A 115,343-nucleotide genomic window follows, 5' to 3' on the forward strand; every position below is an offset into this window, starting at 1 on the left:
AGGTAGATAGGTCCGGGGTGGAAGTGCCGCAAGGCATGGAGCTGACGGATACTAATCGGTCGAGGGCTTATCCAAAGGAAGTCCCCCCTGAAGCGCAAGCTAAAGGGGGTGCGTTGCTCGACGCAGAGTTGTGGTTTCGGATCTAGTTTTCAAGGTACAAACCTTGGATGCAAGCCGTTTGGTGATGATGGCAGAGGGGAACCACGCGTTCCCATCTCGAACACGACCGTTAAGCCCTCTAGCGCCAATGGTACTTGAACCGCAGGGTTCTGGGAGAGTAGGACATTGCCAAGCAAACCTTTTTAAGGTAGAATCAATATTACATTATAGCATGGCCCGTTGGTCAAGTGGTTAAGACACCTCCCTTTCACGGAGGTAACAGGGGTTCGAGTCCCCTACGGGTCATAGTGACATGGGCGCTTAGCTCAGCTGGGAGAGCATCTGCCTTACAAGCAGAGGGTCGGCGGTTCGATCCCGTCAGCGCCCACCATGAATGTATAGTTTTAAATGACGCGGGGTGGAGCAGCCCGGTAGCTCGTCGGGCTCATAACCCGAAGGCCGCAGGTTCAAATCCTGCCCCCGCAACTTAATTATTTCGAAGATAAGCCAACTTCGAACATACTGTGGAGCCGTGGTGTAGTGGCCCAACATGCCTGCCTGTCACGCAGGAGATCGCGGGTTCGAATCCCGTCGGCTCCGCCATTACTTTTTACTTGATTGTGGATTGGATAGGCATCAAAGAAGATGGACATAATAGTTGCACCCGAAAGGGTTTATTCGTTTGTCTGCCATTGAGGGTAATTAAACGGTCAAGTATTTGATTAATAATCGATATAGGGCGGTTCAATTATTGTCATGGTAACTTAGTTATCCTTTATTAGCTTAATATGGCGGTCGTGGCGAAGTGGTTAACGCATCGGTTTGTGGATCCGACACTCGAGGGTTCAATTCCCTTCGATCGCCCATTTATATTTCTAATAACAACACAGTGGTGGGGATTAGCCAAGCGGTAAGGCAACGGACTTTGACTCCGTCATTCCTAGGTTCGATCCCTAGATCCCCAGCCATAGTTTGAGACATTAGCTCAGTTGGTAGAGCACCTGACTTTTAATCAGGGTGTCGTAGGTTCGAATCCTACATGTCTCACCATTAATATCATGCGCGTATGGCGGAATTGGCAGACGCACCAGACTTAGGATCTGGCGTTTCACGACGTGGGGGTTCAAGTCCCTCTACGCGCATTATTTTGCGGAAGTGGCTCAGCGGTAGAGCATCGCCTTGCCAAGGCGAGGGTCGCGGGTTCGATTCCCGTCTTCCGCTCCACCAATTAAATTGTTGTTGCTCTATATGTAAAGATGTTGTATACTAAATCTCGTATCTTTGAAACAATAAAGTGCGGAAGTGGCTCAGCGGTAGAGCATCGCCTTGCCAAGGCGAGGGTCGCGGGTTCGATTCCCGTCTTCCGCTCCAAAGAGCACAAGCAAGCCGGTATGGCGGAATTGGCAGACGCGCGCGACTCAAAATCGTGAGGGAAACCGTGGGGGTTCAAGTCCCTCTATCGGCACTATCTTATTTACGGGACGTAGCTCAGCTTGGTAGAGCACCTGGTTTGGGACCAGGGGGTCGCATGTTCAAATCGTGTCGTCCCGATATTTTTATGAATGTAAAGAGTTAGCTGGTGATTTGCGGGTGTAGTTCAATGGTAGAACTTCAGCCTTCCAAGCTGATAGCAGGGGTTCGATTCCCCTTACCCGCTTCATAGTGTAAAAGTTGAAATCCTTGTTTATCAAGGATTTTTTTGCTTTTTCGGAGGTAGTTAAGGATGAAGATTAAACAAGAGGATTTTTATTGTGATCGCCGTATGCCTTGGCGAGGTAAGTGGGCTTCTGGAAACGGGGCGATGGATAATTCGCTGCCATACCATCGCGGGTATGTTATAGTAAAAGGGCTTGCTATTACCATTTTTAAAGTTGGATTAACCTGATATTTTCTGTATCAATGATGTGAGAGATTCTCCGATTAATAGGATAAGCAGTGTCAAATGGGAGGAGGAATAGGGTTTTGAATATCACTTCCGTTTTGTTTGATTATCAAATGGGTAGAAGTTGGAGCATACCGAAGTCGCCTACGCCATATCATATTATACTGCTTGTTATCAAGGGGAAAATCACTTATACAATAGGTGATACAGTAATTTCGCTGCAACGTGGAGATGGTCTATTTATACAAGCGGGCACTTTGCGCTCTGCGCTCACGGATCCTACCGAGCCCCATCAGATGTTTTCCGTACATTTCAATGATGCTTTGGAATGTGAAATGCCAATGCTAGGTAGAGAGGCTTACAGGACCATTCGAACGATCAGTTTCGATTACTTGAAGCAACGGTTTTCGCTGTTGTACGATTGCTGGATCGGACAAATGCCATGTTACGAAATTATTACCAAAGGTATTATGGTGGAAATATTAGGGATACTGCAGCGCGAGCTGATGTCCAAGCAACATCCTTCCTCGAAGCAAAGCTTAGCTATGCACATTCAACAGTATATCGTAACACATTATCGGCATCCGTTTCGGCTCAAAGACCTTGCTCAACACGTTGATCGGACACCGAATTACATATCAAGCGTATTTAAAGAGGTAACAGGCCGTACACCGGTGGAATACCTGCATCAAGTACGTATTACCGCTGCACGCGAGATGCTACTAAACACCGATATGACAATCAAAGAAATTTCCGACTATCTGGGATACTGCGACCAAACCTACTTTAATCATATATATAAAAAAAATATTGGCTACCCCCCGACATTTACTGCAAAACGCGGCATAAAACCAACAGAAGATGAACAATAAAGAACCGTCACGAAAAATCGGACGGTTCTTTATGTGCAAACCGATAGGTTTGTGTATGGAGAGGGGACATTTGTTGCTACTCTTTGCAGGAACAGTTATTTCACGCCATAAGTACGTTTGTATGAAGCGTTGTACAGTTTCAACAAATCATCAACGCCCTGTTTCTTGGACTGGTCAATAAATTCATTAACTGTTTGGTCGTTAATTGGCGTTTTCCCGGTAACAAATTCAGTCATTTTTTGTTCAAAATATTTATTGAGATTATTCAGCTTCGATTTTTCAATCTCTTGCTCATCTGCATTTTTAACGATCGATTTAGGTGCATCGATGATATACTTGGCATAGAAGGTATTGATCTCCTTGTTTTTTGCATCCAAGCCTCTTTCCCACGCGGCGCGGGCTATTGCGTTATTGATCGATACATTAGGGAACCATACGCCCCAATCACGACGAAGCGGGACATAAGGGCTGGTACCGAACTCCTCCATATATCTTGGTTTACCATCGACCATTTTATAGGTTTTATTCAAAATACCGAGCGACATATAATTCGTTCCTTCTTCGCTGTACAGAAAATCCATAAATTTAATTGCTGCGTCCTTATCTTTAACATTAGCTGAAATTGCAAGGCCACTTACACCGACTGCAGGCCGTGCGTATTGATAGTTTTTGATACCGTCAGCAGCGAATTGAGGAATAACATTCATTTCGAAATCTTTGTTACTTGCATTCGCTTTACGGGCTTTGTCGATCAACGGATCGAAGTCCGCCTTCCAGAAATAAGTGACCATCGATTTGCCGGTCAGTAGCCTTTCTTCCCATTGCGCGGTAGTTAACAGAGCAAATTCCGGTTCGAGCAGTTTCTCGTTATACAGTTTATTCATGTACAACAACGAGTCCTTGAATCCTTTATGATAACCGGCAAACTCGTATTCATCTTTGTCAGGGGTCTGGTTAATGAATCCTTCAACACCTGTGAACGCTCTGAGAAATACTGTGTATATTCCAGTTAGGTTAGGGTTGCTGAGAGGTGTACGGAATGTCAGTGGGTACGAATCTGGGTGTTTGTCCTTCAGTGCTTTCAGGTATTGATAAAACTCATCCAGCGTTGTTGGCGCCTTCAAGCCGTATTTGTCATGCAAATCTTTACGCGTATACCAAGCATAGTTGAAGCCTTTTGTACTTGCATCACTTTCAAGAACAGGCATCGTATAATATCCGCCGTCCGCTGCTGTAGCTTGAGCTTTCGCTTCCGGGTTGGCGTCAAAAAATTTTTTGATGTTCGGTGCTTTATCCAAGTAATTCTTCAAATTTAGGAATACTTTCTCGGGTCCGAAATCTCTTCCATCCTGGGTAGGGATCAAGATAAAATCGGTGACCGTGTTCGTCGCAATCATAATTTTTCTCTTTTCCAGCAAGGCTTCCTCACTTATCACCTGAAAATCAATTTTAACACCTGTTTTCTTTTCGATTTCTTTGAAGGTTTCCCAATCCTGCTTGACAGGACCCTCTACCCGGTTAGCGGCCAACCATGTGAACGTTACCGCCTTAGGCGGCTGGCTGCTTGTAGCCGGCGTTGTAGCTGGCGCTGTTGTGCCTGTTGTACCTGTTGTACCCCCGGCATCCTTCGCAGGCGCTGAAGGTGCTGCTACTTGCCCCCCGCCGCTACAGCCAGCGATCAATCCACCCAACATAAAGGCAGAAACAGTTGTTGCCATTGTTCTCTTGTTCATCCTTATACCTCCTTCGAATGTTTATCTATAGAGAGAAACAGATTCTGAGGAATCTATAACGTTCTATCCTTTTACTCCGCCAATCAAGCTGCCCTGCACAAAATATTTTTGGATAAAAGGATACACGCACAGAATGGGCAAGGTTGCAATTACGATCAAAGCATATTTCAACGATTGAATGTAGCTTTGGTCACCTTCACCCTGTGGGTTGTTGCCAGCTATTAGCACGCTGCGGAGCATAATTTGCAGGGGATGCATCTTGCCATCATTCAAATAAAGCAGAGCGTCAAAAAAGGCATTCCATTGATTAACAGCTGTAAATAATCCGATCGTCATCAAGACTGGCAACGATAGCGGAACAACAATTCGCAAGAGCACTTGCATCGAGCCGCAACCGTCCATAATCGCAGCGTCTTCAATCTCTTCAGGCAGTCCTTCAAAAAACGTTCTCATAATAAACAGATGCCATGTGCTAATCAAGGAGGGCAAGACGATAGCCCAGATCGAATTCAAAATATTCAGTTGTTTCACGAGGAGAAACGTCGGGATCAGCCCCCCGTTGAATACCAAGGTAAAGGCAGCCATCAGCAGAATCCATTTTCTTCCGATAAGCCATCGTTTAGCCAAAGGGTAAGCCATCGCCGTAGTTGCAATTAATGTAAGGAAGGTGTGTACAACTGTATAACGGATTGTGTTCCAATAGCTGATCCATAAGTTTTCGTCCATGATAATTCTTTCATAAGCAGAGAAATTAATTCCTTTGGGCCATAGCAGAACCTGTCCGCTTGATACCAACGCATTATCACTGATTGATGCTGAGAAAACAAAGACCATCGGATATAACATAACAATAATCACAAAGACCATGATGATCGTATTGATGATGTCAAACAGCGTGAAACCAAGAGTTTTGTTTTTCATTCTGCTCCTCCATCTACCATAAACTAGTCTCTGAATATTTTTTTACAAGCCGGTTTGCCATAACAACTAAAGTGAATCCAATTATCGATTGGAATAGGCCTACCGCCGAAGCGAAGCTGAAGTCAGCATTCAGTACCCCTCTTCGATAGACGAAGGTATTGATTACATCGGAGGTTTCATAGTTCATCGGATTATAAAGCAGCAATATTTTATGAAACCCGATTTCCATAAAATGACCGAGATTTAACACAAATAAAATAGTCATGACTGGTATCATCCCGATAAATGTAATATGCCGGATTTGCTGCAAACGGTTAGCGCCATCCATTTTGGCTGCTTCATATAGGGCAGGATCGATACCCGCTATTGCGGCTAAATACAAGATTGTACCCCAACCGAGCTTCTGCCAAATTTCCGAGCCTATGTAAATCGTTCTGAACCATTCGGGCAAACCCAAGAACATAACCGGCTCGACCCCGAACACTTTATGTAACACTATATTGACTATACCGGTAGAAGGCGACAAAAATATGACCAGAATCCCGGCGATAACAACCGTTGATAAGAAATGTGGCATGTAGCTGATAGTCTGTACGATTCTTTTGAATGCTTTATTTTTAATTTCATGAAGCAATAAGGCCAGAATGATCGGAGCTGGAAAATGAAATATTAAGTCGTAAACATTCAACAATATCGTATTACGGATCAACTTCCACGAATCAGGGGTGTTATAAAAAAATTCAACAAAATGCAAAAATCCGACAAACTTGCTCCCCATCATGCCTTTTCCTATCGAATAATTTTGGAAGGCAATTATAATCCCATACATCGGCACATATTTGAAAACAATATAATAGAGAATGCCTGGAAGCATTAATAAATATAATGCCTTATGCTTTTTTAGGTACCGCCCGAAACGTAATCTATGGACTGGCAAGTACGCTCACCCCTTATGTTTAGATTTCCCTCGTAACCTTGGTCATGGCTCTAGTGTTTTCCTAACTTAAAGATAAGCACTCTAGCTGCAGACGTAAAGCGTGCATTTTTTCCTAATGTAGCTATTTATTTTTCGGAAAAAATAGAGACTTGCGGAAATTATGGAGACAGAGGATTGAATCATCGAATCATCTAGAAATGCAAAACCCACTCTATGTATAGTGACCTAGAGTGGGTTTGTTAAGAATATGTTCAATAGTTATCGATGATGAATCGTTCGGTATTTTCCCGGAGTGATTCCTTCATACTTGCAAAAAATACGGATAAACGAAGTGCGTCCCATATATCCGACCTTTTCGGTAATTTCATCTATCTTCATGTCCGTCTCAAGCAGATATCTTTTCGCCATCATTAAACGATGCTTCGTAATATATTCTACATATTTTTCTCCGACCGTTTCCTTGAATGTACGACTGAAGTAGCTTACTGACATGTTTAATTGCTGGGCAAATTTCTCCACGGATAGTTCTTCTCCATAATGATTATGGATATAGTCCAATATTTCGGTAAATTGCTCACTCCGGTCACTTCGCTGTTTCAATTGAAACAATTGCGTATGAATATATTCGAAGCATTGCTTGATTTCATCCCAAGTTGCACAGCGGTTTAGTCTCTCGAATAAACTGGAGTAAAAGGGGATATTCAAGTCTTTGCGTTCCATCTCTATTGCACGAATCCATGTATTCAACACATCTGAGCATAAGCTCTTCACTTGATAGGCACTTGCATTTTTTACTACTGCCCTGTCCAATAGATCGATGACAGTCTGTAGCAGCTTAGCATAATTTTGTGATTTGTAAATATTAAAGATCCTGCTTACTTCATCAATGGATAAAAAACAGTCGAGTTGTGCTCGGTCTTCCCAGGCAGTATCTTCAGTTATGATTTCCACTTTAGAGTGAAGGCTTTTATGCTTAAGCAATGTGTTGGCCGACTCATAGGATAGGTATAACTCACCAATATCCTGGACTTTTTTTCCAACACCAATTGTTGCTTTGAAATACGGATTGAATTGTTGAAGGGTTAGTGCTAAATATTCTGATACTTCCTTGGGACCAAAGTGTGAAAAACGGCTATGCTGCACAACACAGGCCAGCAGGTCCGGCTTCGTCTGGCAAAGCCAGATGACCACTGGTGCTGATTTGAGTATCCGTTCTTTTAGTTCCACGATCATAAACGCTTTGGACGTTTCCGAAATTTGATCAAGCACCCATGAAAAGTAATGGATTTCAATACATAGGACGGTTCGCGCTACATTCCGCTCATAATAAAAGTCGATTTCCTTGGCATATAATTCTATAGCTAAATGATCACGGTATTCTCCGGACAGTATTTTAGCTATAAAATCTTCTTGTACAATCGGGAACATGCCGCTCACCAATGCGGACAATTCCTTATTCTCTGAAACTAATAATTTCGAAAACTGCTTAATAAAATCGTAATCGTTGCCTTTATGTTGAACAGGCAAAACCGATTTATGGAGATGTGAAGTCAATCCGCTTTTGATTTCCAAGATTGGCTTATATAACCTTTTGCTTAAGTAAAAAGAAACCAATCCTCCGAGAACCAGAAAGAAACCAAGAAATATGATGGTGAACATGCGAATTCTATGGGCGGGCTGCAATAAGGTTTCAAGATTGATTAGACTGACGTAATACCATGAATCGTTAAAGCGGGACTTCACGAAAGACAAGGATTCCATCTTTCTGTCTGAATAAAGAATTCCTTCGGAATAGGATTGGGTCGCGTCAAGCAGCTGTTGCGGGTCAATCGCCAATTCACCCGATTGAATAATCACGTTTCCACGCCTATCAACAATAGCGGTACCTGCAACCCACTTTTCAGGGATACGGATGTGCTTGCTGAGCTCACTGAGTTTCATATTAACGACCAAATATACATCCGGATTATCGCTGTTAAACGGGTAACTCATAACTGTGGCAATGTTAGAGCTTGAAGACAAAATCTCATTCGTGAACAATATCTTTTGATGTAAGGTATATGGCTTGGTAAAATGCATCATTTTTTTGCCAAAAAAATTGCTTAGGTATTCCTTCTTGTCCTGATCACTAATGGGGTGAAAATATTGAAAAAAATTTTCTTTGCTTGTATCTGAGTTAAAACCGATCACAAGGTCGGATTTAGCAAAATAAAAGTAGGCATTGGAAACAATATCTCCTGTATCCATCGCATTCAACTGATCCATAAGGGAATGGGTGACTTCATAATATTCAAAAGACTTAGTGGGCTCGCTGTAAAGTTTCATAGCGCTTTTAAGATTGGATGTACCAAGGAGGTTAATCATATTGGCCTGGAGAGAGGAAAACGCAGTATCGGTTTGGTCGGAAAAATTGCGAATCGTCATATTATTGGAATTTTGTACCTCATCTTCGATAAGATTAACAACAAATACATAAGTAAATGTACTTGCAATAATTACGGGAATGATGAAGAGAATAAAATAGCTTGCAAAAAATTGCCAAAACAAAGCTACGTTAAACGAGCGGGGTCCAAAAAAACGGTTCACCTATAACACCAACCCCTTCCAATATTTTCTGTATGTCTATTTTCACATATCTAGTAAAGGGTTGGCAAGGAGTGTCGTGAAATAAACATTCCCCACGATTGAAATACTGCGGGGAATGTTTATGTAATCAAATAACAATACCCACTTTTCCGTCTTCTACTTCGACTTTATATTTTCTCGCTCTTACTTTCTCATTGACCAACGATTTACCCGTTTTGATATCGAATTCCCAGCCGTGCCAAGGACAGCGGATGATCTCTCCTTGCCTGCCGAATTGGTATTCGTAAACATTGGAAGGAAGCGTCGTTCCGCAGATGCTTCCTTTACAAAGCGGTGCCCCTTCATGAGGACAGTAATTATGCAATGCATAAAATTGTCCATCCAGACGGTACAGTCCAATAGACCTGCCTTCTACATCTACAATGATGTGATGACCTTCGATAAAATCCTTGGTCTCAGCTACAAAATGAGTTGCCATGCTCTCCCCCCACTTTACAGTTTGTACAAACTTTTGGCATTATCATAAAAAATTTTCTGATGTGATTCGGGACTTAACCGCTTCAAAATCTCCATCGGGGCATCGTTATCCCAATGCGGATAATCGCTGGAAAAAATAATGAAGTTTTCAGCATCGATCATATTGAACAAATCGATCAGGTCGCTTGGATTGTCCGGTTCCTCGATCGGTTGTGTAGAGAAATAGCAATGATCGCGGATATATTGGCTTGGCAGCCGTTTTAACCAAGGAACTTGCGACCGCAGCGCTTTGTAGTTTTTATCCAATCTCCACATCAGATGCGGTAGCCAAGCTAGCCCACCCTCCAGCATGACAAATTTTAAATCAGGGAATTTCTCGAACACACCCTCACACACTAAGCTTACTGTATGTGCCATATAGTTTTGCGATAAACAGGTATGCCATTCCAAATAACGAGTCGGAATTCCGGCCGCTGAAGCATAGGTGCCTCCCGATCCCTCGGCTCCAGGATGGATGGCCACTGGGAGGCCATTGCGCTCTGCTGCTTCATAGATCGGGTGGTATTGACGTTGCCCCAAACCTGCACGTTGGGCACTGCCCATGAGCACTTCAACGATGTCTGGATGTCCCGCGATACGGTCAATCTCCCTGGCTGCCAACAATGGGTCCTGACCTGTGACAAGCATCGCGCCTTTAAACGATTTGTGATGGGGCAGCCATTCCTTAATTAAATAATCATTGTATGCAGAACAAATAGCTGCCGCATAATCGGGATCGGGATTAACGCAAATGTTCATTGCATCTCCCGTTAAGATCGCGTACTCGATATTATTCGGTTCAATCAAATCCTTCACTAAGTATTCAGGGTCAGAAGCAGAGGGCCCACCAGTAGGAGGCATACTATCTTTACGGAAAACACCGATTGGCGACCACAAACCATGCCAGGGGTTCCCAATTCCACTGCTGGCAACCCGTGATTTCCACGGTTCAGGTAAATATTCAACCAAGTCGGACGGGGTTCTAAACGTGTTATGCACATCGGTATCAATTACGCGTGGCATGGAACTCATATGTTGCAATCCCCCTTACATTTGATACATATATTGTAAGTTGGAACTGATAAAATTACGATTGGTAATACTACGTTATCTTAAGTAATTCTACAATTTTACACTCTATTGCTTCTTCCTACGAAATGGGTTATTCAACATAAAAAAACCTCCACAACGGTTCTTGCCGTTGAAAGAGGTTTTTGATGTTAGAAGGTTACACGTTCTATAAGAACTATAGAAATCGCGAAAAGCCTAATTGGATAAGGATTACGTTCCAGGAGGGATTCGAACCCCCGACCCACGCCTTAGAAGGGCGTTGCTCTATCCAGCTGAGCTACTGAAACACGAACGATTTATAATATACCATACATCGATGAGGGACGCAAGTATTAAATGCATTTTAAAAATTTTCTAACGCGACTATGGACGTACACGCGATTCCATAAGTTAGTATCTATTAAGGTTGATAAACCAATTAGGGATTTACAAATAGCCAGAATTACAAGTATAATAACAATTAACTAAATGATTAAGTAAATTAGAATGGAGCGTGCAGCCTTCTCTAACAAAATGATTTTTTTACAGCAGGTTAAGCAAAATAATATGTCAGAGATTCTTAAAGGGATCTGGCGCTACCAGCAAGTATCTCGGGTTGAGCTGGTTGATCAGATCGGATTAACTTCAGGCACAATAACGAACCTTACACATGAGCTGATACAATTAGGGATTTTGCGCGAAAACGAGGCGATCTCGGGAAATGTAGGACGCAGACGGGTAATGCTAGGTTTTGACCCGCGATTTTATAGGATTATCGGGCTGGATATAGGGCGCTCAAGCTTTGAAATTGTGGTGATGGATTTAAACGGTACGATTCTGCAATCGATCGAACGGGATATGAATGGGCTTCAAGGGCCGGATGCCTATTTCGAGGTTATCACACCACTTGTGGCGGGGGTCAAAAGCGATATTGAAGCGGCAGGCTACAAGATTCTGGGGTTGGGGGCAGGCGTTCCTGGGCCGATTGATTATGATAGCGGGACTTTGCTGGCTCCTCCAAATTTTCCCGGCTGGAGCAACTATCCGCTACAGAAGATGCTGGAGGACCAATTCGGGCTTGTTACCCTGATCGATGATGATGCTCGAACTTCAGCAATGGCTGAGCGTTGGTATGGGCTAGGCAAAAATGTGAACAATTTGGTCTCCGTTACGCTAGGTATGGGCATCGGGGGTGGCGTGGTCACTGAAGGTAAAATCGTTCGGGGAACAAACGGCCTCTGTGGGCAAGTCGGGCATATGACGATTGTGCTTGATGGCAAAATGTGTGGCTGCGGCAATCGTGGCTGTTGGGAAACCGTAGGCTCCATCCCTGGTATTCTTGGTCGTTGGTCGGGTGGAAGCACGATTGAGGAATTGCAGGGCGCTATAAAGCGCAGAGAGCCTGAAGCGCTCCGATGTCTGGAGGATACGTTGGGTTTTATGGAGGCTGCTTTAGTCAATATTCAAAATCTGTATGATCCCGAGCTGATTTTGCTTGGTGGACGATTGTATCCATTGCTGTCAGACTACTTAGTGCAGGTAAAGCCACGAGTACAGTCCCGGTTATATGCTTTTGCTAAAGACCGCTTGCGAATCGAGCCTTCTACCTTTGGGAATTCTCAGAGTGCGGTTGGAGCTGCTGCGCTGCTGTTTGGATTTCTTTTGGCTGAACCGGTTCGTTTGTTGTCACTTAGAGAGAAATAATTTTTTTTGGTTAATTAACTTAATAATTAAGCGAATGAAGATAGCCTCAATCAAAGATGAAATGCTACAGGAAATCAAAAGTGCTTCAAAAGAAATCCAAAAGAAATCCAAAAAGAAATTTAAAAGTTAGGTGGGATGGAAGCATGCTTTATCGCCCGCTTCGCAACGAGGGCTGTCGAATTATAGACGATTTAAGCTTTAAGGGCTACCGCTCCTTGCTGCTAGAGAATGAAAAGCTACTGATTCATTTGCTATTGGATAAGGGCGCGGAGCCTATACGCTGGCTGCACAAGCCTTCAGATACTGATTTTATATGGATATCGGCCCAAGGGCTTTTCCGCCCTCACGGATTGTCCACGGACTATCAGAGTAACTATGCGGGCGGTTGGCAGGAGATGCTGCCTGAGGTCAGTTACACGTCCCAGTACCGCGGAGCTACATTGGAGCGTGGAGAGTCTGCCGTGACTCCGTGGGATTACCGGATTATGAAGGATGAGCCGGATGAAATTCAAGTTTTGCTGACCAATCGGCTGCGTTCGATGCCTTTTCTCATCGAGAAAAAGCTAACGCTAACCTCAGGCAGCGGGACGGTGAAAATCGAGGAGACGCTGACTAACTTGTCGCCCACGACCTCTCTTGAAGCCAATTGGGGACATCATTTGGCCTATGGGCGACCCTTCCTTACCGAGAAATCGGTTATTACTTTGGAAAAGGGTGCGCAAATATGCGATCCTATCAGCGGGGAAAGCTGGGCATGGCCTTTTATGGAAAAGGATGGCGCAGTTATCGATTTATCGGTAATGCCTGCGCCAGGTACAGTGAGGGACCTTTTATACATCCAAATGGAGGCATATAAGTACCAACTGACCAACCCGCTTACGGGCATAGGCCTTGAGGTTCGGTGGGATGGCAAGGTATGGCCTTATTTATGGTATTGGCAAAATTTTATGGCAGGTGTGGATGCTCCGTTTTTTGGATGTGATTATAATATTGGTTTGGAAATGTTCAATATCCCGCCGAAGCTGACTTTGGGAGAGGCTGCCGAGCAAGGGTATGCCTTGCAAATTCCCCCGAAGGGGAGCATGTCCTCGTGGTTGGAAATTGAAGCGGTTTCGGCTTTAATGTGAAGCAGATTGAGAAAAAGCTAGCTCCAGCTGCAGCATGAAGTAGGTCGATAAGGAATCGGCTGCCAGTTGCAATAAATGTATGGTGAAATGGGCAGAAGCAAGCCTTCCATAAAAATTTGAGGAGGTCTCAAGTGGATTCCGATAAACGATTATCTTTTAAGGGGATTAAGACGAATTCGGTGTATGAACGGACGAATCTGGTCACGATCAATAATATGGCAAGGCCTGATGAAGAGGCTGCTGAGGAGCTTTCGTCTGCAAACGCGCCTGAATTCATGGAACTGGTCGAGTCCATCCTTGCAGCCCGGCTGGAAGGGAAGCCTGTCATCTGGTCGATGGGGGCGCATGTGATCAAAAACGGGCTCTCCCGTTATATTATCGAGCTGGTCAGGAACGGATTCCTGACCCATGTATCCGGCAATGGAGCTACAAGCATCCACGACTTCGAGCTGGCTTTTCTCGGTGAAACCTCTGAGGATGTTGCCCGCTCGATTGAGGACGGCTCTTTCGGGATGTGGGAGGAAACGGGACGGTATATGAATGAAGCGATCCAAATGGGCGCTGAAGCGGGTTTAGGTTATGGAGAAAGCCTTTACAGGTATTTATCTGCGAATCCAGAGAAGTTCCCTCATTATAAGGATTGCGTGTTCGTCCAGTGCCAACAGTATGGTATCCCTTATACCTGTCATATTTCCATCGGGACGGATATTATCCACCAGCATCCGATCGTTAATTTTGCGGCGTTGGGCAAAGCATCAGGTGTGGATTTTCACCGGATGTGCCAATCCATTGCGGGGCTGAAGGATGGCGGGGTGTTTTTGAATTTCGGGTCGGCTATATCGGGACCGGAAATTTTTCTGAAGGGGTTGTCGTTAGCCCGCAACCACGGCTTGCCGATGAGCGGGATTATCGCCGCCAATTTCGACATTGTGCCGGTGACTGCCAAGGAACGGCCTGAGCCAAGCGACCCGAATTATCATTACCGGCCCCGGCGGGTGTTCGTCGATCGCTTAAGTGAAATTGACGGCAAAGGCTACCTGTTCCATGGCTTGCACCAGCAGACGATTCCAGTGTTATTCCATAGCCTTATGCGAAGGAAGAAGGAGCTGGGGCTCGAATTCCCTGCTCATGTGGAGCCAGTGGAGACGAGTGGGGCAAGTGGGAACATCGGCATTGGTGAGATTAGCGGAAGCAGCAGGACTAATGGAGGCATCGGGATTAGTGAGGGTGCCGGGAACCACGAGAACATCGGGACTAGTGAGGTCAGGGAAACCAGCAGGACTAATGGGATGATTGAGACTGACGATAACTTCGAGACTAACGCGATTATCAAGGAATCCAATGGGATCGACGAGAACAACAGCACTAGGAAGACCGTGCTCTATCCTCTTCACTCTAGGAATAGCAGGCTGCAGGTGAGCCAGTCGGAGGCATTGCTGCCGCCTGAAGGCAAGCTTGACCTGCGGGCAACCTGGGAGCCGCCACAGCTCGAGGAGTTCATCCAGAGGCTGCTGACAGCTAAGGAGCAGGGCAAACGCATCCTCGTTTCGATCGGCGGAAATATGATTGGCAGCGGTGTAAACCGCTACCTGATCGATTTGATCAAGCGCGGCTATATTAGCCATCTCGCTTTAAACGGAGCCGCATGCTTCCAAGATGTGGAACTGGCTGTAAGCGGCCAGGCTGAGGAGCTGGAGGACGGTTATTTGCGTGAGGGCAAGCTTGGGATGTGGGAAGAGGCCGCAGGCATTATCCATCATGCGTTGGAGGCTGGCCGGAACGAAAGCCGTGGGTATGGAGAAAGCTTGACGGATTACACCCGCAAGCATCCTAAGCAGTTTCCGTATTTGGAGGAAAGCCTGCTTGGTGCATGCGGTCGTTATGGGATCCCTTATACCTGCCATATTACTGTGGGAACAGACGATATTCAGCTTCACCCGAAGTCGGACCTTGCCTTGCAAGCTGGAGCCAGCGGTTACGATTTTCAAGCTTATTGCTATACGGTTGCGCATTTGGAGGGCGGTGTCTTTATGAACTTTGGCTCTGCAGTTACAGGACCGGAGGTTTTTCTTAAAGCGCTCTCGATCGCCAGAAATTTGCAATACGCTGTACATCATATTACGACGGCTAATTTTGATATTATCCGGTTAGGTGATTACTCCCAAAAAATTGGTTATGGCGACTGGGAATATTACTACCGGCCTCGTAAAAATATTGTGCACCGGCCTACTAGCCTCGGGGGAAAAGGCTTCCATTTGGAGGGCTTGCACCAAGAGACAATTCCTGCGATTTGGCATGCACTTGGAGTAGCCGAGCAGGCTAAGGGCAGCGAATGAGAGGGATTAGCTGAAAAAAATCCAGTTAATTCCTCCATAAATCCAGATAACTTCCTTTTTTATATGATAGGGACGAATCTAACGTTAGAAATTCCTGCTAAGGTAAAGTGTGACGCGCACAAATGCAGGAAGAGGCAACGAGTTTTTGCACAAACAAGCAGTAGTTGGTGGTATATAAACATTAGCGTATTTTTATGCAAACAGTAGCGTTTATACAAGCAGTAGTGATTTTTTTATACAATGGGAGGCAAAGCAAATGGTAAGCGGGAAGCAGGAAGGCCGGATCAAGGCGGTGCTATTCGATTTTGACGGCACGTTATCAACACTCAGGGCAGGGTGGGAGGAAACGATGGTGCCTCTTTTTAAAGAAGCTATCATTGGCAGCCATCAGCTAACAGCTGAGCAATCAAGCGAGCTCGACCAAGAGATTGCTGGCTATATTGACCAATCGACAGGTATCCAAACCATTTATCAAATGCAGTGGTTAGCCGAAAAGGTAAAGGAGAAGGGCTGGAATCCGGAGGTTAAGGGTGAATGGGAATATAAGGCTGAATACAACAGGCGGCTGCTGCTCCATGTGGATGAACGGATTAGAGGTTTGCAGACAGGCAAATACCGTCCTGGGGATTTTTTGATAAAGGGCTCGGAGCACATACTTGAGCTCCTGCACCAGCAGGCTATTCCCATGTATATCGCTAGCGGCACGGACCATCCCGATGTGGTGAACGAGGCGGAGGTGTTGGGGGTACGGCATTATTTTAAAGAGATCGCGGGTGCTCCTGTAGGTCGGGCGGATTGCTCGAAGGAGAAGGTTATCAGCGATTTGCTGGCGCAGGGGGACTTGCAAAGCGAAGGGCTTGCGGTTATTGGTGATGGCAAGGTGGAGATTCGGCTGGCTAAGGAAAACGGAGCGTTGGCGCTTGGGCTGGCGAGTGACGAAGATAAGCGTGAGGGCTTGAATGCGGTTAAGGTAGAGCGGCTGCAGGCTGCTGGCGCAGATTGGATCGCGGGGGATTTCACGGATACGGCCCAGTGGATGCAATGGTTAGGGCTGGACGCAGAGCTGGAATAGGGCAAGACGCTAGGTAGGGCACGGCTAGGCGCAGGGCAAGGCGAAAAGGATGAGTACAGGAAATGTGGTTGAAATACGAGTTGCTAAATATAAGGAGGATTATTGATGTTTTTGACGTTGGATAAATTGTGGAAGCGCATTGAGGAAATTGAAAAGCACCGTTACGTGGAGCATCGCGAAATGCCATCCTACTCGTTCTGGGTCGATAAGGAGGCAGAAATTGCTGCGATGCCGCCAGAGGATAGTGAATGGGGGCACATTTCGGTCGGAGATCGCTGGAAGGGCTGGGATCTGACGGCCTGGTTGAAAACGGAAACGACGGTTCCTGCGGAATGGGCGGGTAGGCAGGTTGTGGGGCTGTTTGATTTTGGCAAAACAGGTGCCGGGCATAATTCGGGCTTCGAATCACTGCTTTATGTCAATGGAGAGCCTTACCAGGGAGTTGGAAGCAATCATAAAGAAGTATTTTTCCCTGAATCCTTCCTTGGGCAAAAGGTAGAGCTGCTGTTCAAAGTGTGGAGTGGCTTAAGCGGGGCGGATGGCACAAAAACTGAGCAGGAGCACCAGCTCCACCTGTCTGCGCTTGCTGTGCTGGAAACGGAAACCGATGACCTGTACCATACGGCGTTTGCTGTTTACCATACGATCCAGGTGCTGGAGGAGAACCGTTGGGAAAGGCAGGCGTTGGTGAAAGCGCTCGATCGCGCCATGCTGCTGTTGAATTGGAGGGTGCCGGGAGATGCGGCATTTTACGCAAGTGTGAGCGAGGCCAATACGAAGCTCAAAGAGGAGCTGGCGAAGCTTCCCAGCTTCCAGCCTTTAACGGTGCGCTGTATCGGACACACGCATATCGATGTAGCCTGGCTGTGGCGCTTGAAGCATACGCGGGAGAAAGCGGTTCGTTCCTTCTCAACCGTGCTGCGCTTGATGGAGCAGTTCCCGGAATATATATTCCTGCAAACCCAGCCACAGCTGTATGAATATATCGAGCAGGATTACCCGGAGGTTTTTGCCAAAATCAAAGAGCGCGTCCAGGAAGGCCGTTGGGAGGCTGGGGGTGCGATGTGGCTTGAATCGGATTGCAATATCCCTTCAGGAGAGTCGCTTGTGCGCCAGCTTTTGTATGGGATGCGGTATTTTGAAAATACCTTTGGCGTAAAATGTGAATATTTATGGCTGCCTGATGTGTTTGGTTACAGCTGGGCGTTACCACAAATTTTGCAAAAAAGCGGGCTGCGCCATTTTATGACAACCAAAATCAGCTGGAACGTGTACAATCGTTTCCCGCATGATACGTTTTATTGGCGGGGCATCGACGGTACGGAGGTGCTGACGCATTATATCACCACACCGGAAACGGATGTTCCGGAGAGTACCTTTACCCGCTATTATACCTACAACGGGCAAGTATTGCCGTCTACCTTAAGCGGCATTTGGAACAATTACCGCGACAAGGAGATTAACGATTCCGAGCTGCTGCTTTCTTATGGCTATGGGGACGGAGGCGGCGGACCGACACGCACGATGCTGGAAATGCGCAGAAGGCTGGAAAATATGCCAGGTATGCCGAGGGCTATAACGGGGCGTGCGGATGAATTTTTTACGAAGCTGGAGCAAACCGTGGAGCAGACCGACCGTTATGTCCACCATTGGGATGGGGAGCTGTATTTGGAGCTGCACCGCGGCACCTATACCTCACAGGCATATGTGAAAAAAATGAACCGGCACATGGAGTTTCTATTGCGTGATGCCGAGATGGTATCGATCTTCAGCAGCCCGCTCACGGGCTACGCTGCTTATCCGCAAAAGCAGCTGTACGACAGCTGGAAAATCGTGCTGCGCAACCAGTTCCACGATATATTGCCAGGCTCCTCGATTACCGAGGTATACGAGGACTGCCGTACGGAATATGCTGAGGCAGAGCAGCTGGCGCAAGGGGCGCTGGCAGACGGTATGGAGCTGTTGGCATCAAACATCAAGGTAGAGGGTGGCGGCTGGCTGGTAGTGAACTCCTTGCCGTGGCCGCGCAGCGAGATTGTGGAGCTCTCGTGGGAAGCAAGCTATGAGGGACAGCATTGGATGGACGTGTCTGGGCACCGCATAGCGGCCGAGCGAGTCCTCGGGCAGCCGGGGCAGGGCGACACGCTGCAGCTGCTGGTCACAGATATACCAGCAATGGGGTATACGACGGTTCGGATGGCAACGGCGGAGATACCGGCAGAATTGGGGCAGACGCTGGGTACAGCAGAAACACTGGAAGAGCCGCAGGCATCAGGAGCCGATTCCGAAGAACGTCAAGCCAAATCAGAGGGAGCCTCGCCATTTATTTGCGGGGAGCAGAGCGTGTCTACGCCCTTTTATGAAATCGAATGGAATGCTGCCGGACAGCTTAGCCGTGTGTTTGACAAGCGCTCCAAGAGAGAGGTTCTGGCCGTAGGCGAGCTGGGTAACCGATTTGATGTGCATGAGGATAAACCAGCTTATCATGATAACTGGGAAATCGATATTTTTTATTTGGAAAAGGTCAGCCATATTACCGACCTGCGCTTCGCCACATGGATCGAGCAGGGGCCATTGCGTGCAGTAATTCGTTTTGAATGGGAGTACGGCCAGACGCTGGTCCAGCAGGATATGATCGTGTATGCGCACCATCCACGGATTGATTTCTCAACCTGGGTGGACTGGCAGGAGCGGGAAACACTGCTCAAGGTTGCTTTTCCTGTATGTGTTCGCGCCGCTGCGGCTACCTATGAAATCCAGTTCGGGCATGTACAACGTCCCACACATTGGAATACAAGCTGGGATTATGCACGTTTTGAGACGTGTGCGCATAAATGGGTCGATTTATCCGAGCGTGGCTTTGGTGTCAGCCTCCTCAACGACTGCAAGTACGGACATGATATTAAGGAGCATGTGATGCGCCTTACACTGATTAAATCGTCCAACAAGCCAGATCCTGAATGCGATAAAGGGGAGCACACGTTCACCTACTCACTGTTGCCACATGGCGGGGATTGGTTTGCAGCCGGCACGGTTGAGCAGGCTTACCGGTTGAATGTTCCGGTAGTGGTCACGGAAGTGAAGGCTCAATCAGAGCCACAAGCCCAATTACTGTCTGGGCAAGGACAGTCCCAGTATGCTGGGCAAGCAATGACCCGCTATCTGCCTGCTGCACTTAGCTTTATCGGCGTGAGCGGCGACCATGTGATGATCGATACGGTCAAGAAAGCCGAGGATTCCGATAGCTGGATTGTTCGCTGTTATGAATATGCAGGCAAACGTGGCGAGGTTGCCTTTGCTACGCATTACCAAGTGGACGAGCTCGAGGAAGTCAATTTGTCTGAATGTGAAGGTGTTGCTGTAGCGCATACCGGCCAAACATTCACTGCTTTCTTCAAGCCCTTCGAATTGAAAACGTTCCGCATCGTTTTCCGTATGGAAAACTAAGAAGGAGGCTCTCAGATGATAAAAGATGAATCGCCTACTTTATCCTCGATCCAGCAATTTAAAGGATTGTCGCGGGAGCGGGTAGACGAAATATTGCAAGGGATCTCGACTTTAAAGGTTGGCGTGATTGGAGACGGCTGCCTGGATGTGTATTGGCATGCGGATATGACGCAAAGCGAATTGTCTAGAGAGACACCGCATTATAACCTGCCCGTCACCCGGGAGCGTTTCGCTCCCGGAGCGGCGGGCAATGCGGCAGTTAATTACAAGGCGCTTGGCTGCCTGGAGGTTAGCTTCTGCTCGATGGCAGGGAATGATTGGCGCGGCCAGCAGCTGCAGGAGGCGTTCCGGTTGCGCGGCATCAACGATGCTTATGTGCAGGTTGAGCCGGGGCGGGTAACCCCAGCCTACTGCAAGGTGATCCTGCAAGGGCTGCAGGGAGCGGAGCAAGAGGCACCGCGCATTGATTTTATCAATGAGCAAGGCTGCTCCGAAGCGGCTACGCAGCGGCTTGTGCAGCAATTGGACCTGATGGCTGCACAGGTGGATGTGATCAGCGTAACCGACCAGCTGGAGCATGGCGTGATTGGCCCAAGCGTACGGGATCGTTTGGCTTACTGGGCAGGGCAAGGCAAGCGGATCGTTGTAGACAGCAGAGACCGGATTGGCCATTTCAAAGGGATGGTCCTTAAGCCTAATGAGCTCGAAGCATTACGGTGGTACAATGGGAGCTTGAAGCATCTGCAAGCAACAGAAAGCGAACTATTGCGGGCAGGGCAGCAGCTGAGTAAACTTGCCGAGGCGCCATGCTGCATTACATGGGGAGACAAGGGAGCAGTTTGGTTCGAGGACGGACAGATGACGTTCGTCCCAACCAAGCCCGTAGCGCCTCCGATCGATATTGTGGGTGCAGGCGATTCGTTTACGGCGGCTTTTTTATCGGCATGGGGGGTTGGCTGCACAGGGCCTGAGGCGGTAGCCTTTGCCCATCTGGCGGCCGCTGTAACCGTAGGCAAGTGTGGGGAAACCGGCACCGCCTCTCCACAGGAAATCAGGGATCGCTGGCAGCGGCTTGCCGAGTAAGCAGCTGTACGGCTATCGCTAATGTAGGTTGTATAGGTAGTAGAGGTAGAGAGAAGTAGCGGTAGAAAAGAAGTAGGGGTTCGGGCATGGGCAGCAAATGTTCATGCCCCAACCGTGCATTGTTGCTAGAATTCCGTTGAATATAAGCGGAACTAGGAATCCATGAACAACAGCAATCGGAGGAACATCCGGGCCGCACAGTGAGACTTGATTCACCGGGCTTGTAGACAAGGGGGCTTAGAGATTGGGGAGTTATCCATTCAAACTGCTATTTCAAAGGAATAAATTATTTGCCAAAATTCTGATGTACTTTCTATCCTTATTGATTCCTATTATGATTATAGGCTTGATCGTGTATGTCAATGTAGACCAAGTAGTCAAGAGAGATGTCTCACAAAAGCTGACGGATAATTTGAAGTTTTCCTCACAGACGGTCGATATTTATTTGCGTATGGCGCAATCAACCAATAATAGTTTATTTTCAAGCCCGATTATTGAGCAAAATGTAAAGCCTTTTGGACAGCTTACCAATGAAGAAAAGGTAAACTTGCAATTAATTGTAAGAGCGCTTGCCGGAAACCGAAATACGAGCAGCTCTTTCATCGATCATATATTTATGTATACGGATGCGATCAAGGTTTATACAAGCCAGGAAATGGCGGATTTTGATTTGTTTTTCGACAAGTTTTATCGGATGGACAGCTACAGCAAAGACTTTTGGAAGCAGAAGCTACAATCGACCCAGCTATTTGAATTGCTTTTGCCTACTAAAGTACATAGCTACATAGATAGCGATATTACCCGCTTGGTGATTCCGAGTGTTTCTACGCAATTCGTCAACGGCAATCTAGTGACGATGGTAACGAGCCTTTCGCTTCCAGCGATTGCAGCTTCCCTGCAAAATAATGCGATTTTCTCGTCCTCCAAATATCTCATTTTAAATAAAAACCATCAGGTTATTCTAAACGATAGCGGTTACACAGAGCCGACGCTGCAGCAATTAAGCCAGCAGATGCAGGAAGCTGTCTCCACGTTATTTATGGAAGTAGCTGGGCAGGAATCCTTGGTCGTCCATGTTCATTCTGATGCATTTGGCTGGGACTACTATTCGATTACGCCAACCGAAGCCTTCGGCAAAGAGCCTGACAGCATTCTTAGCCTTGTATTCTGGATTTGTATCACCTTAATGATAATCGGAGTTTGCTTCTCCTTCATCTTCAGCATCAATCTGTACAATCCGATCAAAAATATTAGAAATATTCTCGTCCAGAGTGAACAGGAAATGAATTTTACGAATGAAATTAGAAGCAATGACGAGATGCAGGTCATCGGCAGCCGGATTGACCAATTAATCCAGCAAAATCGGGATGCCGTCCTGAAGGTCAACCAATATTCCAATGGCATGCTTGACCAATTTTTTGCAGGTTTGTTCCGCGGACAGCCCTGGGCACAGCAGGAATCATTAAGCCAGATTCTTGATGATATCGGGTTTCAAGCTGATAGCTATTTATGCTGCTGCTTTATGTTCCAATATAAGGAGCGGTTTTTCCGCGATATTGGGGAGGAGGATAGGCTGTTGATCCAAGGGAAGATGAAAAAGGTGCTATGGGGGATCATGGAGCAGCATGTCCATTGCTATTTGATGGAATATGAGCAAAATTTTTATGTGAGTATTATTAACCTGAAGCAAGGCGAGGACAACGAACGGCGAGAGTTGGCTCTGGCTTTGGAGCAAATTAAGCTAACCTTCGAATACGATATGATTTATTGCGAATTAATTATCGGGTTGGGCAAAACCTACACGCAGGTGGGTGATATTGCCAAATCGTATAGCGATGCGATAACGGCTATGGACCAGAGCAAGGATTCTTCGGATATGGCCATTGCGGATGCGGTGGGACTGACCATCGAGCAGAACTATTATTATTCATTTTTGGATGAGAAAAAAATCGTGAACGGTTTGAAAGCGGGCAATGTAGAGGTATTGGAAACTGAGGTGGAAAGCTTGATTCAAGCGAACAAAAGCCGTGGTGTGTCTTATTCTTACCTTGGTGCCTTACTTGTTGAATTATGGAATACCGGTATCCGTTACACAAATGAGCGGCAGCTGGACATTCATATTTTACTTACTGAAGAAGAGTATGCAGTGCTGGCCAATAAAAATATAACGCCCAATGAGTTCAATGACAGGGTGCGGCTGCTCATACATTTCTATGAGCGGATCGTGGCTGAAACGGCGACAAAAGGCGAACGCCGAACCGGAACCGTGATCTCGTTCATTACCTCCTACATTGAAAGCAATTATGAGAAGGATATTTATTTGGAAAATATTGCAAATGAGATTGGCCTGTCAGCAAAGTATGTATCCCGGATGTTTAAGGAAACAACAGGGACGAGCATCACGGATTATATAAGCTTGATTCGGATGGCAAAGGCTAAAGAGCTGCTGACGGAAACTGATTTAAAAATTAACGAAATCGCAGACCGAATCGGGATGAATAGCAGGACGACCTTCTTAAGAATGTTTAAAAAGCATGAAGGTATCTCGCCAATCGATTATCGTAACATTAACACGAGACAATAAAAGTTTACCAGCGAAGCTTATTCACCCGTCGGTTAAAATCGACCTTTTGCATCAAGGTGGAATAACGTATCGCAGAGGATACAGGTGGAATTACGCATCATCGTACTCTGTATCGGTTCTATTCAAGACGATTATCGCCATTTACACTATAGGAGTGAGCAGGACATCACATTTTCCAAGGAGGAGAACAAGAAATGAATAAAAAGGGGTATCTGGCAGCAGGCTGCTCGGTCGCTGTATTAGGTGGCTTATTGGCAGGTTGCGCAGGGGAAACGAAGTCTACAGGCAGCGGCACCAAGGCTGCAGAGGATTCAAAACAACCAGTAGCAGTAACATGGATGAGATATGAGCACCCAAGCCAACCGCTAGTCGCCAATTCGAACTTCGTTAAAGAAAGCCTGAAAAGAAAAAATATAAAGTTGGAAATTCAAAGCACACCACAAAGCAATTATGATGATAAAAAGAAAACGTTAATCGCCACCAATACATTACCCGATGTCACGCTTGTGAAGCAGGATGATATCTCTAACTTTGCAGATACGGGTGTATTTCTGGATTTGACCCCATATTTGGATAAAATGCCTAATTTCAAAAAGGTTATGGCCGAATACCCGGAAATTAATAAAAACAAAATAGATGGCAAGCTCTATGGCTTTCCTCTTACGCAAAAAGTAGGGGCCTCCCAATCGGGGCAGGTTCCAGTCATTCGGATCGATTTACTCAAAAAATTAAATCTGCAAACACCTACTACCTACGAGGAATTGTACCAGGTATTTAAAAAGCTGAAGGAAGCTTATCCCGAAACCTTCCCGTTCACAAGCCGAGCGGCTAACGGTCTGACAGGTACGGAAAATCTGATTAATCCGATTGCTTTTGGTATGGGCAGTGGATACACAAACGTAAGTGGAGCCAAAATTTATTACGACCCAGCATTGAAGCAATATAAATTCGGTCCAGCTATGCCGCAATTCAAAGACGCGATTACCTATTTGCATAAGCTGCATAAAGAGAAATTGCTGGATCCCGATTATACAACCGCAACCTCGCAAATTTGGCAGGAGAAGCTAAGCTCGGGTAAGTCCTTGTATTATATGGATAATACCGGCTTCGGCGTTACTTTTAACGTTGCGTTACAGAAGCAGAATCCAGAAGCTAAATTCGACCTGATTCCTACCCTTGCTAGCGATAAGGGCGTTAAGCGTGGGCTGCTGTATCAACTGGATCATTTATCTGAATCCTATGCCATCAGTGCAAATACTAAAAATGCTGACAAAATCATTGAATATATCGATTGGATATACTCAGATGAAGGTACGAAATTGAGTTCATGGGGCCTTGAGAATGAGCATTACACGTTGGTAGATGGGAAGCCCGTTCAAAAAGCAGAGTTTGCTGACAAATTTAAGGATAAAACTGATAAAATGGCTGCTTTTAAATCAGAGCTTGGTATTGGCTACCTAGGGTTCGCCTTACAAGCGGACGATAGTATCGATCTTCCAAACCAAGATAAAGCCATGACGGAGTGGACCAATAAAAACCTGGCTTCTATTAAAGATGGCTCTGGTTTTAGAATGGCTTATGATCCTGCCTTTACTAAAGAAGAGCGTGAAAAATTAAAGCAATTAAGAACCCAGCTGGATGCGTATTTAACACAAATGATGGACAAATTCATTATGACGGATGGCGCTTTAGACAAGGAATGGGATGCGTTCATCCAGCAGTGTAAGGAAAAAGGCTCCGAGGAAATTGAGAAAATCTACAATACGGCATTAGCCAGAGCTAAGTAAAAGGTACAGCAAGAGAAATAAAGAACGAAAAAGTGGGAAACCGTGTCTGGTCTGTTGACAGAGGCGGCTCCCTCTATTTTCGCACAAAGGAGTGGATTCCCATATCGACTGTTGTAGGCAGCCCTTCCGTGTCCTCTAAACCACCACGAAGCCAAACAAGATGGACAGCCATTCGCAAAAAGCTGCAAAAAAGCAAATATTTATATGCGATGTTTGTGCTTCCTTTTATTTATTTTATGATTTTTCATTATGCACCGATGGTTGGCAATGTCATGGCTTTTCAAGAGTATTCGATCATGAAAGGCGTGTTTAACAGTCCTTGGGCGGGGCTGAAATATTTCAAGCAGTTTTTGTATGAGCCTTATTTCTGGAAGGTGCTGCGCAATACCTTAATGCTCAATTTATATGCGCTGCTTTTTTATTTTCCGGCTCCAATTATTTTTGCGATTTTGGTCAATGAGCTAAGAAGCATAGCTTTCAAGCGTACGATCCAAACGGTAACGTACATCCCACATTTTTTGTCCACGGTGGTGGTTGCTGGGATGATTGTCAATTTTATTTCGATCTCCGGTCTTATTAATCAAATCATTACCTACTTTGGGGGAGAAGCCCAGACGTTCATGGCATTGCCTGAATGGTTCCGTACGATTTATATCAGCTCGGAAATTTGGCAGGGGATGGGCTGGGGCTCGATTATATATTTGGCTGCGTTGGCTTCGATTGATCCTGGACTCTATGAAGCAGCAACGATTGACGGGGCGAACAGGTGGCACAAAATTCGGCATATTACGTTGCCCGGCATTGCTACGGTGACTACGATTATGCTGTTGTTAACCATTGGGCATATGCTGTCTGTAGGTTTTGAGAAAATTATTTTGCTATATAGCGGGCCGACATACGAAACTGCAGATGTATTACAAACCTATGTGTATCGCCGTGGACTTATTGATGCTGATTTCAGCTTTGCTGCAGCTGTAGGTATTTTTCAATCCGTGATCTCGCTGATTTTAATCGTTGCAGCGAATCAGGCTGCCAAGAAGATCCAAGGCGCTAGTTTATTCTAAGGAGGACAAATCCGGGATGAGATTGAACAAGATTAGTCCCTTTGACATTGTAAATGTAATACTCATGCTGCTTTTGATCGTTGTTACGATCTATCCCTTATATTATATGGCTATTGTGTCCGTAAGCTCAGGCATAGCCGTACAAAGAGGCGAAGTTTTCCTGTTCCCTATCGAGTTTTCTTTAAAGGCTTATTCCATTGTATTTGATGATCCGGCAATTATCCGTTCTTACATGAACACCTTGCTGTATACCTCGCTTGGGGTCGTTGTTAATTTGTTTATGACGATGTTATGCGCGTATCCGCTCTCGAAAAGATATTTGTACGGCAGGTCGCTATTTGCTTTTTTTGTTGTATTTACGATGTTTTTCGATGGCGGTTTAATTCCGAGGTATACCGTTATCCATTCGCTAGGGATGGTTAACACGATCTGGGCGTTACTGATCCCGACAGCGATCAATGTGTTTAACATGATTTTGATGCGGACGTTTTTTGAGGAAATACCCGATGCTCTCTACGAGTCGGCTACTGTCGATGGTGCAGGGGAAGGAACGATTTTGTGGAAAATCGTGCTGCCTTTATCGCTGCCGGTTATGGCGACGATGTTCATCTTTTATGCGGTGGCGCATTGGAATAGCTTCTTCCCTGCGATGATATATTTGAATGATAAGGATTTATATCCGCTGCAAATTCTAGTACGTAACATCGTGATTCAAGGCGAGCTATCCTCGCAAACAACAGAAACGGGCTCAGCCGAAGGTATTACCATGATGGCGCAAAATGTTAAGTATGCGGTCGTGTTTGTTGTTATTTTACCTATCTTACTCATTTACCCATTCGTGCAAAAATATTTTATCCAAGGCGCTATGTTGGGCGCGGTGAAGGGCTAGTCAGCGTATCCAACGAGTTGCTTGGGTTGAGTGTGCAAACAATTAAAAGGAGCAGTGGACATGACCGGAAATGAAAATACGAAGGTTCACCTAATAGGCAACGCCCATTTAGACCCCGTTTGGTTATGGCAGTGGCAGGAGGGTTATGCGGAGATCAAAGCAACGTTCCGCTCTGCATTGGACCGCTTGAATGAATTTCCTGAATTTGTGTTTACATGCGCTTGCGCAGCCTATTACCAATGGGTGGAGGAAAATGCGCCTGAGATGTTCGCGGAAATTCATGACCGCGTTACCGAAGGCCGCTGGGTAATAACGGGCGGCTGGTGGATCCAGCCGGACTGCAATCTGCCGTCAGGCGAATCGTTTGCCCGCCATGGTTTGTATGGACAGCGTTATTTTCTGGAGAAGTTCGGGATTATGGCTAGTGTTGGCTATAACGTCGATTCATTTGGCCATCACGGGATGATGCCACAAATTCTCAAGCAAAGCGGGATGGACTATTATCTGTTTATGCGTCCAGAAGCGCATGAGAAAAATCTGGAAAATGATTTATTTTGGTGGGATTCCGAGGATGGCAGCCGTGTCATGACATTCCGTCTGTCAGACAGCTACGCTAACTTTACGAAGCATGGCAAGGATGCCAAAATTCTTAAGCATAAGCAGCTTGCCGAAGAAAAAGGACATGATTATATGTCGTTCTACGGAGTGGGTAACCATGGTGGTGGACCCACGGTAGCTAATCTGCAGCTAATTGATGAGATACGTGAAGAGCATGGCCGGGACCGCATTATTCTTAGCTCGCCAAATCAATTTTTCGCAGATATGGTCGAAGCCAATCCGACAATTCCGGTCGTTAAGGACGAAATGCAGCGTCATGCCGTTGGTTGTTATTCTGCCCATTCAGAATCAAAGGCGAACAACCGCCGTGCTGAGCACCGTCTGTTAAGTGCAGAGAAATTCTCCTCATTTGCCCATATGACGCTGGGGCTTCCTTATCCGAAAGCAGCGCTAAACCTAGCTTGGGAAAACGTCATGTTTAACCAATTCCACGATATTATGGGCGGCTGCAGCATTAAAGAGGCGTTCGATGACGTAAGGGAATTCCACGGTGAAGCGTTAGCGATAGGAGCCAGGACCTTAAACGCAGCGATGCAAAAAATGTCATGGGCGATCGATACGATGAAGCCTGAGGTGAAATCGCTGAGCAAGGATAAGGATTGGCAAACCTGGGAGCAGGATGATTTGGGCGCGCCCATTGTCGTGTTTAATCCCTTGTCTTGGGAAGTGGAAGCGCTAGTTAAGGTAAACAAAAAGCTGAAGAGCGTTACTGATGAAACCGGAGCGCCCGTAGCGATCCAAACCGTACGTGCCTCACGGACGAACGGGAAGGAAGACAAATGGGATTCCTTGATCACTGTTCGTGTCCCAGCATTTGGCTACCGTGTTTACTGGACCTACCGAGATAAAGAAATAGCAGCAGAAGCATTGGCTGGTGAAGTCCGTGTGGATGGCAATACACTGGAAAATGCGTTCGTTCGAGTTGAGCTGGAAGCCCACACGGGATACATTCAGAGCATCTTCGATAAGCAGACGAATAGCGAGCTATTAAATGGCAAAGGCGCCGTACCGATTGTGATCGATGAGTTTCACAGCGACACCTGGGGGCACGGGCTGAAGCAATACCGTGATGAAATTGCTCGCTTCAGCGATGCGAGGATTCAAGTGCTGGAAGAAGGATCGCTGCGTTCGACATTGCGCGTGACCAGCCGATACAATGGCTCGGTGTTGCGCCAGGATATAAGCCTGGGGCATTTGTCAGGCGACCTGCAGGTTCGTGTGCAGCTAGATTGGAGAGAGAAGCATAAGATGCTGAAGCTCGCTTTTCCCATCCGTGTGGAGCAGCCGGAGTCCGTATCGGAAATCCCTTATGGCTATATCGAACGCGCTACCGATGGAAACGAAGTGCCTGGGCAGCAATGGGTGGATGTATCGGGTAAGGTGCCTCGTGAAGCAGAGGAGATAAAAGAAGCTGATGGAGCTGTTGAGGCAAGTGGAGTGGCGGATGATGCTGAACAGCAAGTTAGAGGGATGGCGCTATTGAATGATGCGAAATATGCCTATGATGTGTTGGGCAGCGAAATTAGAATGACCGTTGTGCGCAGCCCGATTTTCGCTGACCATTTTGGTGAGCGTGATGAGCAGGTTGAATTTATGGATCAAGGTGTGCAGGAATTCACCTACACCCTCACCCCGCATGCTGGCGACTGGAAGCAGGGTCGATTAGTCCAAAAAGCGAATGAGCTGAACGTACCACCTTTGCTGATGTGGGAAACGTACCATGAGGGACAGCTGCCGCAATATTTTCAAGGCATCGAGGTTTCCGCGGAGTCGGTAGTGGCAACAGCCTTCAAACGGGCTGAGGATGGTGACGGCTGGATTGTCCGCTGCTACGAAACCTTGGGTCAGGAAACGGAAGTCGCCATTAAGCTGCCAGTGCTGAAGCGAGAATGGAAAGCAACCTTTGGCAAATGTGAAATCAAAACCTTCTGGATTCCTGATGATTCGAGCCTGGATATTGCAGAAGTCAATTTTATTGAGCTGCACCAAGTAGTCTAAGCTTACAATATAAAACGAAAGGAGCTTGTCGATGAACGTTACACTTGCAGAAATGTGCAACAAATACCCTGAGCTTGACGTATGCTTACCTGATTTGGAAAAAGCTTTTGCCCTATTGAAGCAAACCTATCGGGGAGGTGGCAAGCTATTGCTATGCGGCAATGGGGGCAGCGCCTCGGATAGTGAGCATATTGTCGGTGAATTAATGAAGGGCTTTCGCTCCAAACGGGTATTATCTGAGGCAGCCGAAAGTGCTTTCCTAGCTCAATTCCCGGAGGATGGCGATTTTCTAGCTGCTCATTTGCAAGGGGCATTGCCTGCGATTTCTTTGGTCAGCCATTCCGCACTCATTACGGCTTTTGCCAACGATGTGTCGGCGGAAATGATTTTTGCCCAGCAGGTGTACGGTTATGGCAAGCCCGGCGATACACTGCTCGGGCTTAGCACCTCCGGCAATTCGGCCAATGTGAAACGGGCCATGCAGGTTGCCAAGGTGCAGGGCCTTCATACGATCGGCCTTACAGGGAGGCATGGGGGGCAAATGTCCGAGCTATGCGATGTGACGATCCGGGTGCCATGGGATCTGACTCCGGACATTCAAGAACGCCACCTGCCCATCTACCATGCCTTATGCATTATGCTGGAGGAGGAATTTTTCCCATCATGAGGATTATGGCTGGAATCGACATCGGAGGGACTAAATGTGCGGTTAGCTTGGGCGTAGCCGTCAGCGACCAAATCGAAATTATAGCCAAACGCAGATTTGCGACGTTGGCTGAGCCTTTGGCGAATGTAGCACGCTTGCTGAGCGAGCTAGAGGAGCTGCTGGCCGAGCATGCGAGCCGTGGCGAGCTGGCTGCGATAGGCATTAGCTGCGGCGGACCGTTAGATAGCGCGGCGGGCTTGATTCTGTCTCCGCCGAATTTGCCGAATTGGTCGCGTATCGATGTCGTCAGCCCCTTCCGCGAACGATTCGCGGTTCCTGTCGGTTTGCAAAACGATGCCAATGCATGTGCATTGGCGGAATGGCAGTGGGGAGCAGGCAGGGGCAGCCGCAACTTGATCTTTTTGACCTTCGGCACGGGAATGGGGGCCGGACTGATTCTGGACGGCAGGCTGTATTCGGGAGCCTCCGATATGGCCGGTGAAGTCGGGCATATCCGCCTGGAGCCTACAGGTCCTACTGGCTATGGCAAAGCGGGCTCCTTTGAGGGGTTTTGCAGCGGTGGCGGCATTGCTGAGCTGGGCCGTTCCTTGGCTGCCCAGATGTTCGCGGAAGGGCAAAGCCCTTCCTTTTGCTCCGAGCCCGAGCGGCTTGCGGAAATTACCGCAGAAGCGATCGGAGAAGCTGCCAAGCGGGGCGAAGCGGATGCGGTTGGAATTTTTCAGACTGTTGGCCGTAAGCTTGGCAGCGGTTTGGCTCTGCTGGTTGATATCCTCAACCCGGACTGCATCGTGATTGGCAGCATTTACGGCAGGCAGCAGGCCCTTCTGGAGCCGATCATGCTCGAAGCGCTTGGTTGCGAAGCGCTCCCGCTTTCGTTATCGGTCTGCCGGATCGTCCCTGCAGGCTTAAAGGAAAATGTCGGCGATTATGCCGGATTGTCTGTGGCCTTGCACCAGTTGGCCACAGCCTAAGCATGAAATTATTTGACTAACGATAAGGTGGGAACTTGAGATGACTAATATTGTCGATGGTGTATGGCCAACAATGCTAACGCCATTCACGGAAAATAATGAATTGGATATTCCGAATTTAGAACGGCTGGTAGATTGGTATATCGGGCAGGGCGTGCATGGTTTATTCGCCGTTTGTCAATCCAGTGAAATGTTCAAGCTTAGCCTTGAGGAAAGATTGAAGGCTACTGAAACTGTGGTCAGGCAAGCGGCCGGTCGTGTTCCTGTCATTGCCTCAGGCCATACTTCGGATCGGATTGAGGATCAAATAAACGAAATTAAACTAATTTCGGCTACGGGCATCGAAGCCTTTGTAATGCTGACGAACCGTTTGGCGGACGAGCATGAGTCCGATGAGGTATGGAAAATTAATGCACAGCGGATTCTAGAGGCAGTTCCCCATGTGAAATTTGGTTTGTATGAATGCCCTTATCCTTACAAAAGGCTGGTCAATCCAGCCCTTCTACAGTGGTGCGTATCGACGGGTCGCTTCTTGTTCCTGAAGGATACCTGCTGCAATATCGAAGAAATTCAAGCAAGGCTTGCCGTTCTGGAAGGAACCGGGCTGAAGCTGTTTAATGCCAATTCGGCTACACTGCTTGAGTCGCTCAAGCAAGGCGCTGCAGGCTTCAGCGGCATTATGGCTAACCACCATCCTGCCTTATATGTTTGGTTAACAGAGAATTGGAGCACACAGCCTGAGAAGGCGGAGCGGGTGCAGGATTTCTTGGGCTTGGCTTCTGCTATCGAAGGGCAATATTATCCAGTCGATGCTAAATACAACATCCAGCTGTCAGGCGTGCCTATTTCGCTTACAACTCGTGTTAAGGATGGAAATGGGCTCCAGCCGCACCAGCGTGCGCTGGTAGAGCAGCTGAAGCGTTATGCAGACGGTGTGCTGGCTGAGTTAAAGAACTAATGTGCTGAATTAATGAAATAATGCAATGGCAAAAAGGACTCCGTTTGTTAATTCGCGAGTCCTTTTTGCATATTGTTTATTTATCCGATCAAGGCTTAATATAATCGTTATTCCTGTTTTACGTGGGCGTCAGGTGCCTTATCCGCTACGAGATTTAAGACAATGTCGTGCTCAAGTAGCGCCTTTAGCCCGCAAAGAACAATCGTAAATCCTTCTGTTGCGTCTATGGCTTGGTTTACGACCTCATCCCCATCTCCCTTAAACCCCGTGTTTGTAATCGTGACAATGGTTTCGTTCTCTGCTCAAGGAGTAAATATCCACTCGACCGTGCTGCCGCCAAAATCGATGAGAATTCGCTTGTTCTCCTCGATTTTTTTTACATCAACCTCTGCAGAAGCGCCATACATCTCCCAATCCCACTGGACACGTAATCCCGGTTCTAGTTTTCCGCTGCTTTTGGTGAACCAAAATTTCGAAGTAATCACAGGGTCGATAAAAGCTTCAAACACCTCCTCAATCGGTTTTCTAATTAACATTTCTGCCTTAGCAATCGGTAAATGATTCAGGGTAGCCATCATGATTCCTCCTTTGATCGTGTAAGCTTTCTTAATCCTAGCATACCCCATAGGTCATGATTTCTTATTCATTGCTCAGTTGCTACCATTGGATTTTTTCGGGCTTGGTCTGGTGCATCGCAGATACTTCACTTATAATAAAGAAGGCTTACAACTGGCAAAGAGAGCATCCATAGGGGCAATCTAAACTTTACGAAGGGTACATAAAACGTAAAACGGGGTGTGAAGATGAGTTTTTTTGATTTGTCGGGTAAAGTAGCGATCGTGACAGGCGGAGCCGTAGGCCTGGGTGGCGGGATTTCGCTTGGTTTGGCAAAGGCAGGAGCGGATATTGTTATTGTTACAAGCAATGATCGCAATCGGGAAACACAGCTGGAAATTGAAGCTATGGGACGCAGGGTGCATACTGTTGTAGCCAATTTGTCAGACGAAAAAGAATTGCCGCGGATCCTTAGTGAAACGCTTTCTATTTTTGGCAAAGTCGATATTCTGGTTAATAATGCGGGTATAATACGTCGGACGCCTGCAGCCGAGCATAGCGCACAAGATTGGCATCATGTCATCAACCTGAATATGAACGCCGTATTCTTCCTATGTCAGCTTGTCGGTAATGAGATGATCAAGCAAGGATCCGGCAAAATCATTAATATAGCTTCCATGCTTAGCTTTCAAGGGGGAATCAACGTTCCTGGCTACACGGCTTCCAAGCATGCTGTTGCTGGTATTACAAAAGCTTTGGCCAATGAATGGGCAAGTAAAGGCATCCAGATTAATGCCATTGCACCTGGATATATGGATACGGATAATACAGCAGCTATACGTGCCGACCAAGATCGGAATACGCAAATATTGGCGCGAATTCCTGCGGGGCGCTGGGGAACAACATTGGACTTGCAAGGACCTGCTGTTTTCTTGGCATCGGCAGCGTCTGATTATATGAACGGCCACATTTTGTGTGTCGACGGAGGGTGGATGAATCGATAATGGCAAATCAATATAGCACTGATCAGGATCAAAGGCCCGAAATCATTACATTTGGTGAAACGATGGCACTAATGATGCCGACAAGCTCCAAAGGCATAGAGTATTCATCACAATTTCAAAGCTTGTTCGGTGGTGCAGAGACTAATGTAGCTATCGGTGTTGCACGCTTGGGGCACCGGGTTGGCTGGTTCAGCCGTTTGGGAAAAGATCCTTTTGGACAGGTTATCGTGAAAAAGCTCCGTGGGGAGGGCGTCGATGTCTCCCATGTCGAGCTGACAACAGAGGCTCCAACGGGCTTAATGCTTCGTGAAGTCGTATCCGGCAAAACGTCTGTCTATTATTACCGCAAGGGCTCTGCCGCCAGCATGATGAAGCCAGAGCATCTGGACGAAAATTATATAAAGCAGGCCAAATTCCTGCATGTAACAGGCATAACAGCAGCATTAAGCGAGTCCTGCCGTGCAACAGCGATAGAGGCCATGCGCATTGCCCGTAAGCATGGCGTGAAGGTATGCTTTGACCCCAATCTGCGACTTAAGCTATGGTCCCTAGACGAAGCCCGCGGAGTGTTGTTGGAGATGGCTAAAGAAGCCGATTATTTCCTGCCCGGTTTGGACGAGCTGAAGCTTCTGTACCAGACAGAAAGCTTCGATGAGATTGTCCAGCACCTGAGAGAGCTTAGTGCAGTGTCCATCGTAAAAGGTGGAGACGACGAAACATACGTGGTAGAGAAAGATTCGATACAATCCGTACCGTACTTTAAAGCAGAGCAGATTGTGGATACCGTTGGTGCTGGCGATGGATTTTGCGCTGGTTTTATTGTTGGTCTACTGAAGGGCTATGCCCATACCGAGGCGGTACGCTTAGGCAACCTGATCGGCAGCATGGTCGTGCAAACCGAAGGCGATTGGGAAGGCATACCTACCTGGGAGCAGGTTGAAGCTGTGCTTAACAACGTGAAACATGTAGAACGTTAATCCGTGGGCATCCGCACGAACCAGCGAGTCCCGCAATGCGTTCGCCAAGCGCGCCGTAGTACGTTATACTCACAAGCATCAGCACATAGTCGAGTCGAGCGTGTCCCAGAGGGACGAAAGCGCCCCGAGCACTCGTAGTCCATCCATGGGCACCACACCATAGTCGAGCGTGTCCCGCAGGGACGAAAGCGCCCCGAGCACTCGTAGTCCATCCATGGGCACCACACCATAGTCGGGCGTGTCCCGCAGGGACGAAAGCGCCCCGAGCACACCATAGCCTCGCCCCACACTAAGGGGAGTCCAGAGGGCACAGCCCTCCCAAGCCCTCTCTATAGGGAGGGCTTGGGAGGGTAAAAAAACGGAGGTAAAACCAAATGAAAAAAATCAAACTCATCCAACAAATCACCCAAGAAGGTGTTGTCGCGGTATTACGCGGAGAAACACCAGATGAAGTATTTGAGATGGCGGAGCAAGCCATCGCTGGTGGCATTAAGGTCATCGAAGTAACGATGACCGTGCCATTTGCTTTGCAAGCCATCGAGAAGCTGGCGAAGAAATATTCGAGCACGGCACAAGATCCTGCCAAATACGCCATTATAGGCGTGGGTACGGTGCTGGATCCAGAAACGGCGCGCATCGCTATATTAAGCGGCTCCGAGTTTGTCGTGGGACCAGCTCTTAATCCAGCGACGGTAACCTTGTGTAATCGGTACCGTGTGCCTATTATGCCTGGGGTTATGACGATCCAAGAGATTCAACAAGCCTTGGAGCTTGGTGTCGACATCGTTAAGCTATTCCCAGGAAACCTGTACTCGCCGTCAACAATTAAGGCCATTAAGGGTCCGTTGCCGCAAGCGAACATCATGCCAACTGGCGGCGTATCGCTTAGCAATTTGGCTGAATGGGTCAAAGCTGGTGCAGTAGCTGTCGGTATAGGCTCTGATTTAACAGCAGATGCGCTCAAGGCAGGCGACTACAGCCTCGTAGCCCAAAAGGCAGCTCAATATATCGAAGCGTACCAAGACGCCAAAAAGTAAGGGACTATTACGGCGAGCAGTAGTGTAACCTTTCAGGAACAGCGGGGATAGATGCATCGTTGCCCTAAAAGCCAACTGCTATTTTCAGCCCGACCAAAAAGCGTCGCGTATCCACTGATCAGTGGATACGCGACGCTTTTTGGTGTAACTATCTTTTTATTAAAAGTTTTTAATCGTTCAGCTAGGCTAAGACTACTCTGTAGCTACGGATTGGTCAGCCTGTAGCCCAACAGGGGCGATGCGTACGAAGCTGGCTACCAAATTGCCCAGCAACAGTTGGATCGTATCCGCTGCGTCCTGCTGACCGGAAGCAAGCAGCTCCTCGTGGTAAGCGGTGAGTAGTTCCGTCAAATCCTTGGCGCTTTGGGCTCCAATTTGCTCGATTTTCACCTTTGCCCCTTTGGCAATCCGGCGATTAATCGCAAGCTCATCCAAGCCCATCTCAGGCACCAAGCGCTGGTAAATGACACCGCCGGTCATCCCGGCACAAATCCATGGACCCGGATCACCCAGCACAACAGCGCGGCCATTGGTCATGTATTCAAAGGCAAAGCCTTTGAGGTTCGCTCGGCTGGCGATGCCACCAAGCTCATCCTGCAGCGGGGTCGTAATCTCGCCGCCAAAAACAACATCGGCACCAGAGAAACGAATGCAAGCACGGCTATCGGCATTGCCTTGGATAAGGAACAAGCCCTTTTGTGCACCATATCCAAAGGATTTACCAACGGAACCATTAATATATTGGTTATAATTACTCAGTGATTTGAGAATAGCAATTTTGCCACCTAACGACATTTTGCCAACGCCATCCTCTGCGCCGCCGTGAACCGTAATGTTCAGGCCTTGGGCATTAAATGCGCCTAAGCCGTTGCCCGGAACGGAGCCGTCGGTCAAGTTCAAGGAAACACCAGGCAAGCTTTCATAGCTGCCGCCATAACGGTTCCGCACGCGATGGCTGGAATAACGGGTTCCCAGAATACGCGATTCAGCGTCCACTTTAGACCAATTACGCTCTACAGCACTGTTGAAGGATAAGGAATCCGGGAAAAACTCCTGGCCCTCGGCGCCTGCCGCAATCCGAATATCGGAGGATACGACAGAGGCATCATCCAATTCCAATAAAGCATCTTTCGCAGCAGCGAAAGAAATAGGGGATGGACGCAAGATTTCACTTAAGTCGATCTTATCCAAGCAACTCACTTGCTGTAGAAGATCGGAGCGTCCAACCAATTCCTGGGCATGGCTGAAGCCCAGCTGGGCAACGATTCCGCGGATTTCCTCGCCCATGCCTCCGAATAACCGAACAAGTGAATCAACAGCGGTATCATAGACACGGGGTACGAAGCGGCGAAGCCCTTTTTCCTCGGCTTCTTCCATCGTATCGATTTGTGTAGCAATACCGACGTGGCAAGTGTCCAAATGGCAGCCACGGCAGGTGGTGCAGCCGATTGCTTGCATCGAGATACTGCCAAAGCCGCAGCGGTTAGCACCCAGCATCATCATTTTCACAACATCGGCGCCTGATTTCAAACCGCCGTCTGACCACAGCTCCACTTTATGGCGTAGGCCGGATTCTATTAAAGCCAAATGCGCGAGCTTAGTGCCGATTTCCGTCGGCAAGCCGACGTGGGTCAAGGAATGGATCCGTGCCGCGCCCGTGCCGCCGTCAAAGCCCGAGAGTGTAATAATATCCGCACCAGCCTTCGCAACGCCGACAGCAATCGTACCAATACCGGGAACAATAGGAACCTTGACAATGATTTTGGCTTTGCGTCCGCTTGCTTCCTTCAATTCTGAAATAATTTGCGATAAGTCCTCAATCGAATAAATATCATGGTTATTCGATGGCGAAATTAAATCGGAGCCAATGGTAGCGTTCCGCGCGAGTGCGATTTTGGCTGTAACCTTGGAGCCCGGCAGATGTCCGCCTTCGCCCGGCTTAGCGCCTTGCCCAATCTTAATTTCCAGAAAAGCAACGGCATTCGTCAGCTCGACATTAATACCGAAGCGTCCGGAGGCTACCTGCGCCCCACGGGTTGTTGTATATTTGCCAAGCATATCTTTAATTTCGCCGCCCTCGCCGTTCATGGTGACCATGTTCAGACGGTGGCCAGCTTCTGCATAGGCACGAAAGGCAGTTTCATTCTGCGAACCAAACGACATCGAGGAGATCAGCATAGGCAGATTATGCCCGCCAATACCAATATCAACCTGTGAAGGCTCCAAAGGCTTGCGCCCCTCTTGGTGCGCTTTGTCATAGTTGAAGTCCGCTACATGGCGAATCGAGATCGGATTGCGCTTTTCTTCCTCGCGCAGCTTGTCGCTGTAATCGCTGTAAGGCGCCGTTCCGGCTGCGGCTTCACCCAACGCTTTCCACATCCGTTGGAAAAAGTGGAAGTTGCGTGCCGCTTTGGCTTTCGGATTAGCGTAATCCAAGTAGCGCGCCTCCGCATCCTTTTCCAGCTCGGCAAAGCCGGTTCCTACGCTGTCGCTGCCCAAATAGTTCACGATATCAAGCACATCAGCAAGCTCCGGCTTGAGCCCAATCGATGAGAAGAAGCGGGTATAACCGCGTAGCTCATGCGTACCGATTGTAGAAATGACCTTCTCCAAGCCCTTGGTCAGGGCGCTGTATACTTTGCGTGCAGCAGGTGCACCGTTTTTGGCGGAACCGGTAGCAAACAACAGATAAGGCGACAAGATATCAGCGCCTAATCCGCAAGCGACAGCAATATCATGCAGGTTGCGGATAGCCGCTGTTCGCAGCACAAGCGTAGCCTGGCGGCGCAGGTTGTTGCCGAAGGAGAGCTTTGCTGCCCGTAGCGCAATATCGACCTGCGATACAGCAAGATGCGGATCAATGAAGAGGCGGTCATTCTGGTTCGCCTCGGCGTCATCGAGAATAACGAGCATAGCTCCGTTATGAACGGCTGCAACGGCATCGGCAGCAAGCTTAGCCAGTGCCTCTTGCAAGGATGCACCTCGCGCAAAGGTAGTAGACAACACGGCAACCGCGTGGTCCCCTTGGGCGGCATACATGGCGCGAAGCTGTTCAAAGCTCGGCTGCCCCAGATCAGCGAAGGCATCGAGTCCATTGCTGCCTTCGAGCACCAGCGGCGTGAGTAGCTCTACACGAAGCCGTTGGTCCGGCTGGTCATATACAGCAGGGCGTGGCCCGACAATAATGCGAGTGGAGAAATGCTCCATTTCGCGGTCACGGTCAATTGCGGGATTGGTTACAACCGCTACGCTTTCTTTAATGAAATCGGGAATATTTTGCCGTTCCCAATTGATACAGGCATGCGGGCCATCATGACCTAGCGACCGAATCGGCTCTGCGCCTGTTTCGGCAATCGACTCGATCATCTGGATGCCTTCACGATCCCAGCCAAATGCGCTATATAGGGCGTCCGTAATCGCCAATTCATCCGATGCTGGTGGTTCGACCGAAGCCGAAGGCTCCTCTTGATTTAACAAATGCTTACGCAAGCCTGTGAATTGCACACGGGAGCTGGCGCGTTCGTGGACCAAGGATTGCACTTCCGAATAAGGAATGACTTGGACATGCTCGCCAGGTGTTAGAATAACGCCAACTTTTTCACCGGGTGCAATAGGCTTAGGATCAGCAACCATTTCGCCAACCGTAATAACGCCTTGCTCCGATGAGAAGTACAAGGAGGCTTCGCTTTCCACCATCCACACGGGACGCAGGCCAAGCGCATCTACACTGAAAATACATTCGTTGCCATAGCGCGATACAATACCAGCGGGACCCTGGGCATAATGCCCCCACATCTGGCGGAAGTAGACGTACATATCCTGCAATTCCGGACGGAATAATTTCATTTCATTAATAATAGGAGGGAATACGATCTCCATAGCCTCAAACAAGCTGATACCAAATCGGTGAATAAACGTTTCGATCGTCCGGTTCATATCCTGGGAGTCACTGCCGCCCTCAACCAGTTGGACGCCAATCATCTCGGCTTCTAGGCGCAATTTTTTGACTGTATTAATCTCGCCATTATGTCCAAGCAGGGAGAATGGTTGGACACGGAAAAAGCTGGACTGCGTATTCGTCGAAAAACGGTTATGCCCAATGGTAACCTGAGCGGCAAACAACGGGTCACGTGTATCGTTAAAATATAAGGGCAGGATGCTAGCAGCACCCATTACTTTATAAGCTGCCGTCACGTTGCTTAATGTAGCTACGTGAACCGAATAGCGGCTTTCAATAGCTGTATGAAGCTCGAATAAATGGTCGGCTGTCGGGCGTTCGTTGTTATCACAAATTGCAGCAATTTGCCAGAAGGTGGGCTCATCATTACGGCCGTTAGCACCCAGCACACTGCTATCCACTTCGTTCTCTTGCTCCACAATAATCGTAACGCCGAATTGGGCAAATAATGCACGAATCCCCTTTTGAATGTCAGCAGCAGAGGTATCGAGCTTGCGGGGTACGAAAATATGGCCAATGGAAAAATGGGTGTCATAAGCAAGCTTGCCATCAAGACCGGCATTGTTTAGCTTTTTTTCCCAAAGTGCTCTTGGAATATCGGTCAAAATCCCGCAGCCATCACCTTCTCCATTAATAAAGCCAGAGCGATGCTCCATCTTGACAAGTGCTTCAATGGTTTTACGAATATTGTCCCGGGACGGAAATCCATCCTTCTCTACTATACAAATAATACCGCAGCTATCGTGCTCAGTAGCCAATAGGTCTTGAAATTTTCCTTCATTTCGCATTACTTTATTCATATTCGTGGTCAGCAGGCTGACCATCACCTCCCAATTATAATTGCGGGTCTGTTAAACACTAGGCAAAAGTTGCAAACCAATAAAAGGAAAAGAGGGACAAAAACATCGGGTTATTAAAATTGAATAAAAATTCATTATTTCTGTATAAATGACAATATTTTTGTTGTGAGTGCCAGTGTGATTGCTGATTATAAAGCATGAGACACAAAAAGTCCACGAACTCAGATCGAGACAATGGGGGCATATTGGGAAAGGTGTAAAAGCTGAATTTCTTTGAAAATATATGATTATTATAGATTTATTCCAAAAGTAAAGTATACATAGAATATCATGAAATGGACCAAGGTACAATAGAACATTAAAGGGAATGAGTGGATGTAAGCGTTACCTAATTTGCATAATTGGTGAATAAATAAAAAAAACGAAAGATTTTCATCATCTACAAAAGCGAACGAACTATTAGCCAGTCCAGGTAATAGTTCGTTTTTTACTTAGTATAAGACGATCATTCAATTCGTTTTCTTCTATTAAATGTATGGTTTTAGCTTGGCAAAGGCATGGTCTGCCGCAGTTATCGTGTCAGCTATATCCTGCTCGGTGTGCGCGGCCGTCATAAACCAGGCTTCATATTTGGAGGGGGCCAAGCAGATGCCCTGCTCCAGCATTGACCTGAAAAAATGGGCGAATAGCTCGCCGTCGGTATCTTGGGCTTCCTCATAGTCGCTCACGGGATGGTTGCAAAAATGGGTCGATAATGACCCACGGATGCGATTGATCGTGAGCGCGATTCCATGAGCGCGCGCCGCCGCGGCAAGGCCGGCTTCGAGGCTTGCCGCGAGCCGGTCAAGCCGGTCGTAGAGGCCCGGCTCCTGAAGGGCTTCTAGGCAGGCAATGCCTGCCGAGATGGACGCCGGGTTGCCGGCCATCGTCCCGGCTTGATAAGCCGGGCCCAGCGGGGCCACCTTGTCCATGATCTCCTTGCGGCCGCCATAGGCGCCAATCGGCAGCCCACCGCCGATGATTTTGCCAAGCGCCGTCAGGTCGGGCTCGATGGCCGCGTAGCTAGGAGCCTCCAGGCCATCGAAGGTCTGGGCCGCACCGTAATGGAAGCGGAAGGCGGTGATGACCTCGTCGTAGATGACGAGGGACCCATTGCGGCGTGTTGCGGTGCAGAGCCGCTCCAGAAAACCCGGCTTTGGCATCACCATGCCAAAGTTGCCGACGATCGGCTCGATCATCACGGCGGCGATCTCGTCGCCCCAATGTGCCAGCGCTGCTTCCAGCGCCTCGCTGTCATTGTAGGGCACCGTGATGACTTCACTTGCGATGCTCTTAGGTACTCCGGCGCTGTCGGGTATGCCGAGCGTCGAAGGTCCCGAACCCGCAGCAACCAGCACCAAATCGGAATGGCCGTGGTAGCAGCCGGCGAATTTGATGATTTTGCTGCGCCCGGTGAAGGCACGGGCAACGCGGATCGTAGTCATCACGGCCTCTGTACCGGAGTTGACGAAGCGTACTTTGTCGAGCGACGGAATGGCCGACTTAAGCATCCGCGCGAATACGACCTCAAGCTCCGTGGGTGTTCCGAACAAGGTGCCGTTCTCGGCAGCACGGCAGATTGCGGCGGTTACATGCGGATGCGCATGCCCTAGAATGATCGGCCCGTAGGCGGCTAAATAATCGATGTAGCGTTTGCCGTCCTCATCCCAGAAATAGGCACCTTTTCCGCGTTTCATAAAAACCGGGGCACCGCCACCTACAGCTTTGAAGGAACGGGAGGGGCTGTTGACCCCGCCTACGATATGTTGAAGCGCCTCGTTGTATAAAGCTTCCGAACGGGAGCCTGTTGGCTTATTAAGGTAAGGCTTAGTCATGTTAAATACGACTCCTTCTACATCTGATGAAATTTATGAAACCTAGCCTATAATTATTTGTAAAGTCAGCATCTATAGCATTTATTTGTGCCTATAGCATTTACTGAACCAACAGCCCTTTGATCACAATCACAGCTTGCCCTTGGATCAGCACACGGTTATTAGCTGCTTGCAGCTTTACAGCGCCGCCCCTTGCGGAGAGCTGGATTGCTGATAACGTGCTTTTACCGAGCTTATCTTTCCAATAGGGAGCTAGCGCGCAGTAGGCAGAACCCGTAACAGGATCTTCATCCACACCTACTGGGGAGAAAAAGCAACGGGCCACAAAATCATAGTCGGGATGCTCTGATGGGCCCGTTACAAGCAAGCCGCGGCTAGGCAGCTCAGCAAGGGCTCTGAAATCCGGTTTAAGCTCGCGAACCTCTTTTTCTGATGCCAGCTCTACGATGTAATCAAGCCGATTGCGGCAAACAGCAACAGGCTGGGAATTGCCCAAGGCTTGCGCTAATTGGGGAGGGGCATCACAGGGAACCGGAGGCTCTGCCGGGAAATTCAGCTCGATCCCATTGTCAAGCCGTTTGGCTGTCAGCACGCCGCTTTTGGTGTGAAAGCGGAGCAGGTCCACACCATAGGCAGCGCCTGATTCCCAGAGCACCTGTGCGCTTGCAAGCGTTGCGTGCCCGCACAAGTCGACTTCTGCAACCGGAGTAAACCAACGCAGCCGATAGCTGCCATTATCCATCGCACATAAAAAGGCAGTCTCAGATAAATTCATTTCTGCGGCGATTTGCTGTAGCCAGTGGTCATCCTCTGGAAATGCTTCCAATATACAAACAGCTGCCGGATTTCCGGAAAAAGCAGTGGAAGTAAAGGTATCAACCGTATAAATTGAGATCATCTTAAACAGCTCCTTATAAGTTGAAGTAGCTAGAATTAATTCACTTATAAATTTGGTTCTGTACCAGGAAAAGCTATTCCGTCCCACAGTGGTGGCAAGGAATAGCTTTTCCTAGTACAGACTTGACGCAGTATTTTATGCTGCTTATCGTTGCGGTTCAGCGGCTTGTGGCGGGCTTAGCTTCGTTAGTAGCTTCAGCCTCGAGCTTGCTTCCTGTGCTAGTGGCTGGTTTAGCTTCAGCTGAAGGCTTCACCACGGAGGACCCGGTGGCCGGGCTTGAGGCAGGCTTACTGGACGAGTCTGCGCTGCTAGCCCCTGTCACAGGCTTGGCAGCCGAACCAGCGGTCTGGTCTGTGGTAGATTTGCTTGTCCCGTTTGCGGCTGTTCCAGCAGGCAGCTTATCAACCGTTTCAGTCTTGGTGTTTGAATCCGACTTAGCATCTGCTACAGGCTTAGTAAGCTGGCCTGAGGTAGATTTGGTTGTTGTACCGGAGGTCGAGCTTGTGGTCGGCTTATTGGCCGAATCGGCAGCAGTGCCAGAAGCAGGCTTGCCAGCCGTGCTGGATGTGGAGCCGCTGCTTGTGGTTGGCTTGTTAGCTGAGTTAGCAGCCGTTCCGGCTCCAGCCGCAGGCTTGTTGGCCACGCCTGAGGTCGAGCCAGTGCCAGTGCTGGCAGCTGGTTTATTAGTTGTGCCAGAAGTGGAGCCAGAAGCCGGTTTCTTCGTCGTTGTAGGGCTCACTACGGGAGCCGGTTTAGGCGTTACAGCCGGCTTATTCGCCGCCGCATAGCTTGTATCCACCCGCCCTGTTATCAATGGACTCGCCCCATTAACGGAATTCACTTCTATGCTGTTATCCTCGTTATTGTTCATTTCATTTACCGGCGGCGCATTGGGATCCGGTTTCTCCAACAAGGCTTTGATGAAGGCTTGCAGCTTATCACGGTTAACGCCTATCACATCAGCACCGCCAACCTTCTTTTCCTGCAAAAGCTCGAAGGGAGGAATCTGCTGGCTGGTCATTCCCTCGGTCTTGGCTTCATAGCCTAAAGAACCCAGTTTGATCATATCGGTAGTGGACAAATTGGTCTCAATATAAGGGTCAATGCTGCTCAATATCCATGGAAGCTTAAGCAGGGAAGAGGTCGATTGCATCTTTTTCACAACCGCTTGGATAAAATTACGCTGCCGCTCTGTACGTGAAAAGTCACTCATAGCATCATGGCGAAACCGGACATATTGCAGCGCCGTTGTACCATTTAGATGCTGCAGTCCCTTTTTCAAATTAATATCATATTCAGGCCCATCCTCGGAATCCGAATATTTCATATCCTTTTCTACATCCATCTCAATGCCGTCGATCGCATCTACCAGAGCAATAAATCCTTTGAAATCCGTATAGACATAATACTGAATTGGAATACCAAGCAGGTCGCCTACGGTTTTCATCGTCAGGTTCGGGCCGCCTAATGCATAAGCCGCATTGATACGATCCTCGCCATAGCCAGGGATTTTCACATAAGTATCCCGCATGATCGAAAACAGATGCGCCTTTTTAGTTACCGGGTCAATGGAGGCTACAATTAAAGAGTCTGAACGGGGCACCTCATTTTGCTTTAAGCCCCGAGAATCGCCTCCGAGAATCAACAAATTCACCCGCTGTTTTCCTTCCCATTTGGGGGGGAGGTACGTTTCGATGTTTTTGGATACGTTTTGTGTGGACAATGTGTTCGGTTTCTTTATCGTCGTTTCCGGCTTGGATTGAATATTATTGGCAAAGCTCATAAAGGCATATGTATAATATCCAATCCCGCCTACGAGCAGCAGAGATAACGACAATAACGTCCATTTTAATTTTTTAAGCATATTTGCGCCTCTTTCATAGTTGTACTAATTTCCTTTTGCTTTGGAGTTGGTTCGTGTATCATAACGTATAGGATTAGGAAATGTTGCAGGTTCATGCATAATGGTGGCAGGAAATGATAGCCTTCTTCATTATAATACAATTATAGTTCGTTTGTTTTATTTATATCAAGTTTCGCGTTAAGGAATATTTTGTCGAAACGAAACCATCAGGAGGAAGCCATGCTAGCGATTGACGTGAATGACCTGCGTAAGGAATTCCAGATTCAGAAAACCCGCGAGGGGCTTAAGGGTGCGATCCGTGACCTATTCAACCGTGAGTACAGCCAAGTAACAGCGGTTAAAGATATCTCCTTTCAAATTAAAAAGGGTGAAATATGCGGTTATATTGGGGAAAATGGGGCTGGCAAGTCCACAACGATTAAAATGCTGACAGGCATTTTGGTTCCTACCTCCGGCAGCATCAAGGTGAACGGCTACATCCCCCATAAGGAACGTGAAGCCTTCGTTAAGGGCATTGGTGTTGTGTTCGGGCAACGCAGCCAACTATGGTGGGATATTGGTGTCATTGAATCCTTCCAGCTGCTTAAAAAAGTGTACCGTGTCTCCGAAGCCGAATTTAAACCGCGATTAAGCGAGCTGGTGGAGCGTCTGCAGCTTTCAGATCTGCTGAACCGCCCCGTGCGCAAGCTAAGCCTTGGCCAAAGAATGCGCTGTGAGCTGGCAGCATCACTGCTGCATAATCCGCAGATCCTATTTCTCGACGAGCCGACGATTGGCCTGGACATTGTTGTGAAAACAGAAATTCGTGAATTTCTGAAGTCGATGAATCAGCGCTTTGAAACGACGATTCTGCTGACCACTCATGACCTTCAGGACATCGAGGCGCTTTGTTCGCGCGTCATTATGCTGGATGATGGACGGATTATATATGACGGCGGGCTGGCAGAGCTCAAAGAAAAGTGGGGCAAGGGCAAAGACATTATTTTGCGCTTTGCAGAAGCTGTACAGCTGGAGCGGCTACAGGAGCTGACTTCTGGCATGGAAGTACATTGGTCGGTAGATGATGAATGGACAGCCCGTGTCTGGATTCCGCAAAACAAGGCCAATGTCTCGGAAGTGCTAAGCCGTGTTGTTGGTGTGATGAGCATTGAAGATATTCAAATTACCCAAATGGAAACCGATGATATTGTACGCGAGATTTATCAATCTGGTTCCGCTGTTGCCAAGCCAACTTATCGCAATGAATCGGATTCCGGGCAAGCCTCGCAGGAGAAGGAAGTGGCTCCGCATGCTTAGCGCTTATTTGGAAATCATCCGGATGCGCTTTTTGATGATGCTGGCTTACCGTGTTAATTATTACAGTGGCATTATCATTTATACATTGAATATAGGCGCCTATTATTTTCTGTGGAAAGCAATTTATGGAACCAAAGAAGTTTTGGGTGGCATGACGGTTTCGCAGATTACAACCTATGTGGCCGTCTCCTGGATGGCGCGCGCTTTTTATTACAATAATTTGGACAGTGAAATTGCCAGAGAGATCAAGGACGGCAGTGTTGCCATCCAGTTCATTCGCCCTTACAACTATGTTTTCGTGAAAATGATGCAGGGCTTGGGCGAGGGCATCTTTCGCCTGCTCTTGTTTATGGTGCCTGGGATGGCCGTGGTTTCGCTGCTGTTTCCAGTCAAGCTTCCAACGGACCCGGTTGTATGGGTTGTCTTCCTTCTTATGTTATTTCTAAGCTTCTTAATTAATTCACAGATTAATGTGATTACAGGGCTATTTGCTTTTTTTCTTGAAAACAATGATGGCTTGATCCGCATGAAGCGGGTTATGGTCGATTTATTCTCGGGATTGATCGTGCCGATGTCCTTTTTCCCAGGCTGGGCGGAGAGCATCTTGAAGCTGCTGCCCTTTCAGGCAATTACCTATTTGCCAGGCTCCGTGTTTACAGGCAAAGTAACCGGCAATGCGATTTATGAAGTTTTAGGTGTACAGCTATTATGGGTTGCGTTATTAATTGTGCCTTTGGGATTATTATGGCGCAGTGCACGGACGCGGCTGTTCGTGCAGGGGGGATAAACAGGATGGCATTTTATGCGGGCCTGGTGCTCGATTATTTCAAAAATTACATGAAGACGCGGCTAAGCTATCGTTCTGACTTCTGGATCGAGGTGCTTTCGGATTTATTATTTAACGGGCTTAATTTATTTTTTATTCTTGTTGTCTTCCAGCATACCGAGGTTATTGGTGAATGGAACGAGCAGCAGGTGCTGTTTGTATATGGGTACTTTATGGTCGCTTTTGGGATTTTCAGTACCTTTTTTAATTTGTTCGGCTTTACGGAAAAATATATTGTCAAAGGCGAGATGGACCGCATTTTAACACGCCCAGCCTATAATCTGGTGCAGCTGATGCTGGAAAATATGGATCCATCCGCCTTGTTCAGCGCCTTGACGGGTTTTCTGATTATGGTTTATTCATGGTCGCATCTGGGCTTCGAGCTCTCATGGTATGATCCTTTCGTGTTTATCCTACTAGTGGCGGGCTCGATCATGGTATATGGAGGCATTTACATCTTCTTTACGGCAATGTCCTTTTTCACGGATTCACCAACCGGGATTTTGCCGCTCATCTATAACATACAAAATTATGGGCGTTACCCAATGACCATTTATAACCGGCTGCTTGGCTTTTTATTGACTTGGGTGCTGCCTTTTGGTTTTGTTGGCTTCTATCCCGCTGCTTATTTCCTCGACAGGGCGAATTGGGGAAGCTTTGCGCTGCTGACTCCGCTCGTCGGTGCTGGCTTCCTCGTCTTCGGGCTGATGGTATGGAACTTTGGCATTAAGCGTTATCGCGGTGCAGGCTCGTAGGGCTGGTACTAACGATATATGGCATCGATTCAGAAGGTCTGGCAGGTTTATCGCTTAGAAATTCCCGAAATCCCAAACCACTTGCTGTGGAATGGGATTTTTTGTGATTCTGCTGGGTAGCAGGCGATTGTGGCGGACTGGATGTATCTGGAAATTCAGCTTACATTCAGCTACAGATCATTCTTTATTCATAAACTAGCGTTATAGTTTAGAGGTAAGCAGCAATAAATTTCCTTTGAAAAGGAAATACATAAGAGCGTACCTTACATACATAGCGGAAGGAAGTGGAAGCGATAAAATGCCGAATCAAGGCGTAAAGAGAAACTACTGTAGCAGTAAAAAACTTGCATTTACGACCGAAGGTGATCAGCTCCAATCTGTGAGCGAAGGCAGCCAGCACCAATTTGCCAACGAAGGCAACAGGTCTAAGCCGCGTAAGTGGCGTGGGCGCTCAAGACTGCGCCTAAGTGGCATCGTGTTATTATGCGGAATTTTTACCGTTATCTCGGCCTGTAGTCCGTCGGCCAATAAAAGCGGTAGCGGAGAAGGTGCCTACTCTGGAGAAAAAGTAGTGCAATCCATCGACAAGCTCCAACCGCCCGCCTATTGGCCGACTAGCGGCTGGATAACGGCAGTACCTGAGGAGCAAGGGGTCGATTCCGCGATGGTCGCCTCCATGGTAGATGAATTCAAAAGCCATAATTTGCATAGCTTTGTCATCATTCGCAACGGCTACTTATTGGCCGAGGGTTATAATCAGAGCGTAGATGCTGAGAGCCGGCAGCTGCAATATTCCGTGACCAAAAGCGTTACGTCGGCCATTACGGGCATGCTTATAGCAGAAGGGCTGCTTACTGGGGTGGACCAGCAGCTAAAGGATTTTTTCCCTAGCGTTCAGAGGGATGCAACGAAAGCCAATATTTCTTTGGCCCAGGTGCTCTCGATGATGTCCGGGCTTGAATGGGACAATAAAGCAGAGCGGTCCTCCGTTGAAATGGCAGATTCCCCGGATTGGTTGCAGTATGTGCTGGATCGTCCTGTTACGGAGCAGCCGGGAACCTTGTTCAAATATAATAATGGCAACGCCCATCTCATGTCCGGCGTGCTGCAAACGGCATTGGGTGTACCGATGAGCCTGTATGCCAAAGCGAAGCTGTTCGAGCCACTGGGCATTACCAATATGTCATGGGGACTTGATCCGCAAGGCTATACGATCGGAGCCTGGTCGCTGCAATTAACGGCGCGGGATATGGCGAAGTTTGGATTGTTGTATTTACAAAAAGGCCAATGGGATAACAAGGAAATTGTGCCGCAGTCCTGGGTAGAGGAATCGGTCAAGCAACGGGTTGCCGAAAATTACGCAGATGGGACACGAGGCGGCTACGGCTATTTTTGGTGGCTGAAGCCCGTTACTAACACGGGAAATGCGATGCTGGACCATGATGCTTTTTATGCAGCGGGCTCAGGCGGGCAACGTATTTTCATAGTGCCGGATTTAAATTTGGTGATGGCTGTGACCGGGAACAACCAGAAAGAGGACTATATGCCGGAAAGCATGCTGGTGAAGGCAACTACGGCTGTGCGGTCCGATGAGCCTTTACCTGCCAACGCGGAGGCTGCTGCCAAGCTTACTGCGGCGATTCAAGCCTTAAAGGCAACAGTGGACAAGCCTGAGTAACGATAAGGATTAGAGTCGTGTATAATTAGGGCTCTAAGATACGTTACTATATACGAATGAGGTGGACTCCGAAGATGGCACAAGCTGAATTACAAGTTGAAGTGGGCCAGGCTGTTCCAGATTTTACACTGCCCTCTAGCAGTGGTGAAGAAGTATCTCTCCAGCAGTTCCGTGGGAGCAAGCTCATTATTTATTTTTATCCGGCAGATAACACACCAAGCTGCACACAGGAATCCTGCGATTTTCGCGATGCCCATCCCTTGTTTGGGGAAACCAATACGGCCGTGCTGGGCATTAGCCCGGATGATCTGAAATCCCACAACAAATTTATAACCAAGCATGGGCTTCCTTTCCAATTGCTCTCCGACCCAGACCATACGGTATGCGAATTATTCGGCGTCTGGCAGCTAAAAAAGTTGTACGGCAAAGAGTATATGGGCGTTGTCCGTTCTACCTTTCTGATCGACGAACATGGCATCCTGGTTAAGGAATGGCGCAAGGTAAAGGTGAAAAACCATGCAGCCGAGGTGCTTGAAGCAGTAGGGGCCAAAGAATAGGGCTATAACAGGCGCGGTATAGCTCATCCAAGCGCAAACAAAAAACCATTCAGCCCATTGGTCCTTAAGCGGATCATGGCGGAATGGCTTTTTTCTTGTGCAGCGCCGGTATGCGCGGGTATTGTAACCGGAACGGGGCTTCGAGGTTATTGTTGAGGATGAAGAAATTTGTATTTTGTTGTAAACTGGATGCTAGGATAGATTTGCCAAGAGCATGTATGGAGGTTCGGATACCGGAGCATGCAGGAAAGGCAAGGATACCCAAGCCTTTATTTAGGGGGATTAACCATGGAAGTGACTTTAACAGGATTTGCCGATGAAATCTCGCCTGATCTGGAGGTGCAACTGGATGTGCTTGCGTCAGAGGGTATCCAGTACTTGGATTTGCGAGGGGCTTGGGGGAAAAATGTTGCTGCTATGACCGACGAGGATACCGCTGCTATTAAAGCACTGCTCGATTCCAGAGCGGTTAAGGTCTCCTCGATAGGCTCGCCAATTGGGAAAATTAAGGTAACAGATGATTTCGTCCCGCACTTCATATTAATGGAGCGAATGATTCACTTGGCCAAATATTTCGAAACGCCGTATATCCGCATTTTTTCTTTTATTATTCCGGAAGGTGAAGAACCAAGTAGGTATCGTGATGAGGTTATACTTCGTATGAAGCAGCTTTGCGTGCTGGCCGAGCAAGAGGGCGTAGTGCTGCTATTGGAAAATGAAAAGCATGTGTATGGAGATATCGCTGAGCGCTGCTTGGATATTCTGCAGGCTTGCGATTCGAAGTCGCTGGTCGCGGCGTTTGACCCCGCTAATTTCATTCAATGTGGCGTAGCCTCGATTATGGATGCGTTCAAGCTGTTACAGCCGTATACTTCGTATATGCATGTGAAGGACGCGCTTAAGGAAAGCGGCAGCGTGGTTCCATCCGGCGAGGGCGACGGCGAATGGACGCAGCTGGTGGCTGCATTGTCAGCGCAAGGCTATAAAGGCTTTATGTCCTTGGAGCCACATCTCAAAGCGGTTGGGGCTTTTGAGGGACAGACTAATCCCGAGCTGTTCGTAGTAGCATCGCAAGCGCTGAAAAAGCTACTGCTTGAAGCAGGATGTACTTGGAAGTAGACGACGTTGTCCACATTTTGTCCACAATTAGCTATGTCTTATCCACATATGGGTGGTATACATCCACAAATCATCGATAACTTATCCACAGTTACAGGGATAGGTATACTCCGTTTCTGGGAATAATACACTTGAGCCCAGGCCTTCCTCCTTGCAATTGGGAGAGAAGGCTTCTCCTTATTACAGACATATGGACTGTTCTTTTCTCCCCTGGCGGCTGGGCCCAATCATTTTCGTCGCAAGCATTGCCCTTTCGGTGGGGGAAGCTTATAATTATGACTATTGATTTAGAGCATGCTTTAGGAGGAAATTATGGACAAGCCGAATGAAATGATTGTCGTATTGGACTTTGGTGGCCAGTACAACCAGTTGATCGCCCGCCGGATTCGTGATTTAGGTGTTTATAGCGAGCTATTGCCGTACAACACATCTGCGGAGAAGCTGCAACAGCTGGCTCCCAAGGGGATTGTGTTCTCGGGAGGTCCATCGAGTGTGTATGGGGAAAATGCTCCATTAGTCGACCCAGCCGTTTATGATTTAGGCATTCCGATTTTTGGTATTTGCTATGGGATGCAGCTTATGGCGTACCAGCTTCAAGGCAAGGTAGAGAAAGCATCCAAACGTGAATACGGAAAAGCTGAGGTTGATTTTGCCGGTCATTGCCGCCTCGCACAGGATCTGGATAAGCTGCAAACCGTCTGGATGAGCCATGGTGACCATGTAGTGGAGCTGCCAACTGGATTTATTGTTGATGCCAGTACAGAGCATGCCCCGATTGCCGCGATGAGCCACCCGGATAAAAATCTGCTAGCCGTGCAGTTTCACCCTGAAGTCCGCCACTCTGTTTATGGCAACGACATGATCCACAACTTCCTTTACAATGTGTGTGGCTGTGAAGGCAAATGGACAATGGAAAGCTTTATTGAAGATACAATTCGAGATATCCGCAACCAAGTCGGCGACAAAAAAGTGTTATGTGCGCTAAGCGGCGGCGTGGATTCTTCCGTTGTTGCGATTTTGCTGCATAAGGCGATTGGCGACCAGCTTACATGTATGTTTATTGACCATGGTTTGCTGCGCAAAGGGGAAGCCGAAAGCGTAATGGAAACCTTCGTAGGCAAATTTGGCTTGAAGGTTGTTAAAATCGAAGCGCGCGACCGTTTCATGGGCAAACTGAAGGGCATAGACGATCCCGAGCAAAAGCGCAAGCTGATCGGTACGGAATTTATCCGTGTATTCGAAGAGGAATCGGTTCAATTCGACGATTTCACCTTCCTGGCCCAAGGCACGCTGTATACGGATATCGTAGAAAGCGGCACGGCTACGGCACAAACAATTAAATCCCACCATAACGTAGGCGGCTTGCCTAAGGATATGAAATTCAAGCTTGTAGAGCCTTTGAGTGCGCTATTCAAGGATGAGGTACGCAAGGTCGGTGAAGAATGCGGCCTGCCACCCGAAATCGTCTGGCGTCAGCCCTTCCCAGGGCCAGGTCTTGCGATCCGCGTATTGGGCGAGGTTACGGAGGAAAAGCTGGAAATCGTCCGCGAATCCGATGCGATCCTGCGTGACGAAATTGCCAAAGCGGGCTTAGACCGCGAGATTTGGCAATACTTCACGGCGCTTCCGAATATGAAAAGCGTGGGTGTCATGGGCGATGCCCGTACCTACTCGTATACTGTAGGCATTCGTGCCGTGACCTCCATTGACGGGATGACTGCGGACTGGGCGCGTATTCCTTGGGATGTGCTGGAGAAAATTTCGGTGCGGATTGTCAACGAAGTCGACAACGTGAACCGCATCGTCTACGATATTACTTCCAAGCCACCTTCCACGATTGAGTGGGAGTAGTAACATAAGCCGACAATTTGTAACAAACATGTAATCAGATTTTCATCGTTCCTTAATGAAGCTAGTCTATACTACTAAGTAACCCCCCTTTTTAATATATTTTCTTCAGACCCACAGCCCGTTGCTGTGGGTCTCTTTTTGCCTTGGCAATGAAATGGTAGTAGGGAAAATGCTGTGCTCAGTCTGTTCTCCTTTACATCGAGGATGCGGTAGTAAGGGTATATGTGAGTAAAGATCCAAATAATTACTTATAAATATCTATGGATTCCGAACTTTGATCCGGCATCAGGCTTTTATTGTTCGGAAAATCCATTGACAAGCCAAGACTGCACTTTTACAATAAGGATGGATATTCATGATTTGGGGCTTCTAACAATTTTGTGGGGGGATTTAGGAAAATGGATCAATTTTTTAAGCTTAAAGAAAACGGCACGACAGTACGTACCGAGATTATGGCCGGATTAACGACCTTTATGACGATGGCCTATATTCTTGCGGTCAATCCGAACATTCTGAGTGCGTTTGGATCGGGTGCCACAGGCATGGATTGGATGGCTGTATTCCTAGCAACAGCAATTGCCGCAGGCGTCATGACGATCGCAATGGGGCTTTTCGTGAATTTTCCGGTTGCCTTAGCGCCGGGTATGGGCTTGAATGCATACTTTGCCACGATTATTTTATCGTCCCAAGGCCAATTTACATTTCAGATGGCGTTGGCAGCGGTGTTTATTTCCGGTTTGATTTTTATTGTGCTTACAGTCACCAAGGTTCGACAAATGCTGCTGGTTGCGATACCGGACAGCCTCAAGCATGCGATTACGGTTGGGATCGGGTTATTCATCGCGATTATCGGTTTAAAAAACAGTGGACTGATGACGATCGCGGTAGAATCGCAAAAGGACATTCCTGCTAATAAATTTACGGATGTGTTATCCTTTGAATCGGTAATCCATATGGGAAGCTTGCATAATCCGGGCGTCCAGCTTTGTATCATCGGTCTTGTGCTCATCTCGATTTTAATGGTGCTGCGTGTCCGCGGAGCCATTTTATTCGGTATTTTGTTAACCACGGTGGTCGGCTATTTCATGGGTCAAGTTAACCTGGGTATGCTAAGTGATCCCAAAACAACCTGGGTTCCCGATTTAACCAAGCTTGCCTTCGCCCAGTTCGATTTCAAAGGGCTACTGAATGTAGGGATTATCTCAGTCATTGCTACGTTTACGTTTGTTGAATTGTTCGACACCTTTGGTACTCTGGTGGGAACTGCGAACCGTGCTGGATTTATGAAAAATAGAGCCGAAGGCAATAAAAAAGTCGGCAAAGCGATGATGGTCGATGCTTTTGCGGTAAGTGGCGGCGCCTTGGTAGGCACGAGCACATTGACGGCTTTTGTGGAAAGCTCCGCGGGAATTGCCCAAGGGGGTAGAACGGGCTTGACAGCTGTTACAACGGGCGTCTGCTTCCTGCTGGCTTTGTTTCTGGCACCAATTGCTGCCTTAATCCCAGGATCGGCTACGGCCGCTGCGCTTATTGTTGTAGGCGTGCTGATGATGCAATCGATCAAGGAGATTGATTTCCAGGATTATGTGGTAGCTATTCCCGCCTTTCTTACTATTACGCTTATGCCCTTCACTTACAATATCGCAAATGGCATTTCGTTTGGAATTGTGACTTACGTTATTTTGGCCTCGGCTGCTACGCTGGGTGGGCGCGGACAATATAAAATCCATTGGCTCATGTGGGTATTAGCTATCCTGATTGTACTTCGGTACGTGTTTATTGGCAGTGAGGGGTAATCTAACAAAAATCCAGATTTTTGCTTAGTTATTTGCATGGACTTGGAACCTTGTAAAGCTTATATTTATAGTTAAACTTTACCCGTGGAGGTATCATGGATGTTTGATCTTTATGAGGACGCTGAAAGGCTCACCAAAAACACACCTTTTGAAGAGTTCATCTCACCCTACCAGGACTTGCGTTATTACGCTTCATCGGTAACCCCGGGCCTGCGTTTGGCAGCCAATATTATTAAGCCAGAGCAGCCAGCTTCGATATTAATCCAGCTACACGGATGGCATATGAGCATGCCCAAGCCCGAAAAAAGGGAAGTGCCACTGCCGGGAGCGCCTTATCTTGTTGTACAGATTGATATGCGGGGGCGCGCATTCTCGGAGGGTAATGCCGACTGCAACGGCTTGGAATTGATTGATATTTATGACGCCGTACAATTCGTACGAAGCCAATATGCGGGACTTATTGCTGACCCGGCTATTATCCATTTGGAAGGTGGAAGCGGCGGGGGTGGGAACGTCCTGGCCGCGGTGAATAAATTTCCTGATTTTTTTGCCTCGGCTGTAGGATTGTATGGGATTTCGGATTATGCGGAGTGGTACAAGCAGGATCAAAAAGGTGAATTCCGCGACGATATGGACATATGGATTGGTTACCCGCCAGAGGCGAATGAAGAAGGGTTTAAGGCGCGCAGCGGCTTGTATTTGCTGGATAATTTGCAGGTGCCTTTATACATTGCGCATGGAGATGGGGATATCCGGGTTCCTGTGCAGCATTCCAGACAATTTATCGAAAAGGCAGAGCAGCGCAATAAAACGCATTTGCTTCGTTACACAGAGCTAACGGGTGTAGGGGGATGGGGGCATTTGGACCATATTACCGATGACCAGCGAAACCTGATTAGGCAAGAAGGAGAAAGGCAGCGTCTGGAGCATAGTGTGCCCATCTCCATCCCCGAAGCAGGCCGGCTGTGGGTAGGTGGATATCTATATACCAAACCATTCCAAGTACATTTGGAGAGCATAGATCAATTGGCCATACTAGATTACGACCAAGAGACGGGCATTATGAATCTAACTGCGCGTAAGCCTTATGCTTACCGGATCCAAAAAGCAGATGGTACGGTGGTTGAGGGGAAATGCTCGGTTGTTGAAGACTTAGTAATCTAATCGTTAACGGGGATAATGGAATTTATTGTTAAGGCATTGACATTGCTTCGCCAGCATACTATACTAACAAACAATATCATAAACGCGAAGAACGGGAATAGTAATCGGTCGGATCTGTCCAGAGAGCTGCGGGTGGTGCAACGCAGTCAGAGAAGCCAATGAAACTCGCCCGGGAGCGGTAGAACTGAAGCGGTGTAGCGCTGCATCAGCAAGTAAGTTCTAACGGATAGCCTCCGTGATCGGGCCTGTGCTGATGCTGTACCGGATATCTTTTTATCCGTAATCATCGTCAGTGCTCTAAGCGGACTTCCGGCTAGCAGCTGGGGTCAACAAGAGTGGTACCGCGACAAGTTATGGCCTGTCGTCTCTTATTTAAGAGACGGCAGGCCTTTTTGGTTTCAATAAATCAATAAATTCACAAAATATAACAAACGCAATGAACGGGAATAGTAAAGCTTTCTTGTGCCCAGAGAGCTGCGGGGTGGTGCGACGCAGCCATAAGAAAGCTTGAAGCTCGCCCGGGAGCGGTACAGCCGAACCGAATCCAGACGAAAGGTCTGGCGGCTAGGCTATGACGGAGGATCCCCACGTGACCGGGGAGCGCAACAGGGGGTGGCTTTTCAGCATCGCCATATGTTGCGCATAAGCGGATTCCCTTGCCCGGGAATCAACGAGAGTGGTACCGCGGCGGCCTTAGGCCTGTCGTCTCTTATTTAGAGACGATGGGTCTTTTTTGCATCCCATAAGCAAGTTTTTACCATCCAATTTACCATACCCTAGGAGGCGTTACCCATGACAATCCATAATAATGAAGCTAAGCGAGTCCATATTTTTGACACCACACTGCGAGATGGCGAACAGGCACCAGGTGCTTCGCTGCATCCCGAGCAAAAAATCGTGATCGCCAAGCAGCTGGCGATGCTCGGTGTAGACGTCATCGAACCGGGATTTCCGATTTCCAGCCCCGGCGATTTTATGGCGGTCCAGCGGATATCCCAAGAGGTGCACGGCGTCGAGATTTGCGGCTTCGCCCGCTCGGTGAAGGAGGATATCGATTCCGCGATCCGCGCGACCGAGGCGGCTGAACGGAGAAGGCTGCATATGTTCTTGTCCTCCTCGAATATCCATCTGGATTTCCAGCTACGCAAATCACGTGAGCAGGTTATCCAAATTGCCCGTTCGATGGTAGCTTATGCGAAGCAATTCGTCGAGCGGATTGAATTTTCACCGATGGATGCGACACGCACCGGAGATGAATTTTTGTTCGAAATGATTGAAGCGGTCATCGAGGAAGGGGCGACCATCATCAATATTCCCGATACGGTGGGTTATGCGCTTCCTGAGGAGTACGGTGCGATGTTTACCAGAGTGATGGACCATGTCCGGGGTGGCAAGACGGTCGAATATAGCGCCCACTGCCATAACGATTTGGGGCTTGCCGTAGCTAACAGCCTAGCTGCCATTCGTGCTGGTGTGACCCAGGTGGAGGTAACGGTCAATGGAGTAGGCGAACGGGCAGGCAACTGTTCGTTGGAGGAGCTGGTTATGGCAATTGAAACACGCAAGGAAGCGCTGGGCGTCGAAACGGGCATTCATACCGAGCATATTTATGCGGTCTCGCAAAAGGTAAGCCGTGCCATGAGCTTCCCGATTGCCTTCAATAAACCCATTGTAGGGCGCAATGCGTTCCAGCATGAGGCAGGCATCCACCAGGACGGATTGCTGAAAAATCGCAATACGTACGAAATCATGGACCCGGATAAGCTGGGTGTGCCACGCAGCATGATCATTCTTGGCAAGCATTCCGGCAGGCATGCGATTAAGCACCGGGTCAGCCAATTCGGTGTAGAGCTGTCCAGCGAGCAGATGGAATCACTTTATGTGCAGTTCAAGGAGCTGGCTGACCGGCAAAAGGTAGTGCAAGACCACCAGCTGCTGGAATTGATTGGGCATACCGTCAATGAGGTGCTGGAGCCTTATACACTGGTCCAGGCACAGGTGCTGACCGGTACGGAGGGGCATCGGATGTCATCTTGCATAATCAGGGACAATAAGGCAGGCAAGGAGCAGGCTTATTCTGGAACGGGAGCAGGCGCGGTCGAAGCCTTGGTTGCCGGGATCAAGCAGGCTTTGCCTATAGAGGTTCAATTCACCGACCTGGAGCTATATTCCCTGTCATCCGGTGAGCAGGCTAATGGGGAAGCGGTCGTCACGGTTAGTGCAGATGCGAACCATTACAGGGGGGTGTCGGTTCATCAGGATGTGCTCATCGCGGTGGCCCAGGCTTTTATGGCGGCATGCAACCAAGCCGTAAGGGAGCATCAGCGTGGCAACCTTACCCAAGCTGCTTTTGCCAGCGGGAATATGGAAATAACGATTCCGTAAAGGGCGTGTAGACTTCAGCAACAGGGCAACGAATGATTTTCTCTGGAAAAATGTTAGTTGTGCAGGCTTCGTCATGCTGGTGCTGGTGTGTCTTAATAGAGAGGTGGCAAGCATATGGATCGGGTGATTAGCTATTATGAGTCCTTCGATGAGTGGGGACGCTTGGAACGGGAGCCCTTGGAATTTACGATTAATTGGCATTTTATCCAGCAATATTTGCCTGAGCAAGGTGAGGTTCTTGATAATGGAGCCGGTCCAGGTAAATACGCGATGAAATTGGCCGAGCAAGGGTATAAGGTTACTTTAGCCGATATTACGCCACGGCTGGTGGAAATAGGGAAGGCCAAGGCTGAGCAGCTGGGTCTGCTCGAACAATTCAGCGCCTTTGAAGTTGTTGATGCAAGAGATTTGAGCCGGTTCACGGATAGCCAATTTGATGCTTCTTTCATGCTGGGCCCACTGTATCATTTGCAACTGGAGTCTGATCGAATAACAGCCGTTCAAGAGCTGGCGCGTGTTACCAAGGCAGGCGGAATGGTATTTGTCGCTTTTATGCCGAGAGTCCGATTTGTACTGAGCTCGCTGATGGCTCCCGAGAACTGGAAGCCCAATGACCACGCCGGCCAAATTGCCAGCTTTATGGAATCGGGAGCCTTCGACCACCAAGATGAGGGCAGATTCACAGGTGCGTATTATTATAAAGTTGAAGACATCCAACCCTTTATGGAGGCCTACGGCTTTGAAACACTAAAAATGATCGGCTCCTCCCACATAGGCTCCTTGCTGAGCAAAGACCAGTGGAGCTATTGGAAGGATCGTGGGAATGAGGAGTATGAAGCCGTCATCGACATTCTCAAAAAAACAGCTGAAGATCCTTATTTATTAGGTGTCTCTGGACATATATTATATCTGGGCAGGAAAATATAGCCGTTAAAATGTGAGAATATTCGCAAAAATATTTTTAGCAAAAAAGGGCTGTGGATATAAGTTATCCACAGCCCTTGTGGATAGTGGGGGTAAGTGGCTTGAGGGCATGCCCAGTAACGTTTTTTTATACGCAGATTTTTCATTTTAAGGGGATAACTTTTTCAACTTCAGCCTGTGGATAGTGTGGATAAACCTGTTGATAAGATCAAAAATGTTGATGTTTCAATAGAAATAATACGTTCTTTATGTGGACAAGGCTGTGGATAAATAAAACAGTGCGTTTACACCCATTTTCATGCTTATAAAGGTTGATGAACCATATATTTCCTGTAAATATGTGGATTTACAAGAAAAATAAAGAACCTCCACCCCTTTCAAAAATAAGGGATAAGAGGTTCTTTTGCTTATCGTTTGGGACGGACATAACAAGGCTTATCCAAGCTTATTCGGCCAACTGCTCCCATTGCTCATAGCAGCCGGATAATTGACTCTTGCTGGCTTCTATCGCTTCATTTGTTTGCTGTACACGCACGTAATCATTGAAAATCTCCGGCTTCGCCAAGTCTGCCTCCATCGCCGAGATTTCCTCCTCCAGTCGGGCAATCTCCTGCTCCAGCAGCTCGAGCTTACGCTGCCGCGCCCGATCCTCGCGCTTCGCAAGCTTCGCCGACTCATAGCCGCCGCCGCTTGTATCGGCTCCGGCCGCCGTAGCTCCTCCGCCGCCAGCAGCGGAGCCTTTACCCCCGCCGCCGCTGTTCCTGCTCTTGGCGGCTTCCAAAGCTAGCCGCTGCTGCTCGATCTCGGCCAGCTCCTGTTTCTTCTCGACGTAATCGTCGTAGTTGCCAAGAAAGGACGTAACGCCATCGCGGGTCAGCTCCAGCATCGACTCCGCCATTTTGTTCAAAAAATACCGGTCATGCGAGATAAACAGCAGCGTGCCCTCATAATCAATCAGCGCCGATTCCAGCACCTCCCTGCTGTACAGGTCGAGATGGTTGGTAGGCTCATCGAGAATAAGTACATTGGCTTTTTCCAGCATCAGCTTGGCTAAAGCAACACGGGCTTTCTCGCCGCCGCTAAGCGCCGAAATCTTTTTGAACACATCCTCGCCGCTGAACAAAAAGCTGCCGAGCACCTTACGGATGCGAGCTTCCTCCATATGGGGGTACTCATTCCAGACCTCATCCATAATCGTATTCGTCGTATTCAAGCCGGATTGCTCTTGGTCATAGTAGCCAATTCGCACATTGGCACCCCAGTCGATAGAGCCATGGGAAGGAGCCTGCTGGCCCATTAGCGCCTTGAGCAGTGTCGATTTGCCAATTCCGTTAGGTCCGATCAGGGCAGCAGTATCACCGCGGCGCAGCTGGAAGCTAACATTACTAATTAATGGCTTGCGTTCATCATAGGATACAGCTACACGCTGCACATTCAGCACTTCTTTGCCAGTCGCCTGCTCCACCTCAAAGGAGAAATGGGCGCGCTTCAGGTCGCCCAGCGGCTTATCGAGCCGGTCCATTTTGTCCAATGCTTTGCGGCGGCTTTGCGCTCTCTTGGTGGTAGAAGCTCGTACCAGGTTTTTCTGGACGAATTCCTCCATCTTGGCAATTTCACCCTGCTGCTTTTCAAATTGCTTCAGCTGAATTTCATGCTCAGCGCTTTTCGTATCCACATACCGGGAATAATTGCCGGTGTAGCGGCGCGATGTAGTCCGTTCGATTTCATAGATAGCATCAACCAATGCATCGAGGAAATAGCGGTCATGGGAGACGACCAGGATCGCTCCCGCATAAGAGCGCAGGTAGCCTTCCAGCCAGGTTAGCGTAGGGATGTCCAAATGGTTCGTAGGCTCATCAAGCAGCAGCAGGTCAGGTGCTTGCAGCAGCATTTTGGCTAAGGCGAGCCGTGTTTTTTGCCCACCGCTTAAGGTGTTGACGAGTGTCTCCGGTGCGAATCCGGCGAAACCCATCCCGTGCAGCACGCCGCGAATGCGGGCTTCCGCTTCATAGCCGCCTTGCTCCTTAAACCATTCCGAGCGTGCGGCATATTTTTTCATCGTATCCTCGGTCAGCTTCTCATTGGCCAGCACATCGGGATCGGCCATCATCGTTTCCAAATGGCGCAGCTCCAGCTCCGCCTCCGCCAAGTGCACGAATACCTGCTTCATCTCATCCCAGATTGAGCGGTCCGTAACAAGTCCGCTGTTTTGCTTTAAGTAGCCAATTTTCGTTTCTTTAGACTTAAATAGCTCACCCGAATCATAAGACATTTCACCGGAAATAATTTGCAGTAAGGTTGATTTGCCTGCACCGTTCACCCCGACCAGCCCAATTCGCTCGCGTGGCTCAATTTGTAGCGTTATATTAGAAAGCACGGTTGAAACCCCGTAGCTCTTGGAAATTCCTGATACTTGCAGCAGCATACGTCTATCCTCCCAAAATGTGAAAAAGCATCTTCAAATTAGCTTATTCTGTAATTGTATCATGTTCCCGGTTATTTTTCAGCTTGCATGCTTGGAGAGGTTCATAGGCCGTATTCCGTGCTGTAAACCTACCTTACACCGCTGAATACTGTTTTTCTTCTCATGATATGTTAGAATGATGTTAATCACGTTGCGAACCATCAAAGGGCTGCGTTAGACCCTTATATTGTGGGTCTTGCATAGCTCAAGGAGAGGCCTTGCCATGAATATTAAAGAGTGGAAAATAGAGCTAAGACGCAGAGCAGAGGCGCAAAGGAATTCGATGACGCCAACTGAACGAAGTATTAAATCCGCACGCATCAACGAATTGATGTTCCGCAGGATCAACGAGGTGCTAGAGTCACGGACGAAGCTAAGCCGTAAGCCTACTCTTTTTACCTATATGCCGATTAAATCTGAGGTGGATGTAACGCCTATCATGGAAGCCTGTTGGAGCCATGATTTCCGTGTGCTTATTCCTAAAGTACAGCCAGAGCAAAAGATGAAGCTTTTTGAAATCCGCTCCTATGCCGATTTGGAAAAAGGCAAGTACGGGATCTCGGAGCCCATATCGGATTCCCCGCAGCATGTGGATATTAGGCATATTGATATTGCCTTGGTTCCGGGGCTTGCCTTTGATGCCCATCTGGGGCGGTTAGGCTACGGTGGCGGGTATTATGACCGATTTATGCAGCAATATGTGCGCTCTGGTTATCCTAAGCCCTATATTATTGCTGGAGCATATGACACCCAGATTATCCAGGAAGTGCCGATGGGGTTATTTGATTTCCGTCTGGATGAGCTTATTACCGAAGCAAGAACGATTCGAGCCCCTAAAGCAACTAAGCTTCATTAAATGCGAGAATGAATACAAGAAATGCGAGAATGAATAAAAGAACGCGAGCGAGAGGAGATTCCCGATGACCGAGCCAACGCCGCTAACGCATTTTAACGAGCAAGGCCGCGCCCGGATGGTTGATATTTCGGACAAGCAGGAAACGAGCCGCAGTGCCGCTGCGCATACTACAGTCACGATGCAGCCGTCCACACTGGCGCTGATTAAAGAAGGCAAGATTGGCAAGGGTGATGTGCTGGCAGTGTCCCAGGTTGCTGCTATTATGGCTGCCAAAAAAACATCAGACTGGATACCGATGTGCCATCCGCTTTCTTTGACGGGTGTCGATGTCCGGTTCTCGGATAATGGACATAATGAGTTATACATAGAAGCTACAGTTAAAACGAAAGGGCTTACCGGTGTAGAAATGGAAGCACTAACGGCCGTTTCTGCCGCCGCTCTGACCGTATATGACATGTGCAAGGCTGCTGAAAAAGGCATGGTCATCGGTCCGACGCAATTAGTAAGCAAAACAGGTGGTAAAAGCGGTGATTTTCATAGAAATGACACTCATTTTTAATAAGTATACGATACAATGGAGCCATGGGGAGGAGCAAGCTTATGCGTTGGAAGGTGGCGATTTTGACCGCAAGCGACCGAGGTTTCCGAGGAGAGCGAGAAGATACGAGCGCCCAAGTCATCCGCGAGCTAATAGAAGAGGAAATTAATGGGGAAATTATTGAATATCGGGTAGTGCCGGACGAGAAGGATGAAATTATGGCGGCACTGATCGAAATGACCGACTATTTCAAGGTTGACCTTATTTTAACGACTGGAGGTACCGGCCTTGCCGTTCGGGATGTGACTCCTGAGGCGACCTTAAGCGTTATTGATCGCCAGGCTCCGGGTTTTGCCGAAGCGATGAGGATGATCTCCATGCAAAAAACGCCCAAAGCGATGTTGTCCCGGGCTGTTTCCGGATTACGGGGACAGACGCTCATTATTAACCTGCCGGGAAGCCCAAAGGGTGTATCTGAGAATTTAGCGGCCATTATGGATCAATTGCCGCATGCATTGGGCATTTTGACCGGAAGTGAAGGGGACCATGGAAATGAAACCTGAGGCGATGCTGCGCGAAGTAAAGGTAGAGGACGCAATCGGATTGGTGCTGGCCCATGATTTGACGCAGATCCTCCCTGGGCAATTCAAAGGCCGTTTGTTTACGAAGGGGCATGTGGTTCGCGAAGAGGACATTCCCGCTTTATTAAATATTGGCAAGGAGCATATTTATGTGCTTGCGCTTCAAGAGGGCTGGCTGCATGAGGACGAGGCTGCGCTTCGTATGGCAGAGGCTGTTGCAGGAGCCAATGTGGTGTTAACCTCCCCCCATGAGGGCAAAATTAATTTGAAGTCCACCATCCTTGGGCTGGCCAAGGTGGATAAAGCAGCGGTCGATGCGGTTAACGCGCTGGATCAAATCGTGTTGGCTACAATCAAGACGAATACGGTCGTACAGCCTGGGCAATCCCTGAGTGGCACACGGGTCATTCCGCTTATCGTCGAGGCGTCCAAGGTTAAGCAGGTTGAGGCATTGGCCGGTGCGGTCAAGCCTGTTATCGAAGTGAAGCCGTTTCGCCCATTACGTGTCGGCTTGATCACGACGGGCAGCGAAATATTCAAAGGCCGCATTCAAGACAAGTTTGGCCCGATTGTCCGGGAGAAGCTGGCAGCGTTAGGGTCCGAGGTGATCGAACAGCGGCTAGCCCCCGATGAAAGCGATACGATTGTTGCCGAGATCCGCTATTTTCTAGACGAGCAGCAGGCTGACCTGATCCTGGTAACAGGCGGGATGTCCGTCGATCCCGACGACCGGACGCCAGGAGCGATTAAACAAGCGGGCGCCCGTATTGTCAGCTATGGTACGCCGATGCTGCCCGGATCGATGCTGCTGATGGGCTATTTGGGCGATGTACCCATAATGGGGCTGCCTGGCTGCGTCATGCATGACCCTTATACGTCCTTTGATGTGCTGCTGCCGCGCATTTGCGCCGGCGAAACCATTGTCCGTGCAGATATTACGGAAATGGGCTACGGTGGCCTTTACAACTGTTAGTTTCTCCTGATTAACGGTTAGCAAGCCTAATCGTTTATGCTGTAAAAGAAAGGAGTTGGTTAATATGAGTATTACCCATATCCTGCTCATTGCCGTTGTTGCGTTAATTTTGTTTGGGCCTAATAAGCTGCCTGAGCTAGGGCGTGCTTTAGGTAAAACCTTGCGTGATTTTAAAAAGGGCGCAAACGACCTGATGAGTGATATCCACACATCTGAGCCAGAGAAGGAACGCAAGGACATCACGCCGCCTGCTGAGCAAGCTGTGCCTTTAGCTAGCCAAGGGCCGGATTTGGCCAAGCGACCGTCTCCACAAGAAGGCGATAAACCGAAAGACTCACGAAGATTGCCTGAGTAAACATCATCAGGAAGTCACGAGTACCTACTTCAAAGCTAGGTTGGTGAATCATGATGGACAATGAAGAAGGGATGTCCTTAGTCGAGCATTTGGGCGAGCTCCGCAAGCGGATTATCTGGGTGCTGCTTGTTTTAGTTGGCGGTATGGTGATTGGGATCATTGTGGCTCAGCCCTTGATCACTTATTTGATCAGTATACCTCCCGCTAATGCTTTCAGCTTAAAGGCATTTTCTCCATGGGATTCGATCAAGATCTACATGAATTTTGCCTTAGTTACTGGACTGATCATTACCTTGCCTTTCAGCTTGTACCAGGTTTGGTCATTTTTAAAACCGGGCTTGCGGGAAGAAGAGCAAAAAGCATCACTCATATTTATTCCTTTTGCTTTTTTATTATTTTTAATTGGTCTGGCCTTCGCTTATTTTGTTGTCTTTAAGATGGCCTTTTTCTTTACCTCGGAAATTTCTGGACGTTTGAATCTGGAAGAGATGTATGGGATCTCACAGTACTTCACGTTTATGTTTAATATCGTCCTGCCGATTTCCTTGATTTTCGAGCTGCCGATTGTGATTATGTTTTTAACCAAGCTTCGTATACTGAATCCTGCGAGGCTGCAGAAGTTACGCCGTTACGCTTATATGCTGCTTGTCATTATCGCTGCGATGATCACGCCGCCGGATTTACTGTCTGCCGTAATCGTAGCTTTACCGATGATTCTGCTATATGAGTTTAGTGTCCTGCTGTCGGGGGGCGTCTACCGCAAGCAGTTAATCAAGGATAAGGAATGGGAAGAAGAATTCGGATCCAAATAATGCCGTGTTGGTAGCTAAGCTTTAGCTGCGGATGCGGTTTTTTTTCTGTAAAGGCCCAAGTATAATCAGGGTTTCTAGGGATACAATGAGGAAGATATGAATTTTCGTTAATAAAACTTGCAAAATGCTTCGAAACTGATTATCATAATAAGTGTTGTTAGCACTAAACATATTCGAGTGCTAACAGCAACCCAAACTAGAACCATATTTCAAAGGAGGACATTTTCTCATGATCAAACCGTTAGGTGATCGCGTTATTATTGAAGCTATTGCAAAAGAGGAAACAACTAAGAGCGGAATCGTTTTGCCTGAAACTGCCAAGGAAAAACCGCAAGAAGGCAAAGTAGTAGCGGTAGGCAGCGGCACTTTGAAAGATGGAGAGCGTATTGCGCTTGAAGTTAAAGAAGGCGACCGTATCATTTTCTCCAAATATGCTGGTACAGAAGTGAAATTCGAAGAACGCGAACTTCTAATATTGCGCGAAAGTGACATTCTTGCCATTATCGAGTAGTAACAGAGGATCATATACTTAATACCCTTATCAGCTGCTAATGCGAATTTAGCCGCTTTTACTTAGCAAGAAGCTTGGGAAGTGCTTTAACAAGAATGTTAGCAAGAGGTACCAATACACTTATTTTCAGGAGGGTTTCACACAATGGCTAAGGAAATTAGATTTAGTGAAGATGCTCGCCGCGCAATGCTTCGTGGTGTTGACGCGCTTGCCAATGCAGTAAAAATCACTTTAGGCCCTAAAGGCCGTAACGTAGTACTTGAGAAAAAATTCGGCAGCCCGTTAATCACTAATGATGGTGTAACGATCGCTAAAGAAATCGAATTGGAAGATGCTTTCGAGAACATGGGAGCTCAACTGGTTAAGGAAGTAGCTACAAAAACCAATGATGTTGCCGGTGACGGTACTACTACTGCAACTGTATTGGCTCAAGCGATGATTCGCGAAGGCTTGAAAAACGTTACTGCAGGCGCTAACCCAATGGTTATCCGCAAAGGTATCGACAAAGCAGTAAGAGCAGCTGTAGAAGAATTGAAGAACATTTCCAAAGCTATCGAAGGCAAACAATCCATCGCTCAAGTGGCTGCTATCTCCGCTGCTGACGATGAAGTAGGCCAATTGATCGCTGAAGCTATGGAAAAAGTGGGCAAAGATGGCGTTATTACTGTTGAAGAGTCCAAAGGCTTTGCAACGGAGCTTGAAGTGGTTGAAGGTATGCAATTTGACCGTGGCTACATTTCCCCTTACATGATCACAGATACGGACAAAATGGAAGCTGTTTTGGAAAACCCGTACATCTTGATCACTGACAAAAAAATCTCCAACATTCAAGAAATTCTTCCAGTGCTTGAGAAGGTTGTTCAACAAGGCAAGCCACTTGTTATCATCGCTGAAGATGTTGAAGGCGAAGCATTGGCAACTCTAGTAGTTAACCGTCTTCGTGGCACATTCACTTGTGTAGCTGTTAAAGCTCCAGGCTTCGGCGATCGCCGTAAAGCTATGCTTCAGGATCTTGCAGCCTTGACTGGTGGCCAAGTGATTACAGAAGAGTTGGGTCTTGACCTGAAATCGACTACTCCGGATCAACTGGGTTCTGCTCGCCAAGTTCGTGTAACTAAAGAAAACACAATCGTAGTTGACGGTGCTGGCGACAAGAAAGACATCGGCGCTCGTATCTCCCAAATCCGTTCCCAGTTGGAAGAAACAACTTCTGATTTCGATAAAGAAAAATTGCAAGAGCGTTTGGCTAAATTGGCTGGCGGCGTAGCGGTTATCAAAGTTGGCGCAGCTACTGAAACTGAGCTTAAAGAGCGCAAGCTTCGCATTGAAGATGCTTTGAACGCAACTCGTGCTGCTGTTGAAGAAGGTATCGTATCCGGTGGTGGTACTGCCCTTGTTAACGTATATGCTGCTGTAGCTGCTGTTAAAGGCAACGATGGCGACGAGCAAACTGGTGTTAACATCGTTCTACGTGCTCTTGAAGAGCCTGTACGTACAATCGCAGCTAACGCTGGCCAAGAAGGCTCCGTTATCGTTGAGCGCTTGAAAAAAGAAGCTGTAGGCATTGGCTACAACGCAGCAACTGGCGAATGGGTAAACATGTTCGAAGCTGGTATCGTTGACCCTGCGAAAGTAACACGCTCCGCATTGCAAAATGCAGCGTCCGTAGCAGCGATCTTCCTTACAACTGAAGCAGTTATTGCTGACAAGCCTGATAAAGACAACAAGGGCGGAATGCCTGATATGGGCGGCATGGGCGGTATGGGTGGAATGGGCGGCATGATGTAGAATTGTCAGAAAAACCTTGATGTATCAACGTTTATTTGAGAAGTTGAGGTAATTTGGTCTTAATTTGTTAAATCAGAGGTTTTCCATGAGTTTTTCGAACTTGTGGGAAGCCTCTTTTTTCATGCTTTTGGTCACATGCAGGTATACGCTTTTGGTCGTATCATCATCTTTATGACCAAGCCGTTCCATGATCTCCTGTAAGCCCACTCCTGCCTCTGCCAGTAAAGAAGTGTCGTATGTCGCAATGAATGGGGAGTCAGTTTAGGGTCAAGCTCAGCAAGCTTCAGGAGCCTACGCATGCGGTTCCCGATGAACTTGATATAAAGAGGATAGCCCGGGTGTTCTTCTTTGTTGAAAAAAACAAATTTCTTATCATGGTAAGTTTTTTTATAAAGCATCTGATATTCCTTTTGCAATTTCTGATGCTTCTTTAATTCCGTGAATATGATAGGAGATAGCTCGATCTTTCTTTTCGATGTTGTTGTCTTGGGTGTAAGCAGCTGGTAATCTAAAATATTGTTGGTCGGATTGTAATATGTTTTGGTGATGCTTAAAGTATGATTGTCGAAATCAAAGTCTGTCCATTTAAGGGCACATAGTTCACCGTAGCGGATACCGCTGTAAGCCAGCACTAAAAATATGATATAGTCCCCAAATAACCCTTGATCCAAAGCAATTTTAAGAAATACAGAAAGCTGCTCTTTTTCCAGGTATTTAACAACCTCGCTTTCATTCTCCAACTGCTCCACGGTTTTTTTGGTCTTAGGTACCTTTGCGAATTGGGTAGGATTTACGCTGATCAGGTCAAATTCTACGGCATAACCAAAATAAACTGGCTTTTATGGACAGCGAAGCATACGCAAAAGAGAGAGCTTACAAAATAGCCAACCAGCTACTTTACTTCTATAACCTTGCACAAGGTACAAACCCGGACGGAAGTGCTGCAGCCGCCGGAAATGTGGAGTGGGGTAAGAATGTATTGCTGCAGCTTGATCCATTTATGACTGAATTGAATTTATTATAACAAAAAGGGTCTCCGTCACATTGACCGGGACCCTCATTACTAGATGAACTTAATAATATTTATGTAGCAAAAGATCGATAGAAGCTATGTTAAATATCGCGAATAATGTTATTACACAAACATACATTTTGTCCCAATTAGCTTGCCTGATAAATATTTGGATCCCGCATAGTATGACGAACATTATAGGCACAATTGATGTGAATAAATACCTACCCTGTAACATGAAATTTTTAAACTCTTGAAAATACATAATCTCTACAATATATAAAAATATGACGTTTCCCACGATAATAACGAGAGAGGCAGCCGCAAATGGGTACGCCTCTTTTTTTTGAGATATAAACAGGATCACGCCAACAGTGGTAATTACTAATAAAAGGGCTATCAGCTTGTACATAATGAAAGAATCAAAAAGCACATTTGTCCAACCGAAGTCAGCCCAAAACATCTTAATCCAAATATCCCTTAGGCGCGATATATTAAACGATTCCGCGAAATAAAAAACGAGTGTCCTTGTAGTGTCCCCCATGGGTTGAAGCCCTTTTCCACCTAAAATAGACTTATAATGTACATAACTGAAAATTGCCCATGGCGAGTAAATAATAAGCATGGGAATGACCAATCTAAGATAATGATTTACCGCTTTCCGTAACTGAATTTTTTCCCTTATGATAATCACTAATGTAAAGAACAGTGCAGCAGAGACAACGAAAATCGATGTCGGTTTGATCAAAAGTCCTAATCCTAATAGTACGCCCATTCCGACCATCTGTTTGGCTTCTATTTTCATATGCAGTAAACGGTATATTGTTAAAACCGCAAATAAGTTGAGCAAAGCATCATTATTAACCGATATGCTAACTAAAGAAAACATAGGGTGTAAGCCAACCATAAGTGACAAGCAGGAAGCAAACATGGGTGATGATGGTCGAATCTTTCTACCGATGAGATATGTAAAGTACACCGTTAGTAATCCGAATAGCACGGATACCAACCTAATTGCGTAAACCCTTACAAGTATAGAAAATGAATTAAATAGAGTGTATGCAAGGGATCCGATAGAATAATACAAAGGAGAGTAAGAGGCAGCTGGTGAACTGCCGGATGATTGTTTATGCTCGGGCAGAACTTTGAAGTCGGACATGATTTTATAATTGCGAATATCCATCTTGTCGCCAACCCAAGCTATTCGGTTCACATTTAGAATATTGTGAGCTGAGTTTAATTCATGCGAATACCCTAGTGATTTGCCGATTAAAGGGATTTTTTTGCTCTCTGAAAGATACTGTATATATGAAAAGTGAGCCGGTTCATCGGGTGTCTGAAACGGTGGAATAACAACCATCCAGACTAAGCTTTTGATGAATAGAATAAACAAGATGATACTGATTATTTTGTGACGATTAAAGAATGACTTCAACATACCGAATACAGGAATTCGCTCAAGATTATCCATAGTGCCTCCTATCAAATCGTTGACATGACACCAACGAAATGGTCATATGTCCATGTGCACATTGTAGCAAAAATTAGTGAATAATGGTATTGAAAGTTGAAATAACAAATAGACCCCTAGTACGTCCCAGGGGTCTTATCTCCATAAATATTTTTACAATCCTCTTTCGTTATCTGCTGCAGGTATTCATATTTACCATTCTTCCATATATAATTTAAATTCGTTTTCCCTATGATCCATATGCTTCTCATACCGTTTGGCGCATCCTCTAAGCGTTCATAATTGCCGTTCATGCCGTAGTATGCCAACGCTTTCCACCACGCCCACACCTGTTTGTGGTAAGGGTGAAAGGATAACTGCTGTGCGGTCATATCTCTGTATTGATCCGCCATTTTACAGGATACGCGGCTAACTTTCCATATAGATTCTCTCGACACTTTCCCATGGAGCAAAATAAACGCCGTCCAATTTCTTGATGTGCATACCGTATTGCCTTTTCAGCACGTTATTGGTTTCCATATTCAGTGTGCCGCGCAGTCCGTCCGGTGTTACTTCTATTATAATGAGATACACCTTGGGCTTAAATTATTTTATGATTACCTCGGCTTCGTCGCCTGGCTGGATCAAGGGAATGAATGCGGTCAAGCGTGAGGCTGATATAGTTATTAACATAGGAGGGCTCCTTTTGTGTACAACTGATTTATAAGACCAAAAACGAAATGGTCTTACATTTGGTCTTGAGCGTAATTTATCGTATTTTACAATAATGAGCAATATCGGGGTTAGTTCAGTAATATTTAGGGGTTAATTTTTCATATTTTATGGTATTTTACATAGTTATTTCATGGGCGGCATGATGTAATCGGTTTTGCCAATCCCTTGCTATACAAGGACTTAGACCTCTTATGGAGGTCTTTTTTCTTTGTGAAATAACAGAAGAACCACATTTCTTGCAAAAATGTTAGAAATTAAGGATGCTGCCAAAGTGATTTTGGACTTTTTTCGTTGCATCCTGCTTCATTTTCTTCGTGATAAATGCATAAAGGTGATGAGGTATGGATAAGTGTACGAAGTAAGCACCCTGACCGGTGCTTTTTCTTTTGCCTGTCGAAAGGGGAACCTTGCGGAACGTGCTATTACAGATTGGGGGGAAACGGCACTGATTAAGTAAACATTATTTTTTGATTGCTTGTACACACGGACTAAAGTTATACTTCTTGTTGCAACAAGAGAAATCATACAGAGAAGGATTTGGGGTATTGAAATATTATTTAAGTTATAAAGGGAAGGTTTTTGGACATGCTCTTACAAAAGAAGAAGCTGAGATGAAACTAAAACTCTTAAGCGGAACTCTTGAGGGAGTTGAGGTCATGGAATTTGATGATAAGCTAATTCCAATCAAAAAGAGTAGATTGGTAAATACCACTGGGAAAAGAAAAAGACCAAAAAAATAAGTCAGCCTATGAACGAAAGCACCCTAGCCGGTGCTTTTTCTTTTGACCTCATTTTCAGCACACTGTTTAAATATCTGATAATTAACAATATATTTGTCCAATTTTTGACTTATCCTAATCACCTTTTCATGTGAAAGCTGGCCTTGAACTGCTGCTTCTTGGATCATTTGTTGTCGCAAAGTTTCAATATTATGTAAGAGAAAAGATTCCATCTGACTTTATTCTCCGTTCGTGTGTTTTTATAATGACAAAAAGCATTATAGTACAGGAAGCCTGCAAATGTTGTAATAAGATGTCGTTAGTATTATGAACAATGTGTGAACACGGTATCTTTGGTTCTTTTCTTCTACCATTTGACAGGCAAGTGGTGCAAATGCATTGAAAAGCGAACCATGGAACCGTTTGAATAAGCGTACTTGTCCAATTGTTTAAAATCAGTGGCATCTGGATGCAAGAAAGTGAGTAGCGTATAATGGAGAAATCAAGATATCCAAATTCACCCCGAAAGGATGATTACTTTGAACAATTTACCCTTATTCAATAAAGTGGCGCTCGTAACAGGGGGAGCGAATGGAATTGGCTACAGCATTGTGAAAGCGCTAGCAAAAGCGGGGGCAAGCGTTGTTATTGTAGATTTAGCCGAGAGCGGGCAAACTGCTGCAGAAGCGCTGGCGAACGAGGGCCTGCCTGTGATTTTCACACAAGGCGATGTGAGGATCGTTGCGGATACATTACGGGTGGCGAGCCAGGTTGTTGAGCATTTCGGCGGGCTTGATATTGTGGTTAACAGCGCAGGCGTGTATCCACGCAGCTCGATGCTGGAGACCACAGAAGAGCTGTGGGACCACATCATGTCCATTAATCTCAAAGGTGTATTCCTGATGTGCCAGGCTACGGTGCCCTTATTAAAACAACGCGCGGCGGCGCGATAATTAATATGAGCTCGAGCCATGCTGCTGTGGGACTCCCGGAGCTATTCGCCTATTCAGTGTCCAAAGGTGGGTTATCCACGCTAACACGCAACTTGGCTGGCGCCTTAACAGCAGACCGTATTCGGGTCAATGGGATCAACCCAGGTTGGGTGGCGACGGAGCGGGAGCTAGAGGTGAGAGCGGCGAATGGTCAATCCCATGAATGGCTGGTCGAGAAAGGCAAGACTTTGCCTCTTGGCCGCCTGCAAACGGGTGAAGACGCGGCCGCGGTCGCAGTTTTCTTGGCAAGTGAATATGCGAGCCAGATTACGGGGCAAATCATCCAGGTGGATGGCGGCAAGGAAGTGGCAACGATGTTTGATGACCGAAGCCTGGATGACGACCGTGACAGCCATTCGGATAGCCGCAGCAAGGAATAAGCATACCGTGAACTCGTAAAGCTATAGCTATAGCTAAGTAATCCAAAGTGATCGAGCCTACTCGGCGCAAATCGCAGTGGAAGCTACCCGCGGAGATTATCCGAACTTACATATCTCCACCTATACCCAAAAAGACAAGAACCGGAATCATATTTCCTGTTTCTTGTCTTTTTTGGCATCCCTTTGTAGCGGACACAGGGTGTGGTCTGGAACCCCATACCCCTGCCCTCGCAAACGCACAAATGTATGGATATAGACAAGGACCTAGCCGCAGGCTGGTTTTTTCAATCTGGTCTTAGGCGGGTATATGCATGGTTAAACTAGTACGATACGGGTGAAAACAAGGAATGTTTTATAAGGAAAAAAGTAAGAATTCCGCGCTACATCAGCATTTATCCCGAAATCCAGAGTGGTTTGGATAGTACTATTGCCTGTGACGCACCTCACCTATATGATTTGGAGTGTAAGCGCTACAGTTAATATTTAGTTAGGAGGACATCGGATGCAGCAGCAATATGAAGTTCCATTAAAAATGAAACAAACGAGCCGATGGAAGCTATCTTTGGTTATACAAGATATCAAACGAGACCGGTGGTTGTATCTTCTATTAATACCCGGTATCCTGTATTTTCTCTTATTCAAATATGTGCCGATGTGGGGCTTGGTCATGGCCTTCCAGGATTACAAACCCCATTTGGGCTTTATAGATAGCCCTTGGGTAGGGATGAAGCATTTTGCACGATTTTTCACGGAACCACAGTTTTGGAACTTATTTCGAAATACTTTATTGTTGGCTGTCTATAATTTAGTATTCTTTTTTCCACTTCCGATCATCTTGGCCCTTATGCTTAATGAGGTTCGCAAGGAAATGTTCAAACGCTTCGTCCAAACGTTCTTGTACTTGCCACATTTCGTTTCGTGGGTGGTAGCTGTTGGTATTTTCTATGTATTGCTTACGACTGAAGGCGGAATCGTCAACGAAATCATTGCCAAGATGGGGATGGAGCGAGTTCCCTTTCTACTCAGTGAAGATTGGTTCCGAACGATGATTCTTAGCCAATCCATTTGGAAAGAGGCAGGGTGGGGAATGATTATTTTCCTCGCGGCGCTCTCAGGGGTCGATGTCCAGCAATATGAAGCAGCTCGAATGGATGGGGCTGGACGCTGGAGGCAGCTATGGCACATCACGTTACCTGCTATCCGCAGCACGATTGTTATCTTGTTTATTCTCCGGTTGGGCAGCTTCCTAGATACGGGCTTTGAACATATCTTCCTGATGCTGAATTCGATGAACCGGGAAGTCGGAGAGGTATTCGACACTTATGTTTATGTAAAAGGCTTAACCCAAGCCCAGTATAGCTACAGCGCGGCTGTTGGACTATTCAAATCACTTGTCGGCCTAGTGCTCGTACTTGGGGCGAACTGGCTGGCGAAGAAAACCGGCGAAGAAGGCGTATATTAAATAAGCAGGGAGGTAGACACCGTGCCAATGAAAGATAACACACTCGGCAATCGCATCTTTAATGCGGTCAATTATTCGCTTTTAATCTTAGTTTCATGTGTGGCGATTATTCCATTTATTTATATACTGGCGATCTCATTCGCTACACCACAGGAGGTTGCAAAAGGGGGACTGCTTTTATTCCCTTCTGAATTCACGCTGGGTGCCTACCAGTATATTTTCTCGACAGACACGATGACAAGAGGCTTGCTTGTATCGATTTATATAACGGTGCTGGGAACATTCGTGAATCTCTTGTTCACTTCACTGATGGCCTACCCGTTAGCACGTCCCAATCTGCGTGGCAGACGTTTCCTAATGCTAATGATATTGATCACGATGTTATTCAGCGGAGGGATGATCCCGACTTATTTTGTGGTCAAAGCATTTGGTATGATTAACACCTATTGGTCCTTAATTATTCCAACAGCGATTAGTGCTTTTAATTTAATTGTACTGAAAAACTTTTTCCAGCAAATACCGGATAGCTTGGAAGATTCAGCAAAAATAGACGGCTGCAACGACTTGGGCATTTTGTTCCGGATTGTTTTGCCTTTATCGATGCCGGCGATGGCAACCTTTGGATTGTTTTATGCGGTGGGCCATTGGAATACTTTCTTTAATGCGGTTATGTACATCAACGACTCCGAGAAATTTCCAGTGCAGATTATATTGAGGCAAATTGTTTTATTATCACAGGACCAGATTGGTGATTCTACTTCCCAGCAGGATCCAACCGATTATATGCCACAGACGATACGCATGGCGGCGATTGTGGTAGCTACCATTCCTATTTTGTTGATTTATCCGTTTTTGCAAAAGCATTTTGCCAAAGGCGTGATGTTAGGTTCGGTAAAAGGATAACAGTTTACAGTTGTCTTTATATAAATAAGACCAACATAAATCATGGAGGGGTAAAAATGAATAAAAAACGTTTTGTAGGACTGGTTTGCTCATTGGTTATGACGGCAGGAACAATCGCGGGATGTGCGGATAGTAATGGGACACCACAAGGTGCACAGGCGGTACCCGATAATACACCGCTTGAAATTACCATTGCGACGCCGCAAGTTGGCGAAGCCCCAAAGAAGGACAGTGACATCGAGCTAGCTATCGAGAAATATACCAGTGCGAAAGTAGATATCCAATGGATTCCGACAGCCGCTTTTGAAGATAAAAAGAACATCATGATCGCTTCCAACGAGATGCCCAAAGCTTTTAAGCTTACGTATAATGCAACGACGCTCAATGCTATTGAGGCCGGCCTGTTCTGGGAAATTGGCCCTTACTTGAAGGATTATAAAAATTTATCTGCAGCTAATCCGATGTACTATGATAACATCAAAGTAGGTGGCAAGCTGTACGGATTGCCTTTGTACCGGGATATCGGGCGAGCCGGGATCATTTACCGTAAAGACTGGTTTAATGACCTAGGTCTGAAAACCCCAGTAACATTGGATGATTGGTATAACATCATGAAAACGGTATCGGAGAAGGATCCGGATAAAAATGGCCAAGCGGATACATATGGAATGTTCTTGGATAAGTCGTATAATGACGCAGCCCTTAGTAACTCTTTCTTGACCCGTTTGTCTGTACCCTTTGGAGCACCTAATAAATGGGGTGTTGAGAACGGGAAAATTGTAGCCGAATTTATGACTAAGCCTTACCAAGATTCGATGAAGTTGCTGAAAAAAATGTATCAGGAGAAATTAATCAACCAGGACTTTTCTGTAGTTCAAACAGCCGATGCTGACAATAAGTGGAATTCAGGCAAAGCAGGGATTCGCATCAATACGGTTGCCTCAGCAGTAGCAACTTCTTTTGACAACCTGGCTAAATCGGTGCCGAATGCCGTTGTAGACATAGCACCTTATATGGGAACGTCCGGCAATCGGGTACCGGCTGAATCCGGTAATAATGGTTTCTTCGTATTCCCGAAATCCAGCGTGAAAACAGAAGCAGAGCTGAAGCGTGTACTAGGCTTCTTCGATAAGCTTCTGGATCCGGATATGTCCACATTGCTGACGAGGGGAACAGAAGGCAAGCACTTCACGAAGGCCAGTGACGGCAAAGCTGAGTTTAAAGACTTGACCCTGTTCAATCTAGAGGTAAAGCCATACCGCGATAGCCTGCCATCCTTCGAGGTTACTGGGTTAGGTTTACCACTGAAATTGAATGAACTGCAGGCTAAAGGCTGGAAGGTAGTCGAGGATAATTTGAAAGTGGTCGTTCCGAATATGGCATTGACACTTACCTCGAAGACTTATATCGATAAAGGCGGAGAGCTGGATACGATGATTCGCGATGCCCAAACGAAGTACATTATGGGTAAAACGGATGATGCCGGCTGGGAAGCGGATTTGGATCGTTGGAAAAAAGCGGGCGGCGACAAGGTTATGGAGGAATATACAGCGGAGTATGCAAAGCTGAAGAAATAAGGAAAAGATAATCCGCAAGATTATTCCTCTTATATGAACAAAACGGTGGCAGACTGGGAAACCTTAAGCCACCGTTTTTTTTGCTATTAGGTTAGCAATCGTTGGCGACATATGGCTATAATAGAAAGCGCTGAAGGTTAATGGAAGGAGAGGTTGCCGCTTGCCGAAATATTTAGTTCGAATGCTCATATTCACTTTATTGTTGGTCGCTGCCCCTGTTATCTTGATCGGGATGACCTCCTATTATATAGCCTCTCATGATATTGAGAAAAAAGTAAATGAGGGCAATCAACAGATTTTGCAGCAAAACCAAATGCGCCTTGAGCAAGTGTTTAAGAGTGTGGAAATGGCTGCGGTGCAGTATTTAAATTCATCCTTAGTGATGGACTATATTTATGATGACTTGTCCCAGGATGATTTTCAAACGATCGCCAATATATCTAAAGGGCTATATAATTTACATTCCTTGTCGGCGGTAGCGGATACGCACCTGATTAATTTGGATAATGACTGGATGATTAGTAATTACGGGTTTACATCAACGGAGGATTACGCAAATCGGGATTTATTGAATGGATATGCTGCTAACAATAAAAATTTATTCTGGCTAGCCTCGGGAGTGAAGGGGCAGGAATCAATCCGTCTGGTCGTCAAGCTGCCGATGATCGCATCTTCGACACAGCCCAAGGCTTTATTAATTATTGATATGCAACATGGCGAGCTGGAAACCTATTTGATGCAAAATACCCAATGGGGCCACATTTATGTGCTGAATCAAGACCAGGTTCCTTTTCTCTCATCCCCAGGCGCCATTGCTCTGCAGGAATCGATTAGGGATAAGCTGGTAGCGAAATCCGCAGCAGCGAGTTACTTGGAGGTGGAAGGGCTAGCTGTTAATTACCAAACCTCTGCTTATAATAATTGGACGTATGCCTCCGTCGTTTCTATTCAAGAGATCACCAAGGAATCCCGGAAAATTGCTTTGATTACGCTAAACGCATGCTTGATCATATTTGTCATGATCGCGGCAGCGGCTTTTTATGGAAGCAGGCGGATGTATACGCCAATCCGGCGCTTGTTCGTTATTATGGAGCAGCTTGGGGGCGGGTCTGGGAATCCTCAAAAGGAGGATGAATTTGCTTTTATAGAAGAGCGCTTTCATACCTTATTTAGCACGCGAAAGGAGTTTCAGCAGCAGCTTCAAGGCCAACGGGCACAGATGAAAGAGTTCTTTTTATTGAGGCTGTTTATGGGGCAAATTACAGAAAGTGAGTTTACGTATAAATGTGAGGTTTACGGATTTGCCGAGAAAGGGAAAGCTTTGGGAGTGCTCGCTTTACAAATGGACTCCCTGCATGAAACCCGTTATATGGAAAGAGATAAGGAATTACTGCTATTTGCGGTCAACAATATCGTCGGTGAATTAATTCCATCCGACCATATGATCGGAAATTTATTGTTGGACCAGTCGCAGGTTTCACTTTTATTAGGTGATTCAGAAGATCCGAAGCAGCTTGACGCCTATTTCCATGAAAGAGCGAAGCAGATTAAAGCGAAGGTGTATGAGCTGTTGCAATTGAAGGTAAGTATCGGCATCAGCCGAAGCTTTTATCGCTATACCGATGCCATGAATGGTTATGCAGAGGCGCTGGAGGCATTGAAACGTAGGATTAGCCTCGGCAATGATATTATTCTTCATTATAACGATGTGGAATCCGGACATGGGCATCGTGACCATCCAATGGCTTCAATCCATCACCTCGAGGATTATGTAGTTAATGCTCTTAAAGCAGGTGATGCTGAGGCAGTCGAGGCGCATTATGACCATTACGTGGCGTCTATTAAGGATAAAGGTATTGCCTTCAACGATTTCCAAATGATTATGATCCAATTAATCAATCGGATTTATCATATGGTACAGCAGCAGGGGGAGGCATTGGACACGTTAACAGGGTCTAACTCGGTGGTCAGGACCTTCACGAAATTGAATACGGTGGAGGACATATCGGCATGGTTTAAAACAGAGCTGTTCATACCTACGCTTGTATTTTTGAAGGAACGCGTCGATTCCCAATATATCAATATTGCCCACCAGATGATCCAAATGGTCCAGGACCGCTATGAGCAAGACATTTCGTTAGAATCCTGCGCCGCGCAGCTCAAATTTCATCCGGTTTATTTAAGCCGCGTTTTTAAGAAAGAGGTTGGTGTCACTTTTATTGAATATTTAATTGACTATCGGATGAACATGGCAAAAATGTGGCTGAAGGATACGAATCTTAAAATTACAGAAATCGCTGAACGCCTTAATTATACGAATTCCACCGGATTTATCCGCACCTTTCGCAAGGTGACCGGGATGACGCCAGGGCAATACCGTGAAGAACAAGCAAACAAATGATGGCATTGGGTTTGCTATGCTATAATGAAAGGATCAATTTTTATCGCATGGAGGTTGCACCCGATGCTTGATTTAACCTACTCAGCAATGATCCAACAAATAAGACCTTATTTTGACGCGACCATCTTGAAGCGCGGCTGGGATTATTATCGTGAAGGAGCCGTGAGGCGCCTTGAAGTAGAAAGCGATACGCTTGTTAAAGCTACTGTAGCTGGCTCAGAGAATTACTTGGTACGCTTGGATCTTGTCAACGTCCATAAATTTAAGTGTGATTGCCCTTACGGCGACTATTGTAAGCATATGGCGGCTGTATTATTCGAGGCTTTCAAGCAAATGGGGCTGGAGCCGAATCAATTTCTGAAGCCGGACCGCACCTTTCTGTCAGCTAATAAATCTGCGCGTCCATTGAGCGTTTTGCAATCGGAAATGGAGCTAGGGATTGACGAGCTCGCGGCAAGGCGTTCCCAAAAAGCCGCAGCAGCATTGGCTTCATCTCAAGCTCTCGATGGTAAAGCTGGAGTGAAGGCTAATCATGCTGGCGACGCAAAGCCCGCAGCTCCGATGAAGAAGCCCCTAATAATCGAGCCTCAGGAGTCGGGGACGGTGAAGGAATGGCAAAGCTATTTTGAGCATAAATTCGAGAAATATCCGGCCTATAGTATGCAGTCCATCGAAGAATTTTTGCCGAAGGCTAACAAAGCTTTACTTGCGTTTCATACGACTTGGCCGTCTACTTTAACCTATATATATGAGCTTCAGGTTGCCTTATTCATAATGAAGCGTGCTGATGGCCTGCAGGCTCAAATGAGCCAGCATTATTCCCATTATGCTTATCAGTATAGAGAATATTTCCGTCATATTGCCGATCATTGCCATATTAGATTGACCCAGATTATCAAAGAAATCGATCTGGAGGAAGCATGGCGCTTGTATCCTCACCTACTTGAAGAAACGGCCGCTTACTTGGCTGAGCATGCCTTCCCTAAGCTTGATTCATTTATGCGTTGGCCAAGTGTTTATAGCTTGTTATGGTCGAGCTTGTTGAAGGTTGAGGCTTGGATGGCTAAGGAGTGCAGCCGGCTAAATAGGGCTATCGATGAAAGTACGGCACCCGCCACGATTAAGGATGCGTTGCTTGTAGCCCTTCTATTATTCGATGTGCTTGCTGGGATGGATGAAAGTGCTATTCATAGAGCCAACAAGGAGCTGAGTAACAAGCATTCAGGTTTATTTTTCCCTTTCCTGCAGGTTCTGTACGCAAGTGAAGAGTGGGACCGCCTCATCCTCTGGTTGAATTGGATGCAGCCTTTGGTCAAAACCTCCGGTCCCTTATTCCTGGAGCCGTATTTAAACTACTGGCAGGAAGCCAGCAAGCGCCGCGAATTGGAGAAAGCCTGGAAAGACATGATAAGCTTCCTCCTCCCCGCAAGCTTTCCTTATTATTCGCAATTTTTGGTCAAGCATGAGCGTTACCAGGAGTGGGCAGACCTGAACCTGCTATTTTATAGATCTCCTTTAACGATCAATAAAGATATATTAAAGCTTGTGGAGGCCCATGATGTCCGCTTTCTGCTGCCGCTATATCACTTTGCCATTGAACGTTCTATCCTTGAGAAAAATAGGAGCTCCTATAAAATGGCGGTGAGGTTATTAAAGAAGCTGCACCAATTTTATAAGCGGTTAAAAGAGCTGGACCGTTGGGACCGGTATATAGCTCAGATCAGCACTCAATTCTCGCGTTACCGTGCCTTTCAAGAAGAATTACGGAAAGGAAAGCTAATTGTATGAATCTGTTAGATCCCGTATTTGTCCAGATTGAACGCTTAGAGAACGGTTCTTTTTTGTTGGTGGGCAGGTTTGATGCCCATGCCGTGTTGAGCCCGGCAGCGCTCAAAATCCGTTTGTTCGCTTGGCACCGTGCCTCTTTTTATGGCGCGGCTATTCGCCATGACCTGAATGACAGTAAGCCCGGTCTCATTCTATCCCCTTATATGGCAATGAACTACTTGGCGGCTGCCGAATCGATTTCCATGCACGGAGCCGTTACTTGGAGCGATGAGCTCCTGCTCCTGAGGAAATGGGCTGCCCTTGGCATGGAAGCGTTCGATAAGGGGTGGTATGTCCCCGCTTTCGAAGCTTGGCAGCAGCACCGGATGGACTGGAGCCTGCGGCTTCCCGAGGAGAGAAGGCACTTCTATGAGCAGTTACTTGAAGAAGCCGAGTCCCAGGGGATTACGTACTGGACCGACTGGTTCGGTCAAGCCGTCAATGAGCTGCTGGACAGCGAGCCCGATATCACGGCTGCTTGGAGCCAGCTATGCGAAGAGCAGCCCCTGCTGCAGCAGCAGGTGGATCCTAGCCTTAGCTCCGCCTACGAATGGCTCGATGAGGATGAGTGGCTGGATGCACTGGGCTGGAAGCAGGACGAGATACCTTTCCGTACTTGCCTGCAGTTGGTGGAGCCGGAGGGTGAGGGCTGGGAGCAAGAGGCTGCCCCTCAGGCTTCAATGACAAGCGATTCAACAGCTTCAACAGCTATGGGCAAGGATGTCTGGCAATTAAAGCTGCTGTTTCAAGATAAAAGAAACGCGGCTGTGCTGCATGAAATCCGCTTCGATGACAGTTCCGATGGAGGTTTCAATGAAGGCTCCGATAGGAGATCGGATGTAGGTTTCAATGCTAGACCTCATGTAAGATCTGATGCAAGCCTGCACCAGCAGGATGGGCTGCCAGTCCATTGGCTGCCTTATTATGAGCAGCAGCTAGCCAAGGATACCGCGAAGCTGCTGCGGATTGTTCCGATGCTTGGTTTTGGGAGGAAAGAGCAGCTAACAAAGCCAGTAGAACCTGAAGCACCAGCAGAGTCTTTAGCGCCATCAGAGTTTTTAGAGCCATCAGAGCCATCAGAGCTAACGGAATCAGCAGCGTTTCCAGAATCCCCAGGAGACCTCTCCTCCGTATCCAATCGGGTGGTGTCTACTCTTACGGATGACCAAGCCTGGGTCTTCATGGAAGAGAGCAGCTTGCAGCTGCTGCAAGCTGGTTATTCCGTGCTGCTTCCCTCGTGGTGGGAGGAGCTAAGGAAGCTTCGTCCGAAGCTTAAGGCGCAGCTCAAATCGTCCGCTGGAGCTGGCCGCGAATCGATGGTTGGCTTAAGCCAAATCATGCAATTCGACTGGCGGGTGGCCGTTGGCGATATCGACCTGACGGAAGAAGAATTTATGCGCATGGCTTCGGAGAAAAAACGATTAATGTATATCCGCGGCAGATGGATTCAGCTCGATCCGGCTTTTTACGAGCAAGTGCGACAAGCTATGAAGCAAATGGACCAGAAGCAGGGGCTGTCGTTCCGCGAGGTGCTGGAGCTGCATTTATTAGGGCAGGAAGATGAAGAGGCTGACGCCCATGCAGCAGCCTCGCCAGACCATAATGCCTCCGGGGAGCTTCGGATACAGGTGGAATTAAACCGCCATATGAAGCAGCTCATGAAGCAATTGCAGCAAACCAAGCAGCTCCCCATGGTCACCGCACCAAGCACACTACAAGCCGATTTGCGCCATTATCAGCTAGAGGGCTTGTCATGGCTGGTGTTTCTGCGCAAATATGGCCTAGGCGGGTGCCTAGCTGATGATATGGGACTCGGGAAGACGATCCAGTTCATAGCTTACCTGCTGCATATCAAAGAGCAAAGGGAGCAGGTAACGGGTTCTACACCACCAGCTTTGCTGATTTGCCCAACCTCGGTGCTGGGCAACTGGCAGAAGGAGCTGCAGCGCTTTGCACCTACGCTGCAGGTCCATCTCCACTATGGCTCACAGCGTGCCAAGGGTGAAGCATTCGCGGAAGCTATGCATGGCTATGACCTGGTCATTACCTCCTATTCGTTGGCCCACCTCGATGAGGAGGAGCTTTCTACGGTTCAGTGGGATACCATCTGCCTGGATGAAGCCCAAAATATTAAAAACGCCTATACCAAGCAATCCGCCGCTATCCGCAAGCTTGGAGGGAATCACCGAATCGCTTTGACGGGAACGCCGATAGAGAATCGATTGTCCGAGCTTTGGTCGATTTTCGATTTTATTAATCCCGGCTATCTGGGCAGCTTGCGGCATTTTACTCATCATTATGTGAACCCGGTCGAGCGTACACGCGACGAGGTGCGTATCGGACAGGTCCAGAAGCTGGTTCGCCCCTTTCTGCTGCGCCGCTTGAAAAAAGATCCCGCTATCCAGCTCGATTTGCCTGACAAAAATGAAATGAAAGCCTATGTCTCCTTAACTACAGAGCAAGGGGCTTTATACGAGAATGTCGTGCAAAGCTTAATGAATAAAATAGAAACGCTGAGTGGCATGGAGAAAAAAGGCTTGATTCTGGCTACCTTAACCAAGCTTAAGCAAATATGTAACCATCCGGCTTTACTACTCAAGGAAACCGGACAGGTGCCATGGGAAGACCGTTCCACCAAAATGATGCGGCTGCTCGAGATGATCGACGAGCTGAGGGCTGAGGGGGATAATTGCCTGATTTTCACACAGTTTGTCCATATGGGCCATCTATTGCAGACCGCTATCGAGAAAGAACGAGGCGAAGCCGTGCAGTTCCTTCATGGAGGCGTGCCCAAATCCAAAAGGGACGAGATGATCGCCCGTTTCCAGGACACCGAGCTTCCCACAGAACAGCAATGTGGCATCTTTATCCTCTCTCTGAAGGCGGGAGGGACAGGGCTCAACCTTACCGCTGCCAACCATGTGTTCCATTTTGACCGCTGGTGGAATCCAGCAGTCGAGAACCAGGCAACCGACCGCGCTTTTCGTATCGGGCAGACCAAGGATGTCCAGGTCCATAAATTCGTAACGCTTGGCACACTGGAGGAGCGGATCGATGAAATGATCGAACGTAAACAGGGGCTAAGCCAGCAAATTATCGGCAGCGGGGAGAACTGGGTTACAGAGATGTCAACCGATGAGCTGCGTGAAATGTTTACTTTACGCAAGGAATGGTCAGCCAAATAAGGGAGAGTGAGCAACTTGTCTGAGATTAAAACGGAGGCCGCTGACCACAAGCCGCAACGATCAAGAAAGATCAAGGAAGCACCAACACCTGATTACTTATCGCAGTTTGACCTGGCTGAAAGCCCACATTTGTCCAAGATGTCCATCTCGTGGCAACGGCTGTATGCTGCTGTAGCTAGGACGACGAAGCGTGTTTAAGTACAGCAACAGTTTAGCTGAATCATATTAGCACAGATATCCGTCGTTGCCTAAATTTTTTGAACAATGTGGAGAGGTCAGGAATCGAATAACTTGAATGAGGATGCTTAGTAGAAAAAGTTGGTATCTATAGCTTGGCTTGATATAATCTTATTAAGAAAGAACCCGTTTAGGCAAGAGAGACCTATTAGATCATTTTGATTAGGGGGTAATGTAATGGCAGTATTAATAACGGGTGGAGCGGGCTATATTGGTAGTCATACTTGTGTCGAGTTGCTAAATAGCGGTTATGAAATAATTGTAGTAGATTGTATGGTTAACAGCAATCCGGAAGCATTAAAACGTGTTCAGGAGATAACAGGTAAGAGTTTCCTTTTCTATGAGATTGATTTGCTGGATAGGGATGGTCTTAATAACATTTTCATAGAGAACAGTATCGAAACTGTTATTCATTTTGCCAGCCTGAAGGCAATTGGCGAATCCGTTCAAAATCCATTGAAATATTATCAAAATAATATTACTGGTACAATTAACTTGTGTCAAACTATGCAAGCTCATGGCGTGAAAAAGTTGGTATTCAGCTCTTCTGCAACAGTATATGGGGTGTCTGAGAATATTCCGATCACGGAAGACTTTCCTTTGTTGGCAACGAATCCTTATGGAAGAACGAAACTGATGATTGAAGAGATACTTAGAGATCTGTATTTATCAGATAATAGCTGGAGCATCACGCTTCTGCGTTATTTTAACCCGATTGGAGCTCATCCTAGCGGACTTATTGGTGAGAACCCGAACGGTGTTCCTAACAATTTGTTGCCCTACATAGCTCAAGTCGCAGTTGGTAAATTGAAGGTGCTTAATGTGTTTGGTAGCGATTATGCAACACAGGATGGTACAGGAGTTCGTGATTATATACATGTAGTGGATTTGGCAATAGGTCATTTAAAAGCACTTCAGCAAATAATCTTGGATACAGGCCGGGGCATTCATACCTATAATCTTGGTTCTGGAAAAGGATATAGTGTGCTGGAGCTGTTGAGAACATTTGAACAAGCTTCGGGCAAAACAATTCCATACAAGTTTGTAGAACGCCGACCAGGTGATGTGGGCATTTGTTATGCAGATATATTAAAAGCGAAAAAAAACCTTGGTTGGGTGGCAGAGCGAGATATTAAAGTCATGTGTGAAGATGCTTGGAATTGGCAAATTAATAATCCAAATGGTTACTAAAAATGAGCCGCATTAGCCTGAAAGATTGATGATTATTTATAGGTTGACTAAACAAAGCGGCTTATAAGGTAGCTTTCGAAGTTCTAATGATATTACGTATAGAAAATTGTGAAAAACGTTTTTCTCTTATAATAGTTGTATTCGGACATACTAGAGTGGATCATTGCGTTTTACTGAAAAACTTCAAACAAAAAAAGACCCGATACCGAAGTATCGAGTCTCTTTTTGTTTGAAAATTTGCAAACTAGTTAATGAACTGAGCTGTGCTCAAGAAACGTTTTAGAACCGTTGCCGATTGCGCACGAGTTGCATTACCTGTGGAGCCAAGCGTGTCAGCAGTCATTCCATCGATCAGACCAGCGTTAACCGCAGCAGCGATTTCTTTTTGAGCCCATACAATTTTGTTAGCATCTTTGAATTTGCTCAATACCGATTCAGTATCAGCAACATTAGTGCTGATGCTTGCATAATTCATCGCACGAATAGCAATAGCTGCTAATTCTTCACGATTAATTTGTGCATCAGGACGGAAGGTGTTGTCTTGGTAGCCATCGATCAGACCAGCAGCAGCAGCAGTTGCTACTACAGAAGCATACCAAGCATCAGACTTCACATCAGTAAAGTAAGTTGAAGCACTTACAGGAGTCAAACCAAGGGAACGAACAGCTAGTGCAGCAAACTCAGCACGAGTGATATTACGTTCTGGTTCAAAAGTTGTATCGGAAGAACCTTCAACAACCAGCTTGTTAGCTAGAAGCTCAACATCAGCTTTGGACCAATGGGAAGCAACATCGCCGAAGCTTTTGTTCGTTTCAATAACGGTATAAATACTGTTGCCATTACGTTTCAAGGTAGCAGTATTTTTAGCGTCTGTTGTGCTGAACGTAGCAGGAACAAAGCTTAATTTCTTAGTGGACTCGTCGTAGAGAACACCTGTCGTTTTGCTGGAATCAACAGCTTTGGAAACATTGACGGAACGGGAAACAAAGGTTTTACCGAAGTCAACAGGAGTCGTTTTGCTGTCCTTGTCGATACCTACTACGTTAAAATCTACTGCATCCGCTAATTGTGTACCGCCAGCAGCCGTAGCAGCAGCTTTAACTTCATCAGCAACAGCTGTAGTTACTTTAGCAATAGTAATCTTGATTCTCAAATCTTTAACTTCGATACCAAGTGCTTTAGCCAATGCATCCAAGTTGAATACGGACACAGGCAATACATAAGTGCCGGAATCATTAGTAACCGTAATCGTTCTTGCACCATTTCCGACTAATGCGGATGCTGGAAGCAATGCTGTAGTACCGGAAAGCTTCAATGTAACATCACCAGCTGCTAAACCATTGGATAAAGCATTAGCATCGATGGAGCCATCACTGTTTACATAAATTCCGCCTGTGCTAACACCGCCGCCACCACCGCCACCGCCGCTACTTCCGCCGCCACCTAAGTTGGTGTTGTATACGGTTTGGTAAACGCTAGAAGTTACTTCTTGCAATTTTACGTAATTAAAACGGCTATTGGTAGTGTAGCTAAATGGATATCTGTACACGCCTTCTGCTGCATCATAAGTATATGTAGCAGTTGTTGCAGTGTTTAGATAATTTCCATATTGATCAAAAACTTTTACTTGTGCACCAACACCTGTAGTATCATACGTAGTGGAATAAACGGAACCATTTACTGTAAATCCACTGTAAGAAGGAGCCGGAGTTGTTGTAAAACTGCCAGTTGCAGCAAAAGCCAAGACAGGAACGGTGATAGCGGTAATAAGTGACAAAGAAAGTACTGAAGATAATTTAGTAACAAAAGTACGATTTAACACGGTATTCCTCCTATTTGTTTCTCTATTAGTTTGGTCTTGCAAATTTTCATTCGCCATTTTTGTTTCACCTCCCTTCCAGCGATATATGTTAACAAGGCTTGTGCCAATGTTAAATCTAGTCGAACCATGTTGATAATAAATTTGAACAAGCAATTTTCATTTTATCACCATAATGTTATTTATGGTAGCCTTTTGGGAAAAAAAGAGTGCTTCCAATTATAGGGACGTAATTTATACTAAAAAGTTGCGTTTACGAGCTTATTTATCTCCTCACGTTCTTTGGGATCCTTTGCTATCAATTTATCTAGTAAGGGTTGGTCTGCTTTATTTTGTTTTTGCAGGGAGGCTAAATACCAGCGAGCCATCTGCAGATTGGCCTGATCGTCGAACTGCTCGGTTAGGTTAAACTTCAGGAAGCCTTCGGCTGCAGAATAATTAGCATTTATATAATAAATTTGACCTAATGTTAAAGCCATATTTTTGGTCAAGCCAAATGCGCGGCCTTGGCTTTGCTCCTTGGGTAAAGCTTCGAGTATTTTGGTTTTTTCTTGGATTTTGTTATAGATGGCAATACTTTGATTCCAGTATTGATCCTTCAGCGCATTGTTCTTTTCCATTCGAGCCTTATTGCCCAGATCAAAGTTAAGCGATATAGCCTTTTCATACAGCGTGATATCCCATGGAAAATTAATGATTTCCTGGTCAACAAGCTCTAAAGCTTGAGGAAATTGTTCTTTTATCATTAAAGTCTGTGCTTCTTTTTCGATTAAACTTCTATTAAAATGTTCCTTTTTTCTTGTCTGTTGAATTAAACTAACTGCTTCATTATAATATTTCTCATCTTTGGTTTGGTTGTACACTTGTAAAAGAATATCAGTTTTATATGAAACATATTCAGGATGATTGCTATGCTTTTTAAGTGCAACATCAAGAAGAGGAAAAACTTCGTTAATGCTTTTATTATTTTGTGCTTGATTTACGGCATTTTGGAAATTACTGTTAGCATTTAATAATTGTGAAGCATTAAAGAACATAAATAAGGAGATAACGAGTAACAGGGATGGGTAAATCCATCTATATTTCTCAATAATACCCCACTTTGAACCTAGCAATCCAATGTTGATTTTTGAAATCATAGATCCTAATGATAGGAATAATACAATTCCTAGATATACATAACTTAAATCAAAGTCGATCATACTATGAATAAGCAAAGAAATAGCAATAATGTAGAATACAAAACGGAATTCATCAGTTTGCGATTTATTCGTGATAAAGCTTCTAATGAAAATATAAAATATGGCTCCTAGCACCAATAACAAGATGGCAAACCCTATTGCACCCACTTCTACCAAATATTGAAGAAAGAAATTATGGGCTTGACGACTAACGTAAGGGTTATTTTGGTATTTCTCATATAGAGCAGACCAAGCGCCTCCACCTGCACCTATAACAGGATAATCTTTATATAATTTGATTGCATCGGCATAGAAAGTGCCTCTTTCCAATACGCTGTGCTGCTGGAAATTAATGTTTTCTACACGAGTTTTAATATTTTCTGGAAGAAGTTTTGTGATCCCGGTATCTTGAAATAAAAGGATAATACTGATGGTGCCAATGATTAAAGCTGTCACCGGTATAATAAGGTTGATAAAGCGCTTTTCCTGAAATTTAATTAATTTGTTTTGAATATACCCAGCAAGAAATTTTTGAATGACAAAAGCAATTCCTGCGTTTATCAAGGAGGCAACTATAATGATTGCCCAACCTTGGAAAGAGAGTGAAGAGGTAAATTGTTTATTAATCTCAATACCAATCGTAGTCACTTTACTTAGAACTAGCAACGAAACACCAAAAGACAATATGATGTGGATAATAAACAATAACTGTCTCTGTGGCTTTAAGAAGGGGAGAATAAATAATAACACTACTGGCAAAATAACTAAGCCACCTCTAGAAAGAGTAAGGAAGAAGGAAACAATAATTATTATTGACATAAAACTATGAATAAGAGTCATGATCCATTTTTTGGAGGTGATAACCAAATAAATCGAGCACAGCATTAGTGCAATAAGAAAAGCAGCGTAAGAGTTCGCATATTGAAATACTGAGGTTAGTCGAACTCCATTGGAATCTGTCATTATTGCATCTCTGTAGAAACTTTGACTGGTACCATCCGCAATAAACATTTTGACTAAACTGAATATTACTTCTTTATTGCCGAACCAGTTAGCTAACCCAAATATAACGATAAAATATCCAGAGGCTATGAGCCCACCTCGAGTAATGGCAACACCCAAATCGCTTCTACTCAAATAAATGCCAAGTAAAAAGAAAATAACGTACACCAACTGGATATAGATGATATTGACAGCGTAGTAGGAGGAAGCAGCAGATACCAACGAAATAATAAACGTTAAGGGTATAAGCCATATTATTAAACTTAATAAATCGGAGGCATGTTTGAACCTCCAGTTGTAGAATAAGAAAATAGAAACTAAAAACAGAATGATGGCGCCCCACAAAAAGGAGCTATAGAGCGGTCTTTCAAAGTCAAAGGTGTTGCCGTTGAATAAGGCTTTCTGGAAGGGTGCCCAAAATAAAAAGAGTGTGGTGAAGGTAGTTAATATCCAAAATAGTATAGATGATTTTGGAGACGATTCAAGATGGTTTGACGTATTATTTGCGCTTTTATAGACCATTTCGTATTTCTCCTTCTACATTAAAATCTATTGGTATTTTAACACAATATAGCACGCATCAAAACCAAAATCACCATCCGATAAGCTGAGAAATTTTTGCATCTAGTATTAGGGGCTTATGTTTGGTAGAATTAAACCTGAATTAAATCGCTTAAATACCAAATTTCGACAAGTTTCTTTTGATTTTATATAATAACACAAATAATATTGAGAATAGGTTGGTTGTGATATGTTTTTAAATCCTTTTATAATCCTGAAGAATCTATGGAGTCATAAAGAATTAATTAAAAGCTTTTCCAAACGAGAAGTCATTTCCAAATATAAAGGATCCATTCTTGGAATTATGTGGTCATTTATTACTCCATTACTTATGCTTGCCGTATATACATTTGTTTTCAGTGAAGTTTTTAATGCAAAGTGGGGTACGGGTAGTGATAGTAAAATTGAATTTGCTATCATAATTTTTTGTGGATTAATCACTTTTAGTATATTTGGTGATGTTATTAGTCGTTCTCCTTATTTGATATTAGGTAATGCCAATTATGTGAAGAAAGTTGTATTCCCTTTGGAAATACTTCCAGTGGTAGCATTGGGCTCTGCTTTAATTAATAGTTTAATAAGTATGGGTATATTAATTGTGTGTGTTGGTATTTTCATGAATGCTATTCATTGGACTTTGATATTTATTCCACTTGTGTTGTGCCCGTTGATGTTGTTGTCTCTAGGCTTGGGTTGGCTATTATCATCATTAGGCGTCTATCTTAGGGATATTGCACAGGTAATAACGATAGCAGTACAAGCGCTGATGCTCTTAAGTCCAATATTTTATCCAGTAACTTCTATTCCTAAAGATTTGCTTTTTATATATTATTTCAATCCAGTTGGTTATGTTGTTGAGGATATGAGAAGGGTTATGATTTGGGGACAAATGCCTGATTGGAATGTTTGGGGTATAGAAATGATTATTGGACTAGTCGTTTTCTACTTAGGATATATATGGTTTCACAAAACAAAGTCAGGGTTTGCAGATGTGATCTAGCTTTCCAGAATGGAGGTTCTTTTGTGGAGAAGGTTTCAATTAGTGTTAATAACGTTAGCAAAACTTATAGAATATATAATAATCCACAGGATCGATTGATGCAGTCTATTTTTAGAGGAAATCGGCAATACTTTAAAGAGTTTAGAGCTTTGAAAAATATAACATTTGAAGTAAGAAAAGGTGAAACTGTTGGTATTATTGGAAGAAATGGATCGGGTAAGAGTACTTTACTGCAGATAATCGCGGGAACTCTCCAAGCTACGGAAGGCAATATTAATGTGAACGGGCGCGTTGCAGCTCTACTCGAATTGGGAAGTGGTTTTAATCCTGATTTCACAGGGAGAGAGAATGTTTATTTAAATGGGGCCATACTAGGCATAAACAGAGCGGAAATGGAAAAACGATTTGACGACATTACTTCTTTTGCAGATATAGGGGATTATATTGATCAACCGGTTAAAACATATTCAAGCGGTATGTATGTAAGGCTGGCCTTTGCTGTTGCTATAAGTGTAGATCCTGATATCCTGATCGTCGATGAAGCATTGGCTGTCGGTGATGGTCGTTTTCAATTAAAATGCTTTGAACGGATTAAAACCCTAAAAGAATCAGGTACTACCATCCTATTGGTTACCCATGATTTGCAATCAATTCGACAATTCTGTGATCAATGTCTATTGTTTGACAAAGGAAAGCTTCTAGATCAAGGAACGCCTAATGATATTGTTAACAAATACACTAAAATTTTATTTTCAAGTGCTGACTCGGAACTAACTGAACATATAGAGCCTTCTGAAGAAGCAAACAGCTTCCAAGGCGCTAATACTAATGATGAAGATCAACGAAAAACAGATGGAAAAGAATATAGATATGGTAATGGTCAAGGAAGTATTGATAAGGTAGATATATTGGATATAACAGGACAATCCATAGAAATGTTGACAACCTGTGATGAAGTCACAATTGCTATGGATATAACAGCAGGTAAAGAAATCGCTAAACCCATTTATGCCGTTACTATTAAATCGGTTAAAGGCTTAGAGGTTTATGGAACAAATACTTATTTTCAGAATTACCCTTTTGAAGCTCTTCAACCTAATCAAACTATTCATGTTGAATTTAAGCATCGAATGGCATTAGCTCCCGGGATCTATTTTATTTCTTTTGGTTTTGTGGAGTTATTAAAAGAAGAGATAGTTCCTCTTGATAGACGTTATGATGCCATAGAAATAAAGGTTTTGCCTCAGGGTAGCGATCGTAGCTTTGGCATAGCTAATCTTGATTCCAGAATTACGATCAGCCACCTTGAGAAACAACAGTTATGAAGGAACAAGGTGAAATGATGAACATTAGAGACATTATCTATGACAATGGACAGGTTGACATTGAATCAGATAATTTTGTGATAGAAAGTAATTACACGGGGAAATATGCGGATTTAAGCAGTGAACATGAAGCGGAAATGGTCACTATGATGAGCGATAGACCTTGGAAAGATGTAATTGCAGAAAGCTTTAAAGATCATTCGCCATGGCTTTATAAGATCATTACAGATACTGGTCGTTCTTTATTTCTAGATGTACTTGATATTCCTAAAAACGGCTTGTATTTAGATGTTGGATCAGGCTGGGGTCAGGTGTGTATCCCGTTAGGGCGCTATGGTAATTCAGTAGCACTTGATTTAACCTATAACAGGCTTAATATCCTCAAAAGCATTGCTACTCAAGAATCAGTGCCATTACAATATGTTCAAGGCAATTTCTTGAGTTTTCCATTTTTGGAGGGGATTTTTGATGCTATTGTCTTCAATGGCTCATTAGAATGGATTGGTGTTGGCCGCGAAGAAGGGGCCTCGATTAGAGAGGTTCAGATAGAAGCCTTGAAGAAAGCATACCGGCTCTTGAAGCCTGGGGGAATGATCTATATTGGAATTGAAAACAGTATGGGGTTAAAATATATTCTTGGCGCGGCGGATGATCATACAGGTCTCATCCATCATACTTTTCTCGAAGAGAAGCTGGCTGAAGTTAATTTTCTTACTAAAACCGATGGCGAACAATTACCTTCTAAGACTTGGAGCCTAGAAGAATATAAAGAGATGATTGGCGAGTCGGGTCTTGAATTAGAGAAAGTTTATGGATGCTTTCCTGATTATAAGCTTATCCGACAAATGATAGACTTAAGATCTATTAATGAAGTATTGAAAAAGGGTCTGCCAGTTTTGGAACATTTGGGTACTAATGGGATATCTTTCGAGAAAAATAATGAGCTAAATGAAATTTATAAAGTGTTATCCAAAAACAAAATTGCACAAAGCTTTTGTCCATCTTATGGCTTTATTTTACGTAAAAGGAGTTAATTATGGAATTAATCAAAGCACTATTGCATGTTGGGTTATGCTCAGAATCAGAAAAGGAATCTATTGTATTTAATCTCCAAATTAGTGATGGAATAAGAAATGAAAAAGCGCAGAGCTTGCGTTATTTTGTATACAAAAATACAATTCCGTTATGTTCTGTGAAAAAAATTCCGCGGTACGGTATATTTGATTTGCAATCAATTATTCAAATGCAGAGTAGAGTTAGAGGATTCATTGGTTATACAGCACCTGAAATTTACGGGATTTATGAAACACCTACTAACATATATATTGTTGAGGAATATTTAACTAACACTTCTACACTGTATACCTTACTTAATGGAAATTTACTCACAGAAGAAAGAGTTGTAATGATATTCGAACATTTATTTAAGGAAATTCATCAGTCTGATGAAGCAATTGATGAAAATCTTCTTTCTCAAGAAATAGATATATTTATAAATACAGCTAACAGTCTAAGCATACCAGAGATTCTGATTTCAAAACTTCAAGAACAAGTCAATGAGGATATAACTACTTTGGTTAAAAGACCAGTGTTAAGCTCAATGGACATAACTACCAAGAATATTTTAATCTCTGAAGATAATAAATTTATGGTTGTCGATTTTGATTTAAGTCGGAAAACACATTTCTGGTGGATAGATATTTGGCGGAGTGAGTTTTTTACTCAAGGTTTACATTTGGAAAATCTAAAAAAAGAAATATTTACTAAAGAAGTGAAATTTAGTTTTATTGACTTATTATTTTATTTAAATGAAGTGGCACTTGCTCAAAATGTACTTAGTAATAATGAGTACGAACAAACATATAAGATATATAGAGATACCACTCTTAATTATTTTAAATCATGGATAACTGATATGGAAAATCCCGAGAAATATTTGGAGACGATCGAATCCACGTCAATTGAATCTATTAATTTTTCAAACCCATTAAAGTCAGAACTCTTTTATTCGGATTACTTGCAATTATATTGGTCTGAAAGCCTAGAATTTTTAGAAGAAGATTCTACAAAGGTGGAGCAAAGTGAGCAAAATGATTTCTCGCAATTTATTTTTGAAGTTCCTTCAAATAGTAAATTCATTAGATTAGACCCTCATAATAAACCTTGCTCAATAACAATTAAATCACTCCGTCTACTTATGGATGATCAAATTACCCATGAAATTAATCATGAAACTAAATTTAATGAATTTATTTCAACTAATGGATTATATCAATTAGAAAATTTGGGGAATGATTGTTACGAAGTTGTTTCTTTAAATGATGATCCTCAGATAATAATTAAACTCCCTGATGAATCGATCAAAACAATAAATAAGACCAATTTAAAAGTAATAATTGAAATGAAATTTATTAATGATATATCATCAGTAATTTTAAATACTTTGGAGCAAAAAGCGATCCAATCTTTATTACTAAGTGAAGAACTAAATAATACTAAAGATGAATTATTACAATTGAATCAAAATTATGCTCAGATAAACGACACATACATCAAAGCTTTGGATAATTTGAAGGTTTTAGTAGATTCTGTGAAAACGTATGAAGAGTCTCATCAAATAAATAATATGGAAATCATTAGGCTGAGGAATGAACTTAATGAATCTATAAAAAAGGAAAACAATCAGCAAAAAGATCTCTCACAAATTAGAAATGAAATCAATATTTTGAAGAATACAAATTCTTGGAAAATTACACGACCTTTACGCACATTTGGTAAATTAGTGTATAATTTTAGGGATATTTATGATGTAATAACTCAAAAAGCTTATAATTTTAAATTGCTACCTAAGCATGATTTATTAAAACTTTCAGAAATGGGCAGTTGGAGGAGTACGGGTAGTGACCCTCATTTTATATTAGAGGGAACTATTCCTAAGGGTTGGGTAAAGATTAAATGGACGTCATGCTCTAATGAAAATATTCCTTTGAAATTGTACTGGGATGATGGAAATGGTATGTCTGAAAATAGTAGTACAGTAATAGGAACTATAAAAACAGGAGATACACTGACCCAAACTAATTTTATTCTTTTAAATCATGCAGTTAGCAAACTTCGACTGGATCCCGGTGACATTGAATCAGAATTTGTTCTGGAAGATATAGGGCTCTACAAATCCAGTCGATTCCATATTATTTGGAATTCTGCATTTAACTATATTAAATATCGTGGATTTTCCATTGCTACTTTAAACCTTATGATAAAAAAAACATGGAATATATACAATAAGCAAGGCTTCAAAGGTGTTTGGAACAAAGTGAAATTTGGATTGAATCAGAATGGTTTAAACCATAATGCTGTAAATTACAATGTATGGCTGCAAGCAAACGCTGAATTATCAGATGCTAAGAGATTATCTATACTGGAAGAAATTGAGCATTTTAGCTATAAACCTTTGATATCAATTATTATGCCTGTATATAATGTTGATGAAGAATGGTTGATCAAATGTATAGAATCGGTTAGGAATCAATTGTATGTTAACTGGGAGCTTTGTATTGCTGATGATGCATCACCAAAGCCACATGTTAGAAAGGTATTAGAGTCTTACCTAGCTCTTGATGATAGAATTAAAGTTATGTTTAGACCTCAGAATGGTCATATTTCAGAAGCATCAAATTCTGCATTAGAGTTAGTAACAGGAGAGTTTGTAGCTCTTCTTGATCATGATGACGAAATAACGATAGATGCGTTGTATGAAAATGTCTACTTACTCAATCAGCATCCTGAGGCAGATATGATCTACAGTGATGAGGACAAAATCAGTGTGGAAGGAGAACGGCATTCTCCATTTTTTAAACCAGATTGGTCACCAGATACAATCCTTTCCCAAATGTATGCTTGCCATCTTGGTGTATATAGAACCAAGCTTGTACGCGAAATTGGAGGATTTAGAAAAGGATATGAAGGAAGCCAAGACTACGATCTGGTACTACGGCTTTCAGAACACACAGATAAAATACATCATATTCCTAAAATTTTATATCATTGGAGATCGATACCTGAATCAACTGCATCAGGGGTTGGAGCTAAGGATTATACAAAGGATGCAGGCTTCAAGGCGCTAACCGATGCAATAACGCGAAGAGAAATAAATGGGTGGGTCGAACCCTCTGATATACCTAACCTTTACATTATTCATTATGAACCGGTTAACGAGCCAAAGATTTCTATTATCATACCTACCAGAAATATGGCAGCGATGTTAGATCAATGTTTAAGCTCAATATACGAGAAAACAGTCTACAGAAATTTCGAAATAATTATTATAGATAATGGCAGCAATGAACAAGCAACGTTTGATATATTCAAAAAGTGGGAGCAAAATGAACCTGACAAGTTTAAAGTGTTACACTTAGATATCCCATTTAATTATTCCAAGTTGAATAACGAAGCAGTTAAAGTAGCGCAAGGGGAATTAATATTACTATTAAATAATGATATCGAAGTGATTACACCGAATTGGCTTAATGAAATGGCAGGACAAGCAATTAGATCTAATATTGGAGCTGTTGGTGCCAATTTATTATACCCTGATAACACTATTCAGCATGCCGGAATAATTCTCGGGATTGGTGGGATCGCTGGTCATAGCCACAAATACTTTGATATTAAGAATCCAGGGTATTTCTCCAGACTTAGAATGATTACCAATTACTCAGCTGTAACCGCGGCTTGTCTAATGCTTAGAAGAGAGATTTATGAAGAAGTAGGAGGATTAGACGAATCTCTTACTGTTGCATTTAATGATGTTGACTTTTGTCTTAAAATAAGAGAAAAGGGATATAACATTGTATGGTTACCACAGGTGCAATTATATCATTACGAATCGAAAAGTCGCGGGCAAGAGGATACCTCAGAAAAACAAGAAAGATTTAAAAGTGAAATTGAATTTATGCAAAAAAGATGGGGAGAACGCCTCACGACAGATCCTTATTACAATCCCAATCTTACTTTGCAGCATGAAGACTTTAGTTTGAAACTATAAAGAATATCAATGATGAAAATTGGTTTGTGTAAATAGTTGACATTTATTGCTCTCATCATATTTAAAAGAGGTCTCGTTTAACGTCGATTTCGGTTTAATTCACCCATTTGTCTTAAAAATATTAAATGTTAAATACGGATACGTCCATTGGGGCTTAGAGCTTGAAAAGAATGGAGTAGCCGGTACAAGTTGCAAGCTATGGGGGATTGCCGTAATTCGTACTAACTGCAAAGGACTTCGAATTAAAGAACGGGAGATGAAGACGTAAACTTGTGAATTTTAGTGAAAATCACAAGTTACTTTTCCTGCAAAAAAGTCCATCCACGGGAACATCGTCCAAGCGAAGCCATGAGAATGTCTTAGAAGGAGTGTAATCAAACATGAGATATTTAGGATAAGCCAATAGAAAGGCATGAACAATTACAGTGATTAAGAATAATCGCGATACTCCGGGGAGCCAGTCAACCTCGGCAGTTGCCGAGAGGCTATTTTATTATTCGGAGGTTTATATGACGAGCTCAAGCTTCAAGAAAAAAAATGTTGCAGTATGGTTTCTTCTCATTCTTCTCATTTCTTTGTTTATCGAAATATTTATCTTTAATTTTTATTCTATATATAACAACATAAGGATAAATAATTTACTGAGTCAAGATATCACGAAAAAGAGTAATATTCCTAAAGATTTAAATTTAAACGAATTTTCGCGTTATACATCCTTGACGAATGATGCTTGGTTAGAGTATAAAGATTTAAATACTCAAGTAAAAACTATAAAAATTGAACTTGAACATAGTAGACCCAATGCTATGTTCCAGATATTCTACACAACACCTTCCGATCCTAATTATTCAGAAGAAAATTCTTTGGTCTCAGTTGTAAGTCCTGTTATATACATGAATTTCAACAATGGAACCACTATTAATAATCTGAGATTAGATTTAACAGACAAAGCAGGAGATTCCATAAAGTTACTGAAAGTAGAAATAAATCCACCTTATGAATTATCCTTTAATATTTTAAGATATTTATTTGTGTTTTGTTTAATAAATGTGTCTTACTTTTTACTTTTGCTAATGAGAAAATATAAACATGAAATTATAAAGTACAGGTATTATATTGCATTAATTGTATTTTCTTTTCTGGTTCTTGGTAATATACATGGATCTTCAATCGGAATGTGGGACAATTATGTCATTGAGAAAATGGATGATAAACATTCCACAACTCTGATAGGAGAACCACGCAGTATTAGAAGTGATGAATGGCTTGTGCAAACACCGTGGTTCTTATCTCAAACACAAAATGATGAATTTTTCCCCATAAGGAATGATAATATTCGTTCAGATGGACAAAATATGTTGATTGCTAATGTTCCTACGTTTAGCATTCATTTACTTGCGAGACCACATTTTTGGGGTTTTATTCTTTTTGGAAAGGATTATGGTTTATCATGGTATTGGATGCTTCGTTTAATGTTACTCTTTATGCTTTCATTCGAACTGTCAATGTTTCTCTCAAATAAAAATCTGAAGATTTCGATAATTGGAAGTTTATGTATATCTTTGTCGCCTGCGATTCAATGGTGGTATAATACTAGTGTAGTTGATATTATTATTTATGTCCAAGGGGCTATTGTTTCTGCGTTGTATTATGTTAGAAGCGATGGAAGAAAATGGGTAAGAATTTTTTTTGTGTCTTCTTTAACTTTGTCAATTACAGGATTTATACTAGTTCTGTACCCTCCGCTTCAAGTTCCACTAGGATATATGTTGCTAATATTTTTAGGTTTTATATTAATTCCTAATATTAAAACTCTAATTAATAATAAATTTGAGTTAATAGCTATTATAATCTGTATTTTATATGTGATTGTGTCTATATCCACATTTATTCTGGAATCAATAGACGATATTAATTTAATACTTAACACAATCTATCCAGGAAAAAGAGTTATAACTGGTGGTAATTTTGATATAAAAGAACTACAATCTTACTTAATAAGTTGGTTATTGCCGTATAAGGATGTTACTTTTTCTAATAGAAGTGAAGTAAGTAACTTTATAAATTTTTTTCCAGCTATTTTGCTTAGTTTTGCTGCGATTTATCGATATGAAACCCAAAACAGAAAACTCATTATTACTTTATTCATTTATTTGTTATTTCTAACATCTTGGCTGATACTGGAGTATCCCTTATCCATCAGTAAAATTACATTATTTTCTTATGTAACTGAAAAGAGACTGGGTTTTATTGTAATAGGTCTTATCTCAATTTATTTATTTATGTGGGCGGCTTCTATATTTGCTACCAAAAAACCATTAACTCGTTACGTAAGCTTTTTAATATGTATAATTGTTACAATAATATATTATATATCTCTTTTTCAAACTCAAATGCATTCCTATCTAGGTGATATTTTATCTTGGATCACAATTATTTTTTTTGTTGCTTTAAATTATTTCCTTATTAGAGGGAGACTTTATATATTCACTGTCCTAATGTTTATTATGATAATTGTATCGGGGGCTACAGTTAATCCAGTTGCGCATGGAACAGCTAGTATTTATGAAAAAGAAATTTCTCATCAATTAATGAATATTAAACTCATGAAACCTAATGCAAAGTGGGTATCTGTTAATAATAATGTCAATAGTCAGTTTCTAGTGGCCTTAGGTTTAAAAACGTTTAATAGCGTTCATTATTATCCTGACTTTAAATCATGGAATATTCTAGACCCTTCTCAAGAGTTCAAAGAAGTATATAATAGATTTGCACATATAAAAATTCTGCTTACTGATGAAAAAACTTCATTTAAATTAATTCAACCTGATCTTTTTCAAGTTCATTTGAATGTTATGGATCTAAAGAAAGTTGGTATTGATTATGTTCTTTCTCAAGGTGAATTCAAAAGTGAAATTTTACAAAAAATATATTATAGTCCTAAAGATAACTTATATATTTATCAAGTAATCACATACTAATTTAAAAGAGGTGTATACTTTGAAAAAAGTTTTGTTAGTAATACCAGCGTATAACGAACAAAAAAATATTATTCATGTTTTAGAAGGAATAAAGAGATGTGACGCAGAAGTTGATATATTGGTCATTAATGATTGTTCTAAGGATGCTACCAAGGAGGTTGTGGAACAGAAAGGGTACAATATTATTTCCTTGTGTGCAAATTTGGGGTATAGTGGTGCTATTCAAACGGGATTAAAGTATGCTCTTTTAAGAAATTATCAATATGTGGTTCAGTTTGATGGGGATGGTCAGCATGACCCTAGAGAGATTAATCGTTTAATAGAAGCAATTGAAAATGAAAAATGCGATATAGTTATTGGTTCAAGATTTATTGTTAAAAATCAGTACAAACATGGGTTGTTTAGAATATTAGGCACAAATATGTTTTCCCATATTATAAAGGTTTTCACAAAAAAGGAAATAACAGATCCTACATCAGGTTTGCAAATTATCAATCGAGATGCTTTTAAATATTATGTTGATTCTGGTAATTATCCAGAATATCCAGACGCAAATATATTGATATTGATGATTAGAGCTGGCTTTAATATAAAAGAAATACCAGTAATTATGCATGATCGATTAAGTGGAGTAGGTATGCATGATTCACCAATTAAAAATATAAAATATGTAATTGCCATGCTCTATTCAATATTTTTATGTGTATTGAAAGGTAAAAGGAATTTAAAGGAGGTAAAGGGGATTGGAATATAAGCTTATATTAATCTCCAGAATTATAGCTATTTTAGTAAGTATATATATATTAAACAAAACAAGGAAAAATTTATTGATTGAAAAAGAATCATTCTATTGGGTTATCGGGTGTCTCGTTGTAGTATTATTGACAATTTTTCCAGACAGTCTAGTTTATATATCTGAACTTCTTGGTATTAAGTATCCTCCAGCTACTTTGTTCTTAATAGCAATTATTTTAATATTAATACTTCTTTACAGACAACTTGGGAGAATATCCTTATTGACTACAAAAGTTAATGAATTAATTAGAACAGTGGCAATATTAACATTTGAATTAGAGTCTTACAAGAAGGAACACAAAATGGATAAGTAAAGATTTATTCGTTAGCTAGAACTTATACACTCCAGCTGTTCGAGAAAAACTATTAGCGGAGCAACTCTAGGAAGCAAGCAAGAAAAGCTTTGACGATTTCAGATTTGGAATAGCTTATTCTTGGAGGTATGCATGAAAAACATAATTTTGTGTGGAGGTAATGGTACAAGACTTTGGCCACTATCAAGAACACTGTATCCAAAACAATTTTCTAAACTAATAAATGATAAATCATTGTTTCAAGAAACGGCTTTACGAAATCTTTCTTTTTGTGAGTCAAGAATTATTGTAACTAATGAAGAGCACTACTTCTTAGCGAAAGACCAATTAGATAGTTTGAATTTAAAAAACAGTACTTTTTTATTAGAGCCAGTAGGGCGTAATACAGCTCCCGCCATAGCTCTTGCATGTCTTATGCTAGACCCAGAAGAAATTGTTCTAGTTACACCTTCTGATCATTTAATAACTATGGATGAAAATTATTTATACACAATAGAAGAGGCAAAGTTTTTTGTGGATCAAGATTTTCTGGTGACTTTTGGAATTAAAGCTAAATCCCCTGATATTGGTTTGGGATATATTGAAGCAGAAGGAAATGAAGTGATTTCCTTTAAGGAAAAACCAACACAGAAAAAAGCAAATGAATATTTTTCATCTGGAAGGTATTATTGGAATAGTGGTATGTTCATGTTCAAAGCTAGAGTATTTCTTGAGGAACTTAATACCTATTCAAAGATTATTTTTGATTCCTGTTGTAAAGCGATTAAAAATGCTAAAGCAGAGGTTCCATTAAGGATTCGGAATGAGGATATGATAGAAATACCATCGAATAGCATAGATTATGCTGTCATGGAAATTAGTCGAAAGGTTAAAGTGGTGCCAACTACTATTCATTGGTCTGACCTTGGGAGTTTTGAAGCATTATCTGAACAGATTCCAAGTGATTCGTATGGTAATTCTACAAATAACGAAAAGAATTATTTCATTAATTCCAAAAACAATTTAATCATTTCGAATGATAAAACTATTGCTATGATTGAAGTAGAAGATTTAATGATTGTTGATACGATCGATGCTTTATTAATAAGTAAAAAAGGACATTCACAACAAGTAAAAAAAATTGTGGAGATACTGAAATTAGAAAATTCGGATTTAGTTAGAAAACATTTAACAACTTATAAAAGTTGGGGCTATTTTATTATATTAGAACATTCTTCATTATACCAAATCAAAAAAGTAGTCATTAAACCAAGTAGGAAGCTAATAATGCAAAATCATTCTCAACGAAATGAACATTGGTTAGTTGTTAGTGGAACCGCAAAAGTTCAAATAAATGAAAGGCAACTAGTATTAAATGCTAATGAATCAACTTATATATCGGTTAATGACGAGCTTACACTTGAGAATCCTAATGAAGTAGAATTAATATTGATTAAGGTTCAAGTGGGTAATTATTTATCAAAGGATGATATTATAGAAAATTAATGAAGGGTACAAAATATGCTGATAATAATTCTGATTTATATATGTATAACAGTACTTGGGCTGACTTTTATGAAAATTGGAGGCAATGGTTCTTATTTTCAAATTGAAAAATGGGTATTTGATGTTAAAATTGATTTATACCTTATAATGGGAATGTGTTTATATATAATTAGCTTTTTAATGTATGCTTATATCATTTCTAAAAATGATCTCTCATATATTATAGCTGTTCTTGGCGCAGCAGTTACAATAATTTCTATTCTCGTAGGTATTTTTGTATTTCATGAACAAATAAATGTATACAAAGTTATTGGTATTTTAATAATAATAGTAGGTGTAGTTCTTGTTAATATAAAAACCTGATAATTATTAATTATAGAAGAGGTATATAATCAATGAAGGTAAGCATAATAACCATATGTTATAACAGTGAAGATACAATAAAAGATACTATTAATAGTATCTTAGAGCAAACATACGCTAATATAGAGTACATTCTGGTAGATGGAAATTCAAAAGATAATACACTATCAATAATAAAAGACTATGAAATAAAATTTAATGGACGATTAAAATGGAGCTCGGAGCCTGATAAAGGGTTGTATGATGCAATGAATAAAGGTTTAAAAGTTGCAACAGGAGAAATTGTAGGATTTATTAATTCAGATGATTTCTTAATAGATAAATTTGTTATTGAGGATGTTGTAAACAATATTATTGAATCAAATGCAGATTTGTTATATGCAAATTTATATTATGTTCAATGGGATAATCCCCAAAATGTTATTAGGAAATGGATAACTAAAAAAATTGAATTTAGATTAGGATGGACGCCGCCTTTTCCAACATTGTTTATTAAAAAAAATTTTTATGATCAATTCCAATTTAACATAAAATATAAATATTCGGCTGATTATGAATTTCAATACCGTCTATTTGAAATTGAGAAAATAAAGAGTACTTATCTCAATAGGTTTACTGTTAGAATGAGGGTAGGGGGAGTTTCAACTAATAACTTTAAAAATATATGGGAATCATACAAAGAAACACAAGATATATTAAAAGAATTTGGAGAGAAAAATACTTTTTGGCTTGTTATTAGAAGGCTTTTTGTAAGATTATTAAATAATTAGATCTATTAAAGGACGGTTGAAAAATGAAAAAAGCAATTATAACTGGAATAACAGGACAAGATGGTTCATATTTAGCAGAATTTTTATTGGCAAAAGGATATGAAGTGCATGGTATTATTAGAAGAACTAGTAGTTTTAATACCAAACGAATTGATCATTTATTCGAAAATGCGGAAATCGGGAATAAAACACTTTTTTTACATCATGGTGATTTAACTGATTCAAGTAATTTAAATCGGATTCTCGATAAAGTCAAGCCTGATGAAATTTATAATCTTGGTGCCCAGAGCCATGTGCAAGTTTCATTTGAAGTACCCGAGTATACTGCTGAGGTAGATGCGGTTGGAACTTTAAGGTTTCTTGACGCTATCAAAGAAACAGGGGTTGATTGTAAGTTCTATCAAGCCTCAACATCTGAACTGTACGGTGGTATTCCAGGAACGGAGCCTCAAAGCGAGACAACTCCATTCTATCCTAAAAGTCCATACGCAGTTGCAAAATTATATTCTTATTGGATAATAATTAATTATAGAGAGGCTTATAATATTTTTGCTTGTAATGGAATTTTATTTAATCATGAATCGCCAAGAAGAGGGGAAACTTTTGTTACCAGAAAAATAACGCGAGCTGTTGCAAGAATATCTAAAGGCAAACAGGATAAACTTTCTTTGGGTAATCTAGATGCTAAAAGAGACTGGGGATTTGCTGGAGATTACGTCGAAGGAATGTGGCTGATGTTACAACAGTCAATACCACAAGATTATGTTCTTGCAACAGGCGAAACACATACTGTGAGAGAGTTTGTTGAATTAGCCTTTTTGGAGATTGGTATTAATATCGATTGGATTGATTCAGGAGTAGAAGAAAAAGGAATATGCAGTAAAACAAAAAAAGTATTAGTCGATATTAATTCCAAGTATTTTCGTCCTACTGAAGTTGAGTTGCTTTTGGGTGATCCAACAAAAGCTGAGAAAGAATTAGGCTGGAAAAGGAAAGTCAGTTTTCAAGAACTTGTAAAGATGATGGTAAAGGCAGATATTGAGGAAATATAGGGGGGATTAGCTAATGAACGGTTTGAAATTGGCAACGGAGGCTTGGGATCACAAAGAATATGAGGCAATTGATAGGGTGATTAAATCCAATTGGTTTACAATGGGTCCTGAAGTTGAAAAATTTGAAAAAGAATTTGCTGAATATTTCGGGTGTAATTATGCGGTTATGGTTAACTCAGGTTCTTCTGCCAATTTGTTAGCTATTTCAGCTCTTTTCTATTCCAAAAAGTATAAACTAAAACGAGGAGATGAAGTATTAGTTCCTGCTGTTTCTTGGGCAACTACGTTTACTCCTTTACAACAATACGGATTAAAAGTAAGATTTGTTGATATTGATATTGATACCTTGAATATGGATATAAATAAGCTTGAGGCTGCTATAACATCAAATACAAAAGCTATATTTTCAGTGAATTTACTAGGGAATCCAGTAGATTACAAAAAAGTGTTAGATATAGCCAATAAATATAATCTTATTGTATTGGAAGATAATTGTGAGTCTATGGGTGCTAAATTAAACGGTAAGTATGCTGGTACATTTGGTGTAATGGGAACTTTTAGTACCTTTTTCTCTCACCATATTTCTACTATGGAGGGAGGAGTTATTATAACTAATGATAAAGAAATAAAGGATATTCTTGTAAGTTTAAGAGCACATGGTTGGACAAGAGGTTTATCGGAAGACAGTGAAGTGTATGTTAAAGATAAAGATCCCTTTTATGAAAGCTTTAATTTTATTCTTCCTGGTTATAATGTGAGACCTTTAGAAATAGAAGCTGCTATAGGGCAGGAACAATTGAAAAAATTGGGAAGTTTAATTGAAGTGAGACGGAATAATGGACATTATTTTCAACAGATTTTTAGTAAAGTTCCATATATAAGAATTCAAAAACAAATAGGTGAATCTTCATACTTTGGCTTTTCAATTGTATTAACAGATGAGGCACCTTTTACTAGAAATACTTTAGTTAAAATTTTTAGAGAAAATAAAATTGAATGTAGACCTATAGTTGCTGGTAATTTTATAAAAAATGATGTTATTAAATATTTTGATTTCAGCATTTACGATACTTTAGTAAATGCTGACTATATACATGAAAACGGCTTATTTATTGGAAATCATCATATAAACATTGAAAAAGAGCTTGATGCAGTGTTGAATCTTATTAAAAACCTAGAATAAGAGGGACAAAGAGGGACATATGAATAAAAGTATAAAGATATATTTAGCAGGTCACAGAGGTATGGTTGGCAAATCGATTGCCAAATCTTTGCAAGATAAAGGGTATAATAACGTTGTCGGTAAAAGTAGTAAGGAATTAGATTTAACAAATCAGAACGATGTTGAGAGTTTTTTCGATCTTGAAAAACCCGAATGCGTAATACTAGCTGCTGCAAGAGTAGGTGGAATAGGGGCTAATATATCCAACCCAGTTGATTTTCTGATGGATAATTTACTTATTCAAAGTAATGTAATCAAAAGTGCCTATAATCATAAAGTTAGGAAATTAGTGTTCTTAGGTAGTTCTTGTATATATCCAACTAACTCTCCACAGCCACTTAAAGAAGAGTATCTTCTATCTGGATATTTGGAAAAGACAAATGAAGCTTACGCTTTAGCAAAAATTGCTGGTCTAAAAGCTTGTGAATATTATAATTCTCAGTATAATGTGAATTTCATTAGTATGATGCCATGTAATTTGTATGGTAAATACGATAATTTTGACTTGCAATTTTCGCATGTAGTACCAGCTCTATTGAGAAAAATACATGAAGCAAAAATTAACAATAGCCCGATCGTAGAAGTTTGGGGTAGTGGTAATCAACTGAGAGAATTAATGTATGTTGATGATATGGCTGAAGCAACTGTGTTTCTAATGGAAAATTATAATGAAAAAGAATTTATAAATGTTGGTACCGGGCAAGAATTTACTATCAAAGAATTAGTGTATATCATTAAGGACATTGTAGGGTATAAAGGAGAATTTCACTTTGATTCATCCAAGCCTGAGGGAATGCAAAGGAAAGTACTTGATGTAACAAAAATTAATAATATGGGTTGGAAACATAAATATGATTTAAGACAAGGAATAGAGGAAACATACAAATGGTTTCTTGCTTCTAAATAAATTCAGTAAGATATCATCACTATATCCACACCTATTTCTTTTGGTTGCAGAGCTTCCTTATTATATCATGCAGAGGACACCTCTTTGTATTGTTCTGTAGTGTTTTGTTAAACATAATCACTATTCCAAACAAATTGGTGTTTTTCTAATTTGCACTATATCCTCAATTACGGCAGTGTTCAAAATGTTAGATCGAGTTCTTGAGATGAATAGAAAAATTTGTAAAAGAATATTATTTAATGAGGCTTATAATTATTGGGGGTAAAAAAATGAAAGGTATTATACTAGCAGGGGGAACAGGCTCACGCCTATACCCACTAACAAAAGTAACCAATAAACACTTACTTCCCGTAGGGAAATACCCAATGATCTTCCATTCTGTCTTTAAATTAAAAGAAGCAGGCATCCAGGATATCCTTATCGTAACTGGTAAAGACCACATGGGCGATGTTGTCAATCTTTTAGGCAGCGGCAGGGAGATGGGCGTTACCTTCACTTATAAAGTTCAAGATGAAGCTGGGGGCATTGCGCAGGCTTTGGATTTGGCCGAGCATTTTGTAGGTGATGACCAGATGGTTGTTATATTGGGCGATAATGTTTTTTCGGATAGCATTGTAGCCTATGTTGATAATTTCAAAAAACAACAGGTAGGCGCAAAGATTCTAATACAGGAAGTTCATGATCCTAATAGATATGGTGTCGCCGAACTCCAAGGTGAACAGATTGTATCAATCGAAGAAAAACCGAAGAATCCCAAAAGCAATTATGCAGTGACAGGCATATATATGTTTGATAGCACTGTATTTAGCATCGTTAAGACTCTCAAGCCATCAGGTCGTGGAGAGTTAGAAATAACGGATGTTAATAATGCATACATTGAAAGAAACCAGTTAACCTACGATATTCTCCAAGGCTGGTGGACGGATGCAGGTACTCATGAATCTTTAACGAAGGCTAATGAGCTAGCAAAAAACTTGATATTTGGTGAAGATTTTGGGAAATTAAAATTATAGGTGGGTGCGCAAGTAATGAAGCTTGTAAACACAAAAATTCAAGGCGTTCTTATTATTGAACCTGCTGTTTTTGGGGATAATCGTGGTTTTTTTATGGAAAGCTACAATGGCAAGAAATTCGGGGATTTGGGTATTGATTATACATTTATTCAAGATAATCACTCACTTTCTGTAGAAACAGGCGTGTTGCGAGGACTTCACTACCAGCTCAATCCTAAAGCACAAACGAAGTTAGTTCGTGTCACGGCTGGAGCTATTTATGATGTTGTTGTAGATATTCGCCAAAGCTCTCCAACGTTCGGGCAATGGGTGGGCGTGATCCTTAGCGCGGCTAATAAAAGACAGCTATTAGTACCGCAAGGATTTGCACATGGATTCTGTACGATTGTGCCTAATACTGAGGTGTTGTATAAGGTAGACGAGTACTACTCTCCTGAGCATGACAGAGGTATTGCTTGGGATGATCCTGCGTTGGCGATTGATTGGCCAACAACATCGCCTATCCTTTCGGATAAGGATACGAAGCATCCGACACTTGCGGATGCCGAAATGAATTTCGAATAACGGAGGTTTACTATGAAAGTATTGATTACCGGTGGTGCCGGATTTATCGGAAGTAATTTTGTGATTTATATGCTAAATAAATATCCCGATTATCAATTTGTGAATTTGGATGCACTTACTTACGCAGGTAATTTGGAGAATTTGGAAAGTATCCAAGCCCATCCGAATTATTCTTTTGTAAAAGGTGACATCGCTGATGCTCCCACCTTGGAAGAAATATTTAGCAAGGGCATAGATGTAGTTGTTAATTTTGCAGCAGAGTCTCATGTAGACCGCAGTATTCTGGATCCACAAATTTTTGTGAAGACGAATGTAATGGGAACACAGGTATTATTGGATGCTGCCAAGAAATATGAAGTTCAGAAATTCGTTCAGGTATCCACTGATGAGGTATATGGTTCTTTAGGTGCAACAGGATTATTCACAGAGCTAACTCCGTTAACACCGAATAGTCCTTACTCGGCTAGTAAAGCAGGTGGAGATCTATTAGTCAGGGCGTATCATGAAACCTTCGGAATGAATGTGAATATTACTCGTTGTTCCAACAACTATGGACCGTACCAATTCCCTGAGAAGCTAATTCCTTTAATGATCTCTAACGCACTTAATGACAAATCATTACCCGTTTACGGTGATGGATTAAACATCCGCGACTGGTTATATGTTGAGGACCATTGCAGTGCGATTGATCTTGTTATGCATAGCGGTGTGAATGGTGAAGTGTACAATATTGGTGGAAATAACGAAAGAACCAATATGCAGATTATTGAAGCTATATTAGCTGAATTGGATAAGCCGGCTTCTTTAATCACGTATGTAAAAGACCGCCTTGGTCATGATAGACGTTATGGTATTGATGCAACGAAAATAACGAATGAATTAGGCTGGAAGCCCAAGTATCATTTTGAGTCAGGCATTAAAGAGACAATTGGGTGGTATCTTAATAACAAAGAGTGGTGGCAGCGGATTCAGTCCGGTGAGTACCAAGCCTACTATGATCAACAATACGCTTCAAGATAGGTGGTTGGTATGAAGGTATTAGTTACGGGTGCTAACGGGCAGTTGGGTACAGATGTTGTAGCTTTGTTCAGAGAAAGTCATGTTGTGGTTGGGGTAGGGCGGAATGAACTGGATATTACAAACCTTGAACAGTGCATCCAAGTGATTGAAGAGCATCAGCCGGATGTTATCATACATTGTGCTGCGCATACGGCGGTTGATTTGGCTGAATCTGAAGTGGATTTGGCTTACCAAGTTAATACTTATGGTACCCGTAATCTGGCGATAGCCGCGGAACGAATAGGCTGCAAAATATGTTATATCAGCACGGATTATGTGTTTGATGGTACTTCAATAACTCCGTATAGAGAGTACGATAATACGAATCCAACAAGCATTTATGGTAAGTCTAAACGCGCTGGGGAAAATATGGTGCAGACGTTATCAACGAAGTTTTTTATTGTTCGGACATCGTGGGTTTATGGATTGCATGGCAATAACTTTGTGAAGACAATGCTAAAGCTGGCAGTGGGCAGAGATCAATTAAAGGTTGTCCATGACCAAATAGGGTCACCTACCTTTACAGAAGATCTAGCGGAGTTTCTAATGCGACTTGTTGCTACAGAGAATTATGGGATCTACCATGCTTCTAATAGTGGTATTTGCTCGTGGTATGATTTTGCCAAAGCGATATTTGAAGAAAGCAAGGTTTCAATTACCGTCCATCCATGCACAACCGAAGAGTTTCCAAGGCCTGCTCCACGCCCCAAATATTCAGTGATGGAGCATATGGCTATACGTGCTAATGGGTTTGATGATCTAAGACCCTGGCAAGAGGGTTTAAGAGACTTTCTCAAGAAATACAAGGAACCGTCTTTATGAGTATTGTGAGCACAGTAAGCGTCCATATTGTAACGTATAACAGTGAAGCGTACATCCAAGACTGCTTAGATGCGGTATTAGCGCAAAGCTATTCGATTCAAGCTATTATCGTGATTGATAACCATTCTTCCGACAAGACGGAACAATTGCTGCGGCCTTATCTCGACCGGATTACTTTTGTAGGTAATACCGACAATGTTGGTTTTGCCGGAGGTCATAATCAAGCGATACGCTTATCCGAAGCTGAATATGTTGTGGTGCTGAATCCGGATGTCACGATGAATCCGGATTATATTCATTTTCTTATACAGCAGTGCAAGCAGGATCCGTCTATCGGAAGTGCAACCGGAAAGCTTCTTTTTAAACAGTCCCCGAAAATAATTGACAGTACAGGCCTGATTATCACAAAATCAAGAAGAGGCTTTGATCGAGGGGCTGGAGAATTAAGTGAGGCATGGAATGAAAGCAGTGATGTTTTCGGTGTATGTGGTGCCGCTGCGCTTTACAGAAGGCAATTGATTGACGACATAAGCGTATACGGCTGTTTTTTTGACGAGGATTTTTTTGCCTATAAAGAAGATGTTGATGTGGCATGGCGAAGTAGGATACGGGGATGGAGAGCGCAATATTGTGCAGAAGCTATTGCTTACCATGATCGCGGCTGGAAGAAGGGCTCAAGAAATAAAACTCCTTTATTTGTAAGAAGGCTCTCCTATATGAATCGCTATAAAATGGTTATTAAAAATGACTCCTTGCCATACTTGCTCCTTCACTGTATACCCTTTATGCTTTATGAGGTTATGAGTTTAGGCTACTTCATAATTAAAGAACCTAAGGTATTGGCTGCGTGGGCTAATCTGTTTAAAAACAGCTCAAGTCTGCTTGCCAAAAGAAAGGTTATTCAAAGCACTAGAAAGGTTGCGCTCTCTAAAATTTACCATTATTTCAAATAAGATCTTCGTATCCAGATGACCTTAAGATGATTTTCGTGCTATACTATTAACCATAACAATATTTATGGAGAAGTGCATAATGGATGTAAGTGTTATTATTCTTAATTATAATACATGTGAATTGACGCTAAATGCTGTTGCTTCCGTGTATGCTTCCGAGGTTTCTTATAGCTACGAAATTATTGTGGTAGATAACCATTCGTCCGATTCATCAGTCGCTGAGATTAGAGCTCGGTACCCTGAGGTTAGGCTGGTTGAGAATCCAAGTAATGACGGGTTCTCCAGGGGAAATAATATAGGAATTAGGCTAGCAATTGGGCGCTATATTCTCCTGTTGAATTCAGATACAATTATAGGATCAGACACTTTACAAACCATGATTACGTTTATGGATAGTAATCTGTCGGTCGGAGCTTCCGGTTGTAAAATTGTACTTCCCGATGGTTCATTGGATAAAGCTTGTAAAAGGGGATTCCCGACACCTTCAGCTTCGTTTTATTATGCTTCAGGCATTTCTAAGCTGTTTCCGAAGGAACCGCGATTTAATCAGTATCAATTAGGTTATCTCGACCCCGATAAAGATTATCCCGTTGATTGTTTGGTGGGTGCATTTATGTTAGTAAGGAAGCAAGTCTTAGACCAAGTTGGTATGTTGGATGAAGAATTCTTCATGTACGGCGAAGATATCGATTGGTGTTATAGAATTAAACAAGGTGGCTGGCAGATTCACTACTATCCATATACTCAAATTGTACATCATAAAGGCGCAAGCAGCAGACGCAAGCCTTTTAAAATCATATATGAATTTCATAGAGCTATGTATTTATTCCATAAAAAGCATTATCAGCAGAAATATAATATTATTGTTAATGGGATTGTTTATTTGGGTATCCTTGTGAAATTTATTATATCGTTAGCATTAAATCGTTTTGGATCCGTGAGGTGATTCCGTTTGGTTAGACAAAGCCAAGGATTTTTATCCCAGTTATATGCTTTATCCGATTTCCTTTGTATTCAGCTTGTGTTTTTGTTTTCATGGTGGTTAAAGTTCGATAGCGGTTTAATTCCTTATGATAACCCTCTTCCCTTTGAGAGATATGTATTGTGGAGCTCCATTTATGGTGCGATGGCCGTGTTCATTAGTTATTTTATGAATTTTTATACACCAAAGCGCAAGAAAAGATTCTCCTATGAATTATTTACGATCATTCAGGTACATTTAATAAGCTTAATGTTTCTGTTGAGTTTTCTATTTGTTTTTAAAGAGCTTGATGTATCACGTTCTTATTTGCTCTTATTCTTGGTTAATAACATTTTATTTATTAGCTTTTACCGATTTATTTTGAAAATAACTTTGAAGCACTATAGGCAAAAAGGCTATAACAAACAATACGTACTGATTGTAGGGGCTGGCTCCCTAGGCAGGAAGTTTTATGACAATTTATCTCTCTATCCAGAGCTAGGCTATGAAGTAATAGGCTTCCTTGATGATTACCAATCTATGCATGAGCAAAGCTGGAAGAATTACAAACCAATCCTGGGCAAGGTGGATGAATTAGAGCATTATATGGACAAAGAAATGGTGGATGAGGTCATTATTGCTTTGCCCTTATATGCGCATGAGAAATATCCGCAAATCATTAATGCCTGTGAAAAAGCAGGAGTGAAAACTTTAATTATTCCAGACTTTTATAGTTACTTGCCTTCTAAGCCATTTTTCGATAATTTTGCAGGTATTCCCTTAATAAATGTCAGAGACATACCTTTGGATGAGTTCCGAAATCGATTCTTTAAGAGAGCCTTTGATTTATTTTTTTCAGTTTCAGCTATTATTGTGCTAGCGCCATTGCTGCTATTAATTGCTCTAGGTATTAAGTTGACTTCGCCCGGGCCCATTGTTTTCAAGCAAGAGCGGGTTGGGCTGAACAGGCGTAATTTTA

General features: G+C 44.1%; 85 protein-coding genes, 14 tRNA genes, 1 rRNA gene, 3 pseudogenes and 2 other annotated features (1 of these 105 running past the window's edge). Of the genes and pseudogenes, 83 read left to right on the forward strand and 20 right to left on the reverse strand.

The genetic code is table 11. The features are described 5' to 3' along the window. The first annotated feature begins 177 nt into the window (after positions 1-177). The 16 genes from rrf to G9U52_RS30865 all read left to right on the forward strand — a co-directional run bounded on the left by rrf (position 178) and on the right by G9U52_RS30865 (position 2,853). A 5S ribosomal RNA gene (gene rrf, locus G9U52_RS30790) occupies positions 178-294 on the forward strand. A gap of 39 nt (positions 295-333) precedes the next feature. Next, positions 334-405: transfer RNA gene (locus G9U52_RS30795), tRNA-Glu, on the forward strand. A 9-nt stretch (positions 406-414) separates the two neighbouring features. Beyond that, positions 415-490 (forward strand) — tRNA-Val (locus tag G9U52_RS30800). Positions 491-511: 21 nt separating this feature from the next. Then, positions 512-585: transfer RNA gene (locus G9U52_RS30805), tRNA-Met, on the forward strand. Between the two features lie 40 nt (positions 586-625). Further along, positions 626-702 (forward strand) — tRNA-Asp (locus G9U52_RS30810). A gap of 188 nt (positions 703-890) precedes the next feature. Next, positions 891-963, forward strand: a tRNA-His gene (locus G9U52_RS30815). A 29-nt stretch (positions 964-992) separates the two neighbouring features. After that, positions 993-1,067: transfer RNA gene (locus G9U52_RS30820), tRNA-Gln, on the forward strand. A 6-nt stretch (positions 1,068-1,073) separates the two neighbouring features. Next, positions 1,074-1,149 (forward strand) — tRNA-Lys (locus tag G9U52_RS30825). Between the two features lie 10 nt (positions 1,150-1,159). Continuing rightward, positions 1,160-1,241 (forward strand) — tRNA-Leu (locus G9U52_RS30830). Between the two features lie 7 nt (positions 1,242-1,248). Then, positions 1,249-1,323 (forward strand) — tRNA-Gly (locus G9U52_RS30835). 72 nt (positions 1,324-1,395) lie between these two features. Further along, positions 1,396-1,470: transfer RNA gene (locus tag G9U52_RS30840), tRNA-Gly, on the forward strand. A 14-nt stretch (positions 1,471-1,484) separates the two neighbouring features. After that, positions 1,485-1,564, forward strand: a tRNA-Leu gene (locus G9U52_RS30845). A 12-nt stretch (positions 1,565-1,576) separates the two neighbouring features. Beyond that, a tRNA-Pro gene (locus tag G9U52_RS30850) sits at positions 1,577-1,650 on the forward strand. Positions 1,651-1,685: 35 nt separating this feature from the next. After that, positions 1,686-1,756, forward strand: a tRNA-Gly gene (locus G9U52_RS30855). A 66-nt stretch (positions 1,757-1,822) separates the two neighbouring features. Then, positions 1,823-1,984, forward strand: coding sequence for a hypothetical protein (locus tag G9U52_RS30860; RefSeq protein WP_166154930.1), 162 nt, complete (start codon positions 1,823-1,825; stop codon positions 1,982-1,984). Between the two features lie 77 nt (positions 1,985-2,061). Further along, a complete protein-coding gene (locus tag G9U52_RS30865) occupies positions 2,062-2,853 on the forward strand; it encodes an AraC family transcriptional regulator (RefSeq protein WP_166154932.1) in 792 nt (263 codons plus the stop codon). A 95-nt stretch (positions 2,854-2,948) separates the two neighbouring features. Here G9U52_RS30865 and G9U52_RS30870 read toward each other — a convergent pair whose 3' ends face one another. The 7 genes from G9U52_RS30870 to G9U52_RS30900 form a co-directional block, all read right to left on the reverse strand. Continuing rightward, entirely contained in the window at positions 2,949-4,586 is a 1,638-nt protein-coding gene (locus tag G9U52_RS30870; RefSeq protein WP_243767664.1) for an extracellular solute-binding protein, read from the reverse strand. Between the two features lie 63 nt (positions 4,587-4,649). Then, positions 4,650-5,507 (reverse strand): carbohydrate ABC transporter permease, encoded by an 858-nt coding sequence (locus G9U52_RS30875; RefSeq protein ID WP_166154934.1) that lies wholly within the window; start codon positions 5,505-5,507, stop codon positions 4,650-4,652. A gap of 13 nt (positions 5,508-5,520) precedes the next feature. Further along, the gene (locus G9U52_RS30880; RefSeq protein WP_166155108.1) at positions 5,521-6,381 is read right to left on the reverse strand and encodes an ABC transporter permease; all 861 of its coding nucleotides are present in this window, start codon (positions 6,379-6,381) and stop codon (positions 5,521-5,523) included. Positions 6,382-6,702: 321 nt separating this feature from the next. Beyond that, the gene (locus G9U52_RS30885; protein WP_166154936.1) at positions 6,703-9,030 is read right to left on the reverse strand and encodes a helix-turn-helix domain-containing protein; all 2,328 of its coding nucleotides are present in this window, start codon (positions 9,028-9,030) and stop codon (positions 6,703-6,705) included. Positions 9,031-9,157: 127 nt separating this feature from the next. Continuing rightward, positions 9,158-9,508, reverse strand: coding sequence for a Rieske (2Fe-2S) protein (locus tag G9U52_RS30890; RefSeq protein WP_166154938.1), 351 nt, complete (start codon positions 9,506-9,508; stop codon positions 9,158-9,160). Positions 9,509-9,522: 14 nt separating this feature from the next. Continuing rightward, entirely contained in the window at positions 9,523-10,578 is a 1,056-nt protein-coding gene (locus G9U52_RS30895; protein WP_166154940.1) for an amidohydrolase family protein, read from the reverse strand. Between the two features lie 252 nt (positions 10,579-10,830). Next, positions 10,831-10,904: transfer RNA gene (locus G9U52_RS30900), tRNA-Arg, on the reverse strand. 226 nt (positions 10,905-11,130) lie between these two features. Here G9U52_RS30900 and G9U52_RS30905 point away from each other — a divergent pair. The 14 genes from G9U52_RS30905 to G9U52_RS30970 all read left to right on the forward strand — a co-directional run bounded on the left by G9U52_RS30905 (position 11,131) and on the right by G9U52_RS30970 (position 32,901). Beyond that, on the forward strand, positions 11,131-12,300 hold the full coding sequence (locus G9U52_RS30905; protein WP_207953322.1) for an ROK family protein: 1,170 nt from the start codon (positions 11,131-11,133) through the stop codon (positions 12,298-12,300). A gap of 143 nt (positions 12,301-12,443) precedes the next feature. Next, the gene (locus G9U52_RS30910; RefSeq protein WP_166154944.1) at positions 12,444-13,427 is read left to right on the forward strand and encodes an aldose epimerase family protein; all 984 of its coding nucleotides are present in this window, start codon (positions 12,444-12,446) and stop codon (positions 13,425-13,427) included. A gap of 131 nt (positions 13,428-13,558) precedes the next feature. Then, positions 13,559-15,763: a GSU2086 family protein gene (locus tag G9U52_RS39470; RefSeq protein WP_207953323.1), complete on the forward strand. Its 2,205-nt coding sequence runs from the start codon at positions 13,559-13,561 to the stop codon at positions 15,761-15,763. 256 nt (positions 15,764-16,019) lie between these two features. Then, positions 16,020-16,835 (forward strand): HAD family hydrolase, encoded by an 816-nt coding sequence (locus G9U52_RS30920; RefSeq protein ID WP_166154946.1) that lies wholly within the window; start codon positions 16,020-16,022, stop codon positions 16,833-16,835. A gap of 105 nt (positions 16,836-16,940) precedes the next feature. Then, positions 16,941-20,282: an alpha-mannosidase gene (locus G9U52_RS30925; protein WP_166154948.1), complete on the forward strand. Its 3,342-nt coding sequence runs from the start codon at positions 16,941-16,943 to the stop codon at positions 20,280-20,282. A 15-nt stretch (positions 20,283-20,297) separates the two neighbouring features. Next, complete coding sequence (locus G9U52_RS30930) at positions 20,298-21,365, forward strand: bifunctional heptose 7-phosphate kinase/heptose 1-phosphate adenyltransferase (RefSeq protein WP_166154950.1); 1,068 nt, start codon at positions 20,298-20,300, stop codon at positions 21,363-21,365. 244 nt (positions 21,366-21,609) lie between these two features. After that, positions 21,610-23,949: a helix-turn-helix domain-containing protein gene (locus G9U52_RS30935; protein ID WP_166154952.1), complete on the forward strand. Its 2,340-nt coding sequence runs from the start codon at positions 21,610-21,612 to the stop codon at positions 23,947-23,949. A gap of 194 nt (positions 23,950-24,143) precedes the next feature. After that, positions 24,144-25,736 carry an extracellular solute-binding protein gene (locus G9U52_RS30940; protein WP_166154954.1) on the forward strand — a complete coding sequence of 531 codons (1,593 nt, stop codon included), beginning with the start codon at positions 24,144-24,146 and terminating at the stop codon, positions 25,734-25,736. 32 nt (positions 25,737-25,768) lie between these two features. Continuing rightward, entirely contained in the window at positions 25,769-26,800 is a 1,032-nt protein-coding gene (locus G9U52_RS30945; RefSeq protein ID WP_311764946.1) for an ABC transporter permease, read from the forward strand. Positions 26,801-26,816: 16 nt separating this feature from the next. Further along, complete coding sequence (locus tag G9U52_RS30950) at positions 26,817-27,689, forward strand: carbohydrate ABC transporter permease (RefSeq protein WP_166154955.1); 873 nt, start codon at positions 26,817-26,819, stop codon at positions 27,687-27,689. Between the two features lie 60 nt (positions 27,690-27,749). Beyond that, entirely contained in the window at positions 27,750-30,305 is a 2,556-nt protein-coding gene (locus tag G9U52_RS30955; RefSeq protein ID WP_166154957.1) for an alpha-mannosidase, read from the forward strand. 31 nt (positions 30,306-30,336) lie between these two features. After that, positions 30,337-30,972 (forward strand): D-sedoheptulose-7-phosphate isomerase, encoded by a 636-nt coding sequence (locus G9U52_RS30960; protein WP_166154959.1) that lies wholly within the window; start codon positions 30,337-30,339, stop codon positions 30,970-30,972. Continuing rightward, positions 30,969-31,943, forward strand: a complete 975-nt coding sequence (locus tag G9U52_RS30965) for an ROK family protein (RefSeq protein WP_166154961.1) — start codon at positions 30,969-30,971, stop codon at positions 31,941-31,943. Before G9U52_RS30960 ends, G9U52_RS30965 begins: the two co-directional genes overlap by 4 nt. A 40-nt stretch (positions 31,944-31,983) precedes the next feature. Next, entirely contained in the window at positions 31,984-32,901 is a 918-nt protein-coding gene (locus tag G9U52_RS30970; protein ID WP_166154963.1) for a dihydrodipicolinate synthase family protein, read from the forward strand. Positions 32,902-33,008: 107 nt separating this feature from the next. Here the strand turns inward: G9U52_RS30970 and G9U52_RS30975 are convergent. Further along, a pseudogene (locus G9U52_RS30975) lies at positions 33,009-33,476 on the reverse strand (SRPBCC family protein). A 228-nt stretch (positions 33,477-33,704) separates the two neighbouring features. Here G9U52_RS30975 and kduD point away from each other — a divergent pair. The 3 genes from kduD (at position 33,705) to G9U52_RS30990 (ending at position 36,474) form a co-directional block, all read left to right on the forward strand. Then, a complete protein-coding gene (kduD, locus tag G9U52_RS30980; RefSeq protein ID WP_166154965.1) occupies positions 33,705-34,460 on the forward strand; it encodes a 2-dehydro-3-deoxy-D-gluconate 5-dehydrogenase KduD in 756 nt (251 codons plus the stop codon). Continuing rightward, positions 34,460-35,437 (forward strand): sugar kinase, encoded by a 978-nt coding sequence (locus tag G9U52_RS30985; RefSeq protein WP_166154967.1) that lies wholly within the window; start codon positions 34,460-34,462, stop codon positions 35,435-35,437. Before kduD ends, G9U52_RS30985 begins: the two co-directional genes overlap by 1 nt. Positions 35,438-35,811: 374 nt before the next feature. Beyond that, complete coding sequence (locus tag G9U52_RS30990; RefSeq protein WP_166154969.1) at positions 35,812-36,474, forward strand: bifunctional 2-keto-4-hydroxyglutarate aldolase/2-keto-3-deoxy-6-phosphogluconate aldolase; 663 nt, start codon at positions 35,812-35,814, stop codon at positions 36,472-36,474. 192 nt (positions 36,475-36,666) lie between these two features. Here the strand turns inward: G9U52_RS30990 and G9U52_RS30995 are convergent, their stop codons facing one another. From G9U52_RS30995 to G9U52_RS40360, 4 genes and pseudogenes are all read right to left on the reverse strand, one after another. Continuing rightward, the gene (locus G9U52_RS30995) at positions 36,667-41,232 is read right to left on the reverse strand and encodes a glutamate synthase-related protein (protein ID WP_243767665.1); all 4,566 of its coding nucleotides are present in this window, start codon (positions 41,230-41,232) and stop codon (positions 36,667-36,669) included. Between the two features lie 527 nt (positions 41,233-41,759). Beyond that, complete coding sequence (locus G9U52_RS31000) at positions 41,760-43,106, reverse strand: glutamate-1-semialdehyde 2,1-aminomutase (RefSeq protein ID WP_166154971.1); 1,347 nt, start codon at positions 43,104-43,106, stop codon at positions 41,760-41,762. 100 nt (positions 43,107-43,206) lie between these two features. Further along, the gene (locus G9U52_RS31005; protein WP_166154973.1) at positions 43,207-44,004 is read right to left on the reverse strand and encodes a PhzF family protein; all 798 of its coding nucleotides are present in this window, start codon (positions 44,002-44,004) and stop codon (positions 43,207-43,209) included. Between the two features lie 901 nt (positions 44,005-44,905). Beyond that, positions 44,906-45,868, reverse strand: a pseudogene (locus tag G9U52_RS40360) (LCP family protein); the annotation flags it as partial. A gap of 219 nt (positions 45,869-46,087) precedes the next feature. Here G9U52_RS40360 and G9U52_RS31015 point away from each other — a divergent pair. From G9U52_RS31015 to G9U52_RS31065, 11 genes are all read left to right on the forward strand, one after another. Next, the gene (locus tag G9U52_RS31015) at positions 46,088-47,164 is read left to right on the forward strand and encodes an ABC transporter ATP-binding protein (RefSeq protein WP_166154977.1); all 1,077 of its coding nucleotides are present in this window, start codon (positions 46,088-46,090) and stop codon (positions 47,162-47,164) included. After that, positions 47,157-47,951 carry an ABC transporter permease gene (locus G9U52_RS31020; RefSeq protein WP_166154979.1) on the forward strand — a complete coding sequence of 265 codons (795 nt, stop codon included), beginning with the start codon at positions 47,157-47,159 and terminating at the stop codon, positions 47,949-47,951. Before G9U52_RS31015 ends, G9U52_RS31020 begins: the two co-directional genes overlap by 8 nt. Positions 47,952-47,956: 5 nt before the next feature. Continuing rightward, positions 47,957-48,745 (forward strand): ABC transporter permease, encoded by a 789-nt coding sequence (locus G9U52_RS31025; protein WP_166154981.1) that lies wholly within the window; start codon positions 47,957-47,959, stop codon positions 48,743-48,745. 298 nt (positions 48,746-49,043) lie between these two features. After that, positions 49,044-50,423: a serine hydrolase domain-containing protein gene (locus tag G9U52_RS31030; protein ID WP_166154983.1), complete on the forward strand. Its 1,380-nt coding sequence runs from the start codon at positions 49,044-49,046 to the stop codon at positions 50,421-50,423. 74 nt (positions 50,424-50,497) lie between these two features. Beyond that, positions 50,498-50,980 (forward strand): thioredoxin-dependent thiol peroxidase, encoded by a 483-nt coding sequence (gene bcp, locus G9U52_RS31035; protein ID WP_166154985.1) that lies wholly within the window; start codon positions 50,498-50,500, stop codon positions 50,978-50,980. Positions 50,981-51,268: 288 nt separating this feature from the next. Next, a complete protein-coding gene (locus G9U52_RS31040; protein ID WP_166154987.1) occupies positions 51,269-52,099 on the forward strand; it encodes a sugar phosphate isomerase/epimerase family protein in 831 nt (276 codons plus the stop codon). Between the two features lie 312 nt (positions 52,100-52,411). Further along, positions 52,412-53,950: a glutamine-hydrolyzing GMP synthase gene (gene guaA / locus G9U52_RS31045; RefSeq protein WP_166154989.1), complete on the forward strand. Its 1,539-nt coding sequence runs from the start codon at positions 52,412-52,414 to the stop codon at positions 53,948-53,950. Positions 53,951-54,348: 398 nt separating this feature from the next. After that, positions 54,349-55,746, forward strand: a complete 1,398-nt coding sequence (locus G9U52_RS31050) for an NCS2 family permease (RefSeq protein WP_166154991.1) — start codon at positions 54,349-54,351, stop codon at positions 55,744-55,746. 99 nt (positions 55,747-55,845) lie between these two features. Beyond that, a complete protein-coding gene (locus G9U52_RS31055; RefSeq protein ID WP_166154993.1) occupies positions 55,846-56,910 on the forward strand; it encodes an alpha/beta hydrolase family protein in 1,065 nt (354 codons plus the stop codon). 78 nt (positions 56,911-56,988) lie between these two features. Continuing rightward, positions 56,989-57,282 (forward strand) — a binding site (T-box leader). A 55-nt stretch (positions 57,283-57,337) separates the two neighbouring features. Next, positions 57,338-57,623: a binding site (T-box leader), on the forward strand. 79 nt (positions 57,624-57,702) lie between these two features. Beyond that, positions 57,703-59,295, forward strand: a complete 1,593-nt coding sequence (locus tag G9U52_RS31060; RefSeq protein WP_166154995.1) for a 2-isopropylmalate synthase — start codon at positions 57,703-57,705, stop codon at positions 59,293-59,295. Between the two features lie 114 nt (positions 59,296-59,409). Continuing rightward, complete coding sequence (locus tag G9U52_RS31065; RefSeq protein WP_166154997.1) at positions 59,410-60,222, forward strand: class I SAM-dependent methyltransferase; 813 nt, start codon at positions 59,410-59,412, stop codon at positions 60,220-60,222. A 442-nt stretch (positions 60,223-60,664) separates the two neighbouring features. Here G9U52_RS31065 and G9U52_RS31070 read toward each other — a convergent pair whose 3' ends face one another. Continuing rightward, entirely contained in the window at positions 60,665-62,644 is a 1,980-nt protein-coding gene (locus G9U52_RS31070; protein WP_166154999.1) for an ABC-F family ATP-binding cassette domain-containing protein, read from the reverse strand. A 262-nt stretch (positions 62,645-62,906) separates the two neighbouring features. Between G9U52_RS31070 and G9U52_RS31075 the strand changes: the two genes are divergently transcribed. The 8 genes from G9U52_RS31075 (at position 62,907) to groL (ending at position 69,097) form a co-directional block, all read left to right on the forward strand. Beyond that, the gene (locus tag G9U52_RS31075; protein WP_166155001.1) at positions 62,907-63,539 is read left to right on the forward strand and encodes a 5-formyltetrahydrofolate cyclo-ligase; all 633 of its coding nucleotides are present in this window, start codon (positions 62,907-62,909) and stop codon (positions 63,537-63,539) included. 64 nt (positions 63,540-63,603) lie between these two features. After that, positions 63,604-64,098, forward strand: a complete 495-nt coding sequence (gene moaC / locus G9U52_RS31080) for a cyclic pyranopterin monophosphate synthase MoaC (protein WP_166155003.1) — start codon at positions 63,604-63,606, stop codon at positions 64,096-64,098. Positions 64,099-64,139: 41 nt separating this feature from the next. Continuing rightward, the gene (mog, locus tag G9U52_RS31085; RefSeq protein WP_166155005.1) at positions 64,140-64,640 is read left to right on the forward strand and encodes a molybdopterin adenylyltransferase; all 501 of its coding nucleotides are present in this window, start codon (positions 64,140-64,142) and stop codon (positions 64,638-64,640) included. Further along, on the forward strand, positions 64,630-65,631 hold the full coding sequence (locus G9U52_RS31090) for a molybdopterin-binding protein (RefSeq protein ID WP_166155007.1): 1,002 nt from the start codon (positions 64,630-64,632) through the stop codon (positions 65,629-65,631). The genes mog and G9U52_RS31090 overlap by 11 nt, the downstream gene beginning before the upstream one ends. Before the next feature lie 64 nt (positions 65,632-65,695). Continuing rightward, positions 65,696-65,986 carry a Sec-independent protein translocase subunit TatA/TatB gene (locus tag G9U52_RS31095; RefSeq protein WP_166155009.1) on the forward strand — a complete coding sequence of 97 codons (291 nt, stop codon included), beginning with the start codon at positions 65,696-65,698 and terminating at the stop codon, positions 65,984-65,986. A 50-nt stretch (positions 65,987-66,036) separates the two neighbouring features. Beyond that, positions 66,037-66,798, forward strand: coding sequence for a twin-arginine translocase subunit TatC (tatC, locus tag G9U52_RS31100; RefSeq protein WP_166155011.1), 762 nt, complete (start codon positions 66,037-66,039; stop codon positions 66,796-66,798). Positions 66,799-67,027: 229 nt separating this feature from the next. Then, positions 67,028-67,309, forward strand: a complete 282-nt coding sequence (gene groES, locus G9U52_RS31105) for a co-chaperone GroES (RefSeq protein WP_166155013.1) — start codon at positions 67,028-67,030, stop codon at positions 67,307-67,309. Between the two features lie 144 nt (positions 67,310-67,453). Beyond that, positions 67,454-69,097: a chaperonin GroEL gene (groL, locus tag G9U52_RS31110; protein ID WP_166155015.1), complete on the forward strand. Its 1,644-nt coding sequence runs from the start codon at positions 67,454-67,456 to the stop codon at positions 69,095-69,097. A gap of 131 nt (positions 69,098-69,228) precedes the next feature. Here the strand turns inward: groL and G9U52_RS31115 are convergent, their stop codons facing one another. Then, entirely contained in the window at positions 69,229-69,846 is a 618-nt protein-coding gene (locus tag G9U52_RS31115) for a site-specific integrase (protein WP_311764947.1), read from the reverse strand. 92 nt (positions 69,847-69,938) lie between these two features. Here G9U52_RS31115 and G9U52_RS31120 point away from each other — a divergent pair, with 92 nt between their 5' ends. Continuing rightward, entirely contained in the window at positions 69,939-70,121 is a 183-nt protein-coding gene (locus tag G9U52_RS31120) for a hypothetical protein (protein ID WP_166155017.1), read from the forward strand. 49 nt (positions 70,122-70,170) lie between these two features. Here G9U52_RS31120 and G9U52_RS31125 read toward each other — a convergent pair whose 3' ends face one another. The 3 genes from G9U52_RS31125 to G9U52_RS39480 form a co-directional block, all read right to left on the reverse strand. Continuing rightward, on the reverse strand, positions 70,171-71,580 hold the full coding sequence (locus tag G9U52_RS31125; RefSeq protein WP_166155019.1) for a DUF2142 domain-containing protein: 1,410 nt from the start codon (positions 71,578-71,580) through the stop codon (positions 70,171-70,173). A gap of 116 nt (positions 71,581-71,696) precedes the next feature. Further along, entirely contained in the window at positions 71,697-71,972 is a 276-nt protein-coding gene (locus tag G9U52_RS39475) for a hypothetical protein (protein ID WP_207953324.1), read from the reverse strand. 16 nt (positions 71,973-71,988) lie between these two features. Further along, on the reverse strand, positions 71,989-72,153 hold the full coding sequence (locus tag G9U52_RS39480; protein WP_207953325.1) for a hypothetical protein: 165 nt from the start codon (positions 72,151-72,153) through the stop codon (positions 71,989-71,991). Between the two features lie 608 nt (positions 72,154-72,761). Here G9U52_RS39480 and G9U52_RS31130 point away from each other — a divergent pair. Continuing rightward, positions 72,762-73,034 (forward strand): hypothetical protein, encoded by a 273-nt coding sequence (locus G9U52_RS31130; RefSeq protein WP_207953326.1) that lies wholly within the window; start codon positions 72,762-72,764, stop codon positions 73,032-73,034. A 23-nt stretch (positions 73,035-73,057) separates the two neighbouring features. On the opposite strand, the gene G9U52_RS31135 is transcribed toward G9U52_RS31130, so the two are convergent. Next, entirely contained in the window at positions 73,058-73,246 is a 189-nt protein-coding gene (locus tag G9U52_RS31135; RefSeq protein ID WP_166155023.1) for an aspartyl-phosphate phosphatase Spo0E family protein, read from the reverse strand. Between the two features lie 297 nt (positions 73,247-73,543). On the opposite strand from G9U52_RS31135, the pseudogene G9U52_RS41900 reads away from it, so the two are divergent. The 9 genes and pseudogenes from G9U52_RS41900 to galE all read left to right on the forward strand — a co-directional run. Continuing rightward, positions 73,544-74,244 (forward strand): annotated as a pseudogene (locus G9U52_RS41900) (SDR family NAD(P)-dependent oxidoreductase); the annotation flags it as partial. Positions 74,245-74,917: 673 nt separating this feature from the next. Continuing rightward, positions 74,918-75,847 (forward strand): ABC transporter permease, encoded by a 930-nt coding sequence (locus G9U52_RS31150; protein ID WP_243767671.1) that lies wholly within the window; start codon positions 74,918-74,920, stop codon positions 75,845-75,847. Between the two features lie 27 nt (positions 75,848-75,874). Beyond that, positions 75,875-76,750, forward strand: a complete 876-nt coding sequence (locus G9U52_RS31155; RefSeq protein ID WP_207953333.1) for a carbohydrate ABC transporter permease — start codon at positions 75,875-75,877, stop codon at positions 76,748-76,750. A gap of 56 nt (positions 76,751-76,806) precedes the next feature. After that, the gene (locus G9U52_RS31160) at positions 76,807-78,327 is read left to right on the forward strand and encodes an extracellular solute-binding protein (RefSeq protein ID WP_166155033.1); all 1,521 of its coding nucleotides are present in this window, start codon (positions 76,807-76,809) and stop codon (positions 78,325-78,327) included. A gap of 160 nt (positions 78,328-78,487) precedes the next feature. Continuing rightward, the gene (locus G9U52_RS31165) at positions 78,488-80,728 is read left to right on the forward strand and encodes a helix-turn-helix transcriptional regulator (RefSeq protein ID WP_166155035.1); all 2,241 of its coding nucleotides are present in this window, start codon (positions 78,488-78,490) and stop codon (positions 80,726-80,728) included. A gap of 63 nt (positions 80,729-80,791) precedes the next feature. Then, complete coding sequence (locus G9U52_RS31170) at positions 80,792-82,516, forward strand: SWIM zinc finger family protein (RefSeq protein WP_166155037.1); 1,725 nt, start codon at positions 80,792-80,794, stop codon at positions 82,514-82,516. After that, positions 82,513-85,740, forward strand: coding sequence for a DEAD/DEAH box helicase (locus G9U52_RS31175; RefSeq protein WP_243767666.1), 3,228 nt, complete (start codon positions 82,513-82,515; stop codon positions 85,738-85,740). The genes G9U52_RS31170 and G9U52_RS31175 overlap by 4 nt, the downstream gene beginning before the upstream one ends. A gap of 15 nt (positions 85,741-85,755) precedes the next feature. After that, a complete protein-coding gene (locus G9U52_RS31180; RefSeq protein WP_166155039.1) occupies positions 85,756-85,938 on the forward strand; it encodes a hypothetical protein in 183 nt (60 codons plus the stop codon). A gap of 216 nt (positions 85,939-86,154) precedes the next feature. After that, entirely contained in the window at positions 86,155-87,168 is a 1,014-nt protein-coding gene (galE, locus tag G9U52_RS31185; RefSeq protein WP_166155041.1) for a UDP-glucose 4-epimerase GalE, read from the forward strand. A 244-nt stretch (positions 87,169-87,412) separates the two neighbouring features. Here the strand turns inward: galE and G9U52_RS31190 are convergent, their stop codons facing one another. Together G9U52_RS31190 and G9U52_RS31195 are read right to left on the reverse strand one after the other, a co-directional pair. Further along, positions 87,413-89,047, reverse strand: coding sequence for an S-layer homology domain-containing protein (locus tag G9U52_RS31190; RefSeq protein WP_166155043.1), 1,635 nt, complete (start codon positions 89,045-89,047; stop codon positions 87,413-87,415). A 179-nt stretch (positions 89,048-89,226) separates the two neighbouring features. Next, complete coding sequence (locus G9U52_RS31195; protein WP_166155045.1) at positions 89,227-91,692, reverse strand: O-antigen ligase family protein; 2,466 nt, start codon at positions 91,690-91,692, stop codon at positions 89,227-89,229. Positions 91,693-91,921: 229 nt separating this feature from the next. On the opposite strand from G9U52_RS31195, the gene G9U52_RS31200 reads away from it, so the two are divergent. From G9U52_RS31200 to G9U52_RS31295, 20 genes are all read left to right on the forward strand, one after another. Continuing rightward, positions 91,922-92,731, forward strand: a complete 810-nt coding sequence (locus tag G9U52_RS31200; protein WP_166155047.1) for an ABC transporter permease — start codon at positions 91,922-91,924, stop codon at positions 92,729-92,731. A gap of 23 nt (positions 92,732-92,754) precedes the next feature. Beyond that, a complete protein-coding gene (locus G9U52_RS31205) occupies positions 92,755-94,056 on the forward strand; it encodes an ABC transporter ATP-binding protein (protein ID WP_311764948.1) in 1,302 nt (433 codons plus the stop codon). Then, positions 94,053-95,090: a class I SAM-dependent methyltransferase gene (locus tag G9U52_RS31210; RefSeq protein WP_166155051.1), complete on the forward strand. Its 1,038-nt coding sequence runs from the start codon at positions 94,053-94,055 to the stop codon at positions 95,088-95,090. Before G9U52_RS31205 ends, G9U52_RS31210 begins: the two co-directional genes overlap by 4 nt. Before the next feature lie 2 nt (positions 95,091-95,092). Further along, positions 95,093-99,103, forward strand: coding sequence for a glycosyltransferase family 2 protein (locus G9U52_RS40365; RefSeq protein WP_243767667.1), 4,011 nt, complete (start codon positions 95,093-95,095; stop codon positions 99,101-99,103). Between the two features lie 425 nt (positions 99,104-99,528). Then, complete coding sequence (locus G9U52_RS31220; RefSeq protein ID WP_207953327.1) at positions 99,529-102,084, forward strand: DUF7657 domain-containing protein; 2,556 nt, start codon at positions 99,529-99,531, stop codon at positions 102,082-102,084. Positions 102,085-102,103: 19 nt separating this feature from the next. Beyond that, entirely contained in the window at positions 102,104-102,838 is a 735-nt protein-coding gene (locus G9U52_RS31225) for a glycosyltransferase family 2 protein (RefSeq protein ID WP_166155055.1), read from the forward strand. Further along, positions 102,828-103,193: a DUF2304 domain-containing protein gene (locus tag G9U52_RS31230; RefSeq protein WP_166155057.1), complete on the forward strand. Its 366-nt coding sequence runs from the start codon at positions 102,828-102,830 to the stop codon at positions 103,191-103,193. Before G9U52_RS31225 ends, G9U52_RS31230 begins: the two co-directional genes overlap by 11 nt. A gap of 132 nt (positions 103,194-103,325) precedes the next feature. After that, positions 103,326-104,678: a mannose-1-phosphate guanylyltransferase/mannose-6-phosphate isomerase gene (locus tag G9U52_RS31235; protein WP_166155059.1), complete on the forward strand. Its 1,353-nt coding sequence runs from the start codon at positions 103,326-103,328 to the stop codon at positions 104,676-104,678. 69 nt (positions 104,679-104,747) lie between these two features. Further along, complete coding sequence (locus G9U52_RS31240; RefSeq protein ID WP_243767668.1) at positions 104,748-105,041, forward strand: EamA family transporter; 294 nt, start codon at positions 104,748-104,750, stop codon at positions 105,039-105,041. Positions 105,042-105,073: 32 nt separating this feature from the next. After that, a complete protein-coding gene (locus G9U52_RS31245; protein WP_166155063.1) occupies positions 105,074-105,811 on the forward strand; it encodes a glycosyltransferase family 2 protein in 738 nt (245 codons plus the stop codon). A gap of 23 nt (positions 105,812-105,834) precedes the next feature. Beyond that, positions 105,835-106,863, forward strand: coding sequence for a GDP-mannose 4,6-dehydratase (gene gmd / locus G9U52_RS31250; protein WP_166155065.1), 1,029 nt, complete (start codon positions 105,835-105,837; stop codon positions 106,861-106,863). Between the two features lie 13 nt (positions 106,864-106,876). Beyond that, positions 106,877-108,046, forward strand: a complete 1,170-nt coding sequence (locus tag G9U52_RS31255; protein ID WP_166155066.1) for a DegT/DnrJ/EryC1/StrS family aminotransferase — start codon at positions 106,877-106,879, stop codon at positions 108,044-108,046. 19 nt (positions 108,047-108,065) lie between these two features. After that, a complete protein-coding gene (locus G9U52_RS31260; protein WP_166155068.1) occupies positions 108,066-108,992 on the forward strand; it encodes a GDP-L-fucose synthase family protein in 927 nt (308 codons plus the stop codon). A gap of 269 nt (positions 108,993-109,261) precedes the next feature. Continuing rightward, positions 109,262-110,005, forward strand: coding sequence for a sugar phosphate nucleotidyltransferase (locus G9U52_RS31265; protein ID WP_166155070.1), 744 nt, complete (start codon positions 109,262-109,264; stop codon positions 110,003-110,005). A 15-nt stretch (positions 110,006-110,020) separates the two neighbouring features. Beyond that, positions 110,021-110,569, forward strand: a complete 549-nt coding sequence (gene rfbC / locus G9U52_RS31270; protein ID WP_166155072.1) for a dTDP-4-dehydrorhamnose 3,5-epimerase — start codon at positions 110,021-110,023, stop codon at positions 110,567-110,569. A gap of 12 nt (positions 110,570-110,581) precedes the next feature. Continuing rightward, positions 110,582-111,589 carry a dTDP-glucose 4,6-dehydratase gene (rfbB, locus tag G9U52_RS31275; protein WP_166155074.1) on the forward strand — a complete coding sequence of 336 codons (1,008 nt, stop codon included), beginning with the start codon at positions 110,582-110,584 and terminating at the stop codon, positions 111,587-111,589. A gap of 9 nt (positions 111,590-111,598) precedes the next feature. Continuing rightward, positions 111,599-112,450, forward strand: a complete 852-nt coding sequence (gene rfbD / locus G9U52_RS31280; protein ID WP_166155076.1) for a dTDP-4-dehydrorhamnose reductase — start codon at positions 111,599-111,601, stop codon at positions 112,448-112,450. Continuing rightward, complete coding sequence (locus G9U52_RS31285; RefSeq protein ID WP_166155078.1) at positions 112,447-113,403, forward strand: glycosyltransferase family 2 protein; 957 nt, start codon at positions 112,447-112,449, stop codon at positions 113,401-113,403. The genes rfbD and G9U52_RS31285 overlap by 4 nt, the downstream gene beginning before the upstream one ends. A gap of 79 nt (positions 113,404-113,482) precedes the next feature. Continuing rightward, positions 113,483-114,349 (forward strand): glycosyltransferase family 2 protein, encoded by an 867-nt coding sequence (locus G9U52_RS31290; RefSeq protein ID WP_166155080.1) that lies wholly within the window; start codon positions 113,483-113,485, stop codon positions 114,347-114,349. Positions 114,350-114,355: 6 nt separating this feature from the next. Next, positions 114,356-115,343, forward strand: the 5' portion of a protein-coding gene (locus G9U52_RS31295) for an undecaprenyl-phosphate glucose phosphotransferase (RefSeq protein ID WP_166155081.1). 419 nt of this gene lie beyond the right edge of the window; only the first 988 of its 1,407 coding nucleotides appear in the window; it begins with the start codon at positions 114,356-114,358; its stop codon lies beyond the right edge, outside the window.

The sequence above is a fragment of the Paenibacillus agricola genome, assembly GCF_011440305.1.
GTDB classification, from domain to species: Bacteria; Bacillota; Bacilli; order Paenibacillales; family NBRC-103111; genus Paenibacillus_S; species Paenibacillus_S agricola.

Bases quoted from the DNA above. Each gene is read 5' to 3' on its own strand.
- rfbB (WP_166155074.1), top strand. From the start codon at position 110,582: ATGAAAGTATTGATTACCGGTGGTGCCGGATTTATCGGAAGTAATTTT.
- G9U52_RS30880 (WP_166155108.1), bottom strand. From the start codon at position 6,381: ATGCTTCCAGGCATTCTCTATTATATTGTTTTCAAATATGTGCCGATG.
- G9U52_RS31005 (WP_166154973.1), bottom strand. From the start codon at position 44,004: ATGATCTCAATTTATACGGTTGATACCTTTACTTCCACTGCTTTTTCC.
- mog (WP_166155005.1), top strand. From the start codon at position 64,140: ATGCGTTGGAAGGTGGCGATTTTGACCGCAAGCGACCGAGGTTTCCGA.
- G9U52_RS30860 (WP_166154930.1), top strand. From the start codon at position 1,823: ATGAAGATTAAACAAGAGGATTTTTATTGTGATCGCCGTATGCCTTGG.
- G9U52_RS31020 (WP_166154979.1), top strand. From the start codon at position 47,157: ATGCTTAGCGCTTATTTGGAAATCATCCGGATGCGCTTTTTGATGATG.
- G9U52_RS30910 (WP_166154944.1), top strand. From the start codon at position 12,444: ATGCTTTATCGCCCGCTTCGCAACGAGGGCTGTCGAATTATAGACGAT.
- G9U52_RS31170 (WP_166155037.1), top strand. From the start codon at position 80,792: ATGCTTGATTTAACCTACTCAGCAATGATCCAACAAATAAGACCTTAT.
- G9U52_RS31195 (WP_166155045.1), bottom strand. From the start codon at position 91,692: ATGGTCTATAAAAGCGCAAATAATACGTCAAACCATCTTGAATCGTCT.
- G9U52_RS31015 (WP_166154977.1), top strand. From the start codon at position 46,088: ATGCTAGCGATTGACGTGAATGACCTGCGTAAGGAATTCCAGATTCAG.
- G9U52_RS31050 (WP_166154991.1), top strand. From the start codon at position 54,349: ATGGATCAATTTTTTAAGCTTAAAGAAAACGGCACGACAGTACGTACC.
- G9U52_RS30970 (WP_166154963.1), top strand. From the start codon at position 31,984: ATGACTAATATTGTCGATGGTGTATGGCCAACAATGCTAACGCCATTC.
- G9U52_RS30940 (WP_166154954.1), top strand. From the start codon at position 24,144: ATGAATAAAAAGGGGTATCTGGCAGCAGGCTGCTCGGTCGCTGTATTA.
- G9U52_RS30985 (WP_166154967.1), top strand. From the start codon at position 34,460: ATGGCAAATCAATATAGCACTGATCAGGATCAAAGGCCCGAAATCATT.
- G9U52_RS31135 (WP_166155023.1), bottom strand. From the start codon at position 73,246: ATGGAATCTTTTCTCTTACATAATATTGAAACTTTGCGACAACAAATG.
- G9U52_RS31210 (WP_166155051.1), top strand. From the start codon at position 94,053: ATGAAGGAACAAGGTGAAATGATGAACATTAGAGACATTATCTATGAC.
- galE (WP_166155041.1), top strand. From the start codon at position 86,155: ATGGCAGTATTAATAACGGGTGGAGCGGGCTATATTGGTAGTCATACT.
- guaA (WP_166154989.1), top strand. From the start codon at position 52,412: ATGGACAAGCCGAATGAAATGATTGTCGTATTGGACTTTGGTGGCCAG.
- G9U52_RS31125 (WP_166155019.1), bottom strand. From the start codon at position 71,580: ATGGATAATCTTGAGCGAATTCCTGTATTCGGTATGTTGAAGTCATTC.
- G9U52_RS31075 (WP_166155001.1), top strand. From the start codon at position 62,907: ATGAATATTAAAGAGTGGAAAATAGAGCTAAGACGCAGAGCAGAGGCG.
- G9U52_RS30950 (WP_166154955.1), top strand. From the start codon at position 26,817: ATGAGATTGAACAAGATTAGTCCCTTTGACATTGTAAATGTAATACTC.
- G9U52_RS31065 (WP_166154997.1), top strand. From the start codon at position 59,410: ATGGATCGGGTGATTAGCTATTATGAGTCCTTCGATGAGTGGGGACGC.
- G9U52_RS31200 (WP_166155047.1), top strand. From the start codon at position 91,922: ATGTTTTTAAATCCTTTTATAATCCTGAAGAATCTATGGAGTCATAAA.
- G9U52_RS39475 (WP_207953324.1), bottom strand. From the start codon at position 71,972: ATGGCGGATCAATACAGAGATATGACCGCACAGCAGTTATCCTTTCAC.
- G9U52_RS30930 (WP_166154950.1), top strand. From the start codon at position 20,298: ATGATAAAAGATGAATCGCCTACTTTATCCTCGATCCAGCAATTTAAA.
- G9U52_RS31000 (WP_166154971.1), bottom strand. From the start codon at position 43,106: ATGACTAAGCCTTACCTTAATAAGCCAACAGGCTCCCGTTCGGAAGCT.
- G9U52_RS30955 (WP_166154957.1), top strand. From the start codon at position 27,750: ATGACCGGAAATGAAAATACGAAGGTTCACCTAATAGGCAACGCCCAT.
- G9U52_RS30990 (WP_166154969.1), top strand. From the start codon at position 35,812: ATGAAAAAAATCAAACTCATCCAACAAATCACCCAAGAAGGTGTTGTC.
- G9U52_RS31190 (WP_166155043.1), bottom strand. From the start codon at position 89,047: ATGGCGAATGAAAATTTGCAAGACCAAACTAATAGAGAAACAAATAGG.
- gmd (WP_166155065.1), top strand. From the start codon at position 105,835: ATGAAAAAAGCAATTATAACTGGAATAACAGGACAAGATGGTTCATAT.
- G9U52_RS31070 (WP_166154999.1), bottom strand. From the start codon at position 62,644: ATGCTGCTGCAAGTATCAGGAATTTCCAAGAGCTACGGGGTTTCAACC.
- G9U52_RS31060 (WP_166154995.1), top strand. From the start codon at position 57,703: ATGACAATCCATAATAATGAAGCTAAGCGAGTCCATATTTTTGACACC.
- G9U52_RS31285 (WP_166155078.1), top strand. From the start codon at position 112,447: ATGAGTATTGTGAGCACAGTAAGCGTCCATATTGTAACGTATAACAGT.
- moaC (WP_166155003.1), top strand. From the start codon at position 63,604: ATGACCGAGCCAACGCCGCTAACGCATTTTAACGAGCAAGGCCGCGCC.
- groES (WP_166155013.1), top strand. From the start codon at position 67,028: ATGATCAAACCGTTAGGTGATCGCGTTATTATTGAAGCTATTGCAAAA.
- G9U52_RS30960 (WP_166154959.1), top strand. From the start codon at position 30,337: ATGAACGTTACACTTGCAGAAATGTGCAACAAATACCCTGAGCTTGAC.
- rfbD (WP_166155076.1), top strand. From the start codon at position 111,599: ATGAAGGTATTAGTTACGGGTGCTAACGGGCAGTTGGGTACAGATGTT.
- groL (WP_166155015.1), top strand. From the start codon at position 67,454: ATGGCTAAGGAAATTAGATTTAGTGAAGATGCTCGCCGCGCAATGCTT.
- G9U52_RS30965 (WP_166154961.1), top strand. From the start codon at position 30,969: ATGAGGATTATGGCTGGAATCGACATCGGAGGGACTAAATGTGCGGTT.
- G9U52_RS30895 (WP_166154940.1), bottom strand. From the start codon at position 10,578: ATGAGTTCCATGCCACGCGTAATTGATACCGATGTGCATAACACGTTT.
- G9U52_RS31120 (WP_166155017.1), top strand. From the start codon at position 69,939: ATGGACAGCGAAGCATACGCAAAAGAGAGAGCTTACAAAATAGCCAAC.
- G9U52_RS31030 (WP_166154983.1), top strand. From the start codon at position 49,044: ATGCCGAATCAAGGCGTAAAGAGAAACTACTGTAGCAGTAAAAAACTT.
- G9U52_RS30890 (WP_166154938.1), bottom strand. From the start codon at position 9,508: ATGGCAACTCATTTTGTAGCTGAGACCAAGGATTTTATCGAAGGTCAT.
- G9U52_RS30905 (WP_207953322.1), top strand. From the start codon at position 11,131: ATGATTTTTTTACAGCAGGTTAAGCAAAATAATATGTCAGAGATTCTT.
- G9U52_RS30875 (WP_166154934.1), bottom strand. From the start codon at position 5,507: ATGAAAAACAAAACTCTTGGTTTCACGCTGTTTGACATCATCAATACG.
- G9U52_RS31155 (WP_207953333.1), top strand. From the start codon at position 75,875: ATGAAAGATAACACACTCGGCAATCGCATCTTTAATGCGGTCAATTAT.
- G9U52_RS30920 (WP_166154946.1), top strand. From the start codon at position 16,020: ATGGTAAGCGGGAAGCAGGAAGGCCGGATCAAGGCGGTGCTATTCGAT.
- G9U52_RS31260 (WP_166155068.1), top strand. From the start codon at position 108,066: ATGAATAAAAGTATAAAGATATATTTAGCAGGTCACAGAGGTATGGTT.
- G9U52_RS31095 (WP_166155009.1), top strand. From the start codon at position 65,696: ATGAGTATTACCCATATCCTGCTCATTGCCGTTGTTGCGTTAATTTTG.
- G9U52_RS31240 (WP_243767668.1), top strand. From the start codon at position 104,748: ATGAAAATTGGAGGCAATGGTTCTTATTTTCAAATTGAAAAATGGGTA.
- G9U52_RS31055 (WP_166154993.1), top strand. From the start codon at position 55,846: ATGTTTGATCTTTATGAGGACGCTGAAAGGCTCACCAAAAACACACCT.
- tatC (WP_166155011.1), top strand. From the start codon at position 66,037: ATGATGGACAATGAAGAAGGGATGTCCTTAGTCGAGCATTTGGGCGAG.
- G9U52_RS30995 (WP_243767665.1), bottom strand. From the start codon at position 41,232: ATGAATAAAGTAATGCGAAATGAAGGAAAATTTCAAGACCTATTGGCT.
- kduD (WP_166154965.1), top strand. From the start codon at position 33,705: ATGAGTTTTTTTGATTTGTCGGGTAAAGTAGCGATCGTGACAGGCGGA.
- G9U52_RS31150 (WP_243767671.1), top strand. From the start codon at position 74,918: ATGAAACAAACGAGCCGATGGAAGCTATCTTTGGTTATACAAGATATC.
- G9U52_RS31235 (WP_166155059.1), top strand. From the start codon at position 103,326: ATGAAAAACATAATTTTGTGTGGAGGTAATGGTACAAGACTTTGGCCA.
- G9U52_RS30925 (WP_166154948.1), top strand. From the start codon at position 16,941: ATGTTTTTGACGTTGGATAAATTGTGGAAGCGCATTGAGGAAATTGAA.
- G9U52_RS40365 (WP_243767667.1), top strand. From the start codon at position 95,093: ATGGAATTAATCAAAGCACTATTGCATGTTGGGTTATGCTCAGAATCA.
- rfbC (WP_166155072.1), top strand. From the start codon at position 110,021: ATGAAGCTTGTAAACACAAAAATTCAAGGCGTTCTTATTATTGAACCT.
- G9U52_RS31255 (WP_166155066.1), top strand. From the start codon at position 106,877: ATGAACGGTTTGAAATTGGCAACGGAGGCTTGGGATCACAAAGAATAT.
- G9U52_RS31090 (WP_166155007.1), top strand. From the start codon at position 64,630: ATGAAACCTGAGGCGATGCTGCGCGAAGTAAAGGTAGAGGACGCAATC.
- bcp (WP_166154985.1), top strand. From the start codon at position 50,498: ATGGCACAAGCTGAATTACAAGTTGAAGTGGGCCAGGCTGTTCCAGAT.
- G9U52_RS31265 (WP_166155070.1), top strand. From the start codon at position 109,262: ATGAAAGGTATTATACTAGCAGGGGGAACAGGCTCACGCCTATACCCA.
- G9U52_RS31245 (WP_166155063.1), top strand. From the start codon at position 105,074: ATGAAGGTAAGCATAATAACCATATGTTATAACAGTGAAGATACAATA.
- G9U52_RS31175 (WP_243767666.1), top strand. From the start codon at position 82,513: ATGAATCTGTTAGATCCCGTATTTGTCCAGATTGAACGCTTAGAGAAC.
- G9U52_RS31160 (WP_166155033.1), top strand. From the start codon at position 76,807: ATGAATAAAAAACGTTTTGTAGGACTGGTTTGCTCATTGGTTATGACG.
- G9U52_RS30870 (WP_243767664.1), bottom strand. From the start codon at position 4,586: ATGAACAAGAGAACAATGGCAACAACTGTTTCTGCCTTTATGTTGGGT.
- G9U52_RS31025 (WP_166154981.1), top strand. From the start codon at position 47,957: ATGGCATTTTATGCGGGCCTGGTGCTCGATTATTTCAAAAATTACATG.
- G9U52_RS31290 (WP_166155080.1), top strand. From the start codon at position 113,483: ATGGATGTAAGTGTTATTATTCTTAATTATAATACATGTGAATTGACG.
- G9U52_RS31040 (WP_166154987.1), top strand. From the start codon at position 51,269: ATGGAAGTGACTTTAACAGGATTTGCCGATGAAATCTCGCCTGATCTG.